The 108,895-nt window shown below is 61.8% G+C and carries 118 protein-coding genes, 2 tRNA genes and 2 riboswitches (2 of these 122 running past the window's edge); of the genes, 65 read left to right on the top strand and 55 right to left on the bottom strand.

Annotated elements, in window-relative coordinates; genetic code table 11:
* The 3 genes in view from rnhA to ispH are tightly spaced (at most 2 nt apart) and all read right to left on the bottom strand, a layout consistent with a single transcriptional unit that may run on beyond the window.
* Window positions 1-127, bottom strand: partial view of a ribonuclease HI gene (rnhA, locus tag DBR16_RS09070; protein WP_109260943.1) — the beginning only. 320 nt of this gene lie to the left of the window's left edge; the window shows 127 of its 447 coding nt (coding positions 1-127); it begins with the start codon at window positions 125-127; its stop codon lies off the left edge, out of view.
* A complete protein-coding gene (locus DBR16_RS09065; RefSeq protein ID WP_109260942.1) occupies window positions 127-555 on the bottom strand; it encodes a DUF1801 domain-containing protein in 429 nt (142 codons plus the stop codon). Before DBR16_RS09065 ends, rnhA begins: the two co-directional genes overlap by 1 nt.
* 2 nt (window positions 556-557) lie before the next feature.
* The gene (gene ispH / locus DBR16_RS09060) at window positions 558-1,505 is read right to left on the bottom strand and encodes a 4-hydroxy-3-methylbut-2-enyl diphosphate reductase (RefSeq protein ID WP_109260941.1); all 948 of its coding nucleotides are present in this window, start codon (window positions 1,503-1,505) and stop codon (window positions 558-560) included.
* Window positions 1,506-1,704: 199 nt separating this feature from the next.
* Between ispH and DBR16_RS09055 the strand changes: the two genes are divergently transcribed.
* The 8 genes from DBR16_RS09055 to DBR16_RS09020 all read left to right on the top strand — a co-directional run bounded on the left by DBR16_RS09055 (window position 1,705) and on the right by DBR16_RS09020 (window position 9,473).
* Window positions 1,705-2,163 (top strand): hypothetical protein, encoded by a 459-nt coding sequence (locus DBR16_RS09055; RefSeq protein ID WP_233347706.1) that lies wholly within the window; start codon window positions 1,705-1,707, stop codon window positions 2,161-2,163.
* A gap of 4 nt (window positions 2,164-2,167) precedes the next feature.
* Window positions 2,168-3,931 carry an arginine--tRNA ligase gene (gene argS, locus DBR16_RS09050; RefSeq protein ID WP_109260939.1) on the top strand — a complete coding sequence of 588 codons (1,764 nt, stop codon included), beginning with the start codon at window positions 2,168-2,170 and terminating at the stop codon, window positions 3,929-3,931.
* A 59-nt stretch (window positions 3,932-3,990) separates the two neighbouring features.
* Window positions 3,991-4,081, top strand: a riboswitch (glycine riboswitch).
* Window positions 4,082-4,084: 3 nt separating this feature from the next.
* Window positions 4,085-4,185: riboswitch (glycine riboswitch) on the top strand.
* A gap of 47 nt (window positions 4,186-4,232) precedes the next feature.
* On the top strand, window positions 4,233-5,327 hold the full coding sequence (gene gcvT / locus DBR16_RS09045) for a glycine cleavage system aminomethyltransferase GcvT (protein WP_109260938.1): 1,095 nt from the start codon (window positions 4,233-4,235) through the stop codon (window positions 5,325-5,327).
* Between the two features lie 18 nt (window positions 5,328-5,345).
* Window positions 5,346-5,711 (top strand): glycine cleavage system protein GcvH, encoded by a 366-nt coding sequence (gene gcvH, locus DBR16_RS09040; protein WP_109260937.1) that lies wholly within the window; start codon window positions 5,346-5,348, stop codon window positions 5,709-5,711.
* Window positions 5,712-5,731: 20 nt separating this feature from the next.
* Window positions 5,732-7,081, top strand: coding sequence for an aminomethyl-transferring glycine dehydrogenase subunit GcvPA (gene gcvPA, locus DBR16_RS09035; RefSeq protein ID WP_109260936.1), 1,350 nt, complete (start codon window positions 5,732-5,734; stop codon window positions 7,079-7,081).
* Entirely contained in the window at window positions 7,078-7,455 is a 378-nt protein-coding gene (locus DBR16_RS09030; RefSeq protein ID WP_109260935.1) for a DUF2513 domain-containing protein, read from the top strand. Before gcvPA ends, DBR16_RS09030 begins: the two co-directional genes overlap by 4 nt.
* 2 nt (window positions 7,456-7,457) lie before the next feature.
* On the top strand, window positions 7,458-9,032 hold the full coding sequence (gene gcvPB / locus DBR16_RS09025) for an aminomethyl-transferring glycine dehydrogenase subunit GcvPB (RefSeq protein WP_109260934.1): 1,575 nt from the start codon (window positions 7,458-7,460) through the stop codon (window positions 9,030-9,032).
* 129 nt (window positions 9,033-9,161) lie between these two features.
* Window positions 9,162-9,473, top strand: coding sequence for a hypothetical protein (locus tag DBR16_RS09020; RefSeq protein WP_109260933.1), 312 nt, complete (start codon window positions 9,162-9,164; stop codon window positions 9,471-9,473).
* A gap of 46 nt (window positions 9,474-9,519) precedes the next feature.
* On the opposite strand, the gene DBR16_RS09015 is transcribed toward DBR16_RS09020, so the two are convergent.
* From DBR16_RS09015 to DBR16_RS08975, 9 genes are all read right to left on the bottom strand, one after another.
* The gene (locus DBR16_RS09015) at window positions 9,520-10,014 is read right to left on the bottom strand and encodes a F0F1 ATP synthase subunit B family protein (RefSeq protein ID WP_109260932.1); all 495 of its coding nucleotides are present in this window, start codon (window positions 10,012-10,014) and stop codon (window positions 9,520-9,522) included.
* Between the two features lie 11 nt (window positions 10,015-10,025).
* Complete coding sequence (locus DBR16_RS09010) at window positions 10,026-10,592, bottom strand: F0F1 ATP synthase subunit B family protein (RefSeq protein ID WP_233347705.1); 567 nt, start codon at window positions 10,590-10,592, stop codon at window positions 10,026-10,028.
* Window positions 10,593-10,667: 75 nt separating this feature from the next.
* Window positions 10,668-10,904: a F0F1 ATP synthase subunit C gene (locus DBR16_RS09005; RefSeq protein ID WP_109260931.1), complete on the bottom strand. Its 237-nt coding sequence runs from the start codon at window positions 10,902-10,904 to the stop codon at window positions 10,668-10,670.
* A 48-nt stretch (window positions 10,905-10,952) separates the two neighbouring features.
* On the bottom strand, window positions 10,953-11,738 hold the full coding sequence (locus DBR16_RS09000; RefSeq protein WP_109260930.1) for a F0F1 ATP synthase subunit A: 786 nt from the start codon (window positions 11,736-11,738) through the stop codon (window positions 10,953-10,955).
* Between the two features lie 10 nt (window positions 11,739-11,748).
* Window positions 11,749-12,087 carry an AtpZ/AtpI family protein gene (locus DBR16_RS08995; RefSeq protein WP_233347704.1) on the bottom strand — a complete coding sequence of 113 codons (339 nt, stop codon included), beginning with the start codon at window positions 12,085-12,087 and terminating at the stop codon, window positions 11,749-11,751.
* Between the two features lie 104 nt (window positions 12,088-12,191).
* Window positions 12,192-15,626 carry a chromosome segregation protein SMC gene (gene smc / locus DBR16_RS08990; protein ID WP_109260929.1) on the bottom strand — a complete coding sequence of 1,145 codons (3,435 nt, stop codon included), beginning with the start codon at window positions 15,624-15,626 and terminating at the stop codon, window positions 12,192-12,194.
* Between the two features lie 55 nt (window positions 15,627-15,681).
* Window positions 15,682-16,404 (bottom strand): thioredoxin domain-containing protein, encoded by a 723-nt coding sequence (locus DBR16_RS08985; RefSeq protein ID WP_109260928.1) that lies wholly within the window; start codon window positions 16,402-16,404, stop codon window positions 15,682-15,684.
* Window positions 16,404-17,162, bottom strand: coding sequence for a DsbA family protein (locus tag DBR16_RS08980; RefSeq protein WP_161539455.1), 759 nt, complete (start codon window positions 17,160-17,162; stop codon window positions 16,404-16,406). Before DBR16_RS08980 ends, DBR16_RS08985 begins: the two co-directional genes overlap by 1 nt.
* Before the next feature lie 4 nt (window positions 17,163-17,166).
* Complete coding sequence (locus tag DBR16_RS08975; protein ID WP_161539454.1) at window positions 17,167-17,685, bottom strand: DUF721 domain-containing protein; 519 nt, start codon at window positions 17,683-17,685, stop codon at window positions 17,167-17,169.
* 47 nt (window positions 17,686-17,732) lie between these two features.
* Here DBR16_RS08975 and DBR16_RS08970 point away from each other — a divergent pair, with 47 nt between their 5' ends.
* Window positions 17,733-18,800, top strand: a complete 1,068-nt coding sequence (locus tag DBR16_RS08970; protein WP_170108334.1) for an A/G-specific adenine glycosylase — start codon at window positions 17,733-17,735, stop codon at window positions 18,798-18,800.
* Here the strand turns inward: DBR16_RS08970 and DBR16_RS08965 are convergent.
* The 4 genes from DBR16_RS08965 to DBR16_RS08950 all read right to left on the bottom strand — a co-directional run bounded on the left by DBR16_RS08965 (window position 18,797) and on the right by DBR16_RS08950 (window position 23,050).
* Window positions 18,797-19,825 carry a site-specific DNA-methyltransferase gene (locus DBR16_RS08965; RefSeq protein ID WP_109261815.1) on the bottom strand — a complete coding sequence of 343 codons (1,029 nt, stop codon included), beginning with the start codon at window positions 19,823-19,825 and terminating at the stop codon, window positions 18,797-18,799. The two genes, DBR16_RS08970 and DBR16_RS08965, sit on opposite strands and share 4 nt — an antisense overlap.
* A gap of 119 nt (window positions 19,826-19,944) precedes the next feature.
* Complete coding sequence (locus DBR16_RS08960) at window positions 19,945-20,514, bottom strand: ribonuclease HII (protein WP_109260925.1); 570 nt, start codon at window positions 20,512-20,514, stop codon at window positions 19,945-19,947.
* A 203-nt stretch (window positions 20,515-20,717) separates the two neighbouring features.
* Window positions 20,718-21,845 (bottom strand): PA0069 family radical SAM protein, encoded by a 1,128-nt coding sequence (locus DBR16_RS08955; RefSeq protein ID WP_109260924.1) that lies wholly within the window; start codon window positions 21,843-21,845, stop codon window positions 20,718-20,720.
* A 326-nt stretch (window positions 21,846-22,171) separates the two neighbouring features.
* Window positions 22,172-23,050 carry a uracil-DNA glycosylase gene (locus DBR16_RS08950; RefSeq protein ID WP_233347702.1) on the bottom strand — a complete coding sequence of 293 codons (879 nt, stop codon included), beginning with the start codon at window positions 23,048-23,050 and terminating at the stop codon, window positions 22,172-22,174.
* A gap of 86 nt (window positions 23,051-23,136) precedes the next feature.
* Between DBR16_RS08950 and DBR16_RS08945 the strand changes: the two genes are divergently transcribed.
* From DBR16_RS08945 to DBR16_RS08930, 4 genes are read left to right on the top strand one after another with little or no spacing between them, the layout of a single operon-like run.
* Window positions 23,137-24,807: an electron transfer flavoprotein-ubiquinone oxidoreductase gene (locus DBR16_RS08945; protein WP_109260923.1), complete on the top strand. Its 1,671-nt coding sequence runs from the start codon at window positions 23,137-23,139 to the stop codon at window positions 24,805-24,807.
* A gap of 47 nt (window positions 24,808-24,854) precedes the next feature.
* The gene (locus tag DBR16_RS08940; RefSeq protein WP_109260922.1) at window positions 24,855-26,588 is read left to right on the top strand and encodes a tetratricopeptide repeat protein; all 1,734 of its coding nucleotides are present in this window, start codon (window positions 24,855-24,857) and stop codon (window positions 26,586-26,588) included.
* Window positions 26,585-27,466 carry a 4-(cytidine 5'-diphospho)-2-C-methyl-D-erythritol kinase gene (locus tag DBR16_RS08935; protein WP_109260921.1) on the top strand — a complete coding sequence of 294 codons (882 nt, stop codon included), beginning with the start codon at window positions 26,585-26,587 and terminating at the stop codon, window positions 27,464-27,466. The genes DBR16_RS08940 and DBR16_RS08935 overlap by 4 nt, the downstream gene beginning before the upstream one ends.
* Entirely contained in the window at window positions 27,463-28,458 is a 996-nt protein-coding gene (locus DBR16_RS08930) for an MraY family glycosyltransferase (RefSeq protein ID WP_109260920.1), read from the top strand. The genes DBR16_RS08935 and DBR16_RS08930 overlap by 4 nt, the downstream gene beginning before the upstream one ends.
* Here DBR16_RS08930 and DBR16_RS08925 read toward each other — a convergent pair whose 3' ends face one another.
* Window positions 28,459-29,394 carry a polyprenyl synthetase family protein gene (locus DBR16_RS08925; RefSeq protein ID WP_109261813.1) on the bottom strand — a complete coding sequence of 312 codons (936 nt, stop codon included), beginning with the start codon at window positions 29,392-29,394 and terminating at the stop codon, window positions 28,459-28,461.
* Between the two features lie 228 nt (window positions 29,395-29,622).
* Here DBR16_RS08925 and DBR16_RS08920 point away from each other — a divergent pair, with 228 nt between their 5' ends.
* The 7 genes from DBR16_RS08920 to DBR16_RS08890 all read left to right on the top strand — a co-directional run bounded on the left by DBR16_RS08920 (window position 29,623) and on the right by DBR16_RS08890 (window position 38,576).
* The gene (locus DBR16_RS08920) at window positions 29,623-29,844 is read left to right on the top strand and encodes a putative signal transducing protein (protein WP_109260919.1); all 222 of its coding nucleotides are present in this window, start codon (window positions 29,623-29,625) and stop codon (window positions 29,842-29,844) included.
* Entirely contained in the window at window positions 29,837-30,565 is a 729-nt protein-coding gene (locus tag DBR16_RS08915) for a tRNA1(Val) (adenine(37)-N6)-methyltransferase (protein ID WP_109260918.1), read from the top strand. The genes DBR16_RS08920 and DBR16_RS08915 overlap by 8 nt, the downstream gene beginning before the upstream one ends.
* 212 nt (window positions 30,566-30,777) lie before the next feature.
* Window positions 30,778-31,659 carry a glycine--tRNA ligase subunit alpha gene (locus DBR16_RS08910; protein ID WP_109260917.1) on the top strand — a complete coding sequence of 294 codons (882 nt, stop codon included), beginning with the start codon at window positions 30,778-30,780 and terminating at the stop codon, window positions 31,657-31,659.
* Window positions 31,660-31,830: 171 nt separating this feature from the next.
* The gene (locus tag DBR16_RS08905) at window positions 31,831-32,424 is read left to right on the top strand and encodes a glutathione S-transferase family protein (RefSeq protein ID WP_109260916.1); all 594 of its coding nucleotides are present in this window, start codon (window positions 31,831-31,833) and stop codon (window positions 32,422-32,424) included.
* Window positions 32,425-32,436: 12 nt separating this feature from the next.
* Window positions 32,437-34,815: a glycine--tRNA ligase subunit beta gene (gene glyS, locus DBR16_RS08900; protein WP_109260915.1), complete on the top strand. Its 2,379-nt coding sequence runs from the start codon at window positions 32,437-32,439 to the stop codon at window positions 34,813-34,815.
* A gap of 130 nt (window positions 34,816-34,945) precedes the next feature.
* The gene (ppdK, locus tag DBR16_RS08895; RefSeq protein WP_109260914.1) at window positions 34,946-37,618 is read left to right on the top strand and encodes a pyruvate, phosphate dikinase; all 2,673 of its coding nucleotides are present in this window, start codon (window positions 34,946-34,948) and stop codon (window positions 37,616-37,618) included.
* A 199-nt stretch (window positions 37,619-37,817) separates the two neighbouring features.
* Entirely contained in the window at window positions 37,818-38,576 is a 759-nt protein-coding gene (locus DBR16_RS08890) for a cell wall hydrolase (protein ID WP_109260913.1), read from the top strand.
* 2 nt (window positions 38,577-38,578) lie between these two features.
* Here the strand turns inward: DBR16_RS08890 and nadC are convergent, their stop codons facing one another.
* From nadC to DBR16_RS08860, 6 genes are all read right to left on the bottom strand, one after another.
* A complete protein-coding gene (nadC, locus tag DBR16_RS08885; protein WP_109260912.1) occupies window positions 38,579-39,424 on the bottom strand; it encodes a carboxylating nicotinate-nucleotide diphosphorylase in 846 nt (281 codons plus the stop codon).
* Entirely contained in the window at window positions 39,421-39,702 is a 282-nt protein-coding gene (locus tag DBR16_RS08880; protein ID WP_109260911.1) for a hypothetical protein, read from the bottom strand. Before DBR16_RS08880 ends, nadC begins: the two co-directional genes overlap by 4 nt.
* Window positions 39,699-41,192: an L-aspartate oxidase gene (locus DBR16_RS08875; protein WP_109260910.1), complete on the bottom strand. Its 1,494-nt coding sequence runs from the start codon at window positions 41,190-41,192 to the stop codon at window positions 39,699-39,701. The genes DBR16_RS08880 and DBR16_RS08875 overlap by 4 nt, the downstream gene beginning before the upstream one ends.
* Window positions 41,193-41,198: 6 nt before the next feature.
* The gene (gene nadA / locus DBR16_RS08870) at window positions 41,199-42,323 is read right to left on the bottom strand and encodes a quinolinate synthase NadA (protein ID WP_109261812.1); all 1,125 of its coding nucleotides are present in this window, start codon (window positions 42,321-42,323) and stop codon (window positions 41,199-41,201) included.
* Window positions 42,324-42,478: 155 nt separating this feature from the next.
* Window positions 42,479-43,432 carry an NUDIX hydrolase gene (locus tag DBR16_RS08865; RefSeq protein WP_109260909.1) on the bottom strand — a complete coding sequence of 318 codons (954 nt, stop codon included), beginning with the start codon at window positions 43,430-43,432 and terminating at the stop codon, window positions 42,479-42,481.
* Window positions 43,429-44,013, bottom strand: a complete 585-nt coding sequence (locus DBR16_RS08860; protein ID WP_109260908.1) for a YfbR-like 5'-deoxynucleotidase — start codon at window positions 44,011-44,013, stop codon at window positions 43,429-43,431. Before DBR16_RS08860 ends, DBR16_RS08865 begins: the two co-directional genes overlap by 4 nt.
* Window positions 44,014-44,163: 150 nt before the next feature.
* Between DBR16_RS08860 and DBR16_RS08855 the strand changes: the two genes are divergently transcribed.
* Entirely contained in the window at window positions 44,164-45,006 is an 843-nt protein-coding gene (locus DBR16_RS08855) for a universal stress protein (RefSeq protein ID WP_109260907.1), read from the top strand.
* A 53-nt stretch (window positions 45,007-45,059) separates the two neighbouring features.
* Window positions 45,060-45,434 (top strand): hypothetical protein, encoded by a 375-nt coding sequence (locus DBR16_RS08850; protein WP_109260906.1) that lies wholly within the window; start codon window positions 45,060-45,062, stop codon window positions 45,432-45,434.
* Between the two features lie 3 nt (window positions 45,435-45,437).
* Here the strand turns inward: DBR16_RS08850 and DBR16_RS08845 are convergent, their stop codons facing one another.
* From DBR16_RS08845 to ygfZ, 6 genes are read right to left on the bottom strand one after another with little or no spacing between them, the layout of a single operon-like run.
* Window positions 45,438-46,424: a TolB family protein gene (locus tag DBR16_RS08845; RefSeq protein WP_109260905.1), complete on the bottom strand. Its 987-nt coding sequence runs from the start codon at window positions 46,422-46,424 to the stop codon at window positions 45,438-45,440.
* 9 nt (window positions 46,425-46,433) lie between these two features.
* On the bottom strand, window positions 46,434-47,552 hold the full coding sequence (locus DBR16_RS08840) for a beta-ketoacyl-ACP synthase III (RefSeq protein ID WP_109260904.1): 1,119 nt from the start codon (window positions 47,550-47,552) through the stop codon (window positions 46,434-46,436).
* Window positions 47,549-48,670, bottom strand: coding sequence for a beta-ketoacyl-ACP synthase III (locus tag DBR16_RS08835; protein ID WP_109260903.1), 1,122 nt, complete (start codon window positions 48,668-48,670; stop codon window positions 47,549-47,551). Before DBR16_RS08835 ends, DBR16_RS08840 begins: the two co-directional genes overlap by 4 nt.
* A 25-nt stretch (window positions 48,671-48,695) precedes the next feature.
* A complete protein-coding gene (locus DBR16_RS08830) occupies window positions 48,696-48,929 on the bottom strand; it encodes a hypothetical protein (RefSeq protein ID WP_109260902.1) in 234 nt (77 codons plus the stop codon).
* Complete coding sequence (locus DBR16_RS08825; protein ID WP_109260901.1) at window positions 48,929-49,522, bottom strand: DNA-3-methyladenine glycosylase I; 594 nt, start codon at window positions 49,520-49,522, stop codon at window positions 48,929-48,931. Before DBR16_RS08825 ends, DBR16_RS08830 begins: the two co-directional genes overlap by 1 nt.
* 45 nt (window positions 49,523-49,567) lie before the next feature.
* Window positions 49,568-50,434 (bottom strand): CAF17-like 4Fe-4S cluster assembly/insertion protein YgfZ, encoded by an 867-nt coding sequence (gene ygfZ, locus DBR16_RS13890; RefSeq protein WP_161539453.1) that lies wholly within the window; start codon window positions 50,432-50,434, stop codon window positions 49,568-49,570.
* On the opposite strand from ygfZ, the gene DBR16_RS08810 reads away from it, so the two are divergent.
* Genes DBR16_RS08810 through DBR16_RS08800 form a run of 3 tightly spaced genes read left to right on the top strand, consistent with a single transcriptional unit; the run spans window position 50,415 to window position 53,481 of the window.
* The gene (locus DBR16_RS08810; protein ID WP_161539452.1) at window positions 50,415-51,374 is read left to right on the top strand and encodes a glycosyltransferase family 9 protein; all 960 of its coding nucleotides are present in this window, start codon (window positions 50,415-50,417) and stop codon (window positions 51,372-51,374) included. The two genes, ygfZ and DBR16_RS08810, sit on opposite strands and share 20 nt — an antisense overlap.
* Complete coding sequence (locus DBR16_RS08805) at window positions 51,371-52,714, top strand: dihydroorotase (protein ID WP_109260898.1); 1,344 nt, start codon at window positions 51,371-51,373, stop codon at window positions 52,712-52,714. Before DBR16_RS08810 ends, DBR16_RS08805 begins: the two co-directional genes overlap by 4 nt.
* Window positions 52,714-53,481 carry a type 1 periplasmic-binding domain-containing protein gene (locus DBR16_RS08800; protein ID WP_109260897.1) on the top strand — a complete coding sequence of 256 codons (768 nt, stop codon included), beginning with the start codon at window positions 52,714-52,716 and terminating at the stop codon, window positions 53,479-53,481. The genes DBR16_RS08805 and DBR16_RS08800 overlap by 1 nt, the downstream gene beginning before the upstream one ends.
* On the opposite strand, the gene DBR16_RS08795 is transcribed toward DBR16_RS08800, so the two are convergent.
* Complete coding sequence (locus tag DBR16_RS08795; RefSeq protein ID WP_109260896.1) at window positions 53,478-53,900, bottom strand: TIGR02301 family protein; 423 nt, start codon at window positions 53,898-53,900, stop codon at window positions 53,478-53,480. The genes DBR16_RS08800 and DBR16_RS08795 overlap by 4 nt on opposite strands.
* A gap of 32 nt (window positions 53,901-53,932) precedes the next feature.
* Window positions 53,933-54,322: an NUDIX hydrolase gene (locus DBR16_RS08790; RefSeq protein WP_109260895.1), complete on the bottom strand. Its 390-nt coding sequence runs from the start codon at window positions 54,320-54,322 to the stop codon at window positions 53,933-53,935.
* Window positions 54,323-54,386: 64 nt separating this feature from the next.
* On the opposite strand from DBR16_RS08790, the gene DBR16_RS08785 reads away from it, so the two are divergent.
* The gene (locus DBR16_RS08785) at window positions 54,387-54,989 is read left to right on the top strand and encodes an SOS response-associated peptidase (protein WP_161539451.1); all 603 of its coding nucleotides are present in this window, start codon (window positions 54,387-54,389) and stop codon (window positions 54,987-54,989) included.
* Between the two features lie 18 nt (window positions 54,990-55,007).
* Here the strand turns inward: DBR16_RS08785 and DBR16_RS08780 are convergent, their stop codons facing one another.
* The 9 genes from DBR16_RS08780 to DBR16_RS08740 form a co-directional block, all read right to left on the bottom strand.
* The gene (locus DBR16_RS08780) at window positions 55,008-55,334 is read right to left on the bottom strand and encodes a type II toxin-antitoxin system HicB family antitoxin (protein WP_109260893.1); all 327 of its coding nucleotides are present in this window, start codon (window positions 55,332-55,334) and stop codon (window positions 55,008-55,010) included.
* Window positions 55,327-55,587, bottom strand: a complete 261-nt coding sequence (locus DBR16_RS08775; RefSeq protein WP_109261811.1) for a toxin HicA — start codon at window positions 55,585-55,587, stop codon at window positions 55,327-55,329. Before DBR16_RS08775 ends, DBR16_RS08780 begins: the two co-directional genes overlap by 8 nt.
* Window positions 55,588-55,825: 238 nt before the next feature.
* Complete coding sequence (locus tag DBR16_RS08770; RefSeq protein WP_109260892.1) at window positions 55,826-56,626, bottom strand: 3-hydroxybutyrate dehydrogenase; 801 nt, start codon at window positions 56,624-56,626, stop codon at window positions 55,826-55,828.
* Between the two features lie 51 nt (window positions 56,627-56,677).
* Window positions 56,678-57,469, bottom strand: a complete 792-nt coding sequence (gene yaaA / locus DBR16_RS08765) for a peroxide stress protein YaaA (protein WP_109260891.1) — start codon at window positions 57,467-57,469, stop codon at window positions 56,678-56,680.
* A 58-nt stretch (window positions 57,470-57,527) separates the two neighbouring features.
* Window positions 57,528-58,934 carry an FAD-binding oxidoreductase gene (locus DBR16_RS08760; RefSeq protein WP_109260890.1) on the bottom strand — a complete coding sequence of 469 codons (1,407 nt, stop codon included), beginning with the start codon at window positions 58,932-58,934 and terminating at the stop codon, window positions 57,528-57,530.
* Window positions 58,931-59,884: an L-threonylcarbamoyladenylate synthase gene (locus DBR16_RS08755; RefSeq protein WP_109260889.1), complete on the bottom strand. Its 954-nt coding sequence runs from the start codon at window positions 59,882-59,884 to the stop codon at window positions 58,931-58,933. The genes DBR16_RS08760 and DBR16_RS08755 overlap by 4 nt, the downstream gene beginning before the upstream one ends.
* 37 nt (window positions 59,885-59,921) lie before the next feature.
* A complete protein-coding gene (locus tag DBR16_RS08750; RefSeq protein WP_109260888.1) occupies window positions 59,922-60,482 on the bottom strand; it encodes a YceI family protein in 561 nt (186 codons plus the stop codon).
* A gap of 13 nt (window positions 60,483-60,495) precedes the next feature.
* Window positions 60,496-61,086, bottom strand: coding sequence for a cytochrome b (locus tag DBR16_RS08745; protein WP_109260887.1), 591 nt, complete (start codon window positions 61,084-61,086; stop codon window positions 60,496-60,498).
* Window positions 61,087-61,089: 3 nt separating this feature from the next.
* Window positions 61,090-61,692: a YceI family protein gene (locus DBR16_RS08740; protein ID WP_109260886.1), complete on the bottom strand. Its 603-nt coding sequence runs from the start codon at window positions 61,690-61,692 to the stop codon at window positions 61,090-61,092.
* Window positions 61,693-61,787: 95 nt separating this feature from the next.
* Here DBR16_RS08740 and DBR16_RS08735 point away from each other — a divergent pair, with 95 nt between their 5' ends.
* Window positions 61,788-63,566 carry an acyl-CoA dehydrogenase gene (locus DBR16_RS08735; RefSeq protein ID WP_109260885.1) on the top strand — a complete coding sequence of 593 codons (1,779 nt, stop codon included), beginning with the start codon at window positions 61,788-61,790 and terminating at the stop codon, window positions 63,564-63,566.
* On the opposite strand, the gene DBR16_RS08730 is transcribed toward DBR16_RS08735, so the two are convergent.
* On the bottom strand, window positions 63,563-63,940 hold the full coding sequence (locus tag DBR16_RS08730; RefSeq protein WP_109260884.1) for a DUF4870 family protein: 378 nt from the start codon (window positions 63,938-63,940) through the stop codon (window positions 63,563-63,565). The two genes, DBR16_RS08735 and DBR16_RS08730, sit on opposite strands and share 4 nt — an antisense overlap.
* A gap of 102 nt (window positions 63,941-64,042) precedes the next feature.
* On the opposite strand from DBR16_RS08730, the gene DBR16_RS08725 reads away from it, so the two are divergent.
* From DBR16_RS08725 to DBR16_RS08675, 11 genes are all read left to right on the top strand, one after another.
* Entirely contained in the window at window positions 64,043-64,270 is a 228-nt protein-coding gene (locus DBR16_RS08725; RefSeq protein ID WP_109260883.1) for a hypothetical protein, read from the top strand.
* A complete protein-coding gene (locus tag DBR16_RS08720; protein WP_109260882.1) occupies window positions 64,267-64,587 on the top strand; it encodes a YbjQ family protein in 321 nt (106 codons plus the stop codon). Before DBR16_RS08725 ends, DBR16_RS08720 begins: the two co-directional genes overlap by 4 nt.
* Window positions 64,584-65,372: a signal peptidase I gene (gene lepB / locus DBR16_RS08715; RefSeq protein ID WP_109260881.1), complete on the top strand. Its 789-nt coding sequence runs from the start codon at window positions 64,584-64,586 to the stop codon at window positions 65,370-65,372. The genes DBR16_RS08720 and lepB overlap by 4 nt, the downstream gene beginning before the upstream one ends.
* A gap of 16 nt (window positions 65,373-65,388) precedes the next feature.
* On the top strand, window positions 65,389-66,261 hold the full coding sequence (locus tag DBR16_RS08710; RefSeq protein WP_109260880.1) for an SDR family oxidoreductase: 873 nt from the start codon (window positions 65,389-65,391) through the stop codon (window positions 66,259-66,261).
* Window positions 66,262-66,397: 136 nt separating this feature from the next.
* On the top strand, window positions 66,398-66,802 hold the full coding sequence (locus tag DBR16_RS08705; protein WP_109260879.1) for an SET domain-containing protein: 405 nt from the start codon (window positions 66,398-66,400) through the stop codon (window positions 66,800-66,802).
* Window positions 66,803-66,841: 39 nt separating this feature from the next.
* A complete protein-coding gene (locus DBR16_RS08700; protein ID WP_109260878.1) occupies window positions 66,842-67,804 on the top strand; it encodes a histone deacetylase family protein in 963 nt (320 codons plus the stop codon).
* A 20-nt stretch (window positions 67,805-67,824) separates the two neighbouring features.
* On the top strand, window positions 67,825-68,418 hold the full coding sequence (locus DBR16_RS08695; protein ID WP_109260877.1) for a histidine phosphatase family protein: 594 nt from the start codon (window positions 67,825-67,827) through the stop codon (window positions 68,416-68,418).
* Between the two features lie 64 nt (window positions 68,419-68,482).
* On the top strand, window positions 68,483-68,728 hold the full coding sequence (locus DBR16_RS08690; protein WP_109260876.1) for an exodeoxyribonuclease VII small subunit: 246 nt from the start codon (window positions 68,483-68,485) through the stop codon (window positions 68,726-68,728).
* On the top strand, window positions 68,728-69,615 hold the full coding sequence (locus DBR16_RS08685; protein WP_109260875.1) for a polyprenyl synthetase family protein: 888 nt from the start codon (window positions 68,728-68,730) through the stop codon (window positions 69,613-69,615). Before DBR16_RS08690 ends, DBR16_RS08685 begins: the two co-directional genes overlap by 1 nt.
* Before the next feature lie 20 nt (window positions 69,616-69,635).
* On the top strand, window positions 69,636-71,552 hold the full coding sequence (gene dxs / locus DBR16_RS08680; protein WP_109260874.1) for a 1-deoxy-D-xylulose-5-phosphate synthase: 1,917 nt from the start codon (window positions 69,636-69,638) through the stop codon (window positions 71,550-71,552).
* A 4-nt stretch (window positions 71,553-71,556) separates the two neighbouring features.
* Entirely contained in the window at window positions 71,557-72,291 is a 735-nt protein-coding gene (locus DBR16_RS08675) for a TlyA family RNA methyltransferase (RefSeq protein ID WP_233347694.1), read from the top strand.
* 12 nt (window positions 72,292-72,303) lie between these two features.
* Here the strand turns inward: DBR16_RS08675 and DBR16_RS08670 are convergent, their stop codons facing one another.
* From DBR16_RS08670 to DBR16_RS08655, 4 genes are all read right to left on the bottom strand, one after another.
* Complete coding sequence (locus DBR16_RS08670; protein WP_125184542.1) at window positions 72,304-73,053, bottom strand: hypothetical protein; 750 nt, start codon at window positions 73,051-73,053, stop codon at window positions 72,304-72,306.
* A 131-nt stretch (window positions 73,054-73,184) separates the two neighbouring features.
* Window positions 73,185-74,516 carry a hypothetical protein gene (locus tag DBR16_RS08665; RefSeq protein WP_109260871.1) on the bottom strand — a complete coding sequence of 444 codons (1,332 nt, stop codon included), beginning with the start codon at window positions 74,514-74,516 and terminating at the stop codon, window positions 73,185-73,187.
* Window positions 74,517-74,621: 105 nt separating this feature from the next.
* Window positions 74,622-75,710: a chorismate synthase gene (gene aroC, locus DBR16_RS08660; protein ID WP_109260870.1), complete on the bottom strand. Its 1,089-nt coding sequence runs from the start codon at window positions 75,708-75,710 to the stop codon at window positions 74,622-74,624.
* Between the two features lie 50 nt (window positions 75,711-75,760).
* Window positions 75,761-76,222, bottom strand: coding sequence for a J domain-containing protein (locus tag DBR16_RS08655; RefSeq protein ID WP_125184541.1), 462 nt, complete (start codon window positions 76,220-76,222; stop codon window positions 75,761-75,763).
* 117 nt (window positions 76,223-76,339) lie between these two features.
* On the opposite strand from DBR16_RS08655, the gene pdxH reads away from it, so the two are divergent.
* Complete coding sequence (pdxH, locus tag DBR16_RS08650; RefSeq protein WP_109260868.1) at window positions 76,340-77,005, top strand: pyridoxamine 5'-phosphate oxidase; 666 nt, start codon at window positions 76,340-76,342, stop codon at window positions 77,003-77,005.
* Here the strand turns inward: pdxH and DBR16_RS08645 are convergent.
* Window positions 76,996-77,922, bottom strand: a complete 927-nt coding sequence (locus DBR16_RS08645) for a hypothetical protein (protein WP_109260867.1) — start codon at window positions 77,920-77,922, stop codon at window positions 76,996-76,998. The genes pdxH and DBR16_RS08645 overlap by 10 nt on opposite strands.
* Before the next feature lie 326 nt (window positions 77,923-78,248).
* Between DBR16_RS08645 and DBR16_RS08640 the strand changes: the two genes are divergently transcribed.
* Together DBR16_RS08640 and DBR16_RS08635 are read left to right on the top strand one after the other, a co-directional pair.
* Window positions 78,249-79,181, top strand: a complete 933-nt coding sequence (locus DBR16_RS08640; protein ID WP_109260866.1) for an ABC transporter permease — start codon at window positions 78,249-78,251, stop codon at window positions 79,179-79,181.
* Window positions 79,178-80,083: an ABC transporter permease gene (locus DBR16_RS08635; RefSeq protein ID WP_109260865.1), complete on the top strand. Its 906-nt coding sequence runs from the start codon at window positions 79,178-79,180 to the stop codon at window positions 80,081-80,083. The genes DBR16_RS08640 and DBR16_RS08635 overlap by 4 nt, the downstream gene beginning before the upstream one ends.
* Here DBR16_RS08635 and DBR16_RS08630 read toward each other — a convergent pair whose 3' ends face one another.
* Window positions 80,084-80,875, bottom strand: a complete 792-nt coding sequence (locus DBR16_RS08630) for a hypothetical protein (protein ID WP_109260864.1) — start codon at window positions 80,873-80,875, stop codon at window positions 80,084-80,086.
* Between the two features lie 19 nt (window positions 80,876-80,894).
* A complete protein-coding gene (locus DBR16_RS08625; RefSeq protein WP_125184540.1) occupies window positions 80,895-81,527 on the bottom strand; it encodes a hypothetical protein in 633 nt (210 codons plus the stop codon).
* A gap of 128 nt (window positions 81,528-81,655) precedes the next feature.
* Between DBR16_RS08625 and DBR16_RS08620 the strand changes: the two genes are divergently transcribed.
* Window positions 81,656-83,311 (top strand): peptide ABC transporter substrate-binding protein, encoded by a 1,656-nt coding sequence (locus DBR16_RS08620; protein ID WP_109260862.1) that lies wholly within the window; start codon window positions 81,656-81,658, stop codon window positions 83,309-83,311.
* A gap of 112 nt (window positions 83,312-83,423) precedes the next feature.
* Window positions 83,424-84,590: a DUF3667 domain-containing protein gene (locus DBR16_RS08615; RefSeq protein ID WP_161539450.1), complete on the top strand. Its 1,167-nt coding sequence runs from the start codon at window positions 83,424-83,426 to the stop codon at window positions 84,588-84,590.
* Window position 84,591: 1 nt separating this feature from the next.
* Here the strand turns inward: DBR16_RS08615 and sppA are convergent, their stop codons facing one another.
* Window positions 84,592-86,373, bottom strand: coding sequence for a signal peptide peptidase SppA (sppA, locus tag DBR16_RS08610; protein WP_109260860.1), 1,782 nt, complete (start codon window positions 86,371-86,373; stop codon window positions 84,592-84,594).
* 137 nt (window positions 86,374-86,510) lie between these two features.
* Window positions 86,511-86,587: transfer RNA gene (locus DBR16_RS08605), tRNA-Pro, on the bottom strand.
* A gap of 121 nt (window positions 86,588-86,708) precedes the next feature.
* Here DBR16_RS08605 and DBR16_RS08600 point away from each other — a divergent pair.
* From DBR16_RS08600 to DBR16_RS08560, 9 genes are all read left to right on the top strand, one after another.
* Window positions 86,709-86,784: transfer RNA gene (locus DBR16_RS08600), tRNA-Gln, on the top strand.
* 505 nt (window positions 86,785-87,289) lie between these two features.
* Complete coding sequence (locus tag DBR16_RS08595; RefSeq protein ID WP_109260859.1) at window positions 87,290-88,057, top strand: DUF3450 domain-containing protein; 768 nt, start codon at window positions 87,290-87,292, stop codon at window positions 88,055-88,057.
* Between the two features lie 24 nt (window positions 88,058-88,081).
* Entirely contained in the window at window positions 88,082-89,482 is a 1,401-nt protein-coding gene (locus DBR16_RS08590; protein ID WP_109260858.1) for a MotA/TolQ/ExbB proton channel family protein, read from the top strand.
* 14 nt (window positions 89,483-89,496) lie between these two features.
* Entirely contained in the window at window positions 89,497-90,018 is a 522-nt protein-coding gene (locus tag DBR16_RS08585) for a MotA/TolQ/ExbB proton channel family protein (RefSeq protein ID WP_109260857.1), read from the top strand.
* A 4-nt stretch (window positions 90,019-90,022) separates the two neighbouring features.
* Window positions 90,023-90,442: an ExbD/TolR family protein gene (locus DBR16_RS08580; RefSeq protein ID WP_109260856.1), complete on the top strand. Its 420-nt coding sequence runs from the start codon at window positions 90,023-90,025 to the stop codon at window positions 90,440-90,442.
* 15 nt (window positions 90,443-90,457) lie between these two features.
* A complete protein-coding gene (locus DBR16_RS08575) occupies window positions 90,458-90,862 on the top strand; it encodes an ExbD/TolR family protein (protein ID WP_109260855.1) in 405 nt (134 codons plus the stop codon).
* A gap of 9 nt (window positions 90,863-90,871) precedes the next feature.
* A complete protein-coding gene (locus DBR16_RS08570; protein WP_109260854.1) occupies window positions 90,872-91,489 on the top strand; it encodes an energy transducer TonB in 618 nt (205 codons plus the stop codon).
* Between the two features lie 53 nt (window positions 91,490-91,542).
* Window positions 91,543-93,030: a tetratricopeptide repeat protein gene (locus DBR16_RS08565; protein WP_109260853.1), complete on the top strand. Its 1,488-nt coding sequence runs from the start codon at window positions 91,543-91,545 to the stop codon at window positions 93,028-93,030.
* A 149-nt stretch (window positions 93,031-93,179) separates the two neighbouring features.
* A complete protein-coding gene (locus DBR16_RS08560) occupies window positions 93,180-93,791 on the top strand; it encodes an energy transducer TonB (RefSeq protein ID WP_161539449.1) in 612 nt (203 codons plus the stop codon).
* A 48-nt stretch (window positions 93,792-93,839) separates the two neighbouring features.
* Here the strand turns inward: DBR16_RS08560 and DBR16_RS08555 are convergent, their stop codons facing one another.
* The gene (locus DBR16_RS08555) at window positions 93,840-96,110 is read right to left on the bottom strand and encodes a S9 family peptidase (RefSeq protein WP_233347692.1); all 2,271 of its coding nucleotides are present in this window, start codon (window positions 96,108-96,110) and stop codon (window positions 93,840-93,842) included.
* Between the two features lie 73 nt (window positions 96,111-96,183).
* The gene (locus DBR16_RS08550) at window positions 96,184-97,524 is read right to left on the bottom strand and encodes an MFS transporter (protein WP_233347690.1); all 1,341 of its coding nucleotides are present in this window, start codon (window positions 97,522-97,524) and stop codon (window positions 96,184-96,186) included.
* Between the two features lie 22 nt (window positions 97,525-97,546).
* Here DBR16_RS08550 and DBR16_RS08545 point away from each other — a divergent pair, with 22 nt between their 5' ends.
* The 13 genes from DBR16_RS08545 to DBR16_RS08485 all read left to right on the top strand — a co-directional run bounded on the left by DBR16_RS08545 (window position 97,547) and on the right by DBR16_RS08485 (window position 107,646).
* Complete coding sequence (locus tag DBR16_RS08545; RefSeq protein WP_109260851.1) at window positions 97,547-98,638, top strand: DUF2336 domain-containing protein; 1,092 nt, start codon at window positions 97,547-97,549, stop codon at window positions 98,636-98,638.
* Window positions 98,639-98,748: 110 nt separating this feature from the next.
* Entirely contained in the window at window positions 98,749-99,231 is a 483-nt protein-coding gene (locus DBR16_RS08540; RefSeq protein ID WP_109260850.1) for a Na+/H+ antiporter subunit E, read from the top strand.
* Window positions 99,231-99,545, top strand: coding sequence for a monovalent cation/H+ antiporter complex subunit F (locus DBR16_RS08535; RefSeq protein ID WP_109261808.1), 315 nt, complete (start codon window positions 99,231-99,233; stop codon window positions 99,543-99,545). Before DBR16_RS08540 ends, DBR16_RS08535 begins: the two co-directional genes overlap by 1 nt.
* Window positions 99,545-99,904 carry a monovalent cation/H(+) antiporter subunit G gene (mnhG, locus tag DBR16_RS08530; RefSeq protein ID WP_109260849.1) on the top strand — a complete coding sequence of 120 codons (360 nt, stop codon included), beginning with the start codon at window positions 99,545-99,547 and terminating at the stop codon, window positions 99,902-99,904. The genes DBR16_RS08535 and mnhG overlap by 1 nt, the downstream gene beginning before the upstream one ends.
* Complete coding sequence (locus DBR16_RS08525; protein ID WP_109260848.1) at window positions 99,901-100,464, top strand: DUF4040 domain-containing protein; 564 nt, start codon at window positions 99,901-99,903, stop codon at window positions 100,462-100,464. Before mnhG ends, DBR16_RS08525 begins: the two co-directional genes overlap by 4 nt.
* On the top strand, window positions 100,461-100,904 hold the full coding sequence (locus DBR16_RS08520; protein ID WP_109260847.1) for a Na(+)/H(+) antiporter subunit B: 444 nt from the start codon (window positions 100,461-100,463) through the stop codon (window positions 100,902-100,904). The genes DBR16_RS08525 and DBR16_RS08520 overlap by 4 nt, the downstream gene beginning before the upstream one ends.
* Window positions 100,904-101,401, top strand: a complete 498-nt coding sequence (locus DBR16_RS08515) for a cation:proton antiporter subunit C (protein WP_109261807.1) — start codon at window positions 100,904-100,906, stop codon at window positions 101,399-101,401. The genes DBR16_RS08520 and DBR16_RS08515 overlap by 1 nt, the downstream gene beginning before the upstream one ends.
* Window positions 101,401-102,930 (top strand): monovalent cation/H+ antiporter subunit D family protein, encoded by a 1,530-nt coding sequence (locus tag DBR16_RS08510; protein WP_109260846.1) that lies wholly within the window; start codon window positions 101,401-101,403, stop codon window positions 102,928-102,930. Before DBR16_RS08515 ends, DBR16_RS08510 begins: the two co-directional genes overlap by 1 nt.
* Window positions 102,927-104,387, top strand: coding sequence for a proton-conducting transporter transmembrane domain-containing protein (locus DBR16_RS08505; protein WP_109260845.1), 1,461 nt, complete (start codon window positions 102,927-102,929; stop codon window positions 104,385-104,387). Before DBR16_RS08510 ends, DBR16_RS08505 begins: the two co-directional genes overlap by 4 nt.
* A gap of 2 nt (window positions 104,388-104,389) precedes the next feature.
* Window positions 104,390-104,707: a hypothetical protein gene (locus DBR16_RS08500; protein ID WP_109260844.1), complete on the top strand. Its 318-nt coding sequence runs from the start codon at window positions 104,390-104,392 to the stop codon at window positions 104,705-104,707.
* Window positions 104,700-106,415 (top strand): Na(+)/H(+) antiporter subunit D, encoded by a 1,716-nt coding sequence (locus DBR16_RS08495; RefSeq protein WP_109260843.1) that lies wholly within the window; start codon window positions 104,700-104,702, stop codon window positions 106,413-106,415. The genes DBR16_RS08500 and DBR16_RS08495 overlap by 8 nt, the downstream gene beginning before the upstream one ends.
* A 131-nt stretch (window positions 106,416-106,546) precedes the next feature.
* Window positions 106,547-106,894, top strand: a complete 348-nt coding sequence (locus DBR16_RS08490) for a helix-turn-helix domain-containing protein (RefSeq protein WP_109260842.1) — start codon at window positions 106,547-106,549, stop codon at window positions 106,892-106,894.
* On the top strand, window positions 106,894-107,646 hold the full coding sequence (locus DBR16_RS08485) for a DUF6456 domain-containing protein (protein WP_109260841.1): 753 nt from the start codon (window positions 106,894-106,896) through the stop codon (window positions 107,644-107,646). The genes DBR16_RS08490 and DBR16_RS08485 overlap by 1 nt, the downstream gene beginning before the upstream one ends.
* Here the strand turns inward: DBR16_RS08485 and DBR16_RS08480 are convergent.
* The 3 genes from DBR16_RS08480 to DBR16_RS08470 all read right to left on the bottom strand — a co-directional run.
* On the bottom strand, window positions 107,636-108,058 hold the full coding sequence (locus DBR16_RS08480; RefSeq protein ID WP_109260840.1) for a SufE family protein: 423 nt from the start codon (window positions 108,056-108,058) through the stop codon (window positions 107,636-107,638). The two genes, DBR16_RS08485 and DBR16_RS08480, sit on opposite strands and share 11 nt — an antisense overlap.
* 39 nt (window positions 108,059-108,097) lie before the next feature.
* Window positions 108,098-108,373, bottom strand: coding sequence for a hypothetical protein (locus DBR16_RS08475; protein ID WP_109260839.1), 276 nt, complete (start codon window positions 108,371-108,373; stop codon window positions 108,098-108,100).
* Window positions 108,374-108,580: 207 nt separating this feature from the next.
* A protein-coding gene (locus DBR16_RS08470) for a hypothetical protein (protein WP_125184539.1) crosses the window boundary here: on the bottom strand, window positions 108,581-108,895 show its 3' portion. 696 nt of this gene lie beyond the right edge of the window; only the last 315 of its 1,011 coding nucleotides appear in the window; its start codon lies off the right edge, out of view — the gene reads right to left on this strand; the stop codon is at window positions 108,581-108,583.

Genomic DNA, 108,895 nt, shown 5'->3' with positions numbered 1-108,895 from the left:
TGGTGGTCTCGGCCTCGCCGCCATAGAGTTCCTTTTCATGGCCTTTCCATTCCAGCAGCGCGCCCCAGCCGCCGGGCCCCGGATTGCCGGAACAGGCTCCGTCAGTATGAATCGTGATCATGCCCATTAGCTGGGTTTCACCGGGTATTTCCGGGACAGATCGGCAAGGCCGGCAGTGATCAGCTCGGCGAGCACATCAAGATCAATATCGTCCAGCTTGTTGATATACAGGCATGACTTGCCGTGAGAGTGCTTGCCCAGCCGGGCCAGGATCGGCGAATAATCCGAATAGCCGGGCAGGATGTAGATGGAGAGTTTGGCCTTGCGCGGCGAAAAGCCGGTGGCCAGAAAATCGCCCTCGCGGCCGCTTTCGTATTTGTAGTGATACTCACCGAATCCGATAATCGCCGGGCCCCACATCCTGGCTTTCCAGCCCGTGGTTTTTTCAAACAGGTCGAGCAGGATTTCGCCTTCCCTGCGCCGCCGTTCGGATTCGATCGAGGCGATGTAGTCCCGGGGTGAGAGGGCGGTTGGCCGGGTCTTGTTGTCACTCATGATCAGGCAACCAGTCTGGGCAGTTTGAAGACCACATTCTCGTCAGTCACCCGCAATTCTTCAACCGCCGTATCATAGCGCGCGCCAATGGCGGCGATGAGATCCTCGACCAGTTGCTCCGGGGCCGAGGCGCCGGCCGTGACGCCGACTGTCTGCGCCGTTTCCAGCAGTGACCAGTCAACGGCGCTGGCATCTTCCACCAGCACGGCCTTACGGGCACCGGCGCGCAGGGCGACCTCGACAAGGCGCTTGGAGTTGGAGGAGGTTTCCGACCCGATCACCAGCACCACATCACAGGGTTCGGCCATGGTCTTGACCGCCGCCTGCCGGTTGGTTGTGGCATAGCAGATGTCTTCCTTGTGCGGCGCGGCAATGCCGGGGAAACGTCTTTGCAGCACCGCCACGATCTCGGCCGTATCGTCAACGGAGAGCGTTGTCTGGGTCGCGAAGGCGATCCGGGCGGGGTCTTTGGGCTCGAATTTTTCGGCGTCCCCGACGGTTTCAACCAGGGTGATGGCACCTTCGGGCAATTGCCCCAGCGTGCCGACGACTTCCGGATGGCCGGCATGGCCGATCAGGACAATTTCCATGCCCGCCGCATGATGGCGCTGGGCCTCGACATGCACTTTCGAAACCAGCGGGCAGGTGGCGTCGATATAGATCATCTCCCGGCGCCGGGCTTCTTCGGGCACGGATTTCGGTACGCCATGGGCAGAAAACACGACCGGCCGGTCCACCGGCGCCTCGTCCAGCTCATCGACAAAAATCGCCCCGATCCGCTCGAGGCGCTCGACCACATGCCGGTTGTGGACAATCTCGTGGCGTACATAGACCGGTGTGCCGAATTTGGTGATGGCCTGTTCGACAATCTGGATCGCCCGGTCCACACCCGCGCAAAATCCGCGCGGCGCGGCCAGCAAGACTTTCATCGGGCGTTTTTCCTGCGTCATTTCTTGTCCTTCATGTGCGGTCGTGGCGTTGCGGCGGCTGATCAGGCATCGTAAGACCCTGATCTAGTGAAGCGTCCGTCCGGAGTCATCACCCATGCGCTTGTTTGTCCCGCTGATTGCGATTGCCCTTGCTGGCTGCAGCTCGTTAGATCGTGCCATAAACGAAGCTCCTGACAATCCGGGACCCTGCCCTTCCGCCTTGGCTTTGTACGATGCGCATCGTGTCGTCGAACTGACTGAGCAACCCGCAACCATTGATTCCGTCGGATTCACCGGGGAGATCAATGGTGTGCGCTCGCTATGCCGCTATTACGAGCTCGAGCCGATCAGGGCCAATCTGGAGATTGATTTCGGATTTGGCCGTGGTCCTGCGGCGCAGGGGAATGAGCATACCTACACCTATTTCGTGGCGGTAACGCGCCGCGATAGTGTCGTGATCCATCGCGAGGAATTTCCGATCACTGTGCGCTTCGAACCGGGTCAGGACCGGGTCTTCCTGACCGAAACGCTGAATCGCATTTCCATTCCGCGGGCCAGGGAAACGACCTCGGGTTCCAATTTCGAGATCATTGTCGGTTTCGACCTGACCCCGGAACAGATTGAATGGAACCGCGCCGGCCAACGTTTCCGCGTGGATGCCGGTCAGGGCCAGGACTGAGCTCATGACGTCTATTGTTGACCAGTTGACCGCCCGTATCGGTGCGGCGTTCGATGCTGTTGGCCTGCCTGCCGAACTGGGCCGGTGCACGGAATCCGACCGTCCGGACCTCGCCCCGTATCAATGCAATGGTGCGATGGCGGCTGCGAAGCTGGCCAAAAAGGCGCCGCGGGCCGTCGCGGAAGAGATTGCCGCGCAGCTGGGTGGCGATGAGATGATCGCCGATCTGGAAATCGCCGGGCCGGGCTTTCTGAACATCACGCCAGCCGCGGACGTCTATGAACGCCAGGCGAATGCCATCGCTGCCGATGACCGGGCGGGAGCCGGTCATGTCGAGGCCCCGCGAAAGGTGATGATCGATTTCGGCGGCCCCAATGTCGCCAAGCCGATGCATGTCGGGCATTTGCGGTCCTCCGTGCTGGGCGACAGCCTGCAGCGCCTGTTCCGCTTTCGCGGCGACGATGTGGTGTCTGACATTCACCTCGGCGACTGGGGGTATCAGATGGGCCTGCTGGTCACCGAGCTGCAGGCCGAGCAGCCGGATCTGCCCTATTTCGATCCAGCCTATGAGGGCGAATACCCCTCCGAACCACCGGTCACGATCGAGGACTTGTCGCGGCTGTATCCGCAAGCGGCGGCCGCTGCGAAGGAAGATGACGAACGTGCGGCGCTGGCCCGCAAGGCGACAGCCGAATTGCAGGCCGGGCGGCGCGGCTACCGGGCGCTGCTGGCGCATTTCATTTCCGTGTCCATCGCGGCGCTGAAACATGATTTCGATACGCTCGGCGTGCATTTCGACCTTTGGAAGGGCGAAAGCGATGTCAATGAGCTGATCCCGGACCTGGTCGCGGATTTCAAGGCGCGCGGCGTGGCCGAAAAATCCGACGGTGCCTGGGTAGTGCGGGTGGCCCGCGACGATGACAAGAAGGAGCTGGCGCCGCTCATTCTTGTTTCATCGCAGGGCTCGGCGCTTTATGGCACGACCGATCTGGCCACCATTCTGGACCGGAAAAACACGGTTGGCCCGGACCTGATTCTCTATGTCGTGGATCTGGGCCAGTCCGATCATTTCGAACAGGTCTATCGCGCCGCCTACAAGGCCGGGCTCGCGAAGGAAGGCTCGCTCGAACATATCAAGTTCGGCACGGTGAACGGGCCGGATGGCAAGCGCCTGCGGACGCGCGCGGGCGGGACTTTCCGGCTCGCCGATCTGATCAATGAGGCATTCGAGCGCGCCAAGGCCCGGCTCAATGAGGCGGGGCTGGGGTCAGAGCTGGCGCCTGCGGAATTCGACCGTGTCGCACGCATGGTCGCCAATGCCGCGATCAAGTTTGCCGATCTGCAGAATTACCGCACGACAAATTACATTTTCGAGCTCGATCGCTTCATCTCGTTTGAAGGCAAGACCGGCCCCTATCTCCTGTATCAGGCGGTGCGGGTGAAATCGATCATGCGCAAGGCGGAAGCGGAAGGGCTGACAGCCGGACCTGTCCGGATCACCGACCCGGCCGAGGCCGCGTTGGTCCGGCGTCTCGACGGGTTTGATGCGGCCTTGCAGCGGGCCTATGAGCTGCGCGCGCCCAATCATGTCTGCGACCATGTCTATGCCCTGGCACAGGCCTTCTCGTCCTTCTATGCGGCCTGCCCGATCCTGCCGGAAAAGGATGAAACCATCCGCGCCTCGCGCCTGATGCTGGCGCAAACCACGCTGAAACAGCTGGAGATCGCGCTGTCACTGATCGGGCTGGACGCGCCGGAGAAAATGTAAACAGCTTCCCGGTTTTGCGCGATTGACTCTCAATTCGCGCGCTCTAAACCTCATCACTTCCCGTCCCCGCGGGAGAGACCGGCAAATAAGGCCGGCGCCGAAGGCGCAACCGCCCCGGAAACGCTCAGGCAGATGGACCGCGGGATGACGAAACGCTGGAAAGCGGGCGCTTGAAAGAGCGTCCCACCGACGGAGCAAGCAAGGGAGGGATCATCCTTCTTCTTGCGGAATCTCTCAGGTCACCCAAGACAGCGGGGGCCGTCCGGACCATCCGGACATGCCGGTAACGGGGCCCGAGACCATGACCGATACGCTGCGGACGCCGCTTTATGACCTTCACACCGCACTGGGTGCGAAGATGACGCCGTTTGCGGGCTATGACATGCCGCTGCAATACGAAGGCATCATGGCCGAGCACAATCACACGCGCGCGGCGGCCGGCCTGTTCGACGTCTCCCATATGGGCCAGGCGCATTATACCGGCGACGAGGCGGCGCTGGAAAAGCTGATCACGGCGGATCTTTCGGCGCTGGCACCCGGCGAACAGAAATACACGCTGCTGCTGAATGAGCAGGGCGGGATTCGCGATGATCTGATGGTTTCTCGCCCGTTCGGTGATGATGGCCTGTTCCTGGTCGTCAATGCGGCGACCAAAGCTGATGATTTTGCCCATATTGCCAGGAATACCGCCGGAAAGGGTGAATTGCGCGTCATAGAGGATCGCGCGCTGATCGCGTTGCAGGGCCCTCAGGCGGCCGATGTTTTTGGCGCGCTGGTGCCGGACGCGGCGAAGCTGGTATTCATGCAGTGCGGTGTGTTCACGCTGGACGGGACAGAGATTTGGGTCTCGCGCTCTGGCTATACCGGCGAGGACGGGTTTGAAATTTCCATTCCGGCGGACCGGGCCGAGGCCATTGCGCGTCTGATTCTCGCCGATGCGCGGGTCAAGCCGATTGGTCTGGGCGCGCGCGATTCGCTGCGCCTGGAGGCCGGACTCTGCCTTTACGGGCATGACATGAATGAGGAGACGACGCCGGTGGAAGCCGTGCTGATGTGGGCGGTGGCCAAGCCACGCCGCGAGCGCCTCGACTTTCCCGGTGCGAAGCGGGTGATGCAGATGTTCGCCGACAAGCCGGCGCGCAAGCGTGTGGGCTTCACCATGGCCGGCGCGCCTGCCCGCGAAGGCGCCGAGATCGTCAAGGATGGCCAGAGCATCGGAATCGTCACCTCCGGCGGGTTCGGTCCGACGGTCGGCGGTCCGGTGGGCATGGCCTATATCGATCTGGATCATGCCAGCCCGGGGACGGAGATTGAAATTCTGCTGCGCGGCAAGGCGCGGCCGGCACAGGTGACGAAAATGCCTTTCGTCGAACAACGGTATTATCGGGGCGAATAGCCACAAGGGGAGGACGCGATGAGCGTGAAATACACCAAGGACCATGAATGGGTGAAAGTCGATGGCGACACCGCCACGGTCGGCATCACCGCCTATGCCGCCGAACAACTGGGCGATGTCGTGTTTGTCGAACTTCCGGAGGTCGGCAAATCCTTCGATCAGGGCGATGAAATGGCGGTGGTCGAGTCGGTGAAGGCCGCGTCTGAGGTCTACGCGCCGGTTTCCGGCGAAGTCGTGGCGGTCAATGACGGGCTGGAAGGCGAGCCTCAAAAGGTCAATGAAAGCCCGGACGCCGGTGGCTGGTTCGTGAAGCTGAAGCTGAGCGATACAAGCCAGCTCGACGGTCTCATGGATGACGCCGCCTATCAGGCCCATATCTCCTAGATTTCCAACAGGACAAGCGGATGCGATATCTCCCCCTGACGCCGGCTGACCGGCAAGACATGCTGAAGCGGATCGGCGCGGCATCCATTGATGCCCTGTTCACCGATGTGCCCGAAGCCGCGCGGCTCGACGGGCCGGTGGACCTGCCGATGCATCAGACCGAGCTTCAGGTGGAGCGGGCGCTGTCGAAACTGGCGGGCGAGAACACGCCGGCCTCCAGCGTGCCCTTCTTTGTCGGGGCCGGGGCCTACAAGCACCATGTCCCCGCGACGGTGGACCACCTCATCCAGCGCTCGGAATTCCTGACCGCCTATACGCCCTACCAGCCGGAGATCAGCCAGGGCACGCTGCAAACGCTGTTCGAATTCCAGACCCAGGTCGCGCTTATGACCGGCATGGATGTCGCCAATGCGTCCATGTATGACGGCTCGACCGCCTGCGGCGAAGCCGTGCTGATGGCGGCGCGGGTCACGAAACGCAAGAAGGCGGTGCTCGCCGGTTCGCTGCACCCGCATTATGCCGCAACGACCAAGACGCTGGCCAAATACATGGATATCGCGGTGGCCTCTACCGCGCCCGATCTTGACGGGCTGGCGGGTATTGCCGAGACGATTGATGATGAAACCGCCTGTGTGGTGATCCAGACGCCGGACGTCTTCGGCCGCCTGCATGACCTGACGGAGATCTCGGAAAAAGCGCACAAGCATGGCGCGCTGGTGATCGCCGTCTTTACCGAGCCGGTCTCGCTGGGGCTGGTGAAGTCACCCGGTGAAATGGGCGCGGATATTGCCGTTGGCGAGGGCCAGGGGATCGGCGTCGGCCTCAATTTCGGCGGGCCGTATGTCGGTTTGTTTGCCTGCAAGAATGATCGCAATTTCATCCGCAATCTGCCGGGCCGGCTGGCGGGCGAAACCGTTGATGCCGATGGCCGCCGGGGCTATGTGCTGACGCTCTCCACGCGCGAGCAGCATATCCGCCGCGACAAGGCGACCTCGAATATCTGCACCAATTCCGGCCTGTGCGCGCTCGCTTTCACCATTCACATGACGCTGCTGGGCGAAAAAGGCCTGACGACGCTGGCACAGCTGAACCATGAAACGGCCTGTGATCTGGCAGACCGGCTGAGCGCGGTGGCGGGCGTGGAGCTTCTGACAGATACTTTCTTCAATGAATTCGCCCTGCGCCTGACCAAGCCTGCGGCTGATGTCGTGGATGCGCTGGTGGACCGGGGCGTGCTGGGCGGTGTTCCTGCCTCGCGCCTGTATCCGGGCGAGGGGCTGGACGATGTGCTGATCGTCGCGGCCACGGAAACCAATACGCCAGAGGATCTGGCGGCGTTCGAAACCGCCCTGCGGGAGGTGTTGGCATGAAGATGGATCTCGAGCTGGTTCGCCAAATTCTCTTGAAAGCAGAAGCCGAGATGCCTGCAAATCAGAGCATCACTTGGTCAGAAAGCGACTTTCCCGATCATGATATTCCGGTGGTCGGAGCTCACGTTGAGCTCATGATGGAAGGGGGGCTTCTGAGAGATGAGAAGCTGTCTTGGATGGAAGACGCAGTTTTTGTCCAAGGTGTTACCTATGATGGTTACCAATACCTAGAAGCCGTTCGAGATGCAGATGTTTGGGAGCGAACCAAAGATGTCGCCGAAAAAGGAAAAGGCTTCTCTGTTGACGTGCTGCGAGATGTAGCCATCAGCATCATCAAAAAGCAGATATCGAACCATACCGGATTGGAGTTCTAGCAATGAGCATGAACACACAAGGCCGTCCGACGCGTATCGAGCATGATATCGATCCCGGCGGCTATGAGACGCTGTCCGGCTCACGCGGGCTGGACCAGGCCGAGCCGCTCTTGTTCGAGCGCGGATCGCTGGAGGTCACCGGTGTGGATCTGCCAACGCCGAAGGGCGGGCTGAACCGTCTGGGGACGATGAAGCGCGAGGGCCCGATTGGACTGCCGGGCCTCGCCGAGCCGGAAGCCATGCGCCATTATGTGCGCCTGTCGCGCAAGAATTATGCGATCGATCTGGGGCTCTATCCGCTGGGCTCGTGCACGATGAAGCATAATCCCCGCCTCAACGAGAAGATGGCGCGCTTGCCGGGCTTTGCCGACATCCACCCGCTGCAACCGGAAAAGACGGTGCAGGGCGCCTACAAGCTGATCGAGGAATTGGCCCGCTGGCTGATGGTGCTGACCAATACCCCGGCCGTGGCGATGAGCCCGAAAGCCGGCGCGCATGGCGAATTATGCGGCATGATGGCGATCCGCGCGGCGCTGGATGCGCGCGGCGAAACCGGCCGCCGCCGCGTGCTGGTGCCGGAATCAGCGCACGGGACCAATCCGGCGACGGCGGTCCAGTGCGGCTTCTTCACCGACGAAATTCCGGCTGACAAGACGGGCCGGGTCGACATGGAGGCCTTCAAGGCCAAGCTGGGCGATGATGTCGCCGGCATCATGCTGACCAATCCGAATACGTGCGGCCTGTTTGAACGCGACATCAAGGAAATTGCCGATCTGATCCACGAGGCGGGTGGCTATTTCTATTGCGACGGGGCGAATTTCAACGCCATTGTCGGGCGTGTCCGTCCGGGCGATCTCGGCATCGATGCGATGCATATCAATCTGCACAAGACTTTCTCCACGCCGCATGGTGGCGGCGGTCCGGGCTCGGGCCCGACGGTCTTCTCCGAAGCACTGGCCCCGTTTGCGCCCTTGCCCTTCATCGTGAAAACCGCCGATGGCGCACAGCTGAAAATGGCGGAAAATGACGGTGATGCCGATGGCGAGGCGCGGCCCTTTGGCCGCCTGACCGCCTTCCATGGCCAGATGGGCATGTTCACCCGGGCGCTGACCTATATGATGAGCCATGGCGCGGATGGGCTGAAGCAGGCGTCGGAAGATGCCGTGCTGAATGCGAACTATATCCTGGCGCGGCTGAAGGATGTCATGACCCCGGCCTTTGACGGGACCTGCATGCACGAAGCGCTGTTTGATGACCGCTTCCTTAAAGATACCGGCGTGACCACGCTCGATTTTGCGAAGGCCATGATCGATGAGGGCTATCACCCGATGACCATGTATTTCCCGCTGGTCGTTCACGGGGCCATGCTGATCGAGCCAACCGAGACCGAATCAAAATCCGGTCTGGACCGTTTCTGTGATGTGCTTCTGGGGCTTGCGGCTGCGGCGGCCGCCGGTGATGCGGACCGTTTCAGGGCGGCACCTGTGCATGCGCCGATGCGGCGTCTGGACGAGACGCGGGCGGCCCGCCAACCGGTGCTGCGCTGGACACCGCCGGTCGCGGAAGCCGCGGAATAATCAACAGTTAGCACTGCATTTCGCCCGAATTCGGTCGTTTTCGCTGCTATTGTGTCGTTATGGACCTAGCGTTGATCTTGATCACTTTCTAGGCAGGCCCATCTATGTCAGGGAGCAGGAAAGTCCCGAATGAATGATGCGTTGAACAATATGAGCAAGACGCCGCTGGGCAGCGTCATTGCCACCGTTCTGCGCATGGTCGGGATAGCACTCGGCCTGGCCCTGATGATCATTGCCATACCGCTGGCGGTCACGCCCATTCCGCTGGGTGTCCCGCTCTTTATCATCGGCACGCTGATGCTGGCGGGCAGCTCGCCGCGGGCGCACCGGATGATCACCGGATATCTGAAGCGCCATCCCGGCTTCTGGAACCGGGTCAAACGGGCCTTTGGCGAGAAGGATGATGATCCGGAAGACGAAAAACCGGCCAATCCGACATAAAAAAGCCCCGCTCGAGCGGGGCTTTTCTTTTAGCTGGTAACGCTGATCAGTTCAGCCGCGTCTCGAGATCGGCGAGGTCGGCTTTCAGGCGTTCGGCGTGATCGGCCTTCTTTGTGTGTTCGGCGATCAGACGGGCGGCCGCATCGGTTGCCAGATCGGCTGCGAGGGCCTTGACCTCGGCCACGGCATGGGCCTCGGCCTGGGCGATCCGCTGTTCTGCCAGTGCCGTCCGGCGTTCGAGGCGGGCCGCCAGCTCGGTCCGGGCCGCTTCACGCAGATGTTTCGCGTCTGATTTGGCCTGCTCGATGATGGCTTCGGCCTCGGCTTCAGCCTCGCGCTGCTTGCGCTGGAAGCTGGCCAGCAATTCCTGGGCTTCTTCCCGCATCCGGCGGGCATCGTCGAGATCATTGCGGATCTTGTCGGCGCGGGTGTCGAGTTGCCTGGTGATAATGCCGGGCACCTTGGCCCAGACCAGAATGCCGAAAAAAATGACGACCCCGAGCATGGCCCAGAAGGAGGTGTCCTGCAGAAGATAGGTCATAGGCTGTTCTCCTACCGGCTTTCGAGGGCCTTGATGGCCTGATCCGCGTCTTTTTCCGTCACCGCCAGGCCGCCAATCCGGTTGGCAGCCTCTGCGGCGGTGGGCGCCGCGATATTCCGCACTTCGGCAAGCGCCTTGGCGCGGGCGTCTGCCAGCGTTTTCTCGGCTTCGGCTGACTTGGCGGCAATCTCGGCATCGACCTCGGCGGTCTCATCCGCGATTTCCCGGTCCATGGCGGCTTTGGCTTCGGCGGCCAGATTATGGGCCCGGGCACGGGCATCCGCCAGCGCCTGCTCATAGGCGGAACGGGTCTGATCGGCTTCGGCAGATATCTGCTGGGCCGCATCAAGATCGTCGGCGATGCGGTCGCGGCGTTCCTCGATGATCCCGCCTATCCGCGGCAGAATCCAGCGCGACATCAGCAGGTAGAGCGCTGCGAAGGTGATCAGGAGCCAGAAGATCTGCGAGGCAAAATAGGTCGGATCAAACGGCGGGAAGGCGCCGGAGGCTTCATGCTCTCCGCCGCCGGCTTCCTCAGCCGCGGTGACCGCCAGATTCATCAGCGCAATGAGCGTCATGGGACGACTCTTTCCGTTAGCACAATAGCGTCAGCCGCGGGCAGAAGCGCCCGCGGCCAATCGGGATTTGCCGTCCTAGACGACGAAGAGAAGCAGAAGCGCGATCAGCAGCGAGAAGATGCCGAGGGCTTCCGTCACGGCGAAGCCGAAGATCAGCGTGCCGAACTGTTGCTGGGCAGCGGCAGGATTGCGCATGGCACCTTGAAGGAAGGAACCAAAGATGTTGCCCACGCCCATGGCGGCGCCCAGCATGCCGAGGCAAGCGAGGCCAGCGCCGATGTATTTTCCGAGATCAATAAGACCCTGTTCCATTTTGGAGCTCCTTGTAAGCGGTCCGGTTAGATAGATTGGCTAAACCCGTCAGTGCGCCGGGTGAAGCGCGTCGTTGAGATAAATGCAAGTCAGAATGGCGAAGACGTAAGCCTGAAGGAAGGCCACGAGGAATTCCAGCGCCGTCAGTCCGATGACCATCGCAAACGGCAGGATGCCGACAATGCCCCAGGCTGCGCCGGCAGCCCCCAGCATGACAATGAAGCCCGCGAACACTTTCAGCAGAATGTGACCGGCCAGCATGTTTGCGAACAGACGCACGGACAGGGAAATCGGACGCGAGAGGAAGGAAATCACCTCAATCGGCGTCACGATAATATAGAGAATGGGCGGTACGCCAGCGGGCACGAAGAGTTTCAGGAATTTGAAGCCGTTCTTGTACACGCCGAAGCCGACGACGATGGCCATCACCATCATCGACAGGGTCAGCGTGACGATGATGTGGCTGGTAATGGTGAAGCCGTGATTGTCCACGCCGGGGATGGGCAGGGGCAGATAGGGGAACATGCCGAACATGTTGCCCGCAAGAATGAAGATAAAGAGCGTGAAGACGAAGGGGAAGAAGCGCAGGCCTTCATTTCCGGCCGATGACCGGACCATGTCGGCCACGAAACCGTAGAGAATTTCGGCAATGGACTGGCCACGCCCCGGTACCAGCGCCCGCTTGTTGGTGGCCAATGCCATCAGCAGGGTGACCGATACGGTCGCCAGCAACATGAAGAAAGCGGAGTTCGTGAATGCCAGATTGAGGCCCGCAATCTCCAGCGGTGCGACTTCATGTATCTCGAACTGTTTGATCGGGTTCGTGTCTGCCACGTCCGGCCCCTTAATTGTCGCGCAATGCGCGTTCGCTCAGTTCTTTTGCGGCGCGAACGACGTTCATCGTGCCCGCGCCAAAACCCAAAAATGTCCCGATCAGAAGCCCGAAAGGAAGGGTGTCGAAAACGCGATCAATCAGATAGCCGATTGCCGCCCCTACCAACACACCAACCATGAACTCAGTCCCATAACGCAATCCTATGGCCCAGCCCTGTCTGGGGCGGTCATATTTGCGATCTTCCGCATTCCGGGATTCGAGGCGGGCGGAAAGCCTTTTCTCGAAATCGGCCAGTCGATCTTCAGGATTGCTCCGGTCTGGTTCGTCGCGATTGGACATCATGATCATGGCGCTTCCCGGACCCCCGGAAAGCGCGCGCAAGCTAGACAAGGGGGGAGGGCAAGTCAAGCACAGGTGTGTGCCATTTATCTTTATGAATTTATTGCCGAATTTTATTCGGCGGCAATGAGCTGTTCTGCACGTGCGAGATCAACGGAAACCAGCTGCGAAACCCCGCGTTCCGCCATCGTCACTCCGTAGAGCCGGTCCATGCGCGACATGGTGAGGGCATTGTGAGTAATCACCAGAAAACGCGTCTTCGTCAGGCGCCGCATTTCGTCGAGCATACGGCAATAGCGGTCCACATTGGCATCATCGAGCGGGGCGTCGACCTCATCGAGAACGCAAACCGGGGCCGGGTTCGACAGGAAGACCGCAAAAATCAATGCCGAAGCGGTCAGCGCCTGCTCACCGCCGGACATCAGCGACATGCGTTCCATCTTCTTGCCGGGCGGGCAGGCGAAGATTTCCAGCCCCGCTTCGAGCGGATCATCGCTTTCGGTCAGGGCCAGCTCGGCATGCCCGCCTTCGAACAGGGTCTCGAACAATTGGCGGAAATGCTGATCGATTCGTTCGAAAGCCTCCAGCAGCCGCGCCCGGCCTTCACGCGACAGGGCATCAATCCCCTTGCGCAGGCGGTCGATGGCGGCGAGCAGATCATCGCGTTCGGTGACCAGTTCGTCGCGCTTTTCCTTCAGCTCGGCGGCTTCCTGGTCGGCCCGCAGATTGACGGCGCCGAGGCGTTCGCGGGACTGGCGGGCGCCCTCCAGCTTGCGCTCCAGATCCTCGAGATCAAGTTTCTCGAAGGCCGGCTCAACCCGTTCGGCAAGGATGAGGGCGGTTTCACCCGTCGCTTCCCTGAGGCGCGAATCGGTTTCATCCAGCCGCTCGCGGGCCGCGGCCAGTCGGGCTTCATCGGCGGCCCGTCTTTCGCGCGCCGTCGAGGCTTCGCGTTCGGCCGCGCGCGCTGCGGCATCCGATGCCTTGGCCGCGGTCTCGGCACCCATTGCGCGGTCACGGGCCTCTTCGGCGAGACGTGTGGCGTCGGCGAGGGTTTCGCCGATTTTCTCCAGCCGGCTGCGGATCTCACCCGGTTTCAGGCGGGCGGTGTCCAGCGCGGCTTCGGTGCCGGATCTGGTTTCGTTCAATTCGGCCAGACGCTGTTCCGCACTGGCCGCGCGGCTTTGCCATTCGGCTTCCTCGCGGCCGAGATCTGCGATCCGCCGCTGCCGGTCTGCGGCGGCGCGCGCCAGGTCTTCATAGGCCTGACGGGCTTCGTCAAAGCGTGCGCGGGCCTGATCGGCGGCTTCACGCGCCGCTGACAGATCGTCCTGCGCCCGGGCCAGCCGGGTATCATCCTGCAGTGCGGCTTCAGCGGTTTTCAGCTGCGTGCGGGCGTCCTCATACTCGGCCGTCAGCCGGTCGATTTCTGCCGACAGGGCGGCGCGGCGTTCATTGTCGCGGGCCGCCTTTTCGCGCGCTCCGGCGGCTTTCGACTGGGCTTCACGGGCCGCTCGTTCGGCACTGGCGGCCTGTTCGCGCATCTTGCGTTCGAATTCACGGGCCTGGGCGAGGGCCAGCCGGGCCTCGTCCACCGCATCCGATGCGGCCTGAATTTTCGCTTCCAGCGCGGCCGCTTCCCGGCGGGCGGTTTCGAGGCGGTTGCGCTGTTCCAGCCGGGCGGCTGCCGCCGACGGCGCATCGGCACGCGAGACATAGCCATCCCAGCGCCAGAGATCGCCCTGGCGCGTTACAATGCGCTGGCCTGGCCGCAGCCGGGTGGCGAGATCCGCTGCCGTGTCGGCACTGGCGATACCGATGGCCTGCAGCCGGGCGGACAGGGCCGCGGGGGCCTCGACATAGGCCGTCAATGGCTCGCAGCCCTCCGGCAATTCCCCGGCCTGAGTCGCCTTGCCGCCCCAATGGCGGGCAGACCCGGAATTGAGCGAGGCTTCGAGGTCGTCGCCGAGTGCGGCTCCCAGCGCCTTTTCATATCCCGGTGCGGCGCGCATGGAATCAAGGGCGCGGTCCTCGACATGGTCCTGTTCCAGCAGGCGTGTCAGCGTCGCGATTTCGCGCTCCAGTGCCGAGGCTTCCGACTGCAGCGCATTCAGGGGATCCTGCGCCGAACGTTCGATGCTTTCGGCTTCAAGCCGGGCGGCCTCGGCCTCGTCGCGGGCCTTGCGGGCGGTCTCGACCTGCAATTCGGCGGTTTCGGCCGCCTTGATGACGGCCATCAGATCGCTTTCATCGCCCTGACCAAGGAGCGCAAAAGACTGATTGGCGCGATCACGCTCCATGGAGAGCCGGGACACACGCTGTTCGGCCTGGGTCTTGTTGCGGGCGGCGGCATCGCGTTCGGCGCGGATGGCCGCGAAAGCGTTAGACGCATCGTCCAGCGCCGATTGCTTTTCCAGCCGGTCTGCGTCCTGCGTGTCCCGAAGCGCGGCGGCCGTTTCCATGGCTTCTGCTTCGCCAGCCGCTTCGGATTGGAGGGCGGCGATTGCATCGCGAATGCGGTTGATGGCGGCGTCCGCGTCCTCGCCAATCAATCCTTCGCGATCAATCTGGGCCCGCAGATCGTGCAATCGCTGTTCCAGGGCGGCGACCTGACGCCCGGCATCGGCGGCATCGCGGTCGAGCGTGTCGCGCTCGCGTTCGACCCGGCGCAGGGCCGCACTGGCTTCGGCTTCGGCCTGACGCAAGGGATCAAGATCGGCCGCCGTCTTTTCCGCGGCCAGGCTGGCCGAGGCGGCCGCCTCTGCGGCTTCACTGGCGGCGGCTCCGGAAATCTCCAGCGCCTCGGAGGCAGTCAGCACGGCGGCTTCGGCTTCGCGCCAGCGGTGCAGCCAAAGCGCGGCTTCGAGCGCGCGGATGTCGGCGGACAGCTTGCGGTAGCGCGCCGCCTGACGGGACTGGCGTTCGAGATCGGCCTGGCGCGATTCCAGCTCGTCGATGACGTCCTGCAAGCGGTCGAGATTGGTTTCCGCACCCTTGAGCCGCAATTCGCTTTCATGGCGGCGGGCGCGCAGGCCGGAAACGCCGGCGGCTTCCTCCAGCACCTTGCGCCGGTTTTCCGGCTTGGCATTGATCAGCTCGCTGATCTGCCCCTGACGCACGAGGGCCGGTGAATTGGCGCCGGTGCCGGCATCGGCAAACAGGAGCTGGACATCCTTGGCACGGACTTCCTCGCCATTGACCTTGTAGCTCGACCCGGCCCCCCGGACGATGCGGCGCACGACTTCAAGGATGGTATTGTCATTGAAACGGGCCGGGGCGGTGCGGTCCTCATTGCTGATGACCAGACGCACTTCGGCATGTTCGCGAGAGGGGCGGGCATCGGTTCCGGAGAAAATGACATCTTCCATGCCGGAGCCGCGCAGGGATTTGGCGGAGGTGGCTCCCATCACCCAGCGCAGCGCTTCCAGCAGGTTGGACTTGCCGCAGCCATTGGGCCCGATCACGCCCGTCAGGCCGGGCTCGATCGAGAGTTCGGTCGAGTCCACGAACGACTTGAAGCCGGTCAGCCTGAGTGAGTTGAATTCCACGCAGTCCCGTCCCTGTATGACGGTCCTACGCCTTGTGGCTGCCGTCTAACCCATCCTATTCGCCGGTGTTTTCACCGTGCTCATAGGCCAGATACAAAATGATTCGGCGGAATGTGTCTGCATCATGTGTAGAAGGGACCAGATCGCCATCCAGCATCAATGGCTCACCATCTACATGATATACATAAGCTAATCCGTCCGGGGTCGGATCAGTTGTCAGCAGATAATTGTTGATAAAAAAGGCCGGGGTTCCGCCTGCGCCATCTTCAATCGACTGTTGATGGCGCGCCAGCACACCTTGCTGCACCGCTTCGTCCTCGATGCAGGCATTGGCCTCGTCCTCTGACAGGCCAAGCGCTTCGGCCACACGGTAATAGACCGGGGCGGTGCTCTGTTGCTCCTGAGCGAGGCTGAAAATCTCTGTCTGGGTTTCAAACAGAAGGTGCAGGGCGTTGAAATACTGATCATCCGGTGCGCAATCGGCAATCATGAAACCGATGGCCGCCAGTTGCGGCTGGCCGGTCAGCATTTCGCGGTAGATGAAGCGCATTTCGCCGGTGGAGATGAATTCGTCCTGCACCATGGGCCAGACGGTTTCATACCAGGAGCGGCAGTGCGGACAGGCGACCGACGCATATTCCACCATCCGGATCGGCGCATCGGCTTCACCGATGGCCCGGTCATCCGGCCGTTCCTCACCGGGATGCGGTGTCTGTGCCGATGCGCTTCCCGCAATCAGGAGCGCGCCAAATGCAAGTGCCAGAAGCCTGATAGACATTAGTCCTCCGCCGGAGTGTCTGCTGTGGGTGCGCCACCGTTTTCGGCCACGAAATGATCAAAAATGCGGATGAAGGTGTCCTCGTCCACCGTGGCCGGGACGGTTTCGCCATTGATCATCAGCGGGGCACCATTCCAGTAATAGACCAGCTGGCCGCCGGAGCGTTCGGCATCCAGAATATGCCCGTTGATGACGAAGCGCGGAGTGCCGTCGATCTCGTCCTCAATGGCCTGATTGTGGGCGTCATTCACCGCATCGCGCAATTCGGCATTGGTGATGCAGGCATTGAACTGGTCGCGCGTCATGCCAACGGTCTGGGCGATGTTCCAGAATTCGTTGCGCGCGCCGGTCGGGCTGCCAGCCGCCTGGAAGATGGATTGTTGCTGCTGGAAGAGCAGATCAATCACATCAAAATAGCGGTCTTCAGGGGCGCAACGCGCCAGCATGAAGCCGGCCTGTGCCAGACGCGGCTCACCGGTCAGCATTTCGCGGAACACATAGCGGACCTGGCCGGTGTCGATATAGCGCGCCTCGATCGCCGGAAAGACTTCCGCGTGATACTCCGCGCAATGCGGGCAGGAGGTCGAAGCGTATTCGATCACCGTGACCTGTGCATCGGCGGAGCCGAGGGCGCGGTCACCTTCGCGTTCGAACTGCGTGCCGCCGCCCGAGGACGAGGATCCGCCACCGCCGCAGGCCACAAGAAGGGCAGCAGTCGCCATCGAAGTGAGGGCCATGGCCCGGCGTGTTAAGGTCATGCGTTCATTCTCCCCGTTCGCGGCGCTCATTCGCCCGCTCGAAACGTTTCAGCGCAGAGGATAGCCGGGCATCCGGGTCAATCTCTACCCCCTCGCTCATGTCTTTTTTCACTTCGCGGCTCACATTTCGTTGCGAACCGGGGCCGGTGGTGCTCGGATTGCCCTGTTTGACACGAAGCCGGCCGGGTGCCGAGGGGCCGGACAGGGTTTTCAGACGCTCCAGAATCCTCGGCGCGTCCGCTTCGATCAGCGCGCCGGCCGGGCCTTTGGCGATGATATACAATGTTCCGCCGCGTATGGCTTCCGGCGCCGACCAACCCGCGAGGCGGTCACCGACGATTTCGCTCCAGTGTTCGGCCAGCCGGTCTGTGCCGGGCCCGAATTTGAGCGAAAGCGGTCTGAGGATTTTCGCCGCTGCCTGCCCGGCGGGCGGCGCGCCGCGATATGCTGCCTTGCCCCGGCGCTCATTGAGATAGCGCGCGGCCAGGGTTTCCAGAGGGGTCGGGCGGCGGAAGCTTGTCATGACAATCATCGTTGCCTGTGCGCGCTGGCAAGACAAGTCTGTTCGCCATGAAAACCGAATCCGATTTTCCGATTGCCCGCATGCGAAAGCGGCTCCTCGCCTGGTATGATGCCGAGGGCCGCAGCCTGCCCTGGCGGATACGGCCGGAAGACCGCGAAGCGGGCCGGACACCCGATTCCTATGCGGTCTGGCTGTCGGAAATCATGCTGCAACAAACCACTGTGCCGCACGCCACACCCTACTGGTACAAATTCCTGGAGCGCTGGCCGCGGGTTGAAAACCTGGCCGCTGCGGACGAGGACGAGGTGTTCGCTGCCTGGGCGGGGCTGGGTTATTATGCCCGGGCCCGCAATCTGCTCGCCTGCGCCCGTGCGGTCTCGGCGGCGGGCGGGACTTTTCCGTCCGGCGAGAAAGCGCTGCTGGCCCTGCCCGGGATCGGCCCCTATACGGCAGCGGCGATCCGCGCGGCGGCGTTTGACCTGCCGGCCAGCGTGGTGGATGGAAATGTCGAACGGGTGATCACGCGGATCTGCGCCATGCCGGATCCGGTAAAGACGGCGAAGCCTGTGATCAAACGGGTTGCGGCGGCGCTCGCGGACCCGGACAGGCCCGGCGATTATGCACAGGCCATCATGGATCTCGGCGCGACGGTGTGCACGCCGCGTTCGCCGGACTGTGCCGCCTGCCCTTGGCAATCAGAGTGCGCCGCTCATGCGCAGGGACGGCCCGAGGCGTTTCCGGTGAAACCGGCCCGGACCGCGAAGCCGCATCGCCGGGCGGTCGGATTTGCGGTCTTCCGCGGTGACCGGATCTGGTTGCGCAAACGTCCGCCGAAAGGCCTGCTCGGCGGCATGCTGGAAGTGCCCTCGACCGAGTGGCGGACCCGGGACTGGGACATGGACGAGGCCCGCGCGGCGGCGCCGCTGCAGGCCGAATGGGAAGAAATGGCCGTGATCGCCCATGTCTTCACCCACTTCTCGCTGGAAATGAGACTGTGGCGCGCCGAAGCGGCTGGCGGATGGGAGCCGGAGACAGGCGGCTGGTATGCTGTCCGCGAGATCGGCGAACTGGCCTTGCCGAGTGTCATGAAGAAGGCGGTTCTGGCCGCGGTCTAGGCTTCCATCGCGGCGCGGATTTCCGCCCGCAGCGTGTCGATCGGGGCATAGGCGCCCTTCTTGCGGACATGCCAGAAGGTCCAGCCATTGCAGGAGGGGGCATTCTGGATTTCCGCGCCGACCTTGTGGATGGAGCCTTCAATCTTGCCGGACAGGATGGACCCGTCCGCGCGCACGCGGGCCGTGCGCTTGCCTTTCGGGCAGTAGAGCGTGTCGCCGGGCTTTACGAGGCCGAGCTCGACCAGATTGCCGAAGGGAATGCGCACTTCGGCGCGTTTCGACCGGGTGACCGCCAGTGATTCCGACGCCGCCGGGCGGATCGCTTCCAGGCGCTCGGTGGCGACCCGGACATAGGCGTCCTCGCGCTCGATACCGATGAATTTTCGGCCCAGCCGCTTGGCGGCCGCCCCGGTGGTGCCGGTGCCGAAGAAGGGATCGAGGATGACATCACCGGGTGAGGTCGTGGCCAGCAGGACGCGGTGCAACAGGGCTTCCGGCTTCTGGGTCGGGTGCGCCTTCTTGCCATCGCTGGCCTTGATGCGTTCGCCGCCGGAGCAGATCGGCAGCACCCAGTCGGAGCGCATCTGCACACCATCATTCAGCGCCTTCATGGCGGCATAGTTGAAAGTGGGTTTGGCGTCCTTGGTCTTGGCCGCCCAGATCAGGGTTTCGTGCGCATTGGTGAAGCGCGTGCCCTTGAAATTCGGCATCGGATTGGTCTTGCGCCAGATCACGTCATTCATGATCCAGAAGCCCATATCCTGAAGGAAGGTGCCGAGCCGGAAAATGTTGTGATAGGCGCCCATCACCCAGATCGCGCCATTGGGTTTGAGAATACGCTTGGCTTCTTCCATCCAGGCGCAGGAAAACAGATCGTAATCATCATGATTGCCGATCTGGTCCCAGTCATTGTCGACGGCGCTGACCTTGGAATTGTCCGGGCGGTGGAGATCGCCGCCGAGCTGGAGATTATAGGGCGGATCGGCAAAGACGAGATCAATGCATTCATCGGGCAGGGAGCGCATGATCTCCACGCACTCGCCTTGCAGAATCTGGTTCACTGGCAGCTGGCTGGTCACTGCTTTACTCCACCCGGATTAACCTTGTTAGCGGCCCAGACTCGCGCCTCGGGCCTAACGGGCGGTTAAACGAATGCGGGTTGGCGCATGGGTGAAAAACTCATGCGGTGGATCGGGCAGGGGCCGTGCGTGGCGATCGCCTCCAGATGCGTGCGCGCGCCATAGCCCTTATGGCCCTCGAATCCGTAAGCGGGCCAACGTTCTGCGGCCCGGATCATCAGATCATCGCGGACGGTCTTGGCGATGATGGAGGCGGCGGATATGGCCGGTTCGAGGCCGTCCCCGCCAATGATAAATCTGGCAGTGGCGGGCAGCTGGCCGGGCGTGCGATTGCCGTCGACCAGGAATTCGGCCGGGATTTCGCCGAGATTGAGGGCGGCCCGGCGCATGGCCACCAGGGTCGCCTGCAAAATATTGATACGGTCGATTTCTTCCGGCTCGGCAATGCCGATGCCGAACAGGGCGGTGTCGCGGATCTCGCGCGCCAGTGCGACGCGGCGTTTTTCGCTCAGCTTCTTGGAATCGTTCAGCCCCTCGATGGGCTCCCGCAATATCACGGCCGCCGCCACCACCGGCCCGGCCAGCGGCCCGCGGCCGGCCTCGTCGATGCCGGCGATGGTGTCTGTTCTGTCCATGCGCCATAGCTAGCCTGATTGGTGGCTGCGTAAAAACCCCGGCCAACAGAGGGCACGTGGTTCGAGAGCCGTCTGCGCCGGGCACCTCGCCATGAGGTGGCCAACTCTCTCCGTTTTCGTCCGGCTTGACCGGACGATCTCGATGTCAAAGAGCCCCTCCGGTCAAGCCGGAGGGAGGCGCAATTTTTTTCATCGTCCTCAAGCTAGAACAGGCTCGGCTGGTTGCCGTGGCCGAGCGGCCGTTCGAAGAGGTCACAGCGCAGGCCCGGGCCGCGCGTCTTCAGGCCATAGCGTTCAATCGCGCGCCGGAAGCGGCTGGCGAGGAGGCGGGCATAGGGGCCGTCGCCACGCTGCCTTTTCCCGAACGCTGAATCATATTCCGCACCGCCGCGGGTCTGACGCACCAGCGACATGACGTGCGAGGCTGAATCCGGCCGCGTCGTTGCCAGCCATTCCTTGAACAGTCCCTTGATCTCCATGGGCAGGCGCAGGAGCACATAACCGGCCGAGACGGCCCCGGCTTCGGCGGCGGCCTGCAGTATGGCTTCCAGCTCGCGGTCATTGAGCGCCGGGATCATCGGCGCCGCCATGACGGTGACGGGAATGCCGGCCCCGGCGAGCTGTTTCACCGTCTCCAGCCGCCGCGACGGCGTGGCGGCGCGCGGTTCCATGTCGCGTGCCAGCTTGCGGTCCAGCGTGGTGATGGAGATGGCGGCGCGGAACAGGCCCTTTTTCGCCAGCGGCGCGATGATGTCGAGGTCGCGCAGGATCAGCGCGGACTTGGTGATGACGCTGACCGGATGGTGGAATTCCGCACAGACTTTCAGAATATCGCGGGTGATTTCCTCCTTGCGTTCGACCGGTTGATAGCAATCGGTATTGGCCCCGATCACAATGGGCTCGGGCCGGTAATTACGGTCCATGAAGGTGCGGACCAGCAGTTTCGCGGCCTCGGGCTTCTTGAAGATGACGCTTTCGAAATCAAGGCCCGGCGAATAGCCCCAATAGGCGTGGCTGGGCCGGGCATAACAATAGACACAGCCATGTTCGCAGCCGCGATAGGGGTTGATCGACTGGTTGAAGGAAATATCCGGCGAATGATTGCGCGTGACGATGGAGCGTGAGGAATCAATCAGCGTAACCGTACGCAATTGTTCCGGCTGCGGGTCGGTGTCGCGCCAGCCATCGTCGAAAGGCTCATACGCCTTGTCCTCGAAGCGGTTGCTGCGGTTGGAGCGCGCGCCGCGGCCGCGTGGCTGCAGGGGCGCGGGCAGGGGGTCACCGGTGAGATCGGCGTTCAGGCAGGGTGGCGTGCGAGGGGCTTTCGACATGACAGGATTATGTTCCTATCAAGCGAACAAATCAAGAACACTTATGCTGATACTCCGGTCCATCCGGACCGTCGCTCCTCGCTTATTCCAGGCAAGCTGGAAACGCTGCGGGCGCGCCGTCGCGCTTTGCCCCTCACCCTTGCGGGAGCGGGTGACGCATGGGTGCGAATAGTGCGGGAAGTACCACCCACTCCGTCATCCGTGCGAACGTCAACGCGCGTCATCCTCCGGTTTAACCGGAGGACCTCTTTGCCGGGCGCTCTGGGTTCAGATCCTCCGGTCAAGCCGGAGAATGACGATGTAAAATGTTGAAAGGATGTTGGGTGTTAGTCCGCCCCCTCCACCTTCTTCACCACTTCCAGCCAGTCGCGCCAGGCGCGGGCCTTTTCCTGCGGGCGGCGGAGGAGGAAGGCCGGGTGGAAAAGCGGCATGGCGGGGATGTGGTCACCGGCTTCGCCGTCCGCGTCCTTGAAACGGTATTCGGCCCAGCGGCCGCGCAGCTTCATGATGCCGGTGGTGGCGCGCAGGAGGGCTTGCGCCGAGACCCCGCCGGCGAAGACCAGCACTTTCGGTTGTGCGATCGCAATATGGCGCTCGATCAGGGGCAGGCAGATGGCGATTTCCTCGGTCGAGGGGGTGCGGTTGCCGGGCGGGCGCCAGTTGAGAATGTTGGAGATATAGACGTCTGTTTCCGGGTCGAGGCCGGAAGCACGGATCATCCGGTCGAGCAGCTGACCGGACTTGCCGACAAAGGGCTTGCCCTGTTCGTCCTCATCGCGGCCCGGGGCCTCGCCGACAATCATGATGTCCGCCGCAGGATTGCCGCGCGAGAAAACGGTATTGCGCGCGGTGCGTTTCAGCGCACAGCCGTCAAAGGCCATAATCGCGGCCTTCAGCTCGTCCAGTGTCCGCACATTTGCGACCGCCTTGCGCGCATCTTCGGGATCGCCATCGGGTGTGCCGAAGCCTGCGGCCCGTGCGGCCTGCGGGGTGGCGATGGCGGGCTTTTCCGGCGCTTGCAGCGGATCGCGCGATTGGGATTTTGGCGCGGGAGACGGTGAGGGCAATTTCGGCCGGGCCACGGGCAGGGGATCGGCCTCGATGCCCATATCCTCCCACCAGAGTGTGAGAGCCTTGAGGGCGCGGGCGTGTGTATCGGCGTCGGGCATCGTCTGGAACATGCGGCTTTCGGCTGGATCGGACACGTAATGTGCCCTAGCTGAATATGAACAGCTAAGCTATGACAGATCATAGAGAAAGCGAAGCACTACGGGGCAAGGAGCAGCACAGCATGTCTGACGAGATTCAGCGCGAGTCGATGGAATACGACGTCATCATCGTCGGGGCGGGGCCGGCCGGGCTGTCGGCCGCGATACGGCTGAAGCAGATGGCCGCCGAGTCCGGAGCGGAGATTTCCGTCGCCGTGCTGGAAAAAGGCGGTGAGGTCGGCGCGCACATATTGTCGGGCGTGGTGATGGATCCGAAGGCGTTGAACGAGCTGATCCCGGACTGGCGCGATCAGGGCTGTCCGCTGGAAACAGAGGTCAAGGACGACATTTTCCTCGCCCTCTCGGAAACATCCGGCTTCCGCTTTCCGAACATCGCCTTCCCGCCCTTCATGTCCAATCATGGCTGCTATACCGGCTCTCTCGGCGCCGTCTGCAAATGGCTGGGCGAACAGGCCGAGGCGCTGGGGGTTGAAATCTATCCGGGTTTCCCGGCCGCCGAGCTGATCGAGGAAGACGGCGTTATCAAGGGCGTGATCACCGGTGATTTCGGCGTGGCGCGCGATGGCAGCCACAAGGACGGCTATCAGCCGGGCATGGAGCTACGCGGCAAATACACGCTGATCGGCGAAGGCGCGCGCGGCTCGCTGGCCAAAAAGCTGATCCACCACTTCGCGCTGAGCGATGGCAAGGAGCCGCAGAAATACGGTATCGGACTGAAGGAATTGTGGCGCGTCAAACCGGAAAACCACAAGCCCGGCACGGTGCAGCACACAATGGGCTGGCCGCTGGACAATACAACCGGTGGCGGCTCCTTCCTCTATCACTGGGGCGATAATCTGGTGTCGGTCGGCTTTGTCGTGCACCTGAATTACAAGAATCCCTGGATCTCGCCGTTCGAGGAATTCCAGCGGATGAAGACGCATCCGAAGATCAGGGGCGTATTCGAGGGGGCCGAGCGCCTGTCCTATGGCGCGCGGGCGATCACCGAAGGCGGGTTCCAGTCGGTGCCGAAGCTGACCTTCCCGGGCGGCGCGCTGATCGGTTGTTCGGCCGGTTTCGTGAATGTGCCGCGCATCAAGGGCAGCCATAATGCGATGAAGACCGGCATGCTGGCCGCGGAAAGCGTGTTCGAGGCCCTGCAGGCCGACCGCCAGGGCGATGAACTGACCGCATATCAGACCGCCTATGACACATCCTGGGTCGCCAGGGATCTGAAACTGGTCCGCAATGCGAAGCCGCTTTGGTCAAAATTCGGCACCTTCTTCGGCATCGCGTTGGGCGGGGTGGACATGTGGTTCAACTATCTGTTCGGCGGATTGTCACTGTTCGGGACGATGAAGCACGGCAAAAGCGATGCGGAAGCGCTGGACCCGGCAGAACAGCATACAAAGATCGATTATCCGAAACCGGATGGCGTGCTGACCTTTGACCGGTTGTCGTCGGTCTTCATTTCCAACACCAATCATGAGGAAGACCAGCCGGTTCACCTGAAGGTGAAGGATATGGCACTGCAGAAATCCAGCGAATGGGAGGTCTATGCCGGACCCTCCAGCCGCTATTGCCCGGCTGGTGTCTATGAATGGGTGAAGGACGAGAATTCCGGTGAAATGTCGTTCGTTATCAATGCGCAGAACTGCGTGCATTGCAAAACCTGCGACATCAAGGACCCCAATCAGAATATCAACTGGACAACTCCGGAGGGCGGTCAGGGTCCGATCTATGTGAATCTGTAGGCACCTCCTGCCCTTGTGTGCCCAGTTGTGAGGCGTAACGTGAATTCATGAAGCTCCGGATTTCCTTCCTCGTTTCGGCATCATTCCTGATGCTCGCCGCATGTCAGACGACTTCGGACGGCCTGCCGAGCGGGCTCGTCATCGCGGATGTGGAAGATGAAGGCGTGTCGTCCTATGGCGCGTTTCTGGCCGGGCGTTTTGCCGGCACGGCCCGCGATGCGGACAGTGCTGCAGATTATTATGCCACGGCCTGGGAGCTGGAACCCGACAGCGCCATTCTTGCCGAGCGCTCTTTCCTTTCCGCCGTCCTGTCAGGACATGAGGAAACGGCCATCGAGGCGGCGCGGGTATCGGCGCTGGCCGGGGACGAAACCCGTCTCGCCCGGCTTTTTCTGGCCGCAGACGCTCTTTCCGCCCGGCGCTATGATGACGCCAGCGCCTGGCTGGATGCCGATCAGCTGGGTCCGTTCAATACCTTTCTTGCCGAGCTGATGTCGGACTGGGCGCGTGCCGGAAGCGGCGATATCGAGGGCGCTCTGGCGCGGGCGCGGTCAGCGTCGGTGCCGGGCTATGCGGCGGCTTTTCTGACCCTGCACCGCGCCTTGCTGGCCGATTATGCTGGTGATGCCACAAATGCCGATGCGGCCTATCAGGCGGCCATCAGCGAAAGCCCGTTCACGCGCGTGGCCGTTGCGCTCTATGGCGACTTCCTGTTGCGCCAGCGCCGGCGTGATGATGCGATCACCCTCTATGACCAGTATCTGCGCCAGAATCCGATTGAACGCAGTATCACCGAGGCGCGCCGCATTGCCGCCGAAACACGGCGTCTGCCGCGCCGGATGACGGTCAGCGAGGCGGCCGCACGGGCGGTGTTCGGGCCGTCGGCGGCCCTGGCCTCCCAGGCCGATATCGACCTGTCCGTTGTCTATCTCCGCCTCACCACGCGTCTGGATCCGGATTATGCGCCGGCTGTGATCCTGCTGGCAGGGGCGCTGGAAAATACCGGGCTCACCGAGGCAGCGATCGCGGCCTATAACACCGTTCCGGAAGGGCCGTTCCGCTTGCCGGCCGATATTGACCGTATCTGGTTGCGGGCCACGCAAGGCGATGTTGATACGGCGCTGGCGGAAGCCCGTGAGCTGTCCGAGGAGAGCGGCGCGGTCGAGGCCCAGCTGGTCTATGCCGACCTCCTGCGCTCGTCCGGGCAATACACGCTGGCGGCCGAGCTCTATACGCGGGCGCTTGAGGCGCGGGAGGCGCAAGGCCTGGTTCCCGACTGGCGGTATTATTATTTTCGGGCGATCTGTTACGAGCAGTCAGAGCGCTGGGCCATGGCGGAAGCCGATTTCCAGTCCGCACTCACAATCTCGCCGAATGAAGCCGAAGTGCTCAATTATCTGGGCTATATGTGGGTGATAAGGGGCGAGAATATTGCCGAAGCGTTCGACATGATCGAACGCGCCGCAGCGATTGCGCCGGACCAGGGTCATATTATCGACAGCCTTGGCTGGGCCCATTATGTGCGCGGCAATTACGCGCTCGCCGTCCAGCATCTGGAGCGGGCGGTAGAATTGTCGCCCGAGGCGCCGACCATCAATTATCATCTCGGCGATGCCTACTGGCAGGTCGGGCGGCAGCTGGAAGCCCGCTTCCAGTGGGAAAGAGCGCTGGGGCTGGATCCGGACGAGGATGAGCGCGCCGGACTGATGGCGCGGCTCGCCGGTGATGCCCCGGACCTGCCGGATATGAGGGTCGCGGATGCGGCCATTGAAGCGCCTTGATCCGTGAATTCGCGCCGGCAAAAGTCAATCTGACCCTGCGCACCGGAAAGGTGCGCGAGGATGGCTATCACCCCGTGGATTCCATTGTTGTTTTTGCGGATTGGGGCGATGCGCTGACGGCGGAAACCGGGGACGGGCTGTCGCTGTCGATTTCCGGACCGCAGGGCGGTGCCATTCCCGCGGACGAAACCAATCTGGTCATGCGCGCGGCGCGGATGCTGGCGGAAGCCGCAGGCGTCGAGGCGGCTGCTCGGCTCGGGCTGGCAAAGTCTATCCCCGCCGGGGCCGGTCTGGGCGGCGGCTCGGCGGATGCGGCAGCGGCCTTGCGGGCGCTCAATCGGTTGTGGGAACTCGACTGGCCATTGGAGATGCTGGCCGGGATCGGGGCGGAGATCGGTTCCGACATTCCCGCCTGCCTGTGGTCCCGACCCTTGCGGATGACCGGGCGCGGCGAACGGATCCGGCTGATCGATGAGTGGCCGGCCTTTACGGCCTTGCTGGTCAATCCCGGTGTGGCGGTGGCCACGGGGAAAGTGTTCCAGGCCTTTGATGATCTGCCGGCCGGGACCGGTCAGGGATTCCGGCTGACCGGCGGGTTGGACCGCCTTTCTGTGCTGGCAGACCTGAATGCTGCAACAAACGATTTGACAGCCCCGGCGTGTGCCGTGGCCCCGAACATTTCCGGCGTTCTGGCAGAGCTGGCGGAAGACGGATCAGCGGAGCTGGTGCGCATGTCGGGGTCGGGCGCGACCTGTTTTGCGGTCTATGCTGACAGCGGCGTCCGTGATTCGGCGGCGGAAAAATTGCGGGCCAGGCATCCCGGCTGGCTTGTTCAGCCGGTTGAATTTCCGGGTGTTCCGGCGATAAATCCGGCATGAGTGCGATCTGGATCTTTCTGTGTTTTGCGCTGGCCACAAGCGTCTGCTGGCTGGCGAAGCGCGCCGGCGTGCTCGATCATCCCAATCACCGCTCCAGCCATTCACGGCCGACGCCGCGCGGGGGCGGGCTGGGCGTCCTGGCGGCGCTCGGCCTGGGCCTCGTTCCCGCCCTGCAGGCCGGGCTGGATATCCGTCCGGCCGCGATGGCTGCGCTGGGTTTTGGCTTGCTCGGTCTTGCCGACGACCTGCTGGCGCTGGGCACGTGGCTGAAATTCGGCGTGGTCATTGTCCTTGGCAGCCTGCTGGTCTGGCTGGCCGGGCCCGTCGCGGCCATCGGTGCCGGTGATGCCCTGGCCCTGCCTTTGCCGGTCTGGCTGGGGTTTGGAGGCTCGGTGCTCTGGGTTTTCGTGGCCGCCAATGCGGTCAATTTCATGGACGGATCAGACGGGCTGATCGTGGCGATTTTCGTGCCGGTGGGGCTGGCACTCGGCCTGACAGGGGAGGGCGCTGGCGGATATGCCGGTTATGCGCTGGCGGCCGGACTGGCGGGTTTTGCCATCTTCAATGTACCGCGCGCCTTTCTGTTTCTCGGCGATGTTGGTTCATTGGCGATCGGTGGCGTATTTGCCGCCATCGCCCTGCAGCGGATCGAGACACCGGGAGAGGTCTGGCTCTACCCGCTGCTGATCCTGCCGGTGCTGGCGGATGTGCTGCTGACCCTGGTCGGAAAAATCCGCAACGGGATCGGATTTCTGAGCCCGCACCGCACCCATGCCTATCAATTGCTGTCGCGCATGGGATGGCCGCATTGGCGCGTGGCGCTGGCCTATTTCATCGCCTCTTCGCTGTGTGCCGTGATGGCCATGCTGGGGGCGGCGCTCGGCGGCGTGGTGCCGTTCGCAATGTTTGCCGGAGCCGTTGTGGTGGCAACGCTTCTGCATGCCGGGATACGGCGTCTGGCCATCCGGTCCGGACTGGACCTCAAGGCCTGATCAGCTGGCGCGCTGGACCACGAATTCAGCCAGATCGGACAGGGCGGTCTTCCACTTGTTGTCCGGAAAAACCGAAAGGGCCTGCTGGGCCGTGCGCGCTTTGTCCTCGGCCATGGCGAGCGTGGCCTTCAGCGCATCATGACGGTGCAGGAGTTCGAGGGCGGTTTCAAAATCGGCTTCGGTCTGTTCGCCTTCGGCCATCACCCGCGCCCAGAACTGCTTGTCGGCCTGACCGCTTTTCTTGAGGGCAAGCACGACGGGCAGGGTGACTTTCCCCTCGCGGAAATCATCGCCGGTATTCTTGCCCAGCGACTGGGCGAGGCCGCCATAATCCAGCGCGTCGTCGACCAGCTGGAAAGCGAGGCCGAGTTCGCGGCCATAGGTGTCGAGCGCGGCAATTTCCTCTGCCGGGCGGCCGGCAACAATGGCCGAGACTTCCGCCGCCGAGGCGAAAAGGGCGGCGGTCTTGGCTTCGATGATTTCCATGTAGGAGCCCACCGTGGCGTCGATATCACCTTTCACCGCCAGCTGGCGGACCTCGCCTTCGGCGATGATGCTGGAAGCCCGTGACAGCGAGTGCAGGGCGTCCATGGAGCCGGCATCGACCATCAGCATGAAGGCGCGGGCAAAGAGGAAGTCACCGACCAGCACGCTGGGCGCATTGCCCCAGACCAGGTTGGCGGCTTTCCGGCCCCGGCGCAGATCGCTCTCGTCGACGACATCATCGTGCAGCAGGGTGGCGGTGTGGATGAATTCGACGGCAGCGGCGAGTTTGAGATGGGCATCGCCTGTATAGCCGATCATGTTGGCGGCCGCGATGGTGACCAGCGGGCGCACGCGCTTGCCGCCGGCTTCCACCAGATATTTCGCCAGCTTGGGAATGAGCGGCACCGGGCTGCCCATGCGCTCGAGGATCAGCGCGTTGACGGCCTTCATCTCGCCGTCGGCCAGATGCGCCAGCGTCTCGGCGGCATTGGGTCCTGACGCGGCTGCTTCGCCCGCGCGCTCGAGCGCCTGGTTTGCAATTGCGCTGATATCCAAACCGGTTTCCTTCGACAGCCACGGCCCATTAGACTTGAGAGACAATAGAAACGCGGAGACACTGCCGCAAGCAAGCAACGCTGCGCTGATCGTCGCAGCCGGACAAATGGGAGTGAGCGTTTCGTGATCGAGGTGTTTCGAACCAATAATCCGGTAGAGCTCAATTTCGCCGAGAATGTGCTGCGGCAGGCGGGGCTGGAACCCATTGTTCTGGATAGCGAAACCGCCGGCGCCTATGCTGGCGCGCTGCCCTTCATCAAACGCCGGATCATGGTGATTGACGAGGAGGCGCACCAGGCCCGTTCGGCGCTGAAGGCTGCGTTCGACGATTTGCCCGATGACTGAGCCGGTCACGCTGCTGGACGGCAAGGTCATTGCCCGGCAGTCCGAGGCGGGGTTCCGCTCGGGGCTGGATGCGGTGCTGCTGGGGGCGTCCATCGACATCAAGCCGGAACATGTCGGGCTGGAATTTGGCTGCGGATCGGGTGCGGCGATGCTGGTGGCGGCCTGGCACAACACTGTGAGCCGGTTCCAGGGCTTTGATACGGACGCTGTGATGCTGGGCTTTGCCGACGAGAATATCGCGGCCAATGGCTGGCAGGACCGGATGGTGGCCTTCCAGGCGGATGTCCTCAATCCCGGGCATCTGGGCCTGGTGCACCAGGTATTCTTCAATCCGCCCTATTATGATGATCCGAAAAAGATGGTGCCGCCGAAATTCCAGAAGCAGGCCGCCTATATGGGCCATGGCGTGCCGCTGGAGACCTGGATCCGCCTCGCCAACAAGGTGCTGGTACCGAAAGGCCGGGTCACGCTGATCCATCGCGCCGACCGGCTGGATGACATTCTGTTGCTGATGAAAAAATGGTTCGGCGATGTCGTGGTCAAGCCGGTGGCACCCTATGCCGACCAGCCGGCCAAGCGCATTCTGGTGTCCGCCCGCAAGGGGGTGAACGGGCCGATGAAGCTCCTGCCGCCGCTGGTCCTGCATGATGGTTCCGGCCGGAAATATACCGCAGAGGCGGAGTCCGTCCTGCGCGGGAGCGACCGGATCGAGCTGCGATAGGCCTCTTTCTCCCCCTGCTTGCGGGGGGAGTGTCGCGAAGCGACGAGGGGGGCAATGCCGGTGCCAGCCCCCTCCACCGCTACGCGGTCCCCCTCCCCCGTGAACGGGGGAGGACATCACCGCCATCCTTGCTTGATTGACGGGCCCTGCTTTCCTAGTGTCCGCGCGACTTATCCAGAGCCGGATTCCCGGCTGCCGGGGCCGATATTTCCATGACCAAAAAAGCTGCACCGTCCTTCCAGGAACTGATCCTCCGCCTGCAGGCCTATTGGGGCGGGCAGGGGTGTGCGATTTTGCAGCCCTATGATGTCGAGGTCGGGGCCGGAACCCTGCATCCGGCAACGACCTTGCGTTCGCTGGGGCCGAAGCCGTGGCGCGCCGCCTATGTGCAGCCCTCGCGCCGTCCGGCGGATGGGCGCTATGGCGAAAACCCCAACCGTTTGCAGCATTACTACCAGTTCCAGGTGCTGCTGAAGCCATGCCCGTTCAATCTGCAGGAGCTCTATCTCGGCTCGCTGGATGCCATCGGCATTGACCGCAATCTGCACGATGTCCGCTTTGTCGAGGATGACTGGGAGAACCCCACCGTCGGGGCCTGGGGGCTGGGCTGGGAAGTCTGGTGTGACGGGATGGAAGTCTCGCAATTCACCTATTTCCAGCAGGTCGGCGGGCTGGATGTCGATCTCGTCTCCGGCGAGCTGACCTACGGGCTCGAACGCCTCGCCATGTATGTGCAGGGCGTTGAAAATGTTTACGATCTCGACTTCAATGGCGCGGGCCTGACCTATGGCGATGTCTTCCAGGAAGCCGAGCGGCAATATTCCGCCTTCAATTTCGAGCATGCCGATGTCGAGATGCTGATCTCCTGGTTTGGCGATGCCGAAAAGCAGTGCAAGGCGCTGCTGGCGCTGGAGAAACCCCTGCCGCTGCCAGCTTATGATTACTGCCTGAAAGCCTCGCACCTGTTCAATCTGGTCGATGCGCGCGGCGCGATTTCGGTGGCCGAACGCGCCAGCTGGATTGCGCGGGTGCGCGAGCTCGCCAAGGGCTGCGCGGAAGCGTGGGTCCATTCCGAAGAAGGAGAGGCGGCATGAGGCGGAACTCCGGAATGGTTTTTCCCCTCCCCTTGATGGGGAGGGTGGACGGATCGTCCGATCCGGCCGGGTGGGGTGTGTTTGTCCATTCACCCCTACCGGTCTCGCTTTGCTCGACCACCTCCCCCCTCAAGGGGGAGGGAAAGTGCCGGGCCGCAATGGAGGCCCATCATGGCGCTTGAATTCTATCACAATCCGCAATCGCGGGCGGCGATGACGCACTGGCTGCTCGAAGAGATTGGCTGCGACTACACGATCAGACCCGTCGCCTATGAGGACGGCTCGATGCGGACGCCGGAATTCCTGGCGATCAACCCGATGGGCAAGATCCCGGCAATCAGGGATGGCGAGACCATCGTCACCGAGACGACGGCCATCGCGATCTATCTGGCGGATAAATACAAAACGCCGAACGATCTGGCACCGGCGATTGATGATCCGCGGCGCGGTGAATATCTGCGCTGGATTGCCTATCAGAGCGCGTGCATCGATCCGGCGATGATGCAGGCGGGGCTGAAATTCGAGACCCAGCGCCAGCAGGCCGGTTGGGGCAATGTCGAGCTGGTCATGGATGTGCTCGATCAGCGGCTGGCCAAAGCGGATCCGTATCTGTTCGGTGACTGGTTTACCGCGGCGGACGTGCTGATCGGCGGCGCGCTGGGCTGGGCCATCCAGTTCGGCATGTTCGAGATGCGCCCGGGATTTGAAAACTACCTCAAGGCCGTGCAATCGCGCCCGGCCTTTCAAAAAGTCTTTGCCGGTTAGGACATCACTGACGTGCCCCAGCTTCTGCTTGAATTCTTTTCCGAGGAAATTCCCGCGCGCATGCAACCGCGGGCGGAGCATGAACTCGTCAATCTGTTCGAACAACAAATGAAAGCGCGTGGATTAGACTTCACCGACTGGTGGTCAGTTCAAGCATTCGCTGGGCCGCGTCGGTTGACGCTTGTTGTTGACGATCTTCCCGAGGAAACGGAACCGACCCGCGAGGAGCGCAAGGGCCCGCGCACCGATGCGCCGGAAAAGGCGCTGGAAGGCTTCATGCGCGGGGCCGGGATTGCCAGCCTCGACCAGTGTGAGACGCGGCAGGACAAGAAGGGCGAATTCTACGTCGCGGTGATCGAGAAGCCGGGCGTGAAGACGGCGGATGTGATCGCCTCGGTCGTGCCGGACATTGTGAGGAATTTCCCCTGGCCGAAATCGATGAAGTTTGGCGAAGGCGATAAGACCCAGCGCTGGGTGCGGCCGCTGCAACGCATCGTCTGCCTGTTTGGCGGCGAGGTGGTACCGGTCGAGGTCTTCGGCCTGACCGCCGGCAATGTCACCGAAGGCCATCGCATGCACGGGCCGGGACCGTTCACGGTCAAGGATTTTGCCGATTACAGGGCGCAGCTGGAAGGCGAGGGGCATGTCCTCATTGATCGCGACCGCCGCGAGGAATTGATCCTTGAAGGCGCGAAGACGGTCTGTGCCGCCGCCGGGCTGGAACTGATCGAGGATGATGGATTGCTGATGGAAGTCGCGGGCTTGGTCGAATGGCCGATTCCGCTTCTAGGCCGGATGGACCCGGATTTCCTCGACCTGCCGCCGGAAGTCATCCAGCTGTCGATGAAGACGCACCAGAAATATTTTGCTGTGCGTGACCCCAAGACGGGTGAGCTGGCCCCGAATTTCGTGGTCGTCGCCAATCAGGACGCGCCCGATGGCGGCATGGCCATTGCCGCGGGCAATGCGCGGGTCTTGTCGGCGCGCCTCTCCGATGCCCGGCATTTCTGGGACAATGACCGCAAGACGCCGCTGTCGGATATGGCGGGTGAGCTCTCCAAGGTGACCTTCCACAAGAAGCTGGGCACGGTGGCCGACAAGGTGGAGCGCGTCGCCGCGCTGGCGCGCGAACTGGCGCCTGCCGTTGGCGCTGATCCTGATCTCGCAGAGAAAGCCGCGCGCCTGTCCAAGGCGGACCTGGTTTCGGAAATGGTCTATGAATTTCCCGAACTTCAGGGCGTGATGGGCCGGTATTACGTCATGGAGCAATGGCGCCGTCCCCCCTCCGTCCCGGATCAAGTCCGGGACACCTCCCCCGTAAACGGGGGAGGAAACCAGGAAGGCGCCTTTCCTCCCCCGCCTGCGGGGGAGGGGGACCACGAAGTGGTGGAGGGGGGGCTCGCCGGTCTCTCTGAATCCGAAGCCCAACAGATCGCCGATGCGATCCGTGATCATTACAGGCCGCAGGGCCCGTCCGATGACGTGCCGATCGCGCCGGTCAGTGCCGCCGTTGCGCTCGCCGACAAGCTGGACACGCTGGTCGGCTTTTGGATGATCGATGAAAAGCCAACCGGGTCGAAAGACCCGTTTGCGCTGAGGCGTGCCGCGCTGGGCGTGATCCGGATACTGCTGGCCACATCTTCGCGCGTTGATCTCCGATATTTTGCGATGAGAACCGCAATTCCATTCGGCGTGAAGGAAGAAGCCTCCCTGAGACGCGAGGCCTTTGAAGCTTTTGGAAAAATCTGGTCAGAGAATTGGTTCCGCGAAAGCCGGTTCGATGTCGAGTCAATTACTAGTCAAATTTCAGCTAAGACCAAGTACCTTGGACTAAAATTTGCTCTTCGACCGTTACAGGACGATGGTAATCTTCTCGCCTTCTTCGCGGACCGCCTCAAAGTCCATCTCAAGGATGACGGCATTTCGCACGATGTGATCGATGCCGTTTTTGCCTTGGGCGATGATGATCTGGTGCGGGTGACGAATCGCGCCCGCGCCCTTCAGGGTTTCCTCGATACCGAAGACGGCAAGGCGCTGCTGGCCGGATACAAGCGCGCGGCGAATATATTGCGTGCCGAGGAGAAGACCGACGGCGAGGGCGCGTTCGAAGGCGAGCTCGACAGCGATTATGCGCCTGCCGAGGCCGAGGAAAAGGCGCTGATCGCGGCGCTGGAGCGTGTGCGCCCGGCGGCGGCGAAGGCGGTCGAAGCCGAGGATTTCGAGGGCGCGATGGCGGCCCTGTCGCAAATGCGCGCACCCGTTGATGCCTTCTTTGACAAAGTCACTGTGAACGATAAAGACGGCATGCTGCGCCGCAACAGGCTTCGCCTTCTGGCGATGATCCGGAAAGCGGCGCACACCGTGGCCGATTTCGGCCGCATCGAGGGATAGTTTCCCCTCGTCCTTCGAGGCCCGCTTGCGCGGGCACCTCAGGATGAGGTGAAAAGGAGTTTGGCTCTACCTCTCCTGCGAGATGCATTCGGAACGAATGCCTCGAAGGGGGGAAGACAAAGGGACTGATATGAGCGCGACGAAGTGGGTCTATGCATTCGGTGGCGGTTCCAGCGAGGGCGATGCCAGCCAGCGCGAATTGCTGGGCGGCAAGGGGGCCAATCTCGCCGAGATGGCGCGGCTGGGCCTGCCTGTGCCGCCGGGCTTCACCATCACGACGGCGGTCTGCGTGGCCTATTATGAAAACAACAAAGCCTTTCCCGCCGAGCTGGAAGCGCAGATCGACGCGGCGCTGGCCAATCTGGAAAGCGTGACCGGCAAGGCGTTCGGCGATCCGGGAAATCCGCTGCTCGTCTCGGTGCGCTCGGGCGCGCGCGCCTCCATGCCGGGTATGATGGATACGGTGCTCAATCTGGGTCTCAATGACGAGACGGCGGAGGGGCTGGCGGCACTGTCGGGCGACAAGCGCTTTGCCTATGACAGCTATCGCCGCTTCATCCAGATGTATTCCGATGTCGTGCTGGGCCTCGATCATGCGATTTTCGAGGAGATCCTGGAAACCTTCAAGGAAGAGCGCGACTATGCGCTGGACACCGAATTGTCCGCCGATGACTGGGTGGAGATCGTCGCGGAATACAAGCAGGCCGCCGCCGACGCGCTGGGCCGGGACTTCCCGACCGATCCGCGCGAGCAACTGGCCGGCGCCATCCGCGCCGTGTTCGACAGCTGGATGACGGCGCGGGCGATCAAATACCGCCAGCTGCACGATATTCCCGAAAGCTGGGGCACGGCGGTCAATGTGCAGGCCATGGTGTTCGGCAATATGGGCGAGACCTCGGCGACCGGCGTGGCCTTCACGCGCGATCCCTCGACCGGGCGCAACAGCTATTATGGCGAATTCCTGATCAATGCGCAGGGCGAGGACGTGGTGGCGGGCATCCGCACGCCGCAATGCCTGACGCAGGAGATGCGCGAGGAAATGGGCGATACCCAGCCCTCCATGCAGGAAGCCCTGCCCGACAGCTATAACGAGCTGGCGAAGGTTTTCGACGTGCTGGAGCGTCATTACCGCGACATGCAGGACATCGAATTCACGGTTGAACGTGGCCGCCTGTGGATGCTGCAGACCCGCAATGGCAAGCGCACCGCCAAGGCGGCGCTGAAAATCGCGGTCGACATGGCGGAATCCGGCCTGATCACCGAGGAAGAAGCCATAATGCGTGTCGATCCGGCGCAGCTGGATCAATTGCTGCACCCGACGATTGCCGCCGATGCCCGGCGCGATGTGCTGGCGACCGGCCTGCCGGCTTCTCCCGGTGCGGCCGCCGGTGTGGTGGTGTTTGATTCCGACGATGCCGAAGCGCGCGCCAAGAAAGGCGATCCGGTCATTCTGGTGCGGATCGAGACCAGCCCGGAAGACATTCACGGCATGCATGCCGCCGAAGGCATTGTCACGGCGCGCGGCGGGATGACCTCGCACGCTGCCGTGGTGGCGCGCGGCATGGGACGGCCTTGCGTGTCCGGCGCGGGCTCCATCCGCATCGACTATGCGGCCCGGCAGTTCACGGCAGGCGGGCGTGTCGTGAAGGAAGGCGATTTCATCACCATTGACGGTGCCACCGGCGAAGTGCTGGCCGGTGCGATCGAGATGATCAAGCCGGAGCTGAGCGGCGATTTCGCCCGGCTGATGGAATGGGCCGACAAGGTGCGGCGCATGAAGGTACGCACCAATGCCGAAACGCCCGCCGATGCGCAGACCGCGAAGGATTTCGGCGCGGAAGGCATCGGGCTGTGCCGGACCGAGCACATGTTCTTTGACGCCGACCGCATTGCCGCGGTGCGCGAGATGATCCTGTCGGACGACAAGGAGGGCCGGGTCGCCGCGCTGGCGAAAATCCTGCCCATGCAGCGCGCTGATTTCGAATCCATTTTCCAGATCATGGAGGAGCGTCCCTGCACGATCCGCCTGCTGGACCCGCCGCTGCACGAATTCCTGCCGCATACCGAGGAGGATGTTCACGCCGTTGCCGAAGCCACCGGCCTGTCTGCGGCCGCACTGATGCAACGCGCGGAAGCGCTGGCGGAATCCAACCCCATGCTCGGCCATCGCGGTTGCCGCCTGGGCATTTCCTATCCGGAAATCTACGAGATGCAGGCGCGCGCCATTTTCGAGGCGCAGGTCAATGTCGAGAAGAAGACCGGCATCAAGCCCGTCGCCGAAGTGATGATCCCGCTGGTCGCCATGGCGAAGGAATTGTCGATCCTGAAAGCCGCCGTGGCGCGGATTGCCGATGAAGTGGCCGCCGAGAGCGGAACGGCGCCGGTCTATCTGATCGGGACGATGATCGAGTTGCCGCGCGCCGCGCTGCGGGCAGACGAGATTGCCGGGGATGCGGAATTCTTCTCCTTCGGCACTAATGATCTCACGCAGACCACTTTCGGCCTGTCGCGCGACGACGCCGGCAAGTTCATGCCGGACTATATCGAGCAGGGGATTTTCGAGAAGGATCCCTTCGTGACGCTGGATCAGTCCGGTGTCGGCGATCTGGTGCGCATTGCCGCAGAACGGGGCCGGGCGGCGCGTCCGGGCCTGAAACTGGGCATTTGCGGAGAGCATGGCGGCGACCCGGCCTCGATTCACTTCTGTGATTCGGTGGGGCTCGATTATGTGTCCTGTTCGCCATACCGGGTGCCGATTGCGCGTCTGGCGGCCGCACAGGCCGCCCTCCGGTCCCGGGGCTAAGCGTCTGAATCACAATGGGAAGTCTTGCGGCTGTTGAAATGGCCGGAATAGTAACCCATTTGTAATCGTGACAAATGCTTGACGCCGACTGGCGCTGGCTATAATCGACCGCGCTCCCCGGCGGGTGTCTATTCAGCGAATAGTCATCTTCTCTGGTAATATAGACGCCGGGCTGGAATTAACGCATGACGGGGCTGGAATGACCGCCAAGGCGACGACAGAATTTCCTGCGCGAAAGACGCGCATTGCCAGAATCGCCGGATCGGTTCTGGCTTTTGTGCTGTGCGCTGCGCTGCTGCCTCTGGCGGCCATGCGCGCGGGCTCCCAGGATGACGCGGCCTATTGGCGCGAGCTGGCCAACCGGCATGTCGAAACCGAGGACCTGCTGGGATGGTCTGCCCCCTACGGGCTGCGCGCGGCGTCCCTGACGCTGGCCGCAGACGAGCTTGAGGGCGCACGCGTCCTGATGCGGCCGGTCGGTGTGGATCTGCGGACCTTTGATGCCACTCATATTGATCGCGCCCGCTTCAGTGCGGCGGAGATCAATTGTCTGGCCGAAGCCATTTATTACGAGGCCCGCGGCGAAAGCTTCACGGGTCAGGCCGCAGTGGCGGAAGTCATCATGAACCGCGTCAATCACCGGGTCTATCCGGACACGATTTGCGGTGTGGTCTATGAGGGCTCTGAACGTGTCACCGGCTGCCAGTTCAGCTTTACCTGCGATGGCTCGATGACCCGCGCGCCGCGCGGCCGCGCCTGGCGCCGGTCACAACTGGTGGCCGAACATGTCGCCATCGGCTTTGCACCACCGCGCACCCGCCGTGCAACGCATTACCATACGACGGCGGTTGATCCGCACTGGAATGATTCGCTGGTGCAGACCGGACAGATCGGCACCCACATCTTCTACCGCTTCCCGAGCCGCCGCGAACGCGCCGAGCTGGAACGCGACCTCTAGCGTCAGACAGCGTCCAGACCAAAATCGAAATTGGTGGCGGAGTGCGTCAGCGCGCCGACGGAGATGATGTCGACGCCGGTTCCGGCAATGTCACCCACGGTTTCCAGGGTGACGCCGCCCGAGGCTTCCAGCCGCAAACGGCCCGCCGCCTGCACCACGGCGGCGCGTAAATCCTCCAGCGTGAAATTGTCCAGCAGGACGACGTCGGCGCCCGCCTTCATCACCCCGGCGAGATCTTCCAGCCGGTCGATCTCGCAAGAGATCCGCAGCATATGACCGGCCTGTTCGCGCGCGGCGCGGACGGCGGCGGCCGGGCTGCCGGCAATGGCGGCATGATTGTCCTTGATCAGGATGGCATCTGACAGATTGTAGCGGTGCGGTGACCCGCCACCGGCGCGCACGGCCTGTATCTCGAAGGCCCGCAGGCCCGGCGTGGTCTTGCGGGTATGGACGATTTTCGCCTTTGTCCCGACCACGGCATCGACATAGCGGCGTGTCAGCGTGGCGATGCCGCTCATCCGGCCGAGAAAATTCAGCGCCGTGCGTTCGGCCAGCATGATGGCGCGCACTGGTCCATCAACACTCATCACCGTTTCGCCGGGCTCAACCGGGTCGCCGTCATTGGCGAGAACATCCAGTGACAGGTCCGCACCGGCCTGGATGAAGGCTTCCATGGCGGGCTGCAGGCCGCAGACCAGTCCATTGCTGCGGGCGCGGATTTCAAAGCGCGCCTTCCGGTCTGCCGGAATGACAGCCAGCGAGGTGACATCCCCGGCACCGGTGATGTCTTCGGCAAAGGCGCGCTGGACCGCATCGCGGACAATATCATGGGGCAGGGGCGGTATCATTCGGCGGCGACCAGTCTGGCTTCGAGAACAGGATTGAGCCGGGTGTCGATAGCGCGTGCGGCGGTTTGTGGCCAGTCCTCGCGGTAATGTCCGCCGCGGCTCTCGGTGCGGGCGAGAGCCGCCTGCGCGATCATCCCGGCTACGCGGATTTCAAAGCGCGCCTTCCGGTCTGCCGGAATGACAGCCAGCGAGGTGACATCCCCGGCACCGGTGATGTCTTCGGCAAAGGCGCGCTGGACCGCATCGCGGACAATATCATGGGGCAGGGGCGGTATCATTCGGCGGCGACCAGTCTGGCTTCGAGAACAGGATTGAGCCGGGTGTCGATAGCGCGTGCGGCGGTTTGTGGCCAGTCCTCGCGGTAATGTCCGCCGCGGCTCTCGGTGCGGGCGAGAGCCGCCTGCGCGATCATCCCGGCAACGCGGATTTCATTGGCGTCGCCATAACGCGCCTGCAAGCGGCCGATGCGGCTGATCAGATCGCGCAGGCCGGCCTCATTGCGGGTCACGCCGGCCAGATCGCTCATGGCGCGCCGCAGTCCGTTAAGGGCGATGCGCGGCAGGACGGGGGGCTCGCTCGCGGGCAGGGGGGTGAAGCGGGGGCGTGTCGCCGACCGGAGCGCCTTTGCCGCCCGGTGACCGAAGACCAGACCTTCCGCCAGCGAGTTGGAGGCGAGGCGGTTGGCCCCGTGCAGGCCATTACACGCACATTCCCCGACGGCCCAGAGGCCGCCGATTGTCGTGCGCCCGTCAATGTCCGTGGCGATCCCGCCCATCGTGTAGTGCGCCGCAGGGGCGACCGGAATGGGGTTGCGGCGCGGATCAATTCCGGCTGCCATACAGGCGGCAAACACGCCGGGAAAGGCGTCCGGAAATCTTTCGCCGACGGCGCGCCTTGCATCCAGATAGGCGCCGCCGCCTGTCTGCAAGGCGCGGTGCACGGCGCGGGCGACAATATCGCGGGCGGCGAGGTCCTGGCCGGCCGTGATGGAGCGGCCCGTCTGATCCACCAGAACCGCCCCGTCACCGCGCAGGGCTTCGGTGGCCAGCGGCAGCGGGTCGGCGCCGGTGCAGATGGCGGTGGGGTGAAACTGGACAAATTCCGGATTGCGGATTTCACCGCCGAGGCGCGCCACCATGGCCATGGCCTGTCCCCGGGCCCCGCGCGGGCTGGTCGTATCGGCGAACAGGCCGCCATAGCCGCCGGTTGCCAGCACGGTCTGACGGGCAGTGATGGTCTGGCGGTCTCCCGCGGGTGTCCGGGCCACGACCCCGGCGCAGCCGCCATCCGTGGCCGGCAGGAGGGCGGTGGCGTACCAGCCCTCGCGGAGGGTGATGTGCGGGGCCGCCCGGACTTCGCGGATCAGGGTTTCCAGGATGAGGGCTCCGGCCTGATCGCCCTTGATATGGGCGATGCGCGGAAAACTGTGTGCGGCTTCCAGCCCCATGGCGAGTTGCCCGTCCGCGTCTTCCTCAAAAGGCACGCCGAGCGCGCGAAGGGCTTTGATCTCCCCGGAAATACCCGACGCCAGCGCGCGCGCAGCCTCCGGGCGGGTCAGCCCGGCCCCTGCCGCCAGCGTGTCCTGCCTGTGTGCATCGGCACTGTCGCCCGGACCGGCGGCCACGGCGACACCGCCCTGCGCCCAGCCTGTGGCGGCCCCTTTCCCCAGCGGCGCGCCGGTCAACAGGATGACGGGCTGCGGCGCCAATTTCAGCGCCGTCCAGAGCCCGGCAATGCCGGCCCCGATGATGAGGATGGGACGGGGCATCTGTTGCTAGACCAGTTCCACCTCGACCGGGGCGCGGTCCTTGTCGAATTGTGCCGGGCTGTCGGGCTTTGGCAGGTCCAGCATGCGCTGGATCGAGATGCGGGCGCGTGCGGCGGTTGTCTCGTCGACCTCGACCTCATGCCGGTTATAGCGCAGTGCATCATAGATATTCTGCAAGGTGATCCGCTTCATGTGCGGGCAGAGATTGCAGGGGCGGACAAATTTCACGCCGGGATTTTCAATGGCGACATTGTCACTCATCGAGCATTCGGTGAGCAGTACGACCTTGGCCGGCTGATTATTCTTCACATAAGCCGCCATGCCCGCTGTCGAACCGGCATAGTCTGCGGCCCGCACGACATCGACCGGGCTTTCCGGGTGGGTGAGCACGACGACGCCGGGATGGCCTTCGCGTAGAGCCTCGACATCTTCGGCGGTGAAGCGCTCATGGACTTCGCACGCGCCTTTCCATGTCAGGATGCGGATATCGGTGTTGGCCGCGACATTGCGGGCGAGGAATTCGTCGGGGATGAGAATGACGGTATCCGTGCCCCATTCCTTCGCGGCCCATTCCACCACCTGGACGGCATTGCCGGAAGTGCAGCAGACATCGGCCTCGGCTTTCACCGCGGCGGAGGTGTTGACGTAAGTGACAATCGGATAGTCCGGATATTTCGCCTTGATGGCGGCGACGTCCTCGCCGGTGATGCTTTCCGCCAGCGAACAGCCGGCGCGCATGTCGGGGATCAGGACGGTCTTGTCCGGACACATGATCTTGGCGGTTTCGGCCATGAAGTGGACGCCGGCCTGGACGATGATGTCCTCTTCCACATCTGCGGCCATGCGGGCCAGCGCCAGGCTGTCGCCGGAGAGATCGCCGACGCAGTTGAAGATTTCCGGCGTCATGTAGTTGTGGGCCAGAATGATCGCGCCGCGTTCCTTCTTCAGCCGGTTGATGGCGGCAATCAGCGGCGCATATACGGGCCATTCATCGGGCAGGATCACATCCTTGACGCGTTCATAGAGATGATCGGTCTCCGCCTTGACGTCGTCATCATAAACCAGCGCGGCGTCAGCGGATGTATCGGCCGATCCTGAGTCGCAATGCCAGTTGGGGCGGGTCCAGTCCATGCGATCCATGACGATCTCTCCCTTTATGCTCAAAATGAGCATTTGTGAGGCCTGAAGAAAGACGGCCAGATGAGTTGACCGCCTTTTGCTCTTATTGAGCCTAAATAGGCCGCGTCCGTGCTGGCGTCAACCGGTGGCGTCAGAACCGGCCGGACTTACCGGGAGCGGGGAATGGCAATACCGGTGGCCTGTCCGTCGCGCAGGACTTCGCGGCGATAGCGGAAGAGTTCGGCCGGGCGGCCGCCGGTACGCGCCAGCATCCTGCCGGTACCCTCGACAAAGCCGGTGCGGTCAAGGGCGCGGCGGAAATTCTGCTTGTGGAGGGGGAAGCCGACAATGCCCTCCACGACCTGTTGCAGGCGCGACAGGGTGAAAGTGTCGGGCATCAGTTCGAAGACTACGGGGCGGTATTTGATCTTGCCGCGCAGGCGGCTGATGGCGGTGGCGACGATCCGCCGGTGGTCAGAGGCCATGGAGCGGCTGACCGGCGGCATGCCCTGAGCCTCCTTGCGGTCACGCGCCGCCTCGGCAATCAGACCCGAGCTGTAGAGCAGTTCATAGCGGTCAAGACAGCGCTCCTCGTTCCAGGCGCGGCCATCGAGACCGAATGTGCTGCGGGCGCGGTCGCGGCGGGCGGCGCGGCGGCCGTCGGTCTCGGCTTCGTCGATCCAGCGGCGCAGTGCCGGCTCGATCTGCCCTTCAAGGATGGCGGGTTTGCCGGCGCGCCAGTCCTCCCACGGAAAATAATGGTACCAGTTGTGCCATTCACCGCCGCCCGAGGGCAGGTCAGCCGCTTCCGGTGTCAGGGCCAGATAGCCGATGGATATGATCCTCGCCTCATCCGAGGACGGCAGGTCCGCCAGCGGTGCCTCGCGGCCCCGGTCGCCGAAGGTGTAGAGCTGCTCGACATAGCCAAGCTGGAAATGGGCCTGCTCGCTCACCCATTCCCGCAAGCCGATCTCGAATGTCCGGTGGCGCGCCGGATCAAACGGGCCAAAAGGCAGGGCGGGCTCGTTGCTGCCGCGCGGGACGACCAGGACCTGGGGCGCCTCCAGTCCCGCCGCCATGACGACGGCATTCAGGCCGACAGCGACAGGAGGAATACTCATGCGGACCGCCGTTTCCGGGCGGGCTCGATATCCGCCATCAATGCATGGAAGCGGTCCATGAACAGGGCCTGTGCCTTGTTGGCGGGAACGGGCCGGATTTCCAGATCAATCTGAGACGGTACAGGACCGAAAAACTGCCGCGCCTCCTTTTCGCCGAAACCGGCGATCTGGACCGCTTCCAGATGGGCGCAGATCCGGTCTGCGCGCTTGATCCTGCGCTTGATATCGGCCGGGGTTTTCGGCGGCAGGCCGAAACGGATATGGACGGCGGCTTCCAGCCGGTCCTCGAATTCCCGGTAATTATAGCCCAGCGCGGCCTTGAACGGGCTGATCATATCGCCGATTACATATTCCGATGAATCATGCAGCAGCGCCGCCAGATACCAGCGGCGGTCGAGCCGGGGATAGAGCGTGCGGACTATGCGCTCGACAATCACACTGTGTTCGGCGACCGAGAAGGCATAAGCGCCGCGGGTCTGGCCATTCCACCGCGCAACGCGCGCCAGACCATGGGCAATATCATCAATTTCCACATCCAGCGGAGACGGATCCAGCAAATCCAGCCGCCGCCCGGAAAGCATACGTTGCCAGGCCCGCGGGGGGACACCCTTTGCGTGTGAGCGCTTTTGCAATTCCCTTTATCCTTGTTCCGTCACAGGCTATTAAGTCTGTCACTTCCTAGCCCTGATCCTTTCGAGATCAACCCTGTCTGATAGAAGCCGGAGACCAGCATGGCCAAAGAGCGGATCATCGTCACTCTGCAAGGAGATGATTACGACCTTATCCCCGCGCGCGCGGCGGCACGGCTGGCGGCGCGTTTTGATGCGACGCTGGATGCCGTGTTGCTGGAGCCGGATCCCAGCGATTTCATGATGTGGGCAGGGCCGAGCGGTGCGGCGGCCTCTGTCATGGCGGGAGCATTGAGCTCGATCCAGACGGAATCGGACAAGAGCGCGGAAAATGCCAAAAACACCTTCATAGACGCGCTTGAATATGCCGAGTTGACCGCGGTCCGCGGCCGCTTTCTGCGCATATCCGATCAACCCGCCGATGCCGCGGCTGAAACCCGCCTGTCACGCCTGGTCGTCACCTCGCATTATGCCGCCTCGGGAAACGGGCCACTGGCCGATCTGGTGACCGCCATCCTGATCGACGAGCAAACGCCGATCTATATCTGCCGCGAAACGGATGAATTGCCGCAAAGTGTCGCCATCGCCTGGGACGGATCCCGCGAAGCGGCGCGCGCCATCTATGCCGGAGCGCCCCTGATTGCGTCGGCCCAGGAAGTGCGCATCCTCCAGTCGGAGCGCGGGCTGGAATACCGGGACCGGCGCGCAGCATCGATTGACCGGCTCTTTGACTGGTTGTCGGTACGCGGCAAACGGTCGGACATGATCAATCTTGACCAGTATGAGGGGAGTGTCGGCGAAAGGCTGTTACAGGGGTCGGAAGGCCATGATCTTCTTGTGGCCGGTGCCTATGGCCATTCGCGGCTCAGGGAATTCGTGTTCGGCGGGGTCACGCGGACACTTCTGTCTGCGTCAGATGGTCCTGCGATGCTGCTTGCCCATTGACGGTGAGGGTGTTTAATTCCCTCATATAAATATGGAAATTCAAGGAGGCCTGTATGGCGCTGTCCCGAGTTGTGATGAGACTGACCCGAAATCCGGGCACCCGCCACCCTGATGGCGACGACCATCGCGGCTATACCATTGTGGCACCGCTGGATTCGTCGGGACATCTCGATCTCGAATTGTGGCGGGCCAACAAGCAGGACTGCACTGTGCTGCGGTTTTCCCCCGATGAGGATGAAAAGGCCGATGGCTGGCTGACGCATCGCGGAAGCCACTGGTATTTCCGGTATGACGAGGAAGATGAGGGGCCGGATGAACCGATCTACCGGCTGGGCGATCATGCATTGCGGCTGGGAGAATACCTCACCATCCACGAGGCGGATGGCGAGGACCTGACCTACAAGATCACCGAAGTCGTCAAGCTCTGACGTCTATTCTTCCACGACGATGGCGAGCTGTCCGGCATCCGGCGACACGGCGAGCCGGGAAATGCCGTTCAGGTTCAATGCCGCCAGATCAGCCACTGGCTGCCAACTGTCGTGCGATACGCGGTAAAACAGGGTGCCATCCGAAACCGTCAGCCAGGCCCGTTCCCCCTCAGGATTGGTGAAAACCGCATAGTCCTCGGTTGTTCCCGGCAGGCGGAAGACCGGCGTGATGGCGGAATCGTCAAAACCGAACTGATTGATGGTGTAGCCGCCGTCCGGATGTTCCAGCGTGAAATAGGCCGACTGGCCATCCGGGGCCGTATAAAGGGCGCGGCCGATACCGGTGGTCACTTCTTCTTCGATGCCAAGGTCCAGGCCGATCCAGCGCAGGCTGAACGGATCGGTCAGTGCAAACAGCAACATGCGGGATTGATCTCCCGACAGGGCATAATATCCGGCAGGGCCATAATCATGGACCGGCCCGGCCGTGCCGCCGTCCAGCGCCTGGCGGTAGACCTGTCCGCCATAACCGCCGGGGGCCTGATGGATGTAGGTGATCGAGCGGCCATCCGGCGACGGGCGCGGTGAATACTCGCTCTCGCCGGGCGTATTGGTGACGTTGCGCACCTCGCCCGCCGCATTCCGGTAATGAATGTCGGTCTGGCTGCCAGCCGTCTCGCTGGTGAAGTAGAAACCGCCCTGATCATCAAAAGCCGGCTGGTTGTCGTAAAGGCCGGCATCCGTGACAATCTGATGGCCGGCAATGGCGGGCAGGCCGTCATTCCATTCCAGGCTGGCGAGCACGATATCTGTCTCCGGAAGGCCCTCGGCATCGTCTGCAGCCGCCGTGCTTTCCGGCGTTTCATCTGCCGGGGCGGGCGCTGCGTCTTGCGACGGAGTGCCGGGCTCTGCCGGTGTGCCGGAAGGCGCATTGCAGGCGGACAGCATCAAGGCGGCCAGTCCTGCGGTCCAGATGAATTCCTGTTTCATGCCCTGTCCCTATCTTTTCTGGATTATGGCCGCGCCACAGCCATAACCGGCGCCGAAGGCACACATGAGTCCCCGTTCGCCGGCGGCCATATCGTCGGAGTGCATACCGAAGGTCATCAGCACGCTGGATGACGACGTGTTGCCGTACTCGTTCAGGATGATGGGCGCGACATCGGCCGTCGGTTCGCGGTCGAGGGCTTTCTTGGCCACCGCCTGAACAATGCGGATATTGGCCTGGTGCAGCCAGGCGCGGCGGATGTCATGTGGCTGATAGCCGAGGTCCGCAATCAGTTTCGACGATACGCCGGAGGCCATGGGGATGACATCCCGGAAAACGCGGTGGCCATCCTGATCGACGAAGGCTTCAAACGGCTCATCGTCCTCGAATTCGGTGTGGTTCATGAAGCCGAAATCGGACCGCAATGCGTTCGACCATTTTGTTTCCAGCCGCACGCCCTGTAATTCCCACCCCCCCGGCTCACGGTCACCCGCCTCCAGCAATACTGCAGCAGCTGCATCGCCAAAGATGAAATGAACCTCGCGGCGGCGGTAATGATTGATGGCACTCATGATTTCCGGGCAAACGATCAGAATGGCCTCGGCCTGGCCCGTGCGGATCAGTTCACGCGCCTGCTGCATGGCAAAGATCGCTGCCGCACACGCCATGGTCATGTCGAAGGCCCAGCCGCGTGTCATGCCCAGCGCATTCTGGATTTCAACAGAAACCCCGGGAAAATTGCGTTGCTGCGCCGAGGAGGCGACGATCACGCCATCAAGGTCCGCAGCCGTGCGGCCCGCCTTCTCCAGCGCCTTTTTTGCGGCTGAAAGACCGAATTCGGCCTGGAAGGCGAGGGCATCCTTTTCACGGTGCGGAATGCGCGGGCGCATCCGGTCAATATCCATCAGGCCGGCCTTGTCGACGACATGGCGATTGAGAATGCCGGACGCCTGTTCGATGAATTTTTCGCTGGAATGGGGAATGGCTGCGAGGGACCCGGCCGCAATCGCCTCGGCGTTTTCGGCGTTGAACCGGTCCGCATAGGCGTTGAATATCTCAACCAGCTCCTCATTGGAAATACTGGCTTCCGGCACGGTCCAGCCGACCGATCGAATGACGCAATCTCTCATGCCGCTCGTTTCTCCACGATCACAGAGCCTATCGAATATCCTGCGCCGAAGGAACACAGGAGACCTTTTTCGCCTGCCGTAAAACCGTCTGCATGCCGGTGAAATGCCACGAGGGAGCCGGCACCCGCGGTATTGGCGAATTCATCGAGTATGACAGGCGCTTCTTCAACGGTGAACTCCCGGTCGAACACTTTCCGGGCGATCATCATGTTCATGTTGATATTGGCCTGGTGCAGCCACAACCGCTTCATATCCGCCGCCGACAGGTCATTGGCCGCCAGCTGATCGAGGATCAATTCGGCGACCAAGGGGCAGACTTCCTTGAAGACGCGGCGGCCTTCCTGCGTGAAATAGCGGTCTTCGAAGGCCGGTTCCGGGCTCTCGCAGGCATTCAGGAATCCGAAATTCGAACGGATATTATTGGAATAGACCGTCTTCATGCGGGTATCGAGAATGGCCCAGCCATCCTCCGACATGTCATCCCGCTCGATCAGCAGCGCGACGGCGACATCACCAAAGATGAAATGGCTGTCGCGGTCGCGGAAATTCAGTTGCGGCGTGGTGATTTCCGGTGTCACCAGAAGGATGGAATTGGCCTGTCCGATGCGGATGGCATTGATGGCATTGATCAGGCCGAATGTGCCGGACGAGCAGGCCACGCTCATGTCATAGCCGAAACCGTCAATGCCCAGCGCGTGCTGAATCTCGATGGCGATGCAGGGATAGGTGCGCTGCATGGTCGTGGCCGAGCAGATGACGCCGTCGATATCCTTCGGGTCCCGCCCGGCGCGCTCCAGCGCTTCACGGGCCGCGGCCAGACCGGCTTCCGCCATGACCGAGATTTCCGAATCGTCCCGGCGGCGCACTTCAGGGCGCATGCGGTCAATGTCGAGCACGCCGGCCTTGTCGATCGAATAGCGCGACCGGATGCCGGACGCCTTCTCGATGAAGCCGGATGAGGAGGGCGATTTGGGCTCGACAGTTCCTGCGGCAATGGCATCGGCATTCTCGCCATTCCATTTCTCGACCCAGGCATTGTAGCAGGCCACCAGTTCATCATTGCTGACACTGTCGGGCGGGGTCCAGAGACCGGAAGAGCGGATGACCGCATTTATCATGGAAAATGTCCGTTCCGTTTCGGCGCTATTCGTTTCCGAATACCGGGTTTTCGGTTTGACGTTCGATCTCGCCGGTGCGGGGATTCTCGCAGACCCATTCGCCGCGGCCTGCCGGATCCGACGGGCGGGCGAGCCGGCAATCAACCTCGCCCAGTTCCTGCGCGGTCAGATCGTCTTCATCGCGCTCGGGCGGCCAGTTGAGGGTGGAACATCCGGCAAGCGCCGTCAGGGATAGTATGGCAATCAATCCGCGAAACATCAGCTTTCTCCCATTTTCCGAACCACCGGATGGCGCGGGCAGGCGGCCAGGTGATCATTGACCATGCCAACGGCCTGCATGAAGGCATAAACGATAACAGGTCCGCAGAATTTGAAACCCCGCTTCTTCAGGTCTTTGGCGATGGCTTCGCTCAGAGGCGTTTTTGCGGGCACTTCCGCCATGCTCTGCCAGTCATTCTGAAGGGGCTTTCCTCCCGTGAAGGACCAGAGGTATTCGGAGAAGTCCTCGCCCCGTTCGTCCATATCCAGAAAGATGCGGGCTCCGCCAATGGCGGCATTGATCTTGGCGCCAGACCGGATGATGCCCGGATTGGCCAACAGGCGGTCCATGTCGGCATCACCATAGGCGGCCACTTTTACAGGATCGAAATGATCAAAGGCTTCGCGGATCGTCTCGCGTTTGCGCAAGATGGTGATCCAGGCCAGCCCTGCCTGCATGCCGTCAAGCACGAGCTTTTCCCAGAGGGCGCGCGAATCGTATTCCGGAACGCCCCATTCGGCATCATGGTAGGCCGCATAGAGCGGGTCATGATCCGGTGCCCAGGGGCAGCGCGTCAACTGAGTAGCCGTCATGCTCCCGCTTTAGACCGCGCCTGCCCCCTTGGCGAGTGGGGGAATTCAGTCAGCCAGTTGTGGCGGCAGCGTGATGATGACCGGATCGCTGTCTATCGCCGGTGGCTCTGTTGCCGCTTCCAGCCGGTCCAGCCGGATGGTGGCAAGGGCGGTTTTTCCGGTGGTGGAGGTGATGGCGCCCAGCGGAATTCCGCCCGCCACTATGGTGTCGCCGACGGCCATGTCCCGGTCCGCCGAGGCAAGCGTTACGGTGCGCTTGCGGATCGTCCCGCGGCGCTTCATGCGGGAGAGGACTTCCTGGCCGATGAAGCATCCCTTTTTCCAGCCAATGCCGCCATAGAGATCAAGATTGACGTCGGTCGGGAAGACCTCTGCCTCCCCGTAATCCCGGCCGAAGGCCGGAACGCCGTGCGTGATCTCGATGTCAGACTGGTTCTGTGCGCCGTCCTGGCCGGGCGTGCCGGAGGCGATGGCGCGGAGCGGCAGGGCGGAGCATCGCGGGTCCGGCGCCCCGGTGCCGGTCACGACCAAGGCGTTGCCGTCGAGCAAAATGTCGGCTTTGGCGCGCAAGCGGTAGAGTGACAGGCGCTTGACGAGGCTTTCGGCAGCGCTGGCGGGCACGTCCAGGATCACGCCATCGGCCTCGCCGTGAATCAGGAAGTCGCAGAGCACCTTGCCCTGCGGTGTCAACAATGCCCCGGTCTGGATGGTCCCCGGCTCGCAGATTTTCATATCGGTTGTGATCACGCGCTGAAGAAAATCGCGCGAGTCCGGGCCGCGAATGACGATGGCACGGCGGTCAGAAAGGTGGGCAGGGGAATGGCTCATCACCGCCATATGGCATTGCCGGTTGTGCTGGCCAAGGGGGAAGGCATGGTTTAAATCGCTGGCGATGAAGCGCATTCTGTTCATCACCTCCACCCGCATTGGCGACGCCGTGATCAATTCCGGCGTTCTCGATTATCTGGTCCGGCAATGGCCGGACGCAAAAATCACCATTGCCTGTGGCCCGCTCGCCCAGCCGGTACTGGAAAACACGCCCGGCCTGGAGCGTCTGATCGTGGTGCGCAAGAAGCCGTTCGGCCTTCACTGGTTCGGGCTTTGGCGGCGGGTCGTGACGCGGCGCTGGGATCTGATCGTGGATTTGCGCGGGTCGGCCATTGCCTATCTGTTACTGGCAGATCAGCGACGGGTGTTGAAAAGCACCAGGGTCAAAATGCACAAGGTGCGTGAAGCGGCCGGTGTGTTGCGGCTGGATCCGCCGCCAGCGCCGAGAATCTATCTGACCGATGATGCCCGCGAACGCGCGCTGGGCTGGATGCCGCCGGGGCGGGACTGGCTGACGGTCTGCCCCTCTGCCAGCCTGCCCTTCAAAATGTGGCCAGCCACGCATTTTGCCGAAGTGGTCAAGGCGCTGGTGTCTCCCGGCGGAGCGATGGCCGGCGCGGGTGTGGTGATCGTGGGCGGGCCGGGCGATGAAGCGCACGCTGAGCCGATCCGCAATGCCTTGCCGGACAAGGGTGTGCTGGACTTGACGGGCAAGCTCTATCTTTCCGATGTCGCGGCCGTTGTCGAACGCGCGCGGCTGTTTATCGGCAATGATTCCGGCCTGATGCACATGTCGGCCGCCATGGGAACGCCGACGCTCGGATTATTCGGCCCTTCGGACGAAATCCTGTATGGTCCGTATGGCGAACAGTGTGCCACGGTACGCGGGCCGCGCGGGCTGGAAGAGACGAAGAAGCAGTTTCCGGACTGGCGCCACCACCCTTCCAGCCTGCTGGAAGATCTGAGTATTGACGCCGTGCTCGAAGCGTCGAAGCGACTCCTGGAACGAACGGAAGAGACATGACCCAGACCTATGATCTGATTATCCGCAATGGTGATGTTGCCAATCATGCCGGACGCGGCAAAGCCGATATCGGCGTCATCGGCGGCAAGATCGCCAAGATGGGCGATCTGTCGCAAGCCGATGCCGGCGAGGTGTTTGATGCCTCCGGCCTGACCGTGCTGCCGGGCGTCATTGATAGCCAGGTTCATTTCCGTGAACCGGGCATGGAGTGGAAAGAGGACCTGCAATCGGGCTCACTGGCAGCCGTGATGGGCGGCGTAACCACCGTATTTGAAATGCCGAATACCGAACCGGCCACGACGGATCCGGATGCGCTCACCGACAAGCTGAAGCGGGCAAAGGGGCGCATGCATTGCGACCATGCCTTTTATGCCGGTGCCACGAACGAGAATGCCGCAGATCTGACGGTCATGGAGCAGATGCCGGGCTGTTGCGGCGTGAAAGTCTTCATGGGCGCTTCGACCGGCTCCCTCCTGGTGCAGGATGATGCCGGGGTGGAACGGGTGCTCAGGGCGATCAAGCGACGGGCGGCCTTTCATTCCGAGGATGAATACCGTCTGGCTGACCGGCGCAAGCTGGCCCGGGACGGGGACTGGACCAGTCACCCGGAAGTCCGCGATGCGGAAGCGGCGATCATGTCAACCAAACGCCTGCTCCGCATTGCCCGCGCGACGGGAAAGCGGATCCACGTATTGCACATCTCGACCAGGGAAGAGGTCGATATTCTGCAGGAGAATCGCGACATCGCCAGTTGCGAAGTGACGCCGCAGCATCTGACACTGGTTGCACCGGAAGCGTATGAGCGCCTGAAGGGCTTTGCCCAGATGAACCCGCCCATCCGCGACGCGGACCATGTCGCGGGCCTCTGGAAAGGGGTGGATCAGGGATTGTTCGATGTCCTCGGCTCGGATCATGCGCCGCACACGCGCGAGGAAAAGGCCCGGCCCTACCCGCAAAGCCCGGCGGGGATGCCCGGCGTCCAGACCCTGGTGCCGGTGATGCTGACCCATGTCGTAGACGGGCGGCTCAGCCTCGAACGGTTCATTGATCTGACCAGCCATGGCGCGCAGCGGGTCTTTGCCATTGCCAACAAGGGCCGCATGGCGGTTGGCTGGGATGCCGATTTCACCATTGTCGACCTGAAGGCACGGCGTGAGATCACCGAGGACTGGGTGGCCTCGAAGTGCGGCTGGTCGCCCTTTACCGGCATGACCGCCAAGGCCTGGCCGATGGCCACCATAGTGCGCGGTCAGACCATCATGCGTGACGATGAATTGCTGGTGCAGGGCAAGGGCGCGCCGGTCCGGTTCATGGAAACCCTGCCGGAGGAAGCTGCCTGATGACGGAGCGGACGAGCTTTTACTTCTTCGATATCGACGAAAACATCCTGCACCTGCCGACCAAGGTGCATTTGCTGAACACCGTCACCGGCGAAGAAATGTCGATGTCGCAGCGCGAATTCGAGGGCATACGCGCCTATCTTGGCGTGGCGGGGGATTGGGAAGACTGGGCCGCGCCGCCGGAGCGCGCCTTTCGTGAATTTGCCGATGGCAAGGACCGCAATGGCGAGGAATATCTCCACCGCGATATCCGCCGCGCGCTCAAGGCCGGGGAGGGCTGGAAAGGCCCGTCCTGGGACATTTTCCGTTACGCCGTGCTGAGAAAGCGGCCCGTTGCCTTCGTGACGGCGCGCCAGCATTCCGCCGATACGATCAAGCAGGGCATTGCGATCCTGAAGGAGGCGGGAGAGCTACCCGAGGAACCGCTCTATGTAGCGGTCTTCGGAGTGTCCAATCCCGAGGTGCGGACCGAGCTTGGCGCGCATCTGACGACAGCCGGCCTGAAGCGCAAGGCGATCCGCATGTGTGTCGAACGCGGGCTGGATGGCTATGGCCGGGACCTGCCCCACAGTTTCGGCATGTCCGATGATGATCCCAAGAATGTGGACCTGATCACCTCGGCAATGCTGGAATGCAAGATGGACTACCCGGAGAAGCGCTTCTTCGTGATTTCAACCAATCGCCGCCAGCATGTGAAGCTGGAAGTCTTCCCGCCACACAAGGAGGAATCCAAGCTGCGGGCCGCCGAGGGTGACTATTACGGCTAATCCAGCACTTCGTTGAGCAGGGCCTGGCTCATCTGCGCGCCGCGGCGGGCCAGATTGCGCCGTTCCGCCTCTGCTTCCACACCGCAACGGATGCGCGCCTGCTGTTCGACCTGATAGCCGTCATTGAAGGCGTCGATCAGGCGTTCGCGGCGATAGCCGCTGAGCGGCGCTTCCAGTCGCAGGAGTTCGATCATACGGTTGCGCCATTCCTGCGTGTCATCGCCCTCACAGGCGTAGGCCAGATAGTGCAATTGCCCCAGCGTATAGGCGAGATAGGGCAGGGTGCGGCCGGGATCGCGGAACGGATCAGCGCTGGCTTCGGTGTCCTGAGCGGCTTCATTGGCCACGGCAATGCCCGGCTTTTGCTGCGCAAAAACCGGTGGCGTAAATGTCAGAAAGAGGATCAAGATCCAGCGCATGAATTCTCTTTGGCAAAGGATTGCGGCGAGGTCTAGGCGGGCGTGATCACCTTGCGGGTGCGATCCCAGCTGACACGTTGAAGCGCTTCTTTCACGGGAACGAATTCCGCCGCCTCTGCATCATCTGCCGCCACCGGTTCGCCGCTGATCCATTCGGCCTCGAAATCGATCAGCACGTAATGCTGATCTTCCATAATGGAATCGACGACATCAATCAGCCGCGTGATGCGGGCGGTGATGCCGGTCTCCTCCTGCAACTCGCGCAAGGCGGCCTCTTTCGCCGTCTCCCCGAATTCCATCTTGCCGCCAGGGATGGACCATTTGCCTTTCAATGGCTCGCGCCCGCGCCTGACGAGCAGGACTTCGTCACCGCGGCGGCAGACCACGCCCACGCATGCCAGAGGCCGTCTTTTCTCGCTCATATCCGGTCCTTGACGCTGGAACTTCCCGCGCCAAGCTAGACCGGAATCGATGCGGGAACACCCCATGTGCGGACGCTATGACATAGAGGTCGACCCAAAGACGCTGAGCGAGATGCTGGGGCTGGAGGTTCCGGACTTTGTGCGGGATGCGGATTTTTCACCCGGCGACACCGGCCCCGTCATTGCCGTTGGTCAGGATGGTCGGACCAAAGTCGTGCTGATGCGCTGGGGGCTGGAGCCGTCCTGGATGACGGAAAAGCCGGCCCGGCCCATGTTCAATGCGCGGGCCGAGACCGTGGCGGACAAGCCGATGTTCCGCTCCGCCTTCAGGCGCAAGCGGGCGCTTGTCCCGGCCATGGCGTTCTATGAATGGAGCGGCAAGCCGGGCGCGAAAACCAAATGGCGGTTTTCGAAAACCGATGGCTCACTTCTGATTTTTGCCGGCCTGTGGGAGGCGCGGAATCGCGGCGATGGCCAGAAGCAGCTGACCTTTACGGTGCTGACGACCACGCCGAATGCCGAAACCGCCGATTATCATGACCGGATGCCGGTAATACTGGAGGGTGAGGCACAGAAAGTCTGGCTCGATCCCGAAGCCGACCCTCAAATGCTACTGGAAATGGCGGCGCCCGCGCCTGATGGAACGCTGAACGTGGCCGCGGCTTAAGCCTGTGAATTGAGTCGACTACGCCGTCAGAAGCGATGAAACGAGCCTGTTCAGGCTTATTCCTTGTTCGGCGGCCTTAATGGCCAGGTTCCGGTGCTGTTCGGGCGGCACTCTAACCTGAAATTTTCCACTATACCGCTTTCCGCTTAGCGGTTCCGGTACAGCTTCACCATTCGCAGCCATATCCGCCACAATTTCTCCGACGAGGGTGACGATACCTTCGAGCGCGTCAGATTGGTTCGGTGCCAGATGCGACAAGCTCGGAAACTCGGCGCAAAGTCCGACGAATTCAGCATCTTCGTCGGACCAGATGACCCGATATGCATATTGTTTATGGTCAACCATCGCCCTTCTCCCTGCGTTGTTCTTTTCGCTTCTTCTGTTGCTCGTTCAGCTTTTTGACCGCGGCGAGCACCTGTTTCACCTGGTAGGTTTTTGCCTTCCCGTTCCTGGCTTTCTGGATATTCACACGCGGGTCGCCAGGCCATGGCGTCTTGTAAACGTGATGACTGGTTCCCTTCTGACGTGGCTCACCAAAGTAGTGTGCGCACACCGCCGCCAAATCTGAAAAACGCACGTTCTCCGGTGCGGATTTCATTTGGTTCAGGGTCTTGTCTATCCGCTTCACGGCGTTTAATTTAATATCATTAATGATACCATTCAAGCGTTTTTACAAGAGCGACTTCGATGGTTTGCGATTGTTCACCCGGGGTTCCGAAAACCGTTCCCGGATTAATACCAAAAGACGATTGGTTGGGGCGGCAGAGTTCGAGCATAGGTAAATCCGGCAGCGATCCGGGAAAGGCCGTGCGTTTGAAGGCGCTCAGAGCAGTCAATCAAGCGGCGGTCCAGCCGCCTTCGACCGGGAAAGCGGCCCCATTGCAGGATGCGCCCGCATCCGAGGCAAGATAGAGCATCAGCCCGACGAGCTCGTCATATTCAACGAATTTCTTGGTCGGTTGGGCTTTCAGCATCACGTCACGCACGACCTCTTCCTCGCTGATGCCGCGCGCCTTTGCGGTGTCGGCGATCTGACCGTCAACCAGCGGTGTGCGGACATAGCCCGGGCAGATGGCATTGGCCGTGATGCTGCATTCCGCGACTTCCAGCGCCACCGTCTTGGTCAGGCCGACAATGCCGTGCTTGGCGGCGACATAGGCGGATTTGAAGGGGGAGGCGACGAGGCCGTGTGCCGAGGCGATGTTGAGGATGCGGCCCCGTCCCTGCGCTTTCATGACGGGAATTGCCGCCTTGATGGCATGAAAGGCGGAAGACAGGTTTATGGCGATGATCGCGTCCCACTTGCCGGCGGGAAAATCCTCGATCTTCGCGACATGCTGGATGCCGGCATTGTTGACCAGAATGTCGAGACGGCCGAATTCGGTGCCGGCAAATCCGATCAGATCCGCAATTTCGTCCGTCTTGAGCATGTTGGCCGGGTGATAGCGGACCTCGACGCCATGTGTGGCGGCCATCTGCGCCCGCAGGGCTTCGATGTCGGCCGTATCACCCAGGCCATTGAGGATGATGTTGGCGCCACAGGCGGCGAGGCCTTCGGCCAGGGCCGCGCCAATGCCGCTGGTGGATCCGGTAATGATCGCGGTCTGTCCGGACAGGTCTGTCTGAATCGTGCTCATACACTGCCCTTAGCAGGACTTGTTGCATCGCACCATTTCAAGATTCAGGGATCAGGCCGCTTTCCTTGCAGCCTTGGGCGCAGGCTGTGGCCGCGAAAACTCCAGCTTTCCTTTTGTGGAAGCGGCTTTGTCGAAGCGGTAGCCATCGATATCGAAGGCACTCAGGCGTTGCGGGTCGTCGATCCGGTTGTCGATGATCCAGCGCGCCATCTTGCCGCGCGCCTGCTTGGTGAACATGAAGAGCGGCCGTGACTTGCCGTCCTTTTCTTCCTTGAAGGCGACGTCGATAATATCGGCGTTCAGCGTCTTTTTATCGACCGCCCTGAAATATTCGTTCGAGGCCAGATTGATGATGGTGCGCGTAGGTGTCCGGCCCAGCGCAGTATTGAGCACCCCGGCAATGTCGCTACCCCAGTAATCATAGAGCGTCTCGCCGCGCCGTGTGTGAACTTTCGTGCCCATTTCCAGGCGATAGGGCTGGATACGGTCCAGCGGACGCAAAATGCCGTATAAGCCCGACAGAATGCGGACATGATCCTGCGCCCAGACAAGATCCTCCTGCGAGAGGTCCGGGGCCTCGAGCCCGCGATAGACGTCCCCGGCAAAGGTCAGAATGGCCGGCTTGCCGCTCCTGTTTTCGGGGTCGAAAGCCTTGAAACGTTCGTAATTGAGCTGCGCCAGATCATCCGACAGGCCCATCATCTGCTGGATCTGTGCCCGCGTCAGATTGCGTGTGGTCTTTGACAGCGTGGCCGCCCGGTCCATGAGTTCCGGCTGCGTGACGTCCGGGGCCGGGACGTCGTCGAAATTCATCAGCTTTGCGGGCGATAGTAAAACAAGCATGGCAATCTCCTTGATCGAAGATTTAGGCTGATGCGGCGCGGGTTTAAAGGGCCGTGTCTCAGCCGTTCGGAATGAGGACGCGGGGATTCATGATCCCGCGTGGATCGAGGGCGGATTTGATGGATTTCATCATCTCGACCTCCAGCGGGCGGTGGCGGGCCAGATCGCCGCTTTTCAGTGTTCCCACGCCGTGTTCGGCGGCGATGGAGCCACCATAGGTCTGGACGAGATCATAGATGGCTTCGGTCACCGGACGGCAGGCAGCGACGAAGTCCTCGCCGGCCCCTTCGGCCTTCTGCATGACATTGAAATGGACATTGCCGTCGCCAACATGGCCGAAAGCGATGACCTCGGCGCTGTCCAGCATGCGCTCTGCTACACGTGTGCCGTCGGCGATAAAGGCGGCGATTTTCGAGACCGGGATGGACACGTCATGCTTGGCTGCCTTGCCATGGGCTTTTTCGGCTTCCGCAATGGGTTCGCGCAATTGCCACAGGGCCTGCGCCTGCGCTTCGCTTTCGGCAATGACGGCGTCTTCGACCAGGCCGCGTTCCAGACCGGTCTCCAGCGCCGCTTCCATGGCAGCGCGGCCCTCACCCATCCGGCCCGCGCCGATTTCCAGCAGGACATACCAGGGGTGGGAAGCGGCCAGAGGGTCGCGGCTGCCGGGTATGTGTCTGAGCACCAGATCAAGCGCATTGCGCGGAATGATTTCCAGCGCCGACAGCGTTCCGCCGGAGGCGGCCTTGGCGATGCCGAGGAGCTCAACGGCTGCCGACGGTGAGGGAATGCCGGCAAAGGCGACCGTCATTTCAGACGGGCGCGGGAAAAGTTTCAGCGTGGCCGCCGTGACAATCCCCAGCGTGCCTTCTGCGCCGATAAAGATCTGTTTGAGATCATAACCGGAATTGTCCTTGCGCAATCCGCGCAAGCCATTCCAGATCCGGCCATCGGGCAGGACCGCTTCAATGCCGAGGACCAGATCGCGCATCATGCCATAGCGCAAGACATGGACGCCGCCGGCATTGGTCGAGATCAGCCCGCCAATCGTGGCTGACCCTTGCGAGCCGAGGCTGAGCGGAAACAGGCGGTCATTTTCCGCTGCCAGCGTCTGGACGGTTTCCAGAATACAGCCGGCCTCGACGGTGAGGGAATCGTTTGCGGTATCGACCTCCCGAACCTGTTTCATGCGTGCCATCGAAATCAGCACCTCGCCCTGCGGAATCGACCCGCCGACCAGTCCGGTATTCCCGCCCTGAGGGGTGATAGCGGTTCCGGCCTCCGCGCAGATCCGGACCGCTTCGGCAGTCTCGGCCGTGCTGGCCGGTTTCAGCAGGATTGGCGTTTCGCCCTGCCAGCGCCCGCGCCAGTCGCGCGTATGCGCTGCCATATCCTCCGGGTCCGTGCTCCAGCCCTTCGGGCCGAGGGCAGATTTCAGGGCATCAAGGGTTTGTCCGGTGATCATGCGATGTCTCTCGGCGCGGCGGCGCGTTGCAGGCGGTCATTGATGGCTTCGCCCAGACCTTCATCGGGAATCGGCGCGACGGCAATGCCGGCAACAGCGCCGGCATCCAGTTCCCGCAGGAAAGCGAACAGATTGGCGGCGGCTTCCTGCAGATCGCCGTCAGGCGACAGGTTGCGGTCCGCGATTTTGCTGGTGCCAAATCCGAGAAAGGCTTCCCCTTTTTCCGGCGCGACGGCATTCAGGCGGAGGCGGGCGCGCGGCGCGTAATGGCTTTGCAGCATGCCCGGGGAGGCTTTCGGCGAGGCGGCATCCGGTGCGGAAAGCGGGCCGGTGATGGCCTCGATGGCTTCGCGTGCCAGCCCGCCCTTCCGCAAAAGAAGCGGTGTGTTGCCGTCAAAACCGATCACCGTTGATTCGACCCCGACCCGGCAGGGGCCGCCATCCAGGATCAGGCCGATGCGTTCACCCAGACCCGCGGCGACATGCCCGGCCTGTGTGGGGCTGACGCCGCCGGACGGATTGGCGCTGGGGGCGACGAGCGGACCGCCGAATGCCTGAATCAGCGCTTGCGCCACGGGATGAGCGGGCGCCCGCACGGCCAGGGTCTCCAGCCCGGCGCAGGCCAGCTCGCTGACCGGGCAGTCTGTTGTGCGCGGCAAAACCAGGGTCAGCGGGCCGGGCCAGAAGGCCGCCGCGAGCTTGCGCGCCAGCGGGGTGAAGACGGCCAGCGCTTCGGCCATGCCGGTTCCGGTGACGTGGGCAATCAGCGGATTGAATTTCGGGCGCCCCTTGGCGGCATAGAGCGCCGCGACGGCAGCGCCGCTGGTGGCATCTGCGGCGAGGCCATAGACGGTCTCGGTGGGCATGGCGACGAGCCCGCCGTCCCGCAACAGGCTGGCGGCTGCGCGAATGGCAGCGGGATCCTCTCCGGATAATACAGGCGCGGTCATGGATGCAGCTAGCGCCGCTAACGCGGTACGGGCAAGTCTAGTCTGCCGATATGGCTTCAATATGGATGCGGACCGTCACCTCTGCGCCGGTGTCGCCCCAGGAGGCGCCACCGATACCGAAGTCACGCCGGTCAATGGCCAGCTCTCCGTCGGCAATGGCGCGGTCCTCCACGACCGCCAGGCGGAAATGAAGCGTGGCGGGCCGTGTCTCGCCCTTCAGCATGAGGTCGCCCTCGGCGGTGTAACAGCGCGCGCCATTTCCGGCTTCGCAGTCCATGATCTCGGTGACCTGCTCTGAAACAAAGCGGGCATAGGGGTGCGAATCCGGCGCGAAGCCCGCATCGCTTTGCAGCGGGTCGTTAAACTGGCTCGACCCGGCGTCAACCGATGCGACGCCCACGCGCGCTTCGATCCGCCCGGTTTCCGGCGCATCTGGGTCAAGGTGGATATCGGCTTCAAATTCGCCGATTTCGCCCGTGACGGGTGCGCCAAAGGCTTCGGTTTCGAACGTCATCGAGCTGGCATCGGCATCGACGCGCCAGTCTCCAGCATGAGCGGCGGGAGCGGCCAGCAGGGCGAGGGCCAGTAAACGCAACATCTTTTGTGTCCTCTTACGATCGCCTCAGAAAGGGCAACATGCGAGCCAGCACGTCATCCTTGTCGAAAATATGGTGTTTCAAGGCCGCGCCTGCATGCAGAGCCAGCAGAACGAGGATCGCCCAGCCACCGCGGCCGTGCAGCCAGCCCGTAAATTCGTACACTGATTCCGATTCCGGGACTGGCAGATTCGGCAATCGCAGCGCGTCGCTATCGAACAGATAGCTGGGCAGGCCGGAGCTGGACGCTGCCGCCCAACCCAGCAAAGGCATGCCGATCATCAGGACGTAAAAACCAATATGGGTGAAGCGCGCTGCGAATTTCTCCCACCCGGCCATGGTCTCGGGCATGGGCGGCGTCTTGTGCGTGAACCGCCAGGCGAGCCGCGCAAGGCTGAGGACGAGAACCAGCAGCCCGAATGTCTTGTGCATGTTGTAAATGAAGCGGACGTCCTCGAGGGTCGCATCCGTTTCCTGGCCGGACAGCATGGCTTCGCGTAAATCACCGGCCTGCCAGCCGACCACGATCAGCAAGACAAGCATGATGGCGATCAGCCAGTGCAGGGTGATGGCCACGGTGGTGTAGCGGTTGGATTGCGTCGTCATGCTCTACTCCTCGCGAAGAAATTCCGCCTCGATCCGGATCCTGACTTCATCTCCGGCAATAGCTGCGGGAATGAAGGGACCGATGCCATAATCACTTCTGGCAATGACCATATCGGCTCCAAAACCAATGACATCCCTGTTTTCCAGAAAGTTGAAGTTTCCGCCATAGAAAACAATGTCCATGCGGGCCGGGTGCGTGATGCCGCGGATGGTCAGCTCGCCTTCCGCGATGCCGGTTTCGCCGCCGGTCACCTCGATGTTCGAGGACCGGAAAACGATTTGCGGATGGCGTTCAGCCGAGAACCAGTTCGGCCCGCGCAGGGTTTCGTCAAATGCGTCATTGCCGGTCGAGACCGAGCCGGCCTCGATGATGGCGGTCATCTGTGCGCTGCCCGGCTCGGCCGGATCAAAATCGAGACTGGCGTCAATGCGGTCAAAACGGGCTGTATACCAGGAGAGCCCGAAATGCCGCGAGCGCCAGTGGACAGAGGCGTGATCCGTGTCGAGCTGCCAGCTGCCGGCCGGCAGTTCGGCCGGGTCCTGCGTCGGGGCGCTGACGCACGCGTTCAGCAGCGCCATCAGCAAAACAGGCAGAATTAATCTCATACAATGCCTCCTAGTGTGTTTTGCCGCATCTCCAAACAGTCGACGCGGCGTTTTCCCGCGTTATCTTGTCACAAGTAATAGCTGAGGGACCGGCCATGTATCGCGCACCAATTGACGACATACGCTTCGCGCTCGAGGAAATCGCCGTCATGGACGGTCTGAAAGCGACGGGCGCATTTCCCGAACTGTCCTCCGATCTGACGGCCGCCATTCTGGAAGAGGCGGGCAAGTTTTCCGGTGATGTGCTGGCACCGCTCAACCGGTCCGGTGATCTGGAAGGATGCACGCTCGCGGACGGCAAGGTGACAACGCCCGAGGGTATCAAGGAGGCCTATGCCAAATTCGTCGAAGGCGGCTGGCAAGGACTGCAGTTTCCGGCCGAGGTGGGAGGCATGGGCCTGCCGCGGGTTCTGGGTGCCGCCGTCATGGAGACGCTGCAATCGGCGAATATGGCGTTCAGCCTTGGCCCGATGCTGACCTTCGGGGCGATCGAGGCCCTGATTGCCAAAGGCTCCGACGAACAGAAGGCGATGTATCTGCCCAAGCTGATGACCGGAGAGTGGTCGGCCTCCATGCAGCTGACCGAGCCACAGGCCGGTTCGGATGTCGGCGCGCTGCGGACCAAGGCGGAACCCAATGGCGATGGCAGCTGGTCGATCACCGGACAGAAAATCTACATCACCTGGGGCGAGCATGATTGCGCGGAAAACATCATCCACGCGGTTCTGGCGCGCACGCCGGACGGGCCGCCGGGAACCAAGGGCATCTCGCTTTTCCTGATCCCGAAATTCCTGGTGAATGCGGACGGCTCTCTTGGTGAACGCAACGGGATTCACGCCATCGGGCTGGAGCACAAGCTGGGCATTCATGGCAGCCCGACCTGCGTGATGGAAATGGCCGGGGCCAAAGGCTGGCTGATCGGCGAGGAATTCGGCGGCATGGCGGCCATGTTCATCATGATGAATGCCGCGCGGCTGGCCGTGGGCGTGCAGGGCGTCGGGATTGCCGAGCGTGCCTATCAGCAGGCGCTGGCTTATGCGCGCGACCGCAAGCAGGGCCGCGCGCCGGGTGTCGAGTCCGAACCGCCGCATGCCATCATTCACCACCCCGATGTGCGTCAGATGCTGACCACAATGAAGGCGAAAATCGAGGCCGCACGGGCCATTTGCTATAATTGCGCCGTCTCGGCCGATGAAGCCGAGTTCGAGCCCGAAGCGGAAGATCGCGCCTATTCCAGGCGCCGCGAGGAGTTGCTGACCCCGATTGCCAAGGCCTGGGCGACCGATGTCGGCGTCGAAGTCGCGTCTCTGGGAATACAGATTCATGGCGGCATGGGCTTTATCGAGGAGACAGGTGCCGCCCAGCATTATCGCGATGCCCGGATTGCGCCGATCTATGAAGGCACGAACGGCATCCAGGCCATGGATCTCATTGGCCGGAAGCTGGCCATGGACGGGGGTGCGCCGATGCGCGAATTGCTGGATGATATCCGGCAGACGGTGGAAGACTGCGCCACCTCGTCCAACCCTGAATTGTCGAAACTGGCCAAACGCCTTGGCCCGGCGGCAGACGCGCTGGAAGCGGCGGCGAAATGGGCGACGGCCGCCAGACGGGACCGCGCCGATATTCTGGCTGGCGCTACGGCTTTCCTGAAGCTGGCCGGTGATGTGACTGGTGGATGGTTGTTGTGCGTCGGAGCGGTTTCAGCGCAGCGACGGTTGAAAAACGCCGAAGGTGATCCGGCCTTTGCGGAAGGAAAGATATTGCTGGCCCGGCATTTTGCCGAAACCGTTCTGAGCACGGCCCCGGCGGCTCTTGCCGGCATCCAGGCCGGTGCTTCACTGCTTGCAGATGAGGCCGCTTTGGGAGGCTAGACCCAGAAGGTCTCGGGATCCGGATTGGGCCGTCCGTCGACCAGACGGATCAGGCCGACAATGGCCCGGACAATCACCCAGAGCGACCAGAGCACCCAGATCAGAACGGCGACCGGTAAAAGGATGACCGAAATGGCGCAGACCACGGATATGACCAGCAGGACCGCCGCATAGACCAGCGTCCGGATCTGGAATTCATAGTGTGTGCCGATCCATTCCGGCGCGTTGTCCTTGCGGAACCAGGCAATAATGACGGCAATGATCATGGTCAGTACATTGGCCGGACCGACCAGAAACAGGACATAGCCGATGGCGGCCATCAGGCGATCATCGGATCCGCTGGTGGCGGTGGGTTGGGGAGTGACGTTCTTCATCTGCACCTCAATCCGGCTTTGAGCCTTTAAAGGCTTGTTTTGGTTGCCGGTGCAACGCACCATGAAAGTATGGCCAGAAAAGGTCAGACAGGGAAAATGTCAATGCAGCGCCTTCAGACCCGTTTACGTGTCGGCTATGGCCTTGTTTTCGGGGGCGTGATCGCCTTGGGCATTGCGATTGCGGTGGCAAGTCTGTCGGACTGGATGCTCGCCTTTCCCTGGTCGATATTGTGGGTCATTCTTGCCATGATCCCGTCGGCAGGTATTGCGCTGGTCTTCCTGACTGCGGTCGAGGAACGCACCGGCTCGCAAAGAAAGCCCCCGCAATGACCCTACCTGTCACAATGGCTCACGAAATCCCGGGGCGTGAAGTTGCCGAGATCCTCGGCATATGCCGGGGCAGTGTTGTAAAGGCCCGGTTTTTTGTCCGCGATATTTTCGCTTCGATCCGCAATCTTCTGGGCGGTGAAGTCAATGAATATTCCGAATTGCTGGAAGAATCGCGCGAGGAAGCCTTCACGCGGATGATGAAAAGTGCGCAAGAAATGGGTGCGGACGCGGTGATCGGCTTCCGTTTTTCGACATCCGCCATTATGGAAGGGTCATCGGAAATCCTCGCCTACGGCACAGCAGTAAAGCTCAAATGATGTCGACAATAAAAAGGCTGGCCGGAAATGCGGCCGGTGAAGTCATGGATACAATTCGTTTTTTTGCCGGTGTGGCAGGGGTGTGGCTGACCATCATCACCTTCCTGTTTGCGCCATTCCATATTCCGTCGGAGAGCATGCAGCCTTCGCTGGAAGTGGGTGACCGGGTGCTGGTGTCGAAATGGGCCTATGGCTATTCGCGGCATTCGCTGCCGCTGGGCCTGGGCTATTATCTGCCGGAGAGCTGGGACTTCCAGGTGTTTGCGCGAGACCCGGAGCGCGGGGATGTCGTCGTCTTCCGGACGCCGGCGACGCGCCGCAACCTGATCAAGCGGATCATCGGCCTGCCCGGCGATGTGATCATGGTCCAGAACGGCCGGCTCTATATCAATGGCGAGATGGTCGAGCGCGAGCCCGTCGGCGAACGCTCCTATATCGAGCATCGGGGCGGCCAGGTGGTGTCGGTCGATGCCTATCTGGAAACGCTGCCCAACGGCGTTGTCCACTATATCTATGAACGCTCGGACTCCTATCCGCTCGACAATGCCGGTCCCTTCCGTGTGCCCGAAGGGCATGTCTTCGCGATGGGCGATAATCGGGACAGCTCGACCGACAGCCGCGTCGCACCGAACCCGCAATATCCGCAGGCCGGCGGCCCCGGCTATATCGACCTGACAGAAGTCGTCGGCCGCGCCGAAACGGTGATGTTCACGCTCAATCGCTGCCGCCGCGAGGACGGGCTGTATTGTCCGACCGGCCGGGTCTGGCGCGGATTGCATTACTGAAACCGGGGAGGGCGCCATGTCGCTTGAAGGAAAGACGATTTTCATTACCGGCGCGAGCCGGGGCATTGGTCTGGCGATTGCTGAACGCTGCGCGCGCGACGGTGCCAATATCGTCGTGGCGGCCAAGACGGCGGACCCTCATCCGAAGCTGGAAGGCACGATCTACACCGCTGCAGAGGCGATCGAGAAGGCAGGCGGCAAGGCCCTGCCGCTGGTGGTTGATATCCGCGACGAGGCGAATGTCGAGGACGCCGTGGCCAAGACGGTTGATCATTTTGGCGGTATAGATGCGGTGATCAACAATGCATCGGCCATCTTTCCGCGATCGACAGCCGAGACACCGGTCAAGCGCTGGGATCTGATGCATCAGGTCAATGCGCGCGGCACATTCCTGGTCACGCAGAAATGCCTGCCGCATCTGGAAAAGTCCGAAAATCCGCACATCCTGGCCCTGTCACCGCCGCTGGACATGGATCCGAAATGGTTTGCGCCGCATGTCGCCTATACCAGTGCGAAATATGGCATGAGCCTGTGCATTCTGGGATGGTCCGGCGAGTTCAGGGGCAAGATTGCCGCCAATGCGATCTGGCCGCGCACGGCAGTCGCCACCGCGGCCATCGCCAATGTGCTGGCCGGAGAGGAGGCTTTCCGGAATTGCCGCAAGCCGGAGATACTGGCCGACACCGCCTATCACGTGCTGAACAAGCCGGCAGCCAGCTTCACCGGTAACTTCCTGATTGATGACAGCTTTCTGGTGTCGGAAGGCGTAATCGATCTCGACCAGTACTCGGTGTCGCCAGGCGAGGAATTGCTGCCCGATTTCTTCGTGCCGGAAAACCCGCCTGCGCCCGAAGGCGTCAGGATCATGAATGTGTCGCTGACCCATTAGGCCGTCAGATAAAAAGTGACTTGCGTTTTGCGTAAAATTCCCATCATGGAGTTTTAGAGCGTCGCACTCTGCGAATCCTGTTGTTCGCTTTGTCCAACCGGCCTGTCGACGCAGGCCTATTTGGCGTTTCTGACCCATGCTGCTCATTGATACATTTGCCGGGCCGAGCCTCATCGAGGGGGTCGGTGTTTTTGCTGCGGAGCCTGTCCGGAAGGGCAGCCATGTCTGGACTCTCGACCTGTCCATCGACCGTATCGTCACGCCCGAGGAGCTTGACCGGGCCAGCCCGGTCTATCAGCGCTTTATCGAGCGCTATGCCTATTTCGATGCCGGGCTTGGCGGCTATCTGCTCGACGGGGACCATTCCCGCTTTCTCAATCACAGCGATGATGCGGCGATCGAGTTCCGCGCTGATGGCGACGGTTATGCCCGGCGGGATATCCGCAAGGGTGAGGAACTGACCTGTAACTACAGTGAGTTCATGCCCAGCCTGGTGATCCTGCCCTCACGGGTGAAGGATTTTCAGGGCTCGCGGACCTGACGGCTTTCCGCCAGCGTGCGCGCGGGCTAGATCGGGGGTATGAAAACCGTCATCCTGACCTCCGACGCGGGTTTCGATCACCGCGTTCCGCCACCCCATATTGAAACCCCGGCGCGCCTGCGCGGCGTCCTCGATGCCATGGCGGACACACCGTCCCTTTCAGGCATGGAGCGGATACAGGCCCGACCCGCGACGCGCGAGGAAGTCGGGCGCATGCATACATCCGCGCATCTGGATGCCGTGTTCAATGGCGAGCCGGCAAGCCATGAAGCTTTTCACGGCTTTGATTTCGATACCTATATGTGCCGGGGATCGCTGAATGCGGCGCTCCGAGGAGCCGGAGCCGCGGTGCAGGCGGTTGACATGATCATGGCCGGCGAGGCCGAGGCCGCTTTTTGCGCCACGCGTCCACCGGGCCATCACGCCGAGCGCAACCGGCCCATGGGCTTTTGCCTGTTCAACAATATCGGTGTCGCGGCCATGCATGCGCTGGATCATTACGGATTATCCCGTGTCGCCATCATCGATATCGATGTGCACCACGGGAACGGATCGCAGGATCTGGCGGAAAGCGAGCCGCGCGTAATGTTCGCCTCCATTCATGAGTCGCCACTCTATCCCGGCACCGGCATGGAAGACGAGACCGGGCTGAACGGCAATGTCGTCAATGTCACGGTGGCCGCCGGCTGTGGCGGAGACGCATGGCTGGCGCGGCTTGAAACTGACCTGTTGCCCAGAGTCGAGGCGTTTGCGCCGGAATTTGTTTTCGTATCAGCCGGTTTTGACGGGCACCGGGCCGATCCGCTCGGCGGCCTGCTGCTCGACGAGGGCGATTATATCCGGGCGGCGGAGCGGCTGTGTGATCTGGCGCGCAAGTCGGCATCATCGCGGCTTGTGTGTTGCCTTGAGGGCGGTTACGACATCGGAGCGCTGGGCCGTTCGGCTGCGGCATTCACCGAGACACTGTCGAGGGGCCAGGGGAGCCATTCGGCAGTCCTTTAACGCCCCGCTCAACGGATTTCATGGCTGACACATCCTCCCATGATTTGCCGCCTCCCGGCTCCATAACCATTGCCCGTCATGGCCAGCCTGATGCCGACCGCACAGTGCGGATTGACTGGGAAGGGTATGAGCACTGGTGGAAAGGCTATGATGCGGCCGGGCTGGCGCCGGGACAGTCGCCTCCGGATATGCTGAAAAAGGCTGCCGAAGATGCTGCTGTTGTGTTCAGCAGTTCCCTTCCACGGGCTATCGAGACGGCGCAGGCGGCCGCGCCGGGACGGCGGCTGGTGATCGACCCCGATTTTGTCGAAGCACCGCTGCCGCCACCGCAAATGATCGGCACGCTGAAACCGGGAACCTGGGGCGTCTATGCCCGGATTTTCTGGTGGCTGGGGGCCTCGCGCGGGCTGGAAACACGGCGTGAGGCCGAGTTGCGCGCGGAGCGGGCCGCCGACAAGCTGGTCATCGCTGCCGAGCGCGGACCGGTTGTCTTGTGCGCGCATGGCTGGTTCAACCGGATGCTGAGGCCCGCTCTTCGCCGCCGCGGCTGGAAATGTGTGCAGGATGGCGGCGACACCTACTGGTCGTACCGGCGTTATGAACGCATTCGCTAGTCCGGCGCTGATTGCGGCGGGATAACCATCTGCCTATTGTGAAGACCGAAACCGGGAGGACGATGTGTCCGACGAACAGACCCCAATCGAGACGATGAGCTTTGAAGCGGCTCTGGCGGAGCTTGAAGGCATCGTCCAGCAGCTTGAATCCGGTGATGTCGAACTGGAAAAATCGATCGCCATTTATGAGCGCGGCGCGGCGCTGAAGGCGCATTGCGAAACCAAGCTGCGGGAAGCCGAACTGAAAGTCGAGAAAATCGTTCTGGATGATAACGGGCGGATCAGCACGGAAGATGCCGGTCTGGCCTGATGGACGATTTTCGCGCCCTTCTGGCGGAGACCGCTGATCGCGTCACGGTGGCGATGGATGCCCTGTTGCCGCGCGCCAACGGGCCGGAAACCGCCCTCCTGTCCGCCATGCGCTATGCCGCACTGGGTCCGGGCAAGCGCCTGCGGCCCTTCATCACAATTGAAGCCGGCCGGATTGTCGGGGCCGATGAACGCGGCCTGCTCCGCGTGGCGACGGCCATTGAATGCATCCACGCCTATTCGCTGATCCATGACGATCTGCCGTGCATGGACGATGATGATGTTCGGCGCGGCCGTCCGACGGTTCACAAGGAATATGACGAGGCGACGGCGGTGCTGGCGGGCGATGCCCTGCAGACATTTGCCTTTGAAATCCTGGCGAGCCCGGAAACCGATGCCAGTTCGGCCCGGCGGATCGAGCTGATTGCCCGTCTGGCGGCGGCGTCGGGTGCCCGCGGCATGGTTGGCGGGCAGATGATCGATATGAGGGCTGACCGTGCCGATGCCGATATCAACATCATTACCCGCATGCAGCGGATGAAGACCGGCGCGCTGATCGCGTTTTCGGCGGAAGCTGGGGCCATCCTCGCGGGGGCCGGAGCAGACGTCCGGCGGGCGCTGGAAGGTTATGCGCATGATATCGGTCTTGCGTTCCAGATCAGAGATGATTTGCTGGACGCCGAAGGCAATGCCGCCGAAACCGGAAAAGCGGTGGGCAAGGACGATCATCATGGCAAGGCCACTTTTGTGACGATTCTTGGCCTTGATGGTGCGCGAGACCGGGCGCGTCGTCTTGCCGCGCAAGCCAAGGATCACCTTGAACCCTTCGGTGAAAGTGCGAACCTTCTGCGACGGGCCGCCGATTATGTGCTTGAACGGCGCTCCTGATTAACTGAAAGCGAAAGCTTATGGCCTCTGACACTCCGACCCTCGATCTCGTATCCTCACCTGCCGACATGAAGGATATGGATATTGCCAGCCTCAGATCGCTGGCAGACGAGTTGCGGAAGGAGACCATTGATGCCGTTTCCACAACGGGCGGGCATCTGGGGGCCGGTCTGGGGGTGGTGGAACTTACCGTCGCCCTGCATCATGTTTTCGATACGCCGGACGATATCCTGATCTGGGATGTCGGCCATCAATGCTATCCGCACAAAATCCTCACTGGCCGCCGGGACCGCATCCGCACCCTGCGGCAGGGCGGCGGGCTGTCCGGATTCACCAAGCGCTCGGAAAGCGAATACGACCCGTTCGGCGCGGCGCATGCCTCGACCTCGATTTCCGCGGCGCTGGGCTTTGCGGTCGCGCGTGATCTGAAGGCTGAAGACACCAATGTCATTGCCGTGATCGGTGACGGGGCGATGTCGGCGGGCATGGCCTATGAGGCCATGAACAATGCCGGGGCCATGGCCAAGCGTATGGTGGTCATCCTCAATGACAATGACATGTCCATCGCGCCGCCGGTCGGGGCGATGAGCCATTATTTTGCCAATCTGGTCTCGTCGCGCGGCTACCGGTCCTTCCGCAAGGTGGGCAAGGCGGTCGCCAAGGCGGTCGGCCTCGAGAAGACGATCCGCAAGGCCGAGGAATATGCCCATGGCATGGCCGTCGGCGGAACGCTGTTCGAGGAGATGGGCTTTTACTATGTCGGCCCGATCGACGGGCATGACCTCGACGCGCTGACCCAGGTCCTGAAGAATGTGAAGAGCTTCGACCGCGGACCGGTGCTGGTCCATGTGGTCACCCAGAAAGGCAAGGGCTATGCGCCTGCCGAGGCCTCCGATGACAAGTATCACGGCGTGGCCAAATTCAATGTCGTCACCGGTGAGCAGAAGAAATCCAGCGGCGGGCCGCCCGGATATACGAAAGTGTTCGCCCGGTCGCTGATCCGCGAGGCGGAGCGCGATGACCGGATCTGCGCCATTACCGCTGCCATGCCTGGCGGAACCGGGCTGGACCTGTTCGGCGAAGCCTTTCCGGACCGGACATTCGATGTCGGCATTGCCGAACAGCATGCGGTGACGTTTGCCGGCGGGCTGGCGGCAGCCGGCATGAAACCCTTTGCCGCAATCTATTCGACCTTCCTTCAGCGCGGCTATGACCAGGTCGTCCACGATATCGCCATCCAGAAGCTGCCGGTCCGCTTTGCCATTGACCGCGCGGGCCTGGTCGGAGCCGACGGGGCCACTCATGCCGGGGCATTCGATATCGGGTATCTGGGCGCGCTGCCGGGCTTTGTGCTGATGGCGGCTTCCGATGAGGCCGAGCTGGCGCGCATGGTCGCGACATCGGTTGCCATTGATGACGGACCGAGCGGATTCCGTTATCCGCGGGGCGCGGGCATCGGCATTGATATTCCCGAATTGCCGGAACCGCTGGAAATCGGCAAGGGCCGGATTGTCCGGGAAGGCAGCCGCATCGCCATTCTCTCGCTCGGCGGGCGTCTGCAGGAATCGCTGAAAGCCGCAGATGATCTCGCCGCGCGGGGCTTGTCTGCCACCGTCGCCGATGCCCGGTTCGCCAAGCCGCTGGACGAGGCGTTGATCCTGCGCCTGGCCCGCGAGCATGAAGTTCTGATCACGATCGAGGAAGGCGCGCGCGGCGGCTTCGGGGCGTTTGTCCTGCACATGCTGGCCGAACGCGGAGCGCTGGATGCCGGTCTCAAGATCCGCACGATGACGCTGCCGGATATCTTCCAGGACCAGGACACGCCAGAGGCCATGTATGCGGCGGCGGGGCTGACGGCGCCGCATATCGTCAGCTGTGTGCTCGACGCGCTGGGCCGTGATGAGGAAGCCGCCGCGGTGATCGGCGCTGCCCAGTAAGCCGGTGAGCAAGGCCCGTCTGGACGTCTATCTGGCCGAAAGCGGTCAATTCGAAAGCCGGGCGCGGGCCCGCGCCGCCATTGAGGGCGGCAAGGTCCGGGTTGATGGCAAGACAGTCCTGAAAGCATCCTTTCCGGTTTCCGAAGGGGCCTGTGTCGAGGCCGAAGACCTCCACCCTTATGTCAGCCGCGCGGCCCTGAAGCTGAAGGGCGCGCTGGATGTTTTCGATGTGGATGTGGCGGGAAAGACCTGCCTTGATATTGGCGCTTCGACCGGCGGTTTCATTGAGGTCCTGCTTGAGGCGGGTGCGCGTCATGTTACCGGCGTTGATGTCGGGACCGGCCAGCTTCACCCGGCATTGAAATCGGATTCGCGGGTGACGTCGCTGGAGCGACAAGATGCCCGCGACCTGGTGCTGGCCGACCTGCCATGTGCGCCGGACATCATCACCTGTGATGCCAGCTTCATCGGGCTCGCCAAAGTGATCGAGCGGCCATTATCGCTGGCGGCCGGGCAATGCGATCTGATCGCCCTGTTCAAGCCGCAATTCGAAGTTGGCCGGAGCCATGTCGGCAAGGGTGGCCTTGTCAAGGACAACGCCGCCCTGCGGGCGGCGCTGGAACGGTTCCGGATATGGCTGAATGGCCGGGAGGGATTCGAAATCCGCGGTGTGACAGACAGTCCTGTGACGGGCGGGGACGGAAACCGTGAATTCCTCGTCCACGCCCGCAAGGGGTAAGGTCAGAGCGCTCTATTGCGCCGGACGCCAGATGCCGTCCACGCCCTGGCACATATAGACGTCATTAGCCGTGATGGTGCCATACTGGTTCTGGCTGCGCGTTGTCATCCAGCGGCAATTGCCATTCTGGGGCACTCCGGCCTGGTAAACGCGGCCTGAAGTGACCGGTGCGCCGGCCAGACCTTCATTCCCGTACTGGGTCGTGCTGCCATAATAGGGGTCGGCGGCATATCCGTCATTGGCATAGCCATCCTGATAGTAGCCGTCCTGGTAATAGCCATCATCGGCATAACCGGAATTGTTATAGCCGGAATTATTGTAGCGATTGTCGTAATACGGATCCTGATAGCCGCCATTATTGCCATAATAGCCGGTCTGGCGGTTATCATATCCCGGCGCGCAAGGCTGTCCGCCTGCAACGCCCGCGCCAACAAGGGCACCGACGCCGGCACCGGCAACAACGGCGAGGTCATTGCTGTGCCGCTCATTCTGGCGATAGCGGCCATAGCCGCGATGCCGGCCATAGCCACGATGGCCCCGGTAGCCGCGGCCGCGATAGCTGTCGCGGTCATCAAATTCGTCCTCGATCTCGGCGCCAAGAACGCCGCCGAGAATGGCACCGACCACGGCGCCGGCGACCTGCCGGCCCTGACGATTGGATTCGCACTCATGGTAGGACTGATTGCGGGTCTGGGCCTCAGCCGCCGGGATGAGCGCCATCACTGAAGCGGCGGAAACGAGCAATGTACGAAAACCAGTCATGTTAGAACCTCCGTTCCTGACGCCAGTTCGTCCGGCGTCCTGATCAAAACCTATGCCAATCGTGATGAGCCTGACATGAACAAAAAACCGGCTCCTGTTCAGGAACCGGTTTCTTGCACAATTTGTGTGACTTACTGGTAGCTGGCGACTTGCCAGCGGCCATAGGCATCCTGGCACATGCGGACTTCGTCGATGACGAAGCTGCCATCCGGCATGTAGATCTCCGCATCACCCCAGCGGCAGCGGCGATTGCCGACCGTGTAGTAGTCGCGCGCATAAACCACGCCGCGGACGCCGGAATACGGATTGTGCCAGTAATACGGGCTGTTGTGGGTGAAGGCGTAGCCAACCGCATAGTGCAGCTGACCCCGGTCGCAGGAATTCAGCGCCGAGCCAACGCCTGCCCCGAAGAAGCCGCCGATCACCGCACCGGCTGCACCATCATCCGCGACAGCAGCGCCGAACAGCGCGCCCAGAATGGCACCGGCCAGAACCTGGTCGCCATTCGCGCGGCAACCGCGATCATAATAATTGTAGGTGTAGCGGTTGTGGCCGGCATCATAATAGCGGGCATGATAGCGCCAGCTGGCCCGCGCCGGACGATGATAGCTGCTGTAATAGCGCCGGGCATCGATCCGGCCATTCACATAACCACGGCGGTAGGAGCCACGGGAATCGCGGAAGGTGTGACCGCCGCGATAGCCGCCATGCCGGTTGATCCGTGCACCACGTCCGTCGTGTATCCCGCGGCGATAGGCATCGCCCCGGCCATAGCGTTGATCCCGAATACCCGAGCGGGTCCCGGTCCGGCCATCGCGCCAGCCGTCCCGATAGGCGTCACCGCGCCCGCCGCGTGTTCCGCGATAGACATCGGTCCGGCTTCCACGGCCACCTCGATAGCCATCATTACGGCCGCCGCGTCCTCCGCGATAGCCGGTATCCCGGCCGCCTCCACTGCCGCGATAACCATCGCCGCGTCCACCCCGGCCGCCGCGATAGCCATCACCCCGGCCGCCGCGGCCCCCGCGAAATCCGTCATCATTTCCGCCCCGGCCACCGCCAGCGCCCCTGCCGCCGCGATCGCCTCTACCCGGCGGGGTGGCGGTTCGCATGCCGCCGGATTCGTTGGGCAATACTGCTCCGCCAGCGCGCGGTCCGCGACCGCCACGGGCGGCGCCGTCTGAACCGCCACGGCCACCCCGGGCCCCTTCGCCTCTGCCGCCGCGCCCGCCACGGGCACCATCGCCGCCGCCGCGTCCACCGCGGGCGCCGTCACCCCGGCCACCCCGCCGCCCGTCATTCTGGGCGATCGTGATTTCCTGCGAAGCGTTGAGGGACGCGCCCAGGAGCGGTGCGTCGGTCTGTTGTACAAAAGCGTCCGCGGCCGGAGCCTCAATGGACGCCGCCATCGCAAGGGCCAGAGCCGTTGCAGCCGTCAGCGAAGTCAGTCTGATTGTGAGCATGGATTGCTTCTCCTTTCGGATAAGCCGCACAGGGGCGACCCATTGCCACAAGGTTAACGAATCCGTCATGACGCTAACATGAACGTCTGGTTCAGGTTGGCCGGGTCACCCCACCTGCCCACGATGCCTGAGCTTCTGATCGGCCAGAATGATTGCGGCCATGGCCTCGGCGACCGGGACCGCCCGGATACCGACACAGGGGTCATGGCGGCCTTTTGTGGAAATGCTTGTCTCGTTGAAGTCCCGGTCCAGCGTCCGCCGTTCGGTCCTGATCGAGGAGGTCGGCTTGATGGCGATCCGCATGACAATGTCCTGACCGGTTGAAATGCCGCCGAGCACACCGCCATTGTGATTGGACAGAAATTCGGCACCGTCCCTGCCGGCCACCATTTCATCGGCCGCGTCTTCGCCGCGCATGGCCGCCGCCGCAAAGCCGGCACCGATTTCCACGCCTTTTGCAGCCGGAATGGACATCATGGCGGCCGCCAGTTCCGCATCCAGCTTGCCATAGACCGGTTCGCCCCAGCCCGCCGGGAGGCCCGAAACATGGAGTTCAACGATCGCGCCGGTCGACGAGCCTTCGCTGCGGAGCTGATCGAGGCGGCTGGCCCATGCCTCGACAATGCCGGCGTCCGGCGAAAAGAAGGGATTGCTGCCGGTCGCCTCCCAATCCCAGGCGGTTTTGTCGGCCGGAATATCCCCGAGCTGGATCAAGGCGGCGCGAATCCGGATTTGCGGGCCGAGCACCTGCCGGGCGATGGCGCCTGCCGCGACGCGCGCGGCGGTCTCGCGGGCCGAGGACCGGCCGCCACCGCGATAATCACGAACGCCGTACTTGGCATCATAGGTATAATCGGCATGGCCCGGCCGCCATTTGTCGCGGATATCGGTATAGTCCTTCGAGCGGGCATCGGTGTTTTCGATGATCAGGGAGATGGGCGCACCCGTGGTGACGGGGCCATCGGTGCGGTCATCCGCGAATGTGCCGGAGAGGATGCGCACCGCGTCTGCCTCCTGCCGCGGAGAGACATGCCGTCCGGTTCCCGGCCGGCGCTTGTCCAGCCAGGGCTGGATCAGGCTTTCATCCAGGGGCAGGCCGGGCGGGCAGCCATCAATAACCGCACCCAGGGCCGGTCCATGGCTTTCGCCCCAGGTGGTGACGCGGAATAATCGTCCGAAAGTATTGTTCGACATGGGATGGCCCGTTCTTTCCGGCAGCAAACTAGATCAGCGGATGGCCAGCGTCACGCTGCAGACCGGGCCTTTCGCAGCCAGCCTGCCATCCGTGCCGCCGGTGAACGGTTGACGAAGTCATCAATGAAGCGGCCGAGGCCGGTTTCCCCGGTCACGCTTTCGCTTCCGGTTTCGCAGGCGATCCGGATCATGGCCAGGAAGGCCGGGTCTCCAACGGCGGAAATCCGGGTTCCGGCGGTTGTCCCCGCAATAATCCGGAACACACCGCTGCGCCCCTCATGATTGACGGTTCTGGAAATTCCAGTCCGGGCTTCAGCGGGCGTGAGGGTCAGGACGATCTCTGTTGCGTCCGATTTTTCCAGATGGCGGATGGCTTTGACCGCGTTGGCCAGACGGGACAGCGTTTCGGGTGTGGCCGGCGTATGATCGGGATGCAGCGCCTTGGCGCGCTGGCGGAAGGCAGCTTTGGCCTGCGCGAGGGAGGCATCGGGCGCGAGGCCAAGCACTTTCAAGGAGCGCGTAATGTCCGGATCAGATCCCCACATGCGGCGCAAGGTAGATTGAGGAAGGTTCCTGATTGGTTGACGCGCGCGATACGCCTATATGGTTGTGCAGCGAGGAGACAGAAAATGAGCCGGAAAACGAGCGATATACCGCAATCCCCCACGGCCGAGGACTATCAGGCGACCGCCGAGGCGAATGCGGCGGAGATTTTCGACCGCGATGATCCGTTTTCCCTGTTTGCCGACTGGTTTGCCGACGCGAAACGCAAGGAGCCCAATGATCCCAATGCCATGGCGCTGGCCACGGCGGACGAGACCGGCCTGCCGGATGTCCGGATGGTCCTGCTCAAGGATTTCGATGCGGACGGCTTTGTCTTCTACACGAATCTGGAAAGCGCAAAGGGCTTGCAGATCGGGGCCAATCCGCAGGCCGCGCTGTGCTTTCACTGGAAAAGCCTGCGCCGCCAGGTGCGGCTGCGTGGCGCCGTGGAGCGGGTGACTCCGGACGAAGCGGATGCGTATTTTGCCTCCCGCGCCCGGGACAGCCGTATCGGCGCCTGGGCGTCGAAACAGTCGCGGTCGCTGGAAAGCCGGTTCGCGCTGGAAAAAGCGGTGGCAAGAGAGGCAGCTCGATTTGGTCTCGGCACGGTGCCCCGACCGCCGCACTGGTCCGGCTTCCGGCTGAAGCCACAGCATTTCGAATTCTGGCGCGACCGGCCTTTCCGGCTGCATGACCGGCTGGTGTTCGACCGCCGGGACGCCGGCTGGACAAGGTCGCGCCTCTATCCCTGAGCGCGGGACGCGACAAACGCCTTCAATGCCTTGCCGACCCGGGAGGTTGCTTTCAGCTTGTCTTTCAGCGGCATGGCAATGGGCGGATCAATATTGGTCTTGTTGACATCCACCACATAGAGGCGGCCATCCATCTGGTCGCGCAAGACATCCATGGCACCCCATTCCAGTCCCATGCGGGCGGCAAATTCGATGAGGCTGGCGGTTTCCGTTTCCGTGAAAGCCTCCTCCGGTTCGACGAGGCGGACATCGGAATTGATATTGGTAAACCGTTTGCCGATCTGGCGGCGCTTGATGAACAGCAAGGGCATGTCGCGGCCAACGATGACGCAGCGGTAATCCATGACCTCGTTGTCCCCGCAGCGGTTGTCCACAAGACGCTGATAGGCGCAGTCCGGTTTCGGCGTGAACGGAGCCTGCAGGACGCGGCCGTCATGCGCTCCGTTGATTTCCGACTTCTCGACGACAGGGCCGGCATGAATGGAAGGATCGACGGCAATCCCATATCCGAAGGTCTGTTCGAAAACGCGGGCAACATGCGATTTCGAAACGTCGCAGCACCCGAAATTCATATGCGCCCGGGATTGCGGCAGCGGGGGCGGGGGAGAGGCTGTGGTGTCCTCGAAATAGATGGTGAGGTCCGCCTTTGTCTGATCGCGGACGATCCGGCCGCCTACAGCATGGGTGCACGACCAGATGAAATACCATGGCCTCGGCCGCTGCGGCGTGAAAGCGATTCGCGGCCCGCGCAGGCGCAAGGCGGCGAGGCGCCAGACTTCCATGCAGATATAGAAGACCAGCCAGTTCATGCAGACCGCAAGGAATTTGCGGCGCAAGGGCAGTTGATGCCCCGTGCTCTTGATCGACACGATTCCGTCGCGGTAGGCCCAGTCTGACCACCAGAAGGCGCTGTTCATGATCGCGTCCTGTTACAAGCGCCCCTGACCGGGCACGCATTCAGGTGATTAGCGGTCCAAGGCTTGCGTGGAAAGCCCCGAGTTGAAACGGGGCTGTATCATGCCGGGATGGGTTCAAGCCATGAATTTTCTGTCAGCGCGCTTGCGCAGGGCCGTTTTTATCCTGTTAATGCTAGCTGCGGTACAGGCTATCCCAAGTGTTTTTTCGGCATCGGTGGATGACGAGACCGCAGCAGATCGCAGCCTGACACTGCGACGGGCTATTGATTGACTTTCCGGTGCGCCGCATGAATCGGCGACCAGTCACCAGCAGGGTTAGCGCGTAAATGTTCGGATACATTGCCCGGCGAATTCTGATCGCCATACCCACAATACTGGTGATCATTACCGTCGCATTCTTCATGATGCGCGCGGCTCCGGGCGGTCCATTTGATCTCGAGCGCCCGATGCCGGAAGAGGTCCGGCAGAACATTCTCGAGCATTTCGGTTTCGACCGGCCTCTGCACGAACAGTATTTCGCCTATCTGGGTGATCTGGTTCAGGCTGATCTGGGTCCATCCCTCCGATTCCGCGACAAGACGGTTTCCGACATTATTGCCGAAGGTTTTCCGGTCAGCGCGACCATCGGGGGGCTGTCCATATTGCTGGCGCTGATGGTGGGCTCGCTGATGGGTGCGATTGCAGCCCTAAGACAGAACAAGCTGACGGATTTTGCCGTCATGGGCTTTGCCATGGGCGGAATCACGATTCCGCCCTTTGTCATGGGACCGATCCTGGCCCTGATATTCGGTATCGGGCTGGGATGGCTGCCGGTGGGGGGGCTGGATCCCCGCTATGGAATGACGCCCGAGCGGCTGGTCCTGCCCGTGATCACGCTGGCCCTGCCGCAGATCGCAATCGTTTCACGCCTGATGCGCGCCAGCATGATCGAGGTGCTGCGCTCGAACTATATCCGCACGGCGCGTGCCAAGGGCCTGTCTGCGCCCGCGGTTCTGTTCCGCCATGCCTTGCGGGCGGCCGTGCTTCCGCTGGTCAGCTATATCGGACCGGCGTCGGCGGCGCTGGTCACGGGGTCCATCGTGATCGAACAGGTGTTCCAGTTGCCCGGCATCGGCCGTCAGTTCGTTATGGCGGCCCTGCAGCGTGACTACACGGTCGTGATGGGCGTGGTGATCCTGTACGCTTCGCTGATCATTCTTCTCAATCTGCTTGCCGATCTGGTTTATGCGGCGCTGAATCCACGGGTGAAGTTCGAGTGAAAACGATAGTCGGATCCGAGCAGAACGCCGAAGCCATCGAGAAGGCGGCGATAGAAGGCCGTTCCCTGTGGGACGACGCCCTGGCGCGCCTGTTCCGCAACAAGGCCGCTGTGGGCAGTATGATCGTGCTCGGCCTCCTGGTGCTGATTGCCGTGGTGGGGCCGTATCTTTGGCCGCACAGTCATGAAACGATCTACCGCGAGCGGGTCTGGCTGGCGCCGACATTCGAGAATTTGCACATTTTCGGGACGGATGCGCAGGGACGTGACCTGTTTGCACGGACGCTGATCGGTCTGCGCGTATCGCTGATGGTCGGTGTTGTGGCGTCTCTGGTTTCGCTGGTGATCGGCGTGTTCTGGGGCGCAACAGCCGGGTTTATCGGCGGCCGCGTTGACCAGGTGATGATGCGGATCGTGGACGTGCTCTATTCGCTGCCCTTCATCTTCTTCGTTATCATCCTGATGGTGGTTTTCGGGCGCAATATCATCCTGATCTTTGTCGCCATCGGCGCGGTCGAATGGTTGACCATGGCGCGGATTGTCCGGGGCCAGACCATCTCCATCAAGAATATGGAATTTGTCGAGGCGGCCGAGGCGGCCGGTGTTTCGCGTCTGGCCATTATCCGACGTCACATCATCCCGAATGTGCTGGGCCCGGTCATCGTCTATGTCACCCTGACCATACCGGTCGTGATTCTGGCTGAGAGCTTTCTGAGCTTCCTCGGTCTCGGCGTTCAGGAACCGCTGACCTCGCTGGGCCGTCTGATTGCCTATGGTGCTCAGGACATGCAGATCGCCACCTGGACACTCTTCGTTCCGGCCGGGACGATGATGCTGACGCTGTTCTGCTTCAACTTCATCGGTGATGGCGTCCGGGACGCCATCGATCCGAAAGACCGCTGATCAGCGTTCGCGGTGAACGCGGATGGCGCGTCCGCGGCCATTGATCTGCATCAGATAACTGTCGAGTGATGCGCGGCGGATTTCCGCGAAATTCGTTTCGTCATCGTCGTAATTGATGCGTCCGGCCCCGGATTGATCCCAGACCTGACCATTGGTCATGTAGAAGCGGTGGCGGTTATAGGCCATTTCGCGGATACGTTCGATTTCCATGACGACGCGTTCGACCCCGCCTTCATCATCGCGCTCGACCACCTGGACGCCATTGATCGGGCCGCGGTCAGTTGTTGTGGCCGGTGCTTCCTCTCTATCGCCACCGCGGCCGGTCAGCCGGGCAAACAGTCCGCGTGACTCCTCTTCCTCTTCCTGAATGACAGGCTCAGCTGAGGGCGCAGGCGGGGGAGCTACAGGTTCAACCGGTTCACCGGACTCCGCGGCGGCCAGTCTTTCCGGTGTGGAGGACGGGTCCAGAGGGTCGGGTGTATTACCGGTTCCCCGGGCGAACATGGACAGGCTCAGGCGCGGCATGCTGGGCAGGTCAAATCCGAATGAGTCGCGCTCGACGGCCTCGACGTCTTCACGATAGATGCCGACGAGGCCGTTCTGCCTTTCTTCGGACAAGCGCCCGGCCGCGGCATCAAAACAGGCGAGCCGCGAGGCTTCATCGGCAATCTGCTGGCAGACCAGAATGTCATCAATGGGGTCGGACGACTGAGCGGATACGCCGGACGAGATCAACAGGCCCAGTGCGGTGGCCGACAGAATGGAGACTTTGAATTCGGATGGTTTGCGCATTCCGGTCATTCCCTTTGTTCTATTCTTCACGGCGGACACGGAACCAGCGGCCCCGGTCATTCAATTGCATCTGGTGTGAACCGAGCATGGCGCTGCGGACCGCGACCGACATTTCGGTTGGCGGCTGGCGGCGGGAGTAAAGCACGCGGGTGTCATCAATCTGCCGCCAGACCTGGCCATTCTGCAGTGTCACGATCAGCCGGTCATACGGATCACGCTCGAGATTCTGAACCGCCAGACCTTCTATGCCGGTGATATCGCCTTCGTCATTGCGGACAACCGTACGGGACGAGGGCGCATTTTGCGCATTCCTTTCCGGCTCCGCAGCATCCGCCAGATCTGTCGATGCGCCGCCGGACAGGCGGGGCAGGCTGACATTGGGCAGGCTGGGCAGCCGGAATTCCGGTATGTTCAAGCCGTAGGTGGCTTCTTCCGCTGCCTCAATGTCACTTCGATTGACGGCAACGACTTCACCCCTGTTTTCAGATTGATAAAGACTTTCAACGGCGGCATCGAGACAGGCAAGGCGCTGTGCGTTGTCGGCAATCTGCCGGCAGTCAAACAATGGCGATAGCGGGGAGTCCGCATTCTGCGCAAATGCCGGGACTGTGATAAAAAGGGCGAGCGGAAGTGTTAGTAATCGCGTGTTCATCGTTAACTTGCTATCAGTGACCGAGTTTCGCAGACTATGCGTGAGCGCTCCGGTCCTGTCGACCGCGAGACGCAATACGATATGCATAGTCCCAGATTGACAGAACGGGAACGGAGAGGGTCCTGGCAATGCCAAACAAGTTGAATTTCCGGATTACGCTATTGATGGCTGCTTCCGCGGTCACGCTGGCCGCATGCGGTGGCTCGGGTGATGTTGACGAAAACTCCATCGTCCTGCACCGCGGCAATAGTGCCGAACCCCTGACGCTTGACCCACACAAGGCCAGCGGAACCTGGGAAAATAATATTATCGGCGACATGTTCATCGGCCTGTTTACCGATGACGCGAATGCTGCGCCCATTCCCGGCATGGCGGAAAGCTGGGAGGTCAGCGAAGACGGGCTGACCTGGACTTTCGCTTTGCGCGAAGCGGTGTGGTCTGACGGCGTGCCGGTCACGGCCCACGATTTCGAATATGCCTTCCAGCGGATTCTGAATCCCGCAACGCTGGCGCAATACTCTTCGCTGCTGTACCCGATCGAGAATGCCGAAGCCGTCAATACCGGTACCATGCCGCCGGAAGCGGTCGGCGTGGAGGCGCTGGATGACCGGACCCTGGAAATCCGGCTCGAGAACCCCGCGCCCTATCTGCTCGGCCTGCTGACGCACTACACGACCTTCCCCGTACCCCGGCACATCGTCGAGCAATATGGCGATCAGTGGATCCAGCCGGAACATATCGCCGTCAATGGCCCGTACGAGCTGGTCCAGTGGTCGACCAACAATTTTGTTCACGTCGAGCGCAACGAGCTGTTCTACGATAACGAAAATGTCTGCATCGACGAGGTGTTCTATTACCCGACGGTTGATCCGGCAGCGGGGGTCCGCCGTGTCCAGAATGGCGAACTTCATCTCAACAATGAATTTCCGGGCCAGCATATCGACCGGCTTCAGCGCGAAATGCCGGACTATGTCCGTGTGCATCCCTATATGGGAACCGTCTATTTCTCTATGAATAACGAGATTGATGCGTTCAGCGATCCGCGTGTCCGCAACGCGCTGGGCATGGCGGTCAACCGCGAATTCCTGGCCGAGGAAATCTATCGCGACGGGCGCTCGGCGGCCTATTCGCTGGTGCCGCCGGATGTTGCCAATTATGCGGGCGGTGTCGAGGCCGAGTGGGCAGATATGCCGATGGACGATCGCCGTGACCGTGCGCGCGAGCTGTTGATGGAAGCCGGTTATGGTCCCGACAACCCTCTGGAGTTCGAATATTCTCACCGGTCCACGGGCGACAATCCGCGGATTGCGCCGGTGGTCCAGCAGGACTGGGAGAGCATTGCGGACTGGGTGGACGTGGACCTTCGCCAGATCGAGACCCAGATTCACTATGAAAACCTGCGGTCTGCAGACTATGAAATTGGTGATGGCGGATGGATCGCGGACTACAACGACGCCTATAACTTCCTGTTCCTTGCGGAAGAACGCTCCATTCCGATGAATTATTCGCGTTATCGCAATCCGGAATATGATGACCTGGTTTCGCGGGCCAATCAGGAGCTCGACATGGAAATCCGCGCCAGCATGCTGGCCGAAGCCGAGCAGATGATGATCGATGACATGCCGATCATTCCGGTCGTCTTCTATGTGAACCGTGCGGTGGTCAGCCCTGAAGTCACAGGGTGGGAAGACAATATCGTCCATATCCACCGCACCCGCTTCATGTGCCTGCAGGATGCCCAGCAGGCCGCATCGGGTTCAAGCGGCGAGACATCAGCCGATTGATCTGATCTGCATCAGGCTTTGCACCCCTCCTTCTTCGGCGTAGATTGCGCCGCAGGGGGAGGGGTTTTTCATGTCAGATCCAATTATCGACGCGATTGCCGTTGATTCGGTGGTGTCCGAGGCAGGCAAAGCTCGACAAGGCCGCCGCGGGTCGCGGTTTAATCGGGAACAGTCCGGCAAATGCCTCAATTGCGGAACGCCGCTCAAAGGACAAGTCTGCCATAGCTGCGGTCAGGATAGTGACAGTTTTCATCGCCCCATCTGGAGTCTTTTTTGGGAAGTATTCGACGGACTGCTGTCGATTGATGGCAAGCTCTGGCGGACCCTGCCCAAGCTCCTGTTCCGGCCCGGCTATCTGACGCGCCATTATCTTGAAGGTGTCCGGGCGCGCTATGTCCAACCCTTCCGGTTGCTGCTGGGCGCCAGTGTCATCTTCTTTTTTGTGTTCTGGAGCGGGTTCGGGGGAGGCGATGGTCTATTCGGCAGCGGTAGTCTGCCTGATACGGACCGCGCCATGGAAGAGCTCACTTCAACAGAAGAGCAGCTGCGCGAAAGCAACCCTGAAGCGGCCGATGATATCGCTCGCATGCGGGCGGCGCTGGCAAATTCTGAAGGCCCCAGCAACGCTGACGGTGAGCTGGGTGCAGCTGAGCTTTCCGCGGAAGAACGCGCCGTTTTGCGAGAGCAGAGAATTGCCGGGATGCGCCATTTCCTGGTCCCGGAGGACCACACCGCACCGTCAGGTGCCGACGGGCAGGAAACCGTCACCCGAATCGAGGATGAGGGCGTTGTCCTGCCCGGGGTGGGGCGACTGGAGTTGACGGGCGCCAATGAACTGCCGCTCACGGCGCGCCGGGTCATTGCCAATCAGCTTGAGGTTATCATTCGCGACCCATCGCGCTGGCTGGATTCCATCAAGGCCAACACGACGTATCTGCTTGTTGCGCTGCTTCCCGTTCACGCTCTTATCCTGGCCTTTGGCCAGCTATGGCGCCGGGGTTTTTATTTTTACGACCATCTGATCGCCTCGCTGCATTTTCATGCGTTCATTTTTGTCCTGCTGACCCTGCTGAATCTGCTCGGTGGCGTACTGAATGAATGGGGCATCCTGATCTTCATCTTGTGGAGCAATTTTTACGTCTACCGGATGCACAGGGTCGTTTATGAGCACGGACGGATCATGTCCGTGCTCAGAACGATTTCGCTCGATTTCACCTATGCCATCGTGCTGTTCTTTGCATTGCTGGCATTGATCATCGTGGGCCTGTTTACCGCCTGACCTATCGCGGCTGGACGCTGCGGGCCCGCAACTCATTGCCGGTGCCTGCCGTTTGCCCGGCCTCCATCAGCGCCCGGAATTCGGGTGCATTCATCAGGGCGTTCAGCTGGGCCAGGGATTGAGCGCCTTCGGCCGAGACACCGAACAATTCCTGGAAGGCCTCGAATGGCGTTCTCTCGCGCGGGAAGCGTTGCAGGTTCACGGTGGCGTCTTCCTCGATGCCAGCGAGGCGCCGCGCCGCGGCAATGGCTTCCATAAGACCGCCGATTTCATCCACGAGGCCGTTTTGCAGTGCCTGTTCTCCGGTCCAGACCCGGCCCCTGGCGATCTCGCGAACGGTGTCGATGCCGATCTCCCGGCCGTCTACCACGCGCTGCGTGAAGTCCTCGTAGATGTCGGCAAGCTGTGCCTCGACGGCGGCCCGCTGTTCCCCGGTCCAGGGTGAGCTTGCCGAATTGGCGGTTGCGAATTCACCGCCAACAGCGACTTCCTCGAAATTGACACCGATCAGGCCGAAGGTCTCGCCCAGGCTGATCTTGCCGCCATAGACCCCGATCGAGCCGGTCAGCGTGGTGGCGTTGGAGACAATGTAATCGGCCGGTGCGGCGATATAGTAACCGCCGGAGGCCGCCGCGCCGCCCATGGATACCACGACCGGGATGCCGCGGTCCTGCGCCCGCCGGATCGCGTCCCAGATCTGATCCGAGGCAACGGATGATCCGCCAGGGGAATCGATGCGCAGGATAATGGCCCGGACAGAGGATGCGGAAGCGGCGTTGGTGATGGCTTCCGCCATGGCGTCACCGCCAATAACCGGGTCGCCGCCAAAAGGCGACACAATACCCGGGCCGGTCACAATGGCGCCCTGCCCCTCGATGAGGGCGATGCGCGGTCCCTGTTCGGTCAGCACACCGCTGAAGCGGTAGTCCTCGATGTTGGCCAGGGTGACATTTCCGCCTGCGCGGTCGATCACCGCCTGACGCGCGGCTGCCACATGTCCGAGCTGATCCACCAGCCCGGCACTGGCAGCGGCCTCGGCGCTATGCGGAGCGGATTCAATCAGAGCCCGGAAGGCTTCCAGGTCGAGACTACGGCCGGCGGCGGCATTGGTCAGCGCCACATCATAGATCGAGCCGAAATAGGACAGCGTGGCTTCCAGGTGTTCCGGCGTGAAGCCGGTCTCGGTGTAGGTGTTCGGCGCATTCTTGTATTCGAGGAACTGGATGAATTCGGCATCGACCTCGAACCGTTCCAGCGCAGCGCCATAGAAGGGCACTTCGCCGGCCAGTCCGGACGTGGAGAAGCTGGCCGTGTCCTGGAGCCAGATCTCATCTGCGCTCGAAATGGCCAGATAATTCGTGACCGACGTTCCGACAAAGCCCTGGGAATGCACGATCACCGGCCGGTCACTCTCGCGGAAGGCGGCGATGGCGCGGTTGATTTCCTCGGCCTGGGCCGGCGTCATGCCGAATTCGTTGGCGCGGATAAAGAGGCCGGCGACGCGATTGTCCCGCCCGGCCCGGTCAAGCAGCCGGACCAGATCGACGACAGATGTTGATTCGGTGAAGGCAAAGGGCGACCGCGTCGGCTGATCAAGACGGCTCTCGCGAAGGTCGACTTCCAGGACGAAGCGTCCCGCCGGCAGGCCTGTGTCCTCTGCTGCGCTCGCTCCCATCGCGGATATCAGACCGGCGATTCCGAATATCAGGATGAAGAGGGTCAGGATCGAGCCGATGATGACACCGATGATCGAGCCGAAGAGCGTGACAAAAAACTGTTTCATGGGACCGTCCTGAATTGCGCTATCTTGCTTACAGCATGCGCATATTGTGCCGGAAACCACGAGGGACAGTCACATCTTTCATCCCGCCGGCCAAAATCCGCGGCAGATGTGCCTTGTATACAACGGGGAAGGTAGAGTGGTCGGAGTAGCAAGATTCGAACTTGCGACCCCCGCCTCCCGAAGACGGTGCTCTACCAGGCTGAGCTATACTCCGACCGGAGCGCGGGCTTATAGCTACTTCGGATACGGGATTCAATCACTACAGCATCACCCCGTTGCATCATCTGCAGTGAGGGGCTATCTACCGCCTCCGCCGCGATACGCGGCCGGCCTGCTGGGGCGTAGCTTAGTTGGTAAAGCAGCGGTTTTTGGTACCGAAGAGCGGAGGTTCGAGTCCTCCCGCCCCAGCCACTCTCATGCAAAGCGATTCTCTCCATCTGCGGGTTTGCGGTGAAGCGACTGCAAAGTTTTTGCAGCTGTGCCTGTAACAATTTTTTGTGAACACGCTCGCCGCCTTGCCAACAAGGCCCAAACGGGACGCGTATTTCGTGTTGCACGGCAACCGCTTGGCAGCAATTCGCCTGTGAAGGGAGAATTCACCATAAAACTGCCATTGTCACCGCATTCGATAAGTGTCTGTCTATTGATTGACGCGCGTCACTTGGTTAGCGTCGAGATTAAGAAGGCGTAATTCGCCGAACGAGACGGGAGGGCAAACTCCCGCGAAGCGAGGGGAAGGGTTCTATTTTCGGGGTGCTTCCCAACTTCTATTCGAATCTGCAGGTTCGGGCCGGCGCTTTGCGGCCGTCCGGCCTCAGAACAAGCAGGGGCTTATCCGGTGCATGGTACCGGACTAGCATAAACAGTCAGTCAGGCGTGGCGGATACAAGCCGCGCTGTTCAACGTGAGGCGAGACATGGCGAACTTGAATAAATGGCTTCGCACTTCAGTCGCAGCAGCGGTGTTTTCCGTTGGCGTGGCCGGTATTGCGGACGCGCAATTGCAGACAGCGCTTTCCACAGGCGCGCAATCCACACAGGAAGGGGCTTCCACTCAATCGCAGATCGACCAGATCGACGATGAACGCACCAATGCGGAGCTGGAATACCGGGCCTTGCTGCAGCAGATCGAAAGCCAGGAGCTTTACGTCGCTCAGCAGGAAGTCTTCCTGCAGTCGCAGGCCAATGAGCTGGACTCCCTGCAATTGCAGATTGACAGCGTCGGCAACATCCAGCGCGACCTGATCCCGATGCTGCGCGAAATGGTCGACAATCTCCGCCAGTTCGTGGAGCTCGACCTGCCATTCCAGCAGGACGCCCGTCTCGAGCGCGTTGATGATCTTTATGATCTGATCGACGATCCGGAAGTTTCCGCTGCGGAAAAATATCGCGTCATCCTGAACCGCTATGACATCGAGGCCTCTTATGGCCGCGGTCTCCGCGTTTACGAGGACACCACCACGATCGACGGTACCGACGTGACACAGTCGATCCTCCAGGTCGGCCGCGTGGCACTGATCCGCGACACGCAGGGTTCGCTGGACATGCTGTATCGCGGTGCCTCTGACTGGGTTCCGGTCCCCGCGAGCTATAACAATGACGTTCAACGGGCTTTCCGCATCGCACGTGAAGTGACGACGCCGGAAGTCTTCACCGTGCCGCTCCCCGGCTCGGAAGATCAATAATACGGCCCTGACGGAGAATTTGTGATGAAATTCAATCTCAAAACACTTGCCGCAGCGGTCGCATTCGGTGCCGCTTTCGCCGGTGGAGCGATGGCTCAACAACAACCGGTTTCGAGTATCAGCCAATTGCTTGACCGCGTCCGCTCGGATGTGCGTGAAGCTTCGGCCGAAAACCAGCAACGGCTCAGCGAGTTCCGTTCCGAACGGAACCGCCAGACGTCACTGCTCGCCGGTGCCCGGCAGGAACTGGCGGCGCTGGAAGCGCAGGCAGATCGGCTGGAAGCCGAGTTCGAAGCCAATTCGCAACAGATCGACGTGCTGGCCGAGGAATTGCGCCTCGCCCAGGGGGAATTCGGTGAGCTCTTCGGCGTCGCACGCCAGAGTGCCGGTGAATTCGGATCGCTGATCCAGGGGTCTCTGGTCAGCTCCCAGCATCCGGGCCGCGCCGCACCGCTGCTGGACCTGTCCAACAGCCGCGTTCTGCCGACCCGCACCGAGCTGGACACGATCTGGCGGTCGATCACTGAGGAAATGATCTACCAGGCTGAAATTGCATCCTATTCGGCGAATGTGTCCGACCTGGATTGTGACAGCCCGGCTGTGACCCGTGTCGGTGTGTTCGTTTCCTACGCCACGTGTGGCGGAGAAGCCTATTTCACTCAGTGGGCGCTTCCGGAAAATGCGAGCGTCGGTGCCAGCTACCGCCTGTCGGCCCTGCCGTCGCAGCCGCCGGCCAATATCCGCGGTGCTGCCATGGGCCTCTACAATGCCGAGCGTGGCGAGATCACATCCGGTCCGGTCGACCCGTCCCGCGGTGGCCTGCTTCTGGTTTACCGGGACATTCCTGATCTCGGCGAGCGTATCGAACAGGGCCGCATCGTCGGTAAGATCATCATCGGTCTGCTGGTAGTCAGCGTTGCCTTTGGTCTCTTCCGCCTGCTGATGCTGGTTCTGGAATCCATGGCCGTTGCCGGTCAGAAGCGCCGCTCGACCCCGTCGAAGGGCAATTCGCTCGGCCGCGTGATGCTGGCCTATGAATCGGTCAAGGATCATTCCGAGGAAGTCATCGAAATGAAGCTGGACGAAGCCATTCTCAAGGAAGTGCCGAAGCTGGAATTCGGACTCAACTTCCTGAAGCTGGCGGCCGGTATTGCCCCGCTGCTGGGTCTGCTCGGTACGGTGACCGGCATGATCAAGACCTTCACCCAGATCACGCTTTTCGGTACCGGCGATCCCAAGATCATGGCTGGCGGTATCTCGGAAGCCCTTGTGACCACGGTGCTCGGCCTTGTTTCTGCCATACCGCTGTTGTTCCTTCATAGCTTCGCAGCGAGCTTCTCTCGCGGCGTGCAGCAAACGCTGGAAGAGCAGGCGGCAGGCATTGTCGCGCGTCACGCGGAAGAGCGTGCTGGCCGTTCAGCTTAGGGGAGGTCCGAAAAATGGATTTCCAATCAGCCCTTGGCGGACTGAACGAATTCCTTGATCGCGGCGGGCCTGTGCTCGTCGCCATCATGGCGGTGACGTTCGTGATGTGGGCCTTTATCCTCGAGCGTTTTGCCTACTTCTTCTTCGCCCAGGCGGGCGATGCGAAGCGGGCGCTCCAGGAATGGTCCGCACGGTCCGATCATACATCGTGGACAGCTCACGCGATCCGCGACCAGTTGATCTCGGAAGCCCGTCAGAAAGCGGAAAACAATGTCGAGCTTGTCAAGACGCTCGTCGCGGTTGCGCCTCTGTTCGGTCTTCTGGGAACGGTGACAGGCATGGTTCAGGTGTTTGATGTGATGGCCGTGGCCGGATCGTCGGACGCAAGGGCAATGTCGGCGGGGGTTTCCCGCGCGACCATCCCGACCATGGCCGGCATGGTGGCGGCACTGTCCGGTCTGATTTTCTCAAATCAGATCGAGCGGCTCGCCAAGCACCGCACGGCTGTTCTCGCCGACAAGCTGGAACTGGAGTAGCGATATGCGCAGACGTTCCAACCGAGGAAATGATCAGGCCGAAGTGAACATGACGCCGATGCTCGACATCGTGTTCATCCTGCTCATCTTCTTCATCGTGACGGCGACCTTCCTGCAGGAGCAGGGGTTCGATATGCGGCCTCCGCCACCGAATGACGAGGCAGAGCCGACTGAGCCCAATCCGGTTATTCTGGTCCAGGTTGATGCAGAGAACCGGGTATTCGTGAACCAGCGTGCCACCAGTGAAGACCGGGTGCTCGCGGCGGTTCAGCGGATACGGGCCGAGGCACCGCAAAGCGCAGTGCTGATCGAGCCGAATGATGAAGCCCTGCATGGCACGATCTCGACGATCTGGGATGACATGCGGTCCAACGGTATTCCTGTGTCGATCCAGCGCGCACGCGGCGGCGGCGACGACACCTAGCTCGGGGAGAGAGATATGGCTCGACGTGGGAGCCGGGTACAGACGGATGATGAAGATGTCGAACTGAACATGACGCCCATGCTGGACGTCGTGTTCATCCTCCTGATCTTCTTCATTGTGACGGCTGTATTCGTGAAAGAACCGGGCGTGGATGTTTTCCGGCCTGACGTGAACCAGAGTGAGCAGATGAAGCCGACCCTTCTGGTCGCGGTAACATCGGCTGACGAAATCTGGATCAACCGGAATGTGTATGAAATTACACAGGTGCGCGGTGTACTCGAACAGTTGTTGTCCGAGAATCCGCGGGCCGAGGCCATGATCCAGGGCGATCAGGATGCGCCGATCGGAACCGTTCTGGATATCCAGGAGATACTCACCGAGCTGGGTGTTGAGGAAATCAACATCTCGGAAGAAAGCTAGGAGCGCCTGATGGGTAGTATTTTCAGACTTGTCATCGGTATTCCGATCGCGATCATTGTGACGTTTGCCCTGTTCACCCTGATGCGGACGCTGATCTTTGTTGACGAGGCTCCGCCCGAGGAAGAAGGCGCGGAATACCGCTTTGATATCAATCCGCAGGTCGAACAGGTTGATGCCCGGGCGCGCGACACCTCGATTGACGATGTGCAGCAGGTTGACCCGCCGCCCCCGCCGCCGCAGGTAGAGCGTCAGGCTGCGGATCTGCCGTCTGAAAGCCTGTCGACCATTGTGGGCAGCATTCCGGAATTCGATGCGCCGGATCTCAATTCCGGCAATGTCAGCTTCAATATTTCCGACCGGAACGCCCAGCCGCTGGTGCGGATCCCTCCGCAATACCCGCCGCGCGCTGCCGAGCGTGGTATTGAGGGCTTCTGTCTGATGCAGTTCAACGTGTCTCCGGACGGAACTCCGATCGATATCGTTGCGCTGGAATGTTCGAGTAGCATGTTTGAACGGAGCTCCATCCGCGCTGTCGAGCGCTGGCGCTACAGCCCGCGTATTGTGGACGGTGTGGCACAGACTCGGACCGGTGTTCAGACACGGCTCGATTATCAACTGGACGAATAGAATGGTTTCCGCGTTGCGATCGGATACTGAAACAGGAATGCAGAGGAAGCGTGATGATTAATCGGATTTCCTTCTTGATTGTGGCTGCCGCATTCGCCTTCGTTGCGGTGGCTCCAAGTGCCGATGCGCAACGCAGAAGCCGGAATGACGAACAGCAGGGCAGTGCAGAAGACCGCACCATGTCTGCACAAATGGGTGAGCCGATCCTTGCGGCCCAGGAGTGTATCGACGCTGATAATATGACCTGCGTGATCAACACGCTGACACCGCTCCTCGGACGCGGACCGAATCCCTACGAGCAATTCGTGATCTACCGGATGCGCGGCGTTGCCTATTACAATCAGGACCGCACTGACCTCGCCATCCGCGATTTTGAAGCGGCACTGGCCACCGGTGCGGCCACGCCGGATGAATCGACTTCTCTGCGGACGAATATCGGTCAGCTATATATCGTGACCGAACGCTATACAGAGGGCATAAACCAGCTGGAGCGTGCGATTTCGGAAGGGGCGAATCTGACGCCCAGCCTGGCCATGCTTCTGTCGCAAGCCTATGCACAGGCCGAGCGCTTCCGCGAGGGACTGCGCTATGCCCAGCACCAGTTCGACAATGCCAGTCCGCGTGAACGCCGGAATTTCGACATGCTGCTTTTGTATTTCCAGCAGCTTGAACGGACCGAGGACCAGCTCCGCCTGATCACCCAGATGGTCGAGCGCTGGCCGGGCGAACGCAATATCTGGACATCACTGGTGGCGCTGATGGCGCAAACCAATAACGAGTCCGGCGCGTTTGAAGCCAACAAGCTGATGTATCTCAATGGCATGCTGAGCGATGAGCGGGAACTCGTCCGGCTTGCCCAGTATTACAGCTATTTTGAGTATCCCTACCGGGGGGCTGTGATTCTGGAACGCGAAATGAATGCCGGCCGGGTCACACGGTCCCGCGAAAATCTGGAAATCCTTGCCAATATGTGGCGTCAGGCCCGCGAATATGAACGGGCGATTCCGGTTCTGGAGGCCGTTGCCGAACGCGGCGATGGCGAGGACTATCTGCGTCTCGGCGAAGCCTATTATCAGGAGAACCGGTTGGCGGAGGCTGAATCGGCCTTTGAATCGGCCCTGGCGCGCGGCGGCATCAGCCGCCCGGGTGATACCCAGGCACTGCTTGGCACGGTGCGGTATGAACAGGGAAATCGTCAAAGCGCTCTGCAGGCTTTTCGCGGCTGTACACAGTATTCTTACAGCCGGCGGACATGTAGCGGCTGGGTGACCTTCATCCAGAATGAAATCAATGCCGAATCCGAGCGCGCCCGTCTGCGCATCCGGGTCGAGGTCGAGGAGTGCCGGATCACGATCAATTCCGAGCTCGTCAATGTCACGATTGTGGGTGATGCCCGCAATTTCGATGATGAGGGCCGCGCCATGGTCGAGGTGCCGGAGCGCTGCCAGCCTTACTTCAACACCTATGGCGATCAGATCGGCGGACCGGGCTTCGAACAGGCGGCTGCCGAAACCGAAGAAAGCGAAACCGAAGCCGGATAATCACGGTTGTCAGGTTTTCATTTCATCAAACCCCGGTCTTCGGACCGGGGTTTTTCTTTGCGCAAATGGCCATGATGCGGACGCAACTTTGCCGTAATCTTACGGAAAGTTCATGTTTGGGGCAGGGGGCACATCTAGGGGAGTGCCCGATGCAATCAATCCTGAGAACATCACTCAGCCTGCCAGTTGCGGCCGTGATCACGGCTTCGCTGGCTTTTTTCATGGCCTATCTGATCTCGGTGGAAGGCGAGCCGGGACCGGATATCGCCGAGCTGACCTTCGACCTGTTCCCGCGCGTTGACCCAATCGACCCGGTGCAACCGCCCGTTTTGACGCCGGTGGACCCGGTCGCGCCGCCACCACCGCCACCGACCATCGATGTTCAGACGTCGCAATTGCCAACGGATGATTTCGTGATGATGGCGGGCACCATACCGGGCCTAGAAGTCGACAGGATCGATCAAGGTCCAACGAGCTTCAACATATCCGACAGGGATGTGCAGCCACTCGTGCGTATCCCGCCCGTCTATCCTGCCCGGGAATCGGAGCGCGGGATCGAGGGCGATTGCGTCCTGCAATTTGATGTCACGGTCCAAGGATCGCCGGTCAACATTCAGGTTCTGGACTGTGCGTCACCCGGCTTTGCGCGGGAGTCCATCCGGGCGGTCGAGCGCTGGCGTTACAATCCGCGCGTCCGCGATGGCGTGCCGCAAATGTATCACGGGGTGCAGACCCGCCTGGAATTCAATCTGAACGACTAGGGGACAGCGGATGTGGACCGGGTGTTTTTACACCCGGTCCAAACGCCTTTATTCGGCTTCGGCTTCCGCGTCGGCAAGACCCACGGTCATCAGGGCGAATGCCCAGTTCTCGGCGGTCTCGCGCAAGCTGTCGAAGCGGCCCGAAGCGCCGCCGTGACCGGCGCCCATATTGGTGCGCATGAGCGTCAGGCCGTCATCGACACGCGTGGCCCGAAGACGCGCCGCCCATTTGGCCGGCTCCCAATAGGTGACGCGCGGATCGGTGAGGCCGGCCGTGGCCAGGACATGCGGATAATCGATGGCCGCGATGTTATCGTACGGGCTGTATTCCGCGATGGTGTCATAGGCTTCGGCGTCCTCGATCGGATTGCCCCATTCGGGCCATTCCGGCGGGGTGAGCGGCAGCGTGGGATCCGACATGGTGTTGATCACATCCACAAACGGTACGGCGGCAATCGCACCGGCGAACAGGTCCGGTTGCAGATTGATCGCTGCGCCCACCAGCAGACCGCCCGCGGAGCCGCCATAGGCGACGATATTGCCGCGCGAGGTGAAGCCTTCGCTGGCCAGTGCTTCTCCCGCAGAAACGAAGTCGCGGAAAGTGTTCATCTTCAGACCGAGCTTGCCATCCAGATACCATTCATAGCCACGCGCCTGACCGCCCCGTATATGGGCAATCGCATAGACCATGCCGCGGTCAACAAGTGAGAGCGGCGTGACCCGGAAGGCGGCCGGTATGGTGATGCCATAGCTGCCATAACCATAGAGCATCAGCGGCGCGGAACCGTCGATCGGCGTGTCGCGGTGATGGAGGATGGTGACCGGGATCATCTCACCATCATGGGCTGGAGCCATGATACGCCGCACGACATAATCGTCCGGATCGTGACCGGAGGGGATTTCCTGGCGCTTGCGCAAGACACGCTCGCGTGTCGCCATGTTGTAATCATAGGTCTCTTCGGGTGTCGCCGGGCTTTCGTAGCTGAAGCGCATCTCGTCGGTGGCAAATTCATAACCGGCATCGATACCCAGCGAGTAGGCTTCTTCCTCGAAGGCGATATTGTGCTCCTCGCCGGTGTTGAGATTGCGGATGACGATGCGGGGCAGGGCGTTTTCCCTCTCGACCCGGACCATCCAGTCGCGGAATCCCATCAGGCCGGTGATCAGCGTGCCGGGACGGTGTGCGACCACCGTCTCCCAGTTTTCACGTTGCGGCGCGTCCAGGGGCGCGCGCATGATCTGGAAATCGACGGCGCCATCCAGATTGGTCAGGATAAAGAATCCGCTGCCGGTTTCGGTGAGCGAATACTCGACATCCGTTTCCCGGGCGGCGACCAGCAGGGCCTCCGCTTCCGGATTATCGGCGTCGATCAGGTGAACCTCGCTGGTCGTGTGGCCGGATGTGGAGATGGCGATATAGCTGTCGCCTTCTGTGCGTCCGACATTGACGAAGAAACCGTCATCCGCCTCGTCGAATATCATCGTGCCTTCGGATTCGCTGCGGTCCTGACGCCAGACCTGCTTGGAGCGGCCATTGGCATCGCGCCAGACCCAGAACAGGGTCGCGGAATCATTCGCCCAGGTGAAATTCCCGGTGCTCTCATCCGTCAATGTGGCCACGTCCTCGCCGGATTCCAGGTCGCGGATGCGGATCTCGTAATATTCGGAACCGCGGGTATCGACGCCATAGGCCAGCCAGCGGTGGTCCGGGCTGTGGTCGATATTGCCGAAATCGAGATATTCGATGCCGTCGGCCTCCGCATCGCCATCCAGCAGGATCTGCTCCTCTCCGGCTTCACCGGTTTCGGGATCAAGCGGGCGCCGCGCATAGATTGGATACTGTCCGCCCTCGCGGAAACGGGAATAATATTCAAAATTGCCGTCGCGGTCGGGAACCGAGGAATCGTCTTCCAGAATACGGCCACGGATTTCCTGGAATATACGCTCCTGCAAGGCCTCGGTCGGAGCCATGACCGCTTCATAATAGGCATTCTCGGCTTCCAGATGGGCGCGGATATCCGGGTTGAGCACGGACGGATCGCGCATCACTTCCTGCCAGTTATCATCACGTAGCCAGGCATATTCGTCGGTCCGGGACCGGCCCAGTTGTTCAATCGTGACCGGGCGCTGTTCGGCGGCGGGCGGCGTGATCGACTGGGCGCGGGCAATCAAATTCATATTCTGGGTCTCTGTGCTGGTTTCGCTGGCTTGTTCCGGTTCGGCCGTGTTGCCCGGAGCCGGTTCGCTGCAGGCTGACAAGAGGGCGAGAGCGGCCACGCCGGTCAGGGCGCGGGTGTGAAAGGTATTCATGAGGGTCATGACTCCATGCTTTCCGTTTGAACATACTATCGCGCGTGCGGGCACGGCTGACCATGTTGACTGACAGCTTGGCTCAGCTTTTCCGGCGCACGGACAGGATGGGCGTGAAAACAGAGATCAGGAGCAGCACCAGCGCCAGCCCGGCCATCGGGATGAGGACGGAGTCCCGCGGTCCGAGCGCCGCAACGACAAATCCCATCATCGCGGCGCCAGCGGGCATGCCCCCGAACAGGCCGAGCTGATAGACGGACATGATACGGGCCAGCATTTCGGTTGGCGCGTTTTCCTGCACGACGGAGCGGCTGAGCGAGATCGCCACGCCTGCTCCCAGCCCCCAGAAGAAGTCGAGTGCATAAAGCCCCGCCAGCGGTATCGGAAGGGCGAGACCACCCAGGCTGATCACCGTTACCAATTGGGCCAGCATGACGGCGCGTCCCGGCCGCTCGATATGGCTCATTCTGGCGAGCAGGGCATTGGCGATGAAAGCGCCGATCCAGAAGACCACAAGCAGGCTGGACAAGGTGCCATAGCCGGCACCGTAGACATCGCGGACCAGTACCGGAATAACGACGAAAAACGCACCACCAACAACAAAGAAGCCGACGGCCACCATGACGCCGGTCATGGAACCGATCACGGGTGACCGGAAGACCGTTCTGATGCCTTCGACCAGGTCCTGCATGGCGTGGGTCGCCGCCGTGCGTCTTGCTTTCAAGCGCGGCAGTCCGATCGCGGCGAAAACGCCGAGCAGGAAGCCGCCGGCCTGCAGAAAGAGCAGCGGGCCCGGCCCCGTCCACCGCGCCATATATCCAAAGCCCATGCCGGTGATCTGGCCGGCAAACTGGACCAGCGAGGCAATCACGACCGCTTTCTGAAGGGTGATCGGCTTGCCCGACCGGTTGGCGATCTCGACCACGCGATTGATTGCCGAATCCCGCGCCGGAAGAACGAAGGCACCGCAAGATCCAACGGCAATCGCATACATGACGAGCAGCCAATAGGTCAGTCTGCCGGACATAAGAAGCGCACCAAGGGACGCGGCAAACAGCGCCGCGAGGGCATAGAACAGGATCAAAATCCGCCGCCGTCCCCGCCGCTCGGCCAGTACACCCGCGGCGGGCAAGAGGAGCAGCATGGGCGCGGTGAGGGCCATCTGGGCCAGCCCCAGGCGCTCAGGCGATTCCTGCAGTGTGAAATAGACGACCCCCGGAAACAGCGTGGTCTGAAGTCCGAATCCGAAAAACCATCCGGCGACGATCACCAGATATGCGGCAAAGGGTGCCGGGCTCTTTCGCGATTCCACTTTTGCCATTCCGCCCCCCGGCGAAGCCTTGAAGCCGAGCTTGGCCAGCGCGGTCTCCGGGCGCAAGGCGTCATGGCACCGCACACGCTTGTTTAACGCCTTAGCAGGCATTTTCTGACCAACAGGCGATGTGATGAATACACCGGAACCTCTTACCCTGACCGAGACGGCGGCTGAAACCGGCCGCGCGCGCGCCACGATGGCGCGGCGCCTGGCGGATATCATCTGTCTGCCCTCCAGCATTATCAGCCCGCAGGAACGCTGGATTGTGGGCGATCTGCTGCACGAGATTCTGCGCAACAGCGATGCCCGAATCCGCCGGCGTTGTGCCGAGCGCCTCGCCGAAATCAGTGATGCACCGGCCAATATTGTCAAATTGCTCGCAGCCGACGAAATCTCGATAGCATCGCCTCTGCTGGACGCTTCTGAAGCGCTGTCCGACTTCGACCTCATGGAGATCAGCCGGTTGGGAACGATTGACCACCGCGTGATGATTTCATCGCGCGAATCGGTGTCGGAGACCGTGACGGCCGCACTGGCGTCCATTGGCGAGCCCGCGGTCATCACTGCGCTGTTGAAAAACCACAATGCCCGCCTTGCGCCGCCAACCGTCAATCACATCGTGGCGCTGGCCGAGGACGAGTCGCGATACGTGCCAGCCTTGCTGAAACGGCAGGAATTGCGGCCCCGTTCGGCCTTGCAGTTGTTCTGGCATTGCGATCATGAACACAGAAAGCAGGTGCTCCAGCGGTTCGCAGTTGGCCGCTCGCTGATGATCGAGGCAACAGAAGATGTGTTCGCCATGGCGGCGGCAGAAAACTGGGCCGACCCGCTGGTCAATCGCGCCCTGAAATTCGTTGACCGCCGGCAACGCAATCGCCAAGCCTCGGATGATTGCGAATACGGGTCGATGGAAGGGCTGATCGCCCAGATCCATGCGCGCGGCGCGGAACCCGGCCTGGTCGGCGAGCTGGGCTTGCTGGCGGGTATCAGCGATTCGCTTGTGGTCCGAATCTGTTCGGATCCGGGGGGCGAGCCGCTGGCGATCCTGAGCAAGGCGACCGGCGCGGACCGCGATGTCCTGATCCAGCTGTGTGAAGGATTGGGCGGTACCGAGGGGCTGCAGCGTGCAAAGACTGTTTTTGACGGGCTTTCCGTTGAAAAGGCACAGACTGTCCTGCGCTATTGGGACTGGGCCAAGGCCGGAGAAGACCGCCGGAAATAACCCCACAAACATTCGTGTGCAGGAATCCGAGTGAAATACTGGCCAAGCCGGATAGGCGTGGTTAAAAGCCTCCGCATCGGCGCGTTCGCGCCCGGCATGCGGGAGGAAGCATGATTTACGGGGTCAGCCTCAGTCTGGTGCTGGCATTGCTCTGGTGGGTTTTGTCCGGTTACGACAAAATCACTCTGCTGGCCTTCGGGGCAGTGAGCGTTGTGATTGCCATGGTGCTTGTGCTGCGCATGCGGATTCTCGATCGCGAGACCGTTCCGTTCATGCGACTCCACACGCTGATCCCCTATTATATATGGCTCGGCAGCGAGATCGCGAAAGCCAATATGGCGGTGGTCAAGGCATCACTGAAGCCTGAGATCGATATCACGCCGCGTCTCGTCCGGGTCCCGGTGAAGGCCGACTCCGATCTGGCGCGGTGTGTATTTGCAAACTCGATCACGCTGACACCGGGCACTGTGACCGTCGAGATCGAGGAGGACGCCTTTCTGGTGCATGCGCTGGATGCGTCTTTCACCGCGCCTGAGGGTTTTGCCGAGATGAATCTTTATTCCGCCCGCGCCACCGACGGAGATGCAAAATGATGGAGTGGGCCAATCTGGGTGCGGCTCTGGCGATGGCTCTGGCCATGGCGATCATGCTGGGGCGCCTGTTCGCCGGGCCGTCGCTTTATGACCGCGTGCTGGCCGCCAATTCCTTCGGCACCAAGACCGTCCTCTTATTGTTGATTTTCAGCCTGCTTGTCGGCCGTGCGGACGGGGTGGATATCGCGCTGCTTTATGCATTGATCAACTTCATTGCGACCATCGCCATCCTGAAATTCTTCCGCTACCGCTCCCTTGAAATTGCGCTTGCGCAAATGTCGCTCCGCCGCGCCATTGATGGGGATGATGACTGATGGATATTCTGCTTCTGATCCGCGATTTCGCCAGTATCGCCCTGATGGCGGTCGGCGTCATTTTTGTCCTCGCAGGGGCGATCGGTGTCGTGCGTTTGCCTGATTTCTACACGCGCATGCACGCGGCGGGCGTGACGGATACGCTGGGCGCGGAAATGATCGTGCTGGCGCTGATGCTGCAGGCTGGCTTTACACTATTGTCGGCGAAATTGTTGCTGGTCGGCTTCATCCTTTTCCTGACCAGCCCGACTGCAACGCATGCTGTCGCCAATGCGGCGCATCGCGCCGGGCTCAATCCGCTGTTGTCCCGGCACCAGCCGCCGCATCCCCGCGATGCTGAATCAGGGGAGAAGCCGTGACCGAATTCGATTGGACTCAGCTGCTCGATTATGCGCTGATGGGCATGTTGCTGGCGGTGGGCATTGCCATTGTCCGCCTGAGAAACCTGTTTGCCGCCGTGATGTTGATGGGCGTTTACAGCCTGCTGTCGGCTGCCTGGTTCGTGACGCTGGACGCGGTCGATGTGGCGTTCACCGAAGCGGCCGTCGGTGCCGGTATTTCCACGGTCCTGATGCTCGCGGCAATGCTGTTGACGGCGCGCGAGGCCGAGCCGGTGAAAGCCATCCGGCACTGGGCGGCACTGATCGTGGTGTCGGTGGCGGGGGCCGCATTATTCTATGCGGTTGGTGACATGCCGGTCTATGGCGATCCCAATTCACCCGCGAATTCCTATGTCGGCATGGATTATATCACATCAACACCCAACGAAATTGCCATTCCCAATGTCGTGACAGCCGTTCTGGCCAGCTATCGCGGCTTTGATACGTTCGGCGAAACCGTCGTGATTTTTGCCGCCGGGCTTGGCGTGATGCTGCTTCTGGGACTGAATTCCGGAAAGAAGAAGGGAGATGAGGAATGACCCCGCATCTGGTCCTTCGTGTCGTTTCCAAGCTGTTGATTCCACTGATTGTGGTCTTCGGGCTCTATGTCCATTTCCATGGCGATTACAGTCCCGGCGGCGGCTTCCAGGCCGGCGTGATCGTTGCAGCAGCCGTCATTCTCTATGCACTGATTTTCGGGATCGACAGCGCCAAGCGCGCGGTGCCGACCTGGTTTGTGAAATTCATGGCGGCCCTGGGCGTGTTGCTGTTTGGCGGCACAGGTGTGGCCTCCCTTATCCTCGGCGCCAATTTCCTCGATTATGATGTTCTGCATCCGGATCTAGCGCACCATACCGGCCAGCATATCGGGATCATTCTGGTCGAGCTGGGCGTTCTTTCCACCGTGTTCTCGGTAATGATGGCCATTTTCTATGCCTTTGCCGGCCGCGCGCCGGACATTCCGGAAGGAGAATGGTGATGATCGAGCTCGTTGCCGAACGATTCAATTTCATCATCGTCATCATCCTGATGATGACCGGCCTGTATGCAGTTGTCGCCACCGGAAATCTGGTCAAGCGGCTTGTTGGCCTGTCCCTGTTCCAGACCTCGGTCTTCCTGCTCTACATCACGATCGGCAAGGTGTTCGGGGGGCAACCGCCCATTCTGCCGGAATATTCCGGCGGGTATGACAGCAGCAGCTCTTATGACGGAGATGCCGGCCTAGCGGCAGGGCACGGGGCCGAGGCCGCCGGAAGCGCTGTACCGCAGGGCGAAGCCGTGCAGCAAACGGCGGAAGCCATCTATTCCAACCCGTTGCCGCATGTGCTGATCCTGACCGCGATCGTGGTGGGCGTGGCCACCCTGGCTGTTGGTCTGGCTTTGGTTGTGCGGATCCGCGAAACCTATGGCACGATCGAGGATGAGGCCATCAATCAGGCGGATTATGCCGTTGAGAACGCTAGGAGAAACGCCTGATGGAGTTTCTGGCTTCGCTGATTCCGCCGTCCCTGTCGGCGCATGCGCCTGCGGTGATCGTTGTGACGCCGCTGTTGATGGCGGCGGTGGCCGCCCTGATGCCGAATGGCCGGCTGGGCTGGGCTGTCACGCTGATTTCAACCGTGTTCGCGGCCCTTCTCGCACTCTCGCTTATCGTGGAGGTCCAGTCCGCTGGTGTGATTTCCTATGCGATGGGCGGATGGGCGCCGCCGGCCGGGATTGAATTCCGCATCGATGCATTGAATGCCGTTTTGCTGCTGGTGATTGCCGCGCTGGGCCTGCTCAGCGTGATCTATGCGCTGCCAAGCGTCGCCGACGAGATTGCGGAGGACCGGCAAGCCCTGTTCTATTCCGCCTTCCTGGTGTGTTTTGCCGGACTCGTGGGGGTCGCGATTACCGGCGATGCCTTCAACATGTTCGTGTTCCTCGAGATTTCGTCGATCTCGACCTATGTGCTCGTCGGGATGGGGGCGAACCATGACCGCCGGGCACTGACCGCTGCCTATAATTATCTCGTGCTCGGAACGATCGGTGCGACCTTCTTCGTGATCGGCGTCGGCTTCCTCTACATGGCCACTGGTACGCTGAACATGGCCGATATGGCGTCACGCCTGCCGGACCTGTCCGACAGCCGCGTGGTGCAGGCCGCATTTGCCTTCATCATCGTCGGGCTGGGGCTGAAGGCCGCCATGTTCCCGCTGCATCTCTGGCTGCCCAACGCCTATGCCTACGCGCCGAATTTCGTCACATCCTTTCTGGCATCGACGGCCACGAAGGTGGCTTTCTACACGCTGGTGCGCTTCCTGTTCGACGTGTTCTGGCCGGAAGCGCCTTTCGTGGCGGTCAGCTTCCTCTGGGTGTTCGCCATCCTTGGTATTGTCGGCATGATCGTGGCTTCGGTTCAGGCCGTCTTCCAGGATGATGCAAGGCGGCTGCTGGCCTTCTCGTCGGTGGCGCAGGTCGGATACATGATGCTGGGGCTCGGCATCGGCACGGCTGCCGGCGTCTCGGCGGGCATGCTCCACCTGGTCAATCATGCGATGATGAAAGGCGCTTTGTTCATGGCGCTGGGGGCCTTTGCCATCCGCTTCGGAATCCGCCGGATCTCCGACCTCAACGGCTTTGCCCAGTCCATGCCGTTTACCTCCATCGCCTTTACCATTGCGGGTCTCAGCCTCGTCGGCGTGCCGATGACGGTCGGTTTCTGGTCGAAATGGTATCTCGGCGTCGCCGCGCTTGAAAACGGCTGGTGGTGGGCGGTTGCCGCGCTGATCCTGTCCTCGCTGATCGCGCTGGCCTATGTCGCCCGCATGCTCGCCGCGATCTGGGTGGCCGAACCCCATCATGACAAGGCAGGGGCGATCGCCCATGCGCGCGCGCCTTGGCTGATGCTGGGGCCGCTCTGGGTGCTGGCGATTGCCAATATCTGGTTCTTCTTCCAGCCCGACTTCCTGGTGTCGCTGACGAATGCGGCGGCGCAAGCTGCCCTGTCAGGAGCGACACGATGAGCTGGACGCCTGAAATTGCGATGATAGCCGCCCTGCTTATCCCGCTGGCCGGCGGGGTGTTTGTCGGCCTGCTCGGCAAATACCCGAATCTGCGCGAGGGCGCGACGCTGACGGCGGCAGTCCTGCTGGCGCTGAATGTGGCCTATCTGGTTTCGGTGACCGGTGCGCGTCCGGAGCTGATCTACGAGATCGGCTCGACGGGCCTGTCCTTCGGGCTGAAGCTGGAACCGCTGGGGGCGCTGTTTGCCGCGGTCGCGAGCGGGCTGTGGATAGTCAACTCGCTCTATTCGATCGGCTATATGCGCGGGAACAAGGAAAAGCACCAGACCCGCTTTTTCGTGTTTTTCACCATTGCGATTGCCTGCGCCATGGGCGTTGCGCTGGCGTCCAACCTGTTGACCATGTTCCTCTTCTACGAGGCGCTGACGCTGTCGACCTATCCGCTGGTCGCCCACAAGGGTGACGACAAGGCGCGGCGCGGCGCGGCCATCTATCTGGCCATCCTGCTGGGGACCTCCATCGGATTGCTGCTGCCGGCGATTATCGCCACGCAATTCATTGCCGGATCGACCGACTTCACGGTGGGCGGATTGCTGAATGGCGAGGCCTCGCCGCTGGTGGCCAGCGTGCTGCTCGTCCTCTTTGCCTTCGGTATCGGCAAGGCCGCGCTGATGCCGGTCCACCCCTGGCTGCCGAATGCGATGGTGGCACCGACACCGGTGTCCGCCCTGCTGCACGCGGTCGCGGTGGTGAAGGCGGGCGTGTTCGCGATCCTCAAGGTCAGCACCTATATTTTCGGGCCGGAGCTCATCGAGTCCGCCCCGGCGTCGGACTGGCTGGCCTGGATTGCGGCGATTTCCATCGTGCTGGCCTCGATCATTGCGATGTCGAGCAACAATCTCAAACGCCGGCTGGCCTTCTCGACGGTGAGCCAGCTGTCCTATGTCACGCTCGGCGCGATGATCGCCGCGCCGCTGGCGCTGCTGGGCGCAGCCCTGCAGATCGTCATGCACGCCTGGGGCAAGATCACGCTCTTCATGTGCGCGGGAGCCATCTACACGGCGAGCAAGAAGACCGAGATTTCCGACATGCGCGGCCTTGGCCGGTTGATGCCCTGGACCTTCGGGGCCTTTGCGGTGGGGGCTTTCGCGATTATCGGCCTGCCACCCTTTGGCGGGATGTGGCCGAAACTCTATCTGATGATGGGCGCGGCGAGCACCGGCCAGCTGGCGCTGATCGGCGCGCTGATCCTGTCATCGATCCTGAATGTGGCCTATCTGCTGCCGATTCCCGGCCGCGGCTTCTTTGACCCGGCCCCGAAGGAAGCCCTGAAACAGCGCGGCCCTCTGCTGGTGGTGTTGCCGCCGGTCATGACCGCGGCGGGCGTCACCGTGCTGTTTTTCCTGATCGGACCCCTGACTGAATTCCTGGCCCCCGTTTTCGGGGTGGAGCTTTAAGCATGACCGACGATTCCAAAACCTCCCATCCGGCCGGTTCCGATGAGGGAATTCATCCCGCCGCAAAGCCATTCCTGTGGCTGGATCATCCGGTCACGAAAGCCGCGCCGTTCTGGATTTTCGGGATTGCGGCGCTCACCTTGCTGGTGGTCGAGGCCTTCAACCCGCTGCACGCGGTGTCGAAATGGGATGATGTCTTCGGCTTCTATGAAATAGAGGGCTTTGTCGGCTTCTGTCTGGCGGTGCTGGCCGGATGGCCGCTGCGCCGTCTCCTGGGCAGGCCGGAAAATTATTACGATCAGGAGGGTGATCATGACTGACCTGATCACCGCCGGATTGTCACCGGCGTTCCCGGTCATCATTGCCGGCCTCCTGGCCGCAATCTCGCCCTCCTACACGCTGCGCAAGATGCTGATGATCGCTGCGCCGCTGGCCGCGGCCGCGGTCTGGTTCATGACGCCTGAAGTCGGGATTTTCGGCCTGATCGATCTCGCCGGTTTTGAATTCGAGACCTACCGCTTTGACCCGCTGTCGCGGGTCTGGGGGCTGGTCTTCATTCTCGCCATCTTCCTGAACTCCATCTACGCGCTGCATGACCGTGACCGGCTCGCGGATTCGACCACGCTGATCTATTCCGGCGCGGGGCTGGGCGCAGTGTTTGCCGGTGATTTGCTGACGTTGTTTTTCTACTGGGAACTGACGGCGATCTCGTCGGTTTTCCTGATCTGGACCAGCCGCAATCCCGAAGCCTTCCGCGCCGGGCTGCGCTATCTGTCCATCCATGTCCTGTCCGGCGTCCTGCTGCTGGCAGGCGCCGTCCTCTACGCCAATCATTCCGGCAGCTGGCAGTTCAATGCGATTGATGTGAATGCGCCGGGCGGCCTGCTGATCCTGCTCGCCTTCGGCATCAAGGCGGCCTTCCCGCTGATGCATAACTGGCTGCAGGATGCCTATCCGAAAGCCACGGCCACCGGGGCGGTCGTGCTGTCGGCCTTTACGACCAAGCTGGCGATCTATGCGCTGGCGCGCGGGTTTGCCGGTCTGGATGTTCTGGTCTGGATCGGGGCGGTGATGGTCGCCTTCCCGGTTTTCTACGCGGTCATCGAAAACGATCTGCGCAAGGTGCTGGCCTATTCGCTGAACAACCAGCTGGGCTTCATGGTGGCCGGTATCGGGGTCGGGACGGAGCTTGGCCTGAATGGCGCGGCCGCGCACGCCTTCGTCCACATCATCTACAAGGCGCTGCTGTTCATGAGCATGGGCGCGGTGTTGATGCGGGTCGGGCATACCAAGGCATCCGAGCTAGGCGGGCTGTACAAATCCATGCCGTTCACAGCGTTCTTCTGTCTGATCGGGGCGGGGGCGATCTCGGCCTTCCCGCTCTTCTCCGGATTTGTGGCCAAAGCCCTGACTCTGTCGGCCGTTGCCTATGGCGGATACGAGATACCGTTTGTGATCCTGGTCTTTGCCTCGGCCGGTGTGCTGGAACACTCAGGCATCAAGATCCCGTATTTCGCCTTCTTCAGCCATGACCGGGGGCACCGTGTGAAGGAAGCGCCCTGGAACATGTTGCTGGCGATGGGGCTGGCCTCATTCCTGTGCATCTATCTGGGGATCAATTACGGCGCGCTCTACAGCCTGTTGCCTTATCCGGTGGCGTACGAGCCCTATACATTCGACCATGTGGTCGGGCAGATGCAGCTGCTGCTGGCGGCGCTGTTTGCCTTTACCTTCCTGGTGAAATTCAAGCTCTATCCGGAGGAGGTTCGGTCCATCAATCTGGATACGGACTGGTTCTACCGGCGGTTCGGGGATGGCCTGTTCCGCTGGACCGGGGCGATGAGCGGCCGCTTGTCTGCCGCCATTTCCAACCGGATCGGCCGCGGCGGTAAGGTGATTGCGGACAAGCTGTTCAATCTGTTCAGCCCGGCCGGAGCCCTCAGCCGTGATGTGCCGAGCGGGATTATGGCGATCTGGACGAGCGTCTTGCTCGGCCTCGTCATGGTCATCGCCTATGTTGCCGGATAGCGGTTATCCCAGTCGTGCAGCTCTGCATCCCTAAGGTGTGTATGGGTATTTTGCGATCAATATAGGAATGTTATCCTCACATTTCCGAAACACTCTTATGATGCGCTCAGGAGTGAAGAACGGATGGAAAAATGTGTGGACAGCAATTTATCGAACGGGATCTGGCGCGTGCCCGGCTGGCGCGGGATACCGTTGCCTTTGCCTTCAATGTGCCAGCCGATGAAATCGCCGCGCCGACACGGCGCTCCTGCCAGGTCGCCTTTGCCCGGCAAGTGGCCATGTATCTGTCGCATGTGGCGTTCGAGCTGAATCTGGCGCGGGTCGGACAGGCTTTCGGGCGGGACCGCTCCACGGCGGCCTATGCCTGTCAGATTGTCGAGGACCGCCGCGATGATCCGGATTTCGATGCCTGGCTTGACGGGCTGGAGGAATGCCTGCGGACGGCGCCGGAGCCCCGGTCCCTGAGCGAGGCGATGTAATGACCGGTTTGCCGAAATGGCAAAAACGCCTGGCGATCCCCGGCGCGGTTCTGAAACCGCTGGCCGGAGGTGGGGCGGCTTATGGCGTTTTCCCGAGGGGCGATCAGCGGCGCCGGCCGCTGGCCCGTCTGGAGCGCCAGAGCGTGCTGCGGGCCCGCGCTGAAGGCGTCATCACCGAGGTTGCGCCGGATTGTTTCCGGCTGGCGCAGACGCCGGATATTCTATCGCAACGGCGGCGCGGAAATTACCAGGCCCTGCATGCCGTCCACCAGCGCAAGCGATTTATCAACGCGGACGGGCATATCGCACAGCGCGACGTCAATCTGGCGGACTCGCCACTTGCCCGCTGGATGAAGCCGGACAGCCGGACCGGGGCGAGCTGGTTGACGCCGGAAGAATTCGAGGCCGGGGAAAGATTGCGGGCCGATTATCACCGCTCCGTGCTGGCCGACCGGATCACGTCTGACTGGGACGGCTATCTGGCCCCCGTCAGATCCGGACGGCCGCGGGCGCGGGAAGAGGCACCGCTGTCCGCGCAGGATGCCAAGGACCGTGTGATGGCGGCCCTTGCGGCCGCGGGGCCCGGCCTTGACCGGATAGTGAGTGCGGTGTGTCTGCGGGAGACCGGGCTGGAGGCTGCCGAACAGGCGGATAACTGGCCGCGCCGGTCGGGAAAGGCGATGCTCAAACTGGCCCTGCAAAGGCTGGCCATCCATTACGGCATGATCCGCAAGGCGGATGTCAGTCTGTAATTCCGGCTTCGGCGCGGATGCGGCCGATCATGGCGTTGAGACCGTTGGAGCGCTGCGGCGACAAATGCTCGGCGAGACCGATACGGGCGAGGATGTCTCTCGGCTCGATGGCCGCGATATCTTCCCGCTTGCGTCCGGAATAGAGGCGCACCAGAAGCGCGGCGAGGCCTTTGACAATGTGGGCATCGGAATCCGCGCGGAAGCGGAAATGGCCATTCTCGGGCGGATCAACCACCAGCCAGACGCGGCTGGTACAGCCCTTGACGCGGCGGTCCTCGGTCTTTTCATCCTCGGGGAGGGGCGGCATTTCCTGCCCCAGATCGATGAGATAGCGATAACGCTCTTCCCAGTCACCGAGGAATTCGAACTCTTCGATCAGGCCGTCAATTTCGGATTTTGTGTCGGGGCTCATGCCCGGCGAATATAATGCCCCGGGCGCCAGGGCAAGGGATCAGGACGCGTCCGCCGCAGACGCTTCGCGCTCTTCCAGCCAGTTCTCGACCCGCGACAGGGATTCATTGGCGGCGATTGCGGCCAGACCGCCGGCCTCATCGGCCAGATCGCAGAGCGCCGGGAGGTCGGCGCAAACCTGCTGCAGGCGCTGGCCCTGCGCGATCAGATCGGTCAGCTCGCCCGGCGCACGAACATCATCGGTGGAGAAGACACTCGCCGGCGCAAATGCGGCAACGACTGCCATCCAGAAAATCGCTCGAAATGCAAAACCCATGGCCCCGCCAATCCCTTGATGACCTACAGTTCTCCAACTGCAAGAAAGAGGCTAGCGAATGGGCGGCGTGATTTCCATCAAAACGCGTATTAATAGAAAATAAATACCAAATGCCCTGGCAAAAATTCTAATAAATCGAAAACGAAGCAGAATCTTTACTTGGCAGTTACCATGTGCCGGAATGAAGCAGATCCCGGCGCATGGCGTCTATTGCTGCCGGTCCTGCGCCGCTTCGAGACACTCCGAGACCTCGATGAGGGCATGCTGGGCGATGCAGAAAGAGTCCTCATATTCGAAATGCGCAGCAGCGACGCACTGGGCGAGATTGATTCGTGCCCAGGAAATGCAGCGCTGTGCCAGCGGGTCGGCCAGCAATGACTGGATCGAATCTTCGGTATAGCGCGTGTCCTCGCCGATCGCGCGCAGGGCAGCGATGGACAGGATACGCCCGACGCGGACCCGGTCGGGCTCATAAGGCACATCCGCCTCCAGTGTCAGGTTCGGCGTCGTGGCCGGCAGGCC

The sequence above is a fragment of the Hyphobacterium indicum genome, from assembly GCF_003129605.1.
Lineage (GTDB): Bacteria > Pseudomonadota > Alphaproteobacteria > Caulobacterales > Maricaulaceae > Hyphobacterium > Hyphobacterium indicum.
Note: the sequence above shows the minus strand (reverse complement) of the source record. Positions and strands in the feature narration are given on the sequence as shown.

What these genes read in the sequence shown, in the direction of transcription:
- DBR16_RS09065 (WP_109260942.1), bottom strand. Translation starts at nt 555, where the DNA reads ATGAGTGACAACAAGACCCGGCCAACCGCCCTCTCACCCCGGGACTAC.
- ispH (WP_109260941.1), bottom strand. Translation starts at nt 1,505, where the DNA reads ATGACGCAGGAAAAACGCCCGATGAAAGTCTTGCTGGCCGCGCCGCGC.
- argS (WP_109260939.1), top strand. Translation starts at nt 2,168, where the DNA reads ATGACGTCTATTGTTGACCAGTTGACCGCCCGTATCGGTGCGGCGTTC.
- gcvT (WP_109260938.1), top strand. Translation starts at nt 4,233, where the DNA reads ATGACCGATACGCTGCGGACGCCGCTTTATGACCTTCACACCGCACTG.
- gcvH (WP_109260937.1), top strand. Translation starts at nt 5,346, where the DNA reads ATGAGCGTGAAATACACCAAGGACCATGAATGGGTGAAAGTCGATGGC.
- gcvPA (WP_109260936.1), top strand. Translation starts at nt 5,732, where the DNA reads ATGCGATATCTCCCCCTGACGCCGGCTGACCGGCAAGACATGCTGAAG.
- DBR16_RS09030 (WP_109260935.1), top strand. Translation starts at nt 7,078, where the DNA reads ATGAAGATGGATCTCGAGCTGGTTCGCCAAATTCTCTTGAAAGCAGAA.
- gcvPB (WP_109260934.1), top strand. Translation starts at nt 7,458, where the DNA reads ATGAGCATGAACACACAAGGCCGTCCGACGCGTATCGAGCATGATATC.
- DBR16_RS09020 (WP_109260933.1), top strand. Translation starts at nt 9,162, where the DNA reads ATGAATGATGCGTTGAACAATATGAGCAAGACGCCGCTGGGCAGCGTC.
- DBR16_RS09015 (WP_109260932.1), bottom strand. Translation starts at nt 10,014, where the DNA reads ATGACCTATCTTCTGCAGGACACCTCCTTCTGGGCCATGCTCGGGGTC.
- DBR16_RS09010 (WP_233347705.1), bottom strand. Translation starts at nt 10,592, where the DNA reads ATGACGCTCATTGCGCTGATGAATCTGGCGGTCACCGCGGCTGAGGAA.
- DBR16_RS09005 (WP_109260931.1), bottom strand. Translation starts at nt 10,904, where the DNA reads ATGGAACAGGGTCTTATTGATCTCGGAAAATACATCGGCGCTGGCCTC.
- DBR16_RS08995 (WP_233347704.1), bottom strand. Translation starts at nt 12,087, where the DNA reads ATGATCATGATGTCCAATCGCGACGAACCAGACCGGAGCAATCCTGAA.
- DBR16_RS08985 (WP_109260928.1), bottom strand. Translation starts at nt 16,404, where the DNA reads ATGTCTATCAGGCTTCTGGCACTTGCATTTGGCGCGCTCCTGATTGCG.
- DBR16_RS08980 (WP_161539455.1), bottom strand. Translation starts at nt 17,162, where the DNA reads ATGACCTTAACACGCCGGGCCATGGCCCTCACTTCGATGGCGACTGCT.
- DBR16_RS08975 (WP_161539454.1), bottom strand. Translation starts at nt 17,685, where the DNA reads ATGACAAGCTTCCGCCGCCCGACCCCTCTGGAAACCCTGGCCGCGCGC.
- DBR16_RS08970 (WP_170108334.1), top strand. Translation starts at nt 17,733, where the DNA reads ATGAAAACCGAATCCGATTTTCCGATTGCCCGCATGCGAAAGCGGCTC.
- DBR16_RS08965 (WP_109261815.1), bottom strand. Translation starts at nt 19,825, where the DNA reads ATGCGCTCCCTGCCCGATGAATGCATTGATCTCGTCTTTGCCGATCCG.
- DBR16_RS08960 (WP_109260925.1), bottom strand. Translation starts at nt 20,514, where the DNA reads ATGGACAGAACAGACACCATCGCCGGCATCGACGAGGCCGGCCGCGGG.
- DBR16_RS08955 (WP_109260924.1), bottom strand. Translation starts at nt 21,845, where the DNA reads ATGTCGAAAGCCCCTCGCACGCCACCCTGCCTGAACGCCGATCTCACC.
- DBR16_RS08945 (WP_109260923.1), top strand. Translation starts at nt 23,137, where the DNA reads ATGTCTGACGAGATTCAGCGCGAGTCGATGGAATACGACGTCATCATC.
- DBR16_RS08940 (WP_109260922.1), top strand. Translation starts at nt 24,855, where the DNA reads ATGAAGCTCCGGATTTCCTTCCTCGTTTCGGCATCATTCCTGATGCTC.
- DBR16_RS08930 (WP_109260920.1), top strand. Translation starts at nt 27,463, where the DNA reads ATGAGTGCGATCTGGATCTTTCTGTGTTTTGCGCTGGCCACAAGCGTC.
- DBR16_RS08925 (WP_109261813.1), bottom strand. Translation starts at nt 29,394, where the DNA reads ATGAAGGCCGTCAACGCGCTGATCCTCGAGCGCATGGGCAGCCCGGTG.
- DBR16_RS08915 (WP_109260918.1), top strand. Translation starts at nt 29,837, where the DNA reads ATGACTGAGCCGGTCACGCTGCTGGACGGCAAGGTCATTGCCCGGCAG.
- DBR16_RS08910 (WP_109260917.1), top strand. Translation starts at nt 30,778, where the DNA reads ATGACCAAAAAAGCTGCACCGTCCTTCCAGGAACTGATCCTCCGCCTG.
- DBR16_RS08905 (WP_109260916.1), top strand. Translation starts at nt 31,831, where the DNA reads ATGGCGCTTGAATTCTATCACAATCCGCAATCGCGGGCGGCGATGACG.
- ppdK (WP_109260914.1), top strand. Translation starts at nt 34,946, where the DNA reads ATGAGCGCGACGAAGTGGGTCTATGCATTCGGTGGCGGTTCCAGCGAG.
- DBR16_RS08890 (WP_109260913.1), top strand. Translation starts at nt 37,818, where the DNA reads ATGACCGCCAAGGCGACGACAGAATTTCCTGCGCGAAAGACGCGCATT.
- nadC (WP_109260912.1), bottom strand. Translation starts at nt 39,424, where the DNA reads ATGATACCGCCCCTGCCCCATGATATTGTCCGCGATGCGGTCCAGCGC.
- DBR16_RS08880 (WP_109260911.1), bottom strand. Translation starts at nt 39,702, where the DNA reads ATGATACCGCCCCTGCCCCATGATATTGTCCGCGATGCGGTCCAGCGC.
- DBR16_RS08875 (WP_109260910.1), bottom strand. Translation starts at nt 41,192, where the DNA reads ATGCCCCGTCCCATCCTCATCATCGGGGCCGGCATTGCCGGGCTCTGG.
- nadA (WP_109261812.1), bottom strand. Translation starts at nt 42,323, where the DNA reads ATGGACTGGACCCGCCCCAACTGGCATTGCGACTCAGGATCGGCCGAT.
- DBR16_RS08865 (WP_109260909.1), bottom strand. Translation starts at nt 43,432, where the DNA reads ATGAGTATTCCTCCTGTCGCTGTCGGCCTGAATGCCGTCGTCATGGCG.
- DBR16_RS08860 (WP_109260908.1), bottom strand. Translation starts at nt 44,013, where the DNA reads ATGCTTTCCGGGCGGCGGCTGGATTTGCTGGATCCGTCTCCGCTGGAT.
- DBR16_RS08855 (WP_109260907.1), top strand. Translation starts at nt 44,164, where the DNA reads ATGGCCAAAGAGCGGATCATCGTCACTCTGCAAGGAGATGATTACGAC.
- DBR16_RS08850 (WP_109260906.1), top strand. Translation starts at nt 45,060, where the DNA reads ATGGCGCTGTCCCGAGTTGTGATGAGACTGACCCGAAATCCGGGCACC.
- DBR16_RS08845 (WP_109260905.1), bottom strand. Translation starts at nt 46,424, where the DNA reads ATGAAACAGGAATTCATCTGGACCGCAGGACTGGCCGCCTTGATGCTG.
- DBR16_RS08840 (WP_109260904.1), bottom strand. Translation starts at nt 47,552, where the DNA reads ATGAGAGATTGCGTCATTCGATCGGTCGGCTGGACCGTGCCGGAAGCC.
- DBR16_RS08835 (WP_109260903.1), bottom strand. Translation starts at nt 48,670, where the DNA reads ATGATAAATGCGGTCATCCGCTCTTCCGGTCTCTGGACCCCGCCCGAC.
- DBR16_RS08830 (WP_109260902.1), bottom strand. Translation starts at nt 48,929, where the DNA reads ATGTTTCGCGGATTGATTGCCATACTATCCCTGACGGCGCTTGCCGGA.
- DBR16_RS08825 (WP_109260901.1), bottom strand. Translation starts at nt 49,522, where the DNA reads ATGACGGCTACTCAGTTGACGCGCTGCCCCTGGGCACCGGATCATGAC.
- DBR16_RS08810 (WP_161539452.1), top strand. Translation starts at nt 50,415, where the DNA reads ATGAAGCGCATTCTGTTCATCACCTCCACCCGCATTGGCGACGCCGTG.
- ygfZ (WP_161539453.1), bottom strand. Translation starts at nt 50,434, where the DNA reads ATGAACAGAATGCGCTTCATCGCCAGCGATTTAAACCATGCCTTCCCC.
- DBR16_RS08805 (WP_109260898.1), top strand. Translation starts at nt 51,371, where the DNA reads ATGACCCAGACCTATGATCTGATTATCCGCAATGGTGATGTTGCCAAT.
- DBR16_RS08800 (WP_109260897.1), top strand. Translation starts at nt 52,714, where the DNA reads ATGACGGAGCGGACGAGCTTTTACTTCTTCGATATCGACGAAAACATC.
- DBR16_RS08795 (WP_109260896.1), bottom strand. Translation starts at nt 53,900, where the DNA reads ATGCGCTGGATCTTGATCCTCTTTCTGACATTTACGCCACCGGTTTTT.
- DBR16_RS08790 (WP_109260895.1), bottom strand. Translation starts at nt 54,322, where the DNA reads ATGAGCGAGAAAAGACGGCCTCTGGCATGCGTGGGCGTGGTCTGCCGC.
- DBR16_RS08785 (WP_161539451.1), top strand. Translation starts at nt 54,387, where the DNA reads ATGTGCGGACGCTATGACATAGAGGTCGACCCAAAGACGCTGAGCGAG.
- DBR16_RS08780 (WP_109260893.1), bottom strand. Translation starts at nt 55,334, where the DNA reads ATGGTTGACCATAAACAATATGCATATCGGGTCATCTGGTCCGACGAA.
- DBR16_RS08775 (WP_109261811.1), bottom strand. Translation starts at nt 55,587, where the DNA reads ATGAAATCCGCACCGGAGAACGTGCGTTTTTCAGATTTGGCGGCGGTG.
- DBR16_RS08770 (WP_109260892.1), bottom strand. Translation starts at nt 56,626, where the DNA reads ATGAGCACGATTCAGACAGACCTGTCCGGACAGACCGCGATCATTACC.
- yaaA (WP_109260891.1), bottom strand. Translation starts at nt 57,469, where the DNA reads ATGCTTGTTTTACTATCGCCCGCAAAGCTGATGAATTTCGACGACGTC.
- DBR16_RS08760 (WP_109260890.1), bottom strand. Translation starts at nt 58,934, where the DNA reads ATGATCACCGGACAAACCCTTGATGCCCTGAAATCTGCCCTCGGCCCG.
- DBR16_RS08755 (WP_109260889.1), bottom strand. Translation starts at nt 59,884, where the DNA reads ATGACCGCGCCTGTATTATCCGGAGAGGATCCCGCTGCCATTCGCGCA.
- DBR16_RS08750 (WP_109260888.1), bottom strand. Translation starts at nt 60,482, where the DNA reads ATGTTGCGTTTACTGGCCCTCGCCCTGCTGGCCGCTCCCGCCGCTCAT.
- DBR16_RS08745 (WP_109260887.1), bottom strand. Translation starts at nt 61,086, where the DNA reads ATGACGACGCAATCCAACCGCTACACCACCGTGGCCATCACCCTGCAC.
- DBR16_RS08740 (WP_109260886.1), bottom strand. Translation starts at nt 61,692, where the DNA reads ATGAGATTAATTCTGCCTGTTTTGCTGATGGCGCTGCTGAACGCGTGC.
- DBR16_RS08735 (WP_109260885.1), top strand. Translation starts at nt 61,788, where the DNA reads ATGTATCGCGCACCAATTGACGACATACGCTTCGCGCTCGAGGAAATC.
- DBR16_RS08730 (WP_109260884.1), bottom strand. Translation starts at nt 63,940, where the DNA reads ATGAAGAACGTCACTCCCCAACCCACCGCCACCAGCGGATCCGATGAT.
- DBR16_RS08725 (WP_109260883.1), top strand. Translation starts at nt 64,043, where the DNA reads ATGCAGCGCCTTCAGACCCGTTTACGTGTCGGCTATGGCCTTGTTTTC.
- DBR16_RS08720 (WP_109260882.1), top strand. Translation starts at nt 64,267, where the DNA reads ATGACCCTACCTGTCACAATGGCTCACGAAATCCCGGGGCGTGAAGTT.
- lepB (WP_109260881.1), top strand. Translation starts at nt 64,584, where the DNA reads ATGATGTCGACAATAAAAAGGCTGGCCGGAAATGCGGCCGGTGAAGTC.
- DBR16_RS08710 (WP_109260880.1), top strand. Translation starts at nt 65,389, where the DNA reads ATGTCGCTTGAAGGAAAGACGATTTTCATTACCGGCGCGAGCCGGGGC.
- DBR16_RS08705 (WP_109260879.1), top strand. Translation starts at nt 66,398, where the DNA reads ATGCTGCTCATTGATACATTTGCCGGGCCGAGCCTCATCGAGGGGGTC.
- DBR16_RS08700 (WP_109260878.1), top strand. Translation starts at nt 66,842, where the DNA reads ATGAAAACCGTCATCCTGACCTCCGACGCGGGTTTCGATCACCGCGTT.
- DBR16_RS08695 (WP_109260877.1), top strand. Translation starts at nt 67,825, where the DNA reads ATGGCTGACACATCCTCCCATGATTTGCCGCCTCCCGGCTCCATAACC.
- DBR16_RS08685 (WP_109260875.1), top strand. Translation starts at nt 68,728, where the DNA reads ATGGACGATTTTCGCGCCCTTCTGGCGGAGACCGCTGATCGCGTCACG.
- dxs (WP_109260874.1), top strand. Translation starts at nt 69,636, where the DNA reads ATGGCCTCTGACACTCCGACCCTCGATCTCGTATCCTCACCTGCCGAC.
- DBR16_RS08670 (WP_125184542.1), bottom strand. Translation starts at nt 73,053, where the DNA reads ATGACTGGTTTTCGTACATTGCTCGTTTCCGCCGCTTCAGTGATGGCG.
- DBR16_RS08665 (WP_109260871.1), bottom strand. Translation starts at nt 74,516, where the DNA reads ATGCTCACAATCAGACTGACTTCGCTGACGGCTGCAACGGCTCTGGCC.
- aroC (WP_109260870.1), bottom strand. Translation starts at nt 75,710, where the DNA reads ATGTCGAACAATACTTTCGGACGATTATTCCGCGTCACCACCTGGGGC.
- pdxH (WP_109260868.1), top strand. Translation starts at nt 76,340, where the DNA reads ATGAGCCGGAAAACGAGCGATATACCGCAATCCCCCACGGCCGAGGAC.
- DBR16_RS08645 (WP_109260867.1), bottom strand. Translation starts at nt 77,922, where the DNA reads ATGAACAGCGCCTTCTGGTGGTCAGACTGGGCCTACCGCGACGGAATC.
- DBR16_RS08640 (WP_109260866.1), top strand. Translation starts at nt 78,249, where the DNA reads ATGTTCGGATACATTGCCCGGCGAATTCTGATCGCCATACCCACAATA.
- DBR16_RS08630 (WP_109260864.1), bottom strand. Translation starts at nt 80,875, where the DNA reads ATGCGCAAACCATCCGAATTCAAAGTCTCCATTCTGTCGGCCACCGCA.
- DBR16_RS08625 (WP_125184540.1), bottom strand. Translation starts at nt 81,527, where the DNA reads ATGAACACGCGATTACTAACACTTCCGCTCGCCCTTTTTATCACAGTC.
- DBR16_RS08620 (WP_109260862.1), top strand. Translation starts at nt 81,656, where the DNA reads ATGCCAAACAAGTTGAATTTCCGGATTACGCTATTGATGGCTGCTTCC.
- sppA (WP_109260860.1), bottom strand. Translation starts at nt 86,373, where the DNA reads ATGAAACAGTTTTTTGTCACGCTCTTCGGCTCGATCATCGGTGTCATC.
- DBR16_RS08595 (WP_109260859.1), top strand. Translation starts at nt 87,290, where the DNA reads ATGGCGAACTTGAATAAATGGCTTCGCACTTCAGTCGCAGCAGCGGTG.
- DBR16_RS08590 (WP_109260858.1), top strand. Translation starts at nt 88,082, where the DNA reads ATGAAATTCAATCTCAAAACACTTGCCGCAGCGGTCGCATTCGGTGCC.
- DBR16_RS08585 (WP_109260857.1), top strand. Translation starts at nt 89,497, where the DNA reads ATGGATTTCCAATCAGCCCTTGGCGGACTGAACGAATTCCTTGATCGC.
- DBR16_RS08580 (WP_109260856.1), top strand. Translation starts at nt 90,023, where the DNA reads ATGCGCAGACGTTCCAACCGAGGAAATGATCAGGCCGAAGTGAACATG.
- DBR16_RS08575 (WP_109260855.1), top strand. Translation starts at nt 90,458, where the DNA reads ATGGCTCGACGTGGGAGCCGGGTACAGACGGATGATGAAGATGTCGAA.
- DBR16_RS08570 (WP_109260854.1), top strand. Translation starts at nt 90,872, where the DNA reads ATGGGTAGTATTTTCAGACTTGTCATCGGTATTCCGATCGCGATCATT.
- DBR16_RS08565 (WP_109260853.1), top strand. Translation starts at nt 91,543, where the DNA reads ATGATTAATCGGATTTCCTTCTTGATTGTGGCTGCCGCATTCGCCTTC.
- DBR16_RS08560 (WP_161539449.1), top strand. Translation starts at nt 93,180, where the DNA reads ATGCAATCAATCCTGAGAACATCACTCAGCCTGCCAGTTGCGGCCGTG.
- DBR16_RS08555 (WP_233347692.1), bottom strand. Translation starts at nt 96,110, where the DNA reads ATGACCCTCATGAATACCTTTCACACCCGCGCCCTGACCGGCGTGGCC.
- DBR16_RS08550 (WP_233347690.1), bottom strand. Translation starts at nt 97,524, where the DNA reads ATGCCTGCTAAGGCGTTAAACAAGCGTGTGCGGTGCCATGACGCCTTG.
- DBR16_RS08545 (WP_109260851.1), top strand. Translation starts at nt 97,547, where the DNA reads ATGAATACACCGGAACCTCTTACCCTGACCGAGACGGCGGCTGAAACC.
- DBR16_RS08540 (WP_109260850.1), top strand. Translation starts at nt 98,749, where the DNA reads ATGATTTACGGGGTCAGCCTCAGTCTGGTGCTGGCATTGCTCTGGTGG.
- DBR16_RS08535 (WP_109261808.1), top strand. Translation starts at nt 99,231, where the DNA reads ATGGAGTGGGCCAATCTGGGTGCGGCTCTGGCGATGGCTCTGGCCATG.
- mnhG (WP_109260849.1), top strand. Translation starts at nt 99,545, where the DNA reads ATGGATATTCTGCTTCTGATCCGCGATTTCGCCAGTATCGCCCTGATG.
- DBR16_RS08520 (WP_109260847.1), top strand. Translation starts at nt 100,461, where the DNA reads ATGACCCCGCATCTGGTCCTTCGTGTCGTTTCCAAGCTGTTGATTCCA.
- DBR16_RS08515 (WP_109261807.1), top strand. Translation starts at nt 100,904, where the DNA reads ATGATCGAGCTCGTTGCCGAACGATTCAATTTCATCATCGTCATCATC.
- DBR16_RS08510 (WP_109260846.1), top strand. Translation starts at nt 101,401, where the DNA reads ATGGAGTTTCTGGCTTCGCTGATTCCGCCGTCCCTGTCGGCGCATGCG.
- DBR16_RS08505 (WP_109260845.1), top strand. Translation starts at nt 102,927, where the DNA reads ATGAGCTGGACGCCTGAAATTGCGATGATAGCCGCCCTGCTTATCCCG.
- DBR16_RS08500 (WP_109260844.1), top strand. Translation starts at nt 104,390, where the DNA reads ATGACCGACGATTCCAAAACCTCCCATCCGGCCGGTTCCGATGAGGGA.
- DBR16_RS08495 (WP_109260843.1), top strand. Translation starts at nt 104,700, where the DNA reads ATGACTGACCTGATCACCGCCGGATTGTCACCGGCGTTCCCGGTCATC.
- DBR16_RS08490 (WP_109260842.1), top strand. Translation starts at nt 106,547, where the DNA reads ATGTGTGGACAGCAATTTATCGAACGGGATCTGGCGCGTGCCCGGCTG.
- DBR16_RS08485 (WP_109260841.1), top strand. Translation starts at nt 106,894, where the DNA reads ATGACCGGTTTGCCGAAATGGCAAAAACGCCTGGCGATCCCCGGCGCG.
- DBR16_RS08480 (WP_109260840.1), bottom strand. Translation starts at nt 108,058, where the DNA reads ATGAGCCCCGACACAAAATCCGAAATTGACGGCCTGATCGAAGAGTTC.
- DBR16_RS08475 (WP_109260839.1), bottom strand. Translation starts at nt 108,373, where the DNA reads ATGGGTTTTGCATTTCGAGCGATTTTCTGGATGGCAGTCGTTGCCGCA.